Source organism: Streptomyces sp. NPDC030799, from assembly GCF_055572255.1.
Map to the genome: position 1 here is coordinate 112,588 of NZ_JBVIDS010000013.1, position 113,703 is coordinate 226,290.

102 protein-coding genes, 2 tRNA genes and 1 pseudogene (2 of these 105 cut by a window edge) are annotated in these 113,703 nt (G+C 71.6%); 49 read left to right on the forward strand and 56 right to left on the reverse strand.

Annotation, left to right across the window (positions count from 1 at the left end; all coding sequences use genetic code 11):
- Positions 1–580: the 5' portion of an SCO6745 family protein gene (locus ACZ41I_RS30000; protein WP_363215467.1), read on the reverse strand. It extends 335 nt beyond the left edge of the window; the window shows 580 of its 915 coding nt (coding positions 1–580); the start codon lies at positions 578–580; its stop codon lies off the left edge, out of view.
- 156 nt (positions 581–736) lie between these two features.
- Here ACZ41I_RS30000 and ACZ41I_RS30005 point away from each other — a divergent pair, with 156 nt between their 5' ends.
- On the forward strand, positions 737–1,498 hold the full coding sequence (locus ACZ41I_RS30005) for an SDR family NAD(P)-dependent oxidoreductase (protein WP_468515524.1): 762 nt from the start codon (positions 737–739) through the stop codon (positions 1,496–1,498).
- Positions 1,499–1,507: 9 nt separating this feature from the next.
- Here the strand turns inward: ACZ41I_RS30005 and ACZ41I_RS30010 are convergent, their stop codons facing one another.
- The 4 genes from ACZ41I_RS30010 to ACZ41I_RS30025 form a co-directional block, all read right to left on the reverse strand.
- On the reverse strand, positions 1,508–1,867 hold the full coding sequence (locus ACZ41I_RS30010; protein WP_363215465.1) for a MerR family transcriptional regulator: 360 nt from the start codon (positions 1,865–1,867) through the stop codon (positions 1,508–1,510).
- A 17-nt stretch (positions 1,868–1,884) separates the two neighbouring features.
- Positions 1,885–5,418 carry a transcription-repair coupling factor gene (gene mfd / locus ACZ41I_RS30015; RefSeq protein ID WP_468515525.1) on the reverse strand — a complete coding sequence of 1,178 codons (3,534 nt, stop codon included), beginning with the start codon at positions 5,416–5,418 and terminating at the stop codon, positions 1,885–1,887.
- Positions 5,419–5,719: 301 nt separating this feature from the next.
- Positions 5,720–8,302, reverse strand: a complete 2,583-nt coding sequence (locus ACZ41I_RS30020) for an ABC transporter permease (protein WP_468515526.1) — start codon at positions 8,300–8,302, stop codon at positions 5,720–5,722.
- The gene (locus ACZ41I_RS30025) at positions 8,299–9,087 is read right to left on the reverse strand and encodes an ABC transporter ATP-binding protein (RefSeq protein ID WP_363215462.1); all 789 of its coding nucleotides are present in this window, start codon (positions 9,085–9,087) and stop codon (positions 8,299–8,301) included. Before ACZ41I_RS30025 ends, ACZ41I_RS30020 begins: the two co-directional genes overlap by 4 nt.
- Positions 9,088–9,503: 416 nt before the next feature.
- Here ACZ41I_RS30025 and ACZ41I_RS30030 point away from each other — a divergent pair, with 416 nt between their 5' ends.
- Positions 9,504–11,018: an MFS transporter gene (locus tag ACZ41I_RS30030; RefSeq protein ID WP_468515527.1), complete on the forward strand. Its 1,515-nt coding sequence runs from the start codon at positions 9,504–9,506 to the stop codon at positions 11,016–11,018.
- A gap of 206 nt (positions 11,019–11,224) precedes the next feature.
- Here the strand turns inward: ACZ41I_RS30030 and ACZ41I_RS30035 are convergent, their stop codons facing one another.
- The 4 genes from ACZ41I_RS30035 to ACZ41I_RS30050 form a co-directional block, all read right to left on the reverse strand.
- On the reverse strand, positions 11,225–12,196 hold the full coding sequence (locus ACZ41I_RS30035; RefSeq protein ID WP_363215460.1) for a TauD/TfdA family dioxygenase: 972 nt from the start codon (positions 12,194–12,196) through the stop codon (positions 11,225–11,227).
- Positions 12,197–12,266: 70 nt separating this feature from the next.
- Entirely contained in the window at positions 12,267–13,964 is a 1,698-nt protein-coding gene (locus tag ACZ41I_RS30040) for an AMP-binding protein (protein WP_468324481.1), read from the reverse strand.
- Positions 13,951–14,625, reverse strand: a complete 675-nt coding sequence (locus ACZ41I_RS30045; RefSeq protein WP_363215458.1) for a thermostable hemolysin — start codon at positions 14,623–14,625, stop codon at positions 13,951–13,953. Before ACZ41I_RS30045 ends, ACZ41I_RS30040 begins: the two co-directional genes overlap by 14 nt.
- Positions 14,626–14,852: 227 nt before the next feature.
- Complete coding sequence (locus ACZ41I_RS30050) at positions 14,853–15,860, reverse strand: helix-turn-helix transcriptional regulator (protein ID WP_468324484.1); 1,008 nt, start codon at positions 15,858–15,860, stop codon at positions 14,853–14,855.
- Between the two features lie 195 nt (positions 15,861–16,055).
- Between ACZ41I_RS30050 and ACZ41I_RS30055 the strand changes: the two genes are divergently transcribed.
- From ACZ41I_RS30055 to ACZ41I_RS30090, 8 genes are all read left to right on the forward strand, one after another.
- The gene (locus tag ACZ41I_RS30055) at positions 16,056–16,226 is read left to right on the forward strand and encodes a hypothetical protein (protein WP_363215456.1); all 171 of its coding nucleotides are present in this window, start codon (positions 16,056–16,058) and stop codon (positions 16,224–16,226) included.
- 55 nt (positions 16,227–16,281) lie between these two features.
- A complete protein-coding gene (locus tag ACZ41I_RS30060) occupies positions 16,282–16,515 on the forward strand; it encodes a response regulator transcription factor (RefSeq protein ID WP_351247724.1) in 234 nt (77 codons plus the stop codon).
- A gap of 43 nt (positions 16,516–16,558) precedes the next feature.
- On the forward strand, positions 16,559–16,906 hold the full coding sequence (locus tag ACZ41I_RS30065) for a darcynin family protein (protein WP_399774106.1): 348 nt from the start codon (positions 16,559–16,561) through the stop codon (positions 16,904–16,906).
- On the forward strand, positions 16,887–17,807 hold the full coding sequence (locus tag ACZ41I_RS30070; RefSeq protein ID WP_363215455.1) for a hypothetical protein: 921 nt from the start codon (positions 16,887–16,889) through the stop codon (positions 17,805–17,807). Before ACZ41I_RS30065 ends, ACZ41I_RS30070 begins: the two co-directional genes overlap by 20 nt.
- Positions 17,808–17,849: 42 nt before the next feature.
- Complete coding sequence (locus tag ACZ41I_RS30075; protein ID WP_468515528.1) at positions 17,850–19,151, forward strand: aminotransferase class III-fold pyridoxal phosphate-dependent enzyme; 1,302 nt, start codon at positions 17,850–17,852, stop codon at positions 19,149–19,151.
- Between the two features lie 29 nt (positions 19,152–19,180).
- Positions 19,181–20,593, forward strand: a complete 1,413-nt coding sequence (locus tag ACZ41I_RS30080; protein WP_399774112.1) for an MFS transporter — start codon at positions 19,181–19,183, stop codon at positions 20,591–20,593.
- Between the two features lie 356 nt (positions 20,594–20,949).
- The gene (locus ACZ41I_RS30085; protein WP_468515529.1) at positions 20,950–21,450 is read left to right on the forward strand and encodes a DUF485 domain-containing protein; all 501 of its coding nucleotides are present in this window, start codon (positions 20,950–20,952) and stop codon (positions 21,448–21,450) included.
- Positions 21,447–23,093 carry a sodium/solute symporter gene (locus ACZ41I_RS30090; RefSeq protein WP_468515530.1) on the forward strand — a complete coding sequence of 549 codons (1,647 nt, stop codon included), beginning with the start codon at positions 21,447–21,449 and terminating at the stop codon, positions 23,091–23,093. Before ACZ41I_RS30085 ends, ACZ41I_RS30090 begins: the two co-directional genes overlap by 4 nt.
- Before the next feature lie 78 nt (positions 23,094–23,171).
- On the opposite strand, the gene ACZ41I_RS30095 is transcribed toward ACZ41I_RS30090, so the two are convergent.
- The 3 genes from ACZ41I_RS30095 to ACZ41I_RS30105 all read right to left on the reverse strand — a co-directional run bounded on the left by ACZ41I_RS30095 (position 23,172) and on the right by ACZ41I_RS30105 (position 28,632).
- A complete protein-coding gene (locus ACZ41I_RS30095; protein ID WP_468324499.1) occupies positions 23,172–24,059 on the reverse strand; it encodes a cellulose-binding protein in 888 nt (295 codons plus the stop codon).
- A 285-nt stretch (positions 24,060–24,344) separates the two neighbouring features.
- The gene (locus tag ACZ41I_RS30100; protein WP_468515531.1) at positions 24,345–27,581 is read right to left on the reverse strand and encodes an SUKH-4 family immunity protein; all 3,237 of its coding nucleotides are present in this window, start codon (positions 27,579–27,581) and stop codon (positions 24,345–24,347) included.
- Positions 27,582–27,591: 10 nt separating this feature from the next.
- Entirely contained in the window at positions 27,592–28,632 is a 1,041-nt protein-coding gene (locus ACZ41I_RS30105) for an SMI1/KNR4 family protein (RefSeq protein WP_363219559.1), read from the reverse strand.
- Between the two features lie 274 nt (positions 28,633–28,906).
- Here ACZ41I_RS30105 and ACZ41I_RS30110 point away from each other — a divergent pair, with 274 nt between their 5' ends.
- The gene (locus ACZ41I_RS30110; protein WP_363219560.1) at positions 28,907–29,422 is read left to right on the forward strand and encodes a YwqJ-related putative deaminase; all 516 of its coding nucleotides are present in this window, start codon (positions 28,907–28,909) and stop codon (positions 29,420–29,422) included.
- Between the two features lie 82 nt (positions 29,423–29,504).
- Positions 29,505–30,038: an SUKH-3 domain-containing protein gene (locus ACZ41I_RS30115; RefSeq protein WP_399774127.1), complete on the forward strand. Its 534-nt coding sequence runs from the start codon at positions 29,505–29,507 to the stop codon at positions 30,036–30,038.
- A gap of 87 nt (positions 30,039–30,125) precedes the next feature.
- On the opposite strand, the gene ACZ41I_RS30120 is transcribed toward ACZ41I_RS30115, so the two are convergent.
- Entirely contained in the window at positions 30,126–31,433 is a 1,308-nt protein-coding gene (locus ACZ41I_RS30120) for a sensor histidine kinase (RefSeq protein WP_468515532.1), read from the reverse strand.
- Between the two features lie 166 nt (positions 31,434–31,599).
- Here ACZ41I_RS30120 and ACZ41I_RS30125 point away from each other — a divergent pair, with 166 nt between their 5' ends.
- The 8 genes from ACZ41I_RS30125 to ACZ41I_RS30160 all read left to right on the forward strand — a co-directional run bounded on the left by ACZ41I_RS30125 (position 31,600) and on the right by ACZ41I_RS30160 (position 38,226).
- Entirely contained in the window at positions 31,600–32,472 is an 873-nt protein-coding gene (locus tag ACZ41I_RS30125) for a hypothetical protein (protein ID WP_468515533.1), read from the forward strand.
- Positions 32,473–32,483: 11 nt separating this feature from the next.
- Positions 32,484–32,554, forward strand: a tRNA-Gln gene (locus tag ACZ41I_RS30130).
- A 134-nt stretch (positions 32,555–32,688) separates the two neighbouring features.
- The gene (glmU, locus tag ACZ41I_RS30135; protein WP_399774134.1) at positions 32,689–34,140 is read left to right on the forward strand and encodes a bifunctional UDP-N-acetylglucosamine diphosphorylase/glucosamine-1-phosphate N-acetyltransferase GlmU; all 1,452 of its coding nucleotides are present in this window, start codon (positions 32,689–32,691) and stop codon (positions 34,138–34,140) included.
- 154 nt (positions 34,141–34,294) lie between these two features.
- Positions 34,295–35,275: a ribose-phosphate diphosphokinase gene (locus tag ACZ41I_RS30140; protein WP_351247694.1), complete on the forward strand. Its 981-nt coding sequence runs from the start codon at positions 34,295–34,297 to the stop codon at positions 35,273–35,275.
- A 211-nt stretch (positions 35,276–35,486) separates the two neighbouring features.
- Positions 35,487–36,080 carry a 50S ribosomal protein L25/general stress protein Ctc gene (locus tag ACZ41I_RS30145; protein WP_468515534.1) on the forward strand — a complete coding sequence of 198 codons (594 nt, stop codon included), beginning with the start codon at positions 35,487–35,489 and terminating at the stop codon, positions 36,078–36,080.
- Positions 36,081–36,155: 75 nt separating this feature from the next.
- Complete coding sequence (gene pth, locus ACZ41I_RS30150) at positions 36,156–36,761, forward strand: aminoacyl-tRNA hydrolase (protein WP_468515535.1); 606 nt, start codon at positions 36,156–36,158, stop codon at positions 36,759–36,761.
- 126 nt (positions 36,762–36,887) lie between these two features.
- The gene (locus tag ACZ41I_RS30155) at positions 36,888–37,391 is read left to right on the forward strand and encodes a hypothetical protein (RefSeq protein WP_363219567.1); all 504 of its coding nucleotides are present in this window, start codon (positions 36,888–36,890) and stop codon (positions 37,389–37,391) included.
- Between the two features lie 136 nt (positions 37,392–37,527).
- Entirely contained in the window at positions 37,528–38,226 is a 699-nt protein-coding gene (locus tag ACZ41I_RS30160) for an LPXTG cell wall anchor domain-containing protein (protein ID WP_468515536.1), read from the forward strand.
- A gap of 67 nt (positions 38,227–38,293) precedes the next feature.
- On the opposite strand, the gene ppc is transcribed toward ACZ41I_RS30160, so the two are convergent.
- Positions 38,294–41,026 carry a phosphoenolpyruvate carboxylase gene (gene ppc, locus ACZ41I_RS30165; protein ID WP_399774147.1) on the reverse strand — a complete coding sequence of 911 codons (2,733 nt, stop codon included), beginning with the start codon at positions 41,024–41,026 and terminating at the stop codon, positions 38,294–38,296.
- Between the two features lie 302 nt (positions 41,027–41,328).
- Here ppc and ACZ41I_RS30170 point away from each other — a divergent pair, with 302 nt between their 5' ends.
- Both ACZ41I_RS30170 and ACZ41I_RS30175 read left to right on the forward strand, forming a co-directional pair.
- Positions 41,329–42,336 carry an acyl-CoA desaturase gene (locus ACZ41I_RS30170; protein WP_399774149.1) on the forward strand — a complete coding sequence of 336 codons (1,008 nt, stop codon included), beginning with the start codon at positions 41,329–41,331 and terminating at the stop codon, positions 42,334–42,336.
- Positions 42,333–43,010, forward strand: a complete 678-nt coding sequence (locus tag ACZ41I_RS30175; protein WP_351206000.1) for a TetR/AcrR family transcriptional regulator — start codon at positions 42,333–42,335, stop codon at positions 43,008–43,010. Before ACZ41I_RS30170 ends, ACZ41I_RS30175 begins: the two co-directional genes overlap by 4 nt.
- A 62-nt stretch (positions 43,011–43,072) precedes the next feature.
- Here ACZ41I_RS30175 and ACZ41I_RS30180 read toward each other — a convergent pair whose 3' ends face one another.
- Genes ACZ41I_RS30180 through ACZ41I_RS30200 form a run of 5 tightly spaced genes read right to left on the reverse strand, consistent with a single transcriptional unit; the run spans position 43,073 to position 47,685 of the window.
- Positions 43,073–43,729, reverse strand: coding sequence for an ABC transporter (locus ACZ41I_RS30180; protein WP_363219934.1), 657 nt, complete (start codon positions 43,727–43,729; stop codon positions 43,073–43,075).
- 5 nt (positions 43,730–43,734) lie between these two features.
- Positions 43,735–45,354, reverse strand: a complete 1,620-nt coding sequence (locus ACZ41I_RS30185; protein ID WP_468515537.1) for an ABC transporter permease — start codon at positions 45,352–45,354, stop codon at positions 43,735–43,737.
- Positions 45,351–46,220 carry an ABC transporter ATP-binding protein gene (locus ACZ41I_RS30190; RefSeq protein WP_399774157.1) on the reverse strand — a complete coding sequence of 290 codons (870 nt, stop codon included), beginning with the start codon at positions 46,218–46,220 and terminating at the stop codon, positions 45,351–45,353. The genes ACZ41I_RS30185 and ACZ41I_RS30190 overlap by 4 nt, the downstream gene beginning before the upstream one ends.
- Before the next feature lie 47 nt (positions 46,221–46,267).
- Entirely contained in the window at positions 46,268–47,095 is an 828-nt protein-coding gene (locus ACZ41I_RS30195) for a zf-HC2 domain-containing protein (RefSeq protein ID WP_468515538.1), read from the reverse strand.
- 32 nt (positions 47,096–47,127) lie between these two features.
- Positions 47,128–47,685 (reverse strand): RNA polymerase sigma factor, encoded by a 558-nt coding sequence (locus ACZ41I_RS30200; protein WP_399774276.1) that lies wholly within the window; start codon positions 47,683–47,685, stop codon positions 47,128–47,130.
- A 318-nt stretch (positions 47,686–48,003) separates the two neighbouring features.
- On the opposite strand from ACZ41I_RS30200, the gene ACZ41I_RS30205 reads away from it, so the two are divergent.
- The gene (locus ACZ41I_RS30205; protein WP_363219930.1) at positions 48,004–48,306 is read left to right on the forward strand and encodes a hypothetical protein; all 303 of its coding nucleotides are present in this window, start codon (positions 48,004–48,006) and stop codon (positions 48,304–48,306) included.
- A gap of 90 nt (positions 48,307–48,396) precedes the next feature.
- Here the strand turns inward: ACZ41I_RS30205 and ACZ41I_RS30210 are convergent, their stop codons facing one another.
- A complete protein-coding gene (locus ACZ41I_RS30210; protein WP_468515539.1) occupies positions 48,397–48,762 on the reverse strand; it encodes a VOC family protein in 366 nt (121 codons plus the stop codon).
- A 2-nt stretch (positions 48,763–48,764) separates the two neighbouring features.
- Positions 48,765–49,577, reverse strand: a complete 813-nt coding sequence (locus tag ACZ41I_RS30215; RefSeq protein ID WP_468515540.1) for a trans-aconitate 2-methyltransferase — start codon at positions 49,575–49,577, stop codon at positions 48,765–48,767.
- Positions 49,578–49,666: 89 nt separating this feature from the next.
- Between ACZ41I_RS30215 and tamR the strand changes: the two genes are divergently transcribed.
- A complete protein-coding gene (tamR, locus tag ACZ41I_RS30220; protein ID WP_363216749.1) occupies positions 49,667–50,164 on the forward strand; it encodes a MarR family transcriptional regulator TamR in 498 nt (165 codons plus the stop codon).
- Here tamR and ACZ41I_RS30225 read toward each other — a convergent pair.
- Positions 50,123–50,890 carry a response regulator transcription factor gene (locus ACZ41I_RS30225; protein ID WP_363216750.1) on the reverse strand — a complete coding sequence of 256 codons (768 nt, stop codon included), beginning with the start codon at positions 50,888–50,890 and terminating at the stop codon, positions 50,123–50,125. The genes tamR and ACZ41I_RS30225 overlap by 42 nt on opposite strands.
- A 469-nt stretch (positions 50,891–51,359) precedes the next feature.
- Here ACZ41I_RS30225 and ACZ41I_RS30230 point away from each other — a divergent pair, with 469 nt between their 5' ends.
- Positions 51,360–51,779, forward strand: coding sequence for a hypothetical protein (locus tag ACZ41I_RS30230; protein ID WP_399774168.1), 420 nt, complete (start codon positions 51,360–51,362; stop codon positions 51,777–51,779).
- Positions 51,780–52,176: 397 nt separating this feature from the next.
- On the opposite strand, the gene galK is transcribed toward ACZ41I_RS30230, so the two are convergent.
- Genes galK through galT form a run of 3 tightly spaced genes read right to left on the reverse strand, consistent with a single transcriptional unit; the run spans position 52,177 to position 55,375 of the window.
- Entirely contained in the window at positions 52,177–53,331 is a 1,155-nt protein-coding gene (gene galK, locus ACZ41I_RS30235; protein WP_399774173.1) for a galactokinase, read from the reverse strand.
- Positions 53,331–54,293: a UDP-glucose 4-epimerase GalE gene (gene galE, locus ACZ41I_RS30240; RefSeq protein WP_468515541.1), complete on the reverse strand. Its 963-nt coding sequence runs from the start codon at positions 54,291–54,293 to the stop codon at positions 53,331–53,333. The genes galK and galE overlap by 1 nt, the downstream gene beginning before the upstream one ends.
- The gene (gene galT / locus ACZ41I_RS30245) at positions 54,290–55,375 is read right to left on the reverse strand and encodes a galactose-1-phosphate uridylyltransferase (RefSeq protein ID WP_399774177.1); all 1,086 of its coding nucleotides are present in this window, start codon (positions 55,373–55,375) and stop codon (positions 54,290–54,292) included. Before galT ends, galE begins: the two co-directional genes overlap by 4 nt.
- Before the next feature lie 180 nt (positions 55,376–55,555).
- On the opposite strand from galT, the gene ACZ41I_RS30250 reads away from it, so the two are divergent.
- Together ACZ41I_RS30250 and ACZ41I_RS30255 are read left to right on the forward strand one after the other, a co-directional pair.
- Positions 55,556–57,247, forward strand: coding sequence for a sodium:solute symporter family protein (locus ACZ41I_RS30250; RefSeq protein ID WP_363216756.1), 1,692 nt, complete (start codon positions 55,556–55,558; stop codon positions 57,245–57,247).
- Positions 57,248–57,268: 21 nt separating this feature from the next.
- Positions 57,269–57,613 carry a hypothetical protein gene (locus ACZ41I_RS30255; protein WP_468515542.1) on the forward strand — a complete coding sequence of 115 codons (345 nt, stop codon included), beginning with the start codon at positions 57,269–57,271 and terminating at the stop codon, positions 57,611–57,613.
- 266 nt (positions 57,614–57,879) lie between these two features.
- Here ACZ41I_RS30255 and ACZ41I_RS30260 read toward each other — a convergent pair whose 3' ends face one another.
- From ACZ41I_RS30260 to ACZ41I_RS30275, 4 genes are all read right to left on the reverse strand, one after another.
- Positions 57,880–58,563 (reverse strand): helix-turn-helix transcriptional regulator, encoded by a 684-nt coding sequence (locus ACZ41I_RS30260; protein WP_363216758.1) that lies wholly within the window; start codon positions 58,561–58,563, stop codon positions 57,880–57,882.
- Positions 58,564–58,793: 230 nt separating this feature from the next.
- A complete protein-coding gene (locus tag ACZ41I_RS30265) occupies positions 58,794–60,590 on the reverse strand; it encodes an outer membrane protein assembly factor BamB family protein (RefSeq protein WP_468324535.1) in 1,797 nt (598 codons plus the stop codon).
- Positions 60,591–60,670: 80 nt separating this feature from the next.
- Positions 60,671–62,467: an outer membrane protein assembly factor BamB family protein gene (locus ACZ41I_RS30270; protein WP_468324538.1), complete on the reverse strand. Its 1,797-nt coding sequence runs from the start codon at positions 62,465–62,467 to the stop codon at positions 60,671–60,673.
- 588 nt (positions 62,468–63,055) lie between these two features.
- The gene (locus ACZ41I_RS30275) at positions 63,056–64,864 is read right to left on the reverse strand and encodes an ABC-F family ATP-binding cassette domain-containing protein (protein WP_468324541.1); all 1,809 of its coding nucleotides are present in this window, start codon (positions 64,862–64,864) and stop codon (positions 63,056–63,058) included.
- 157 nt (positions 64,865–65,021) lie between these two features.
- Here ACZ41I_RS30275 and ACZ41I_RS30280 point away from each other — a divergent pair.
- Positions 65,022–65,434 (forward strand): annotated as a pseudogene (locus ACZ41I_RS30280) (hypothetical protein).
- A gap of 9 nt (positions 65,435–65,443) precedes the next feature.
- Here ACZ41I_RS30280 and ACZ41I_RS30285 read toward each other — a convergent pair.
- From ACZ41I_RS30285 to rsmI, 6 genes are all read right to left on the reverse strand, one after another.
- On the reverse strand, positions 65,444–66,337 hold the full coding sequence (locus ACZ41I_RS30285) for a 4-(cytidine 5'-diphospho)-2-C-methyl-D-erythritol kinase (protein ID WP_468515543.1): 894 nt from the start codon (positions 66,335–66,337) through the stop codon (positions 65,444–65,446).
- Positions 66,334–67,203, reverse strand: coding sequence for a 16S rRNA (adenine(1518)-N(6)/adenine(1519)-N(6))-dimethyltransferase RsmA (rsmA, locus tag ACZ41I_RS30290; RefSeq protein ID WP_468515544.1), 870 nt, complete (start codon positions 67,201–67,203; stop codon positions 66,334–66,336). The genes ACZ41I_RS30285 and rsmA overlap by 4 nt, the downstream gene beginning before the upstream one ends.
- A 98-nt stretch (positions 67,204–67,301) precedes the next feature.
- The gene (locus ACZ41I_RS30295) at positions 67,302–68,735 is read right to left on the reverse strand and encodes a ubiquitin-like domain-containing protein (RefSeq protein WP_468515545.1); all 1,434 of its coding nucleotides are present in this window, start codon (positions 68,733–68,735) and stop codon (positions 67,302–67,304) included.
- Between the two features lie 159 nt (positions 68,736–68,894).
- The gene (locus ACZ41I_RS30300; protein ID WP_363216766.1) at positions 68,895–69,791 is read right to left on the reverse strand and encodes a TatD family hydrolase; all 897 of its coding nucleotides are present in this window, start codon (positions 69,789–69,791) and stop codon (positions 68,895–68,897) included.
- A 47-nt stretch (positions 69,792–69,838) separates the two neighbouring features.
- The gene (locus ACZ41I_RS30305) at positions 69,839–70,240 is read right to left on the reverse strand and encodes a hypothetical protein (RefSeq protein WP_363216767.1); all 402 of its coding nucleotides are present in this window, start codon (positions 70,238–70,240) and stop codon (positions 69,839–69,841) included.
- 276 nt (positions 70,241–70,516) lie between these two features.
- Positions 70,517–71,365 (reverse strand): 16S rRNA (cytidine(1402)-2'-O)-methyltransferase, encoded by an 849-nt coding sequence (rsmI, locus tag ACZ41I_RS30310; protein WP_468515546.1) that lies wholly within the window; start codon positions 71,363–71,365, stop codon positions 70,517–70,519.
- Positions 71,366–71,463: 98 nt separating this feature from the next.
- On the opposite strand from rsmI, the gene ACZ41I_RS30315 reads away from it, so the two are divergent.
- Entirely contained in the window at positions 71,464–73,212 is a 1,749-nt protein-coding gene (locus tag ACZ41I_RS30315) for a dolichyl-phosphate-mannose--protein mannosyltransferase (RefSeq protein ID WP_468515547.1), read from the forward strand.
- A 161-nt stretch (positions 73,213–73,373) separates the two neighbouring features.
- Positions 73,374–75,044: a penicillin-binding transpeptidase domain-containing protein gene (locus tag ACZ41I_RS30320; RefSeq protein WP_468515548.1), complete on the forward strand. Its 1,671-nt coding sequence runs from the start codon at positions 73,374–73,376 to the stop codon at positions 75,042–75,044.
- Here the strand turns inward: ACZ41I_RS30320 and ACZ41I_RS30325 are convergent, their stop codons facing one another.
- A complete protein-coding gene (locus tag ACZ41I_RS30325) occupies positions 75,045–75,383 on the reverse strand; it encodes an SsgA family sporulation/cell division regulator (RefSeq protein WP_399774211.1) in 339 nt (112 codons plus the stop codon).
- A 169-nt stretch (positions 75,384–75,552) separates the two neighbouring features.
- Here ACZ41I_RS30325 and ACZ41I_RS30330 point away from each other — a divergent pair, with 169 nt between their 5' ends.
- The 6 genes from ACZ41I_RS30330 (at position 75,553) to ACZ41I_RS30355 (ending at position 80,466) form a co-directional block, all read left to right on the forward strand.
- The gene (locus ACZ41I_RS30330; protein ID WP_363216772.1) at positions 75,553–76,596 is read left to right on the forward strand and encodes an energy-coupling factor ABC transporter permease; all 1,044 of its coding nucleotides are present in this window, start codon (positions 75,553–75,555) and stop codon (positions 76,594–76,596) included.
- Between the two features lies 1 nt (position 76,597).
- Positions 76,598–77,359: a cobalt ECF transporter T component CbiQ gene (gene cbiQ, locus ACZ41I_RS30335; RefSeq protein WP_468515549.1), complete on the forward strand. Its 762-nt coding sequence runs from the start codon at positions 76,598–76,600 to the stop codon at positions 77,357–77,359.
- Complete coding sequence (locus ACZ41I_RS30340; protein WP_468515550.1) at positions 77,347–78,108, forward strand: energy-coupling factor ABC transporter ATP-binding protein; 762 nt, start codon at positions 77,347–77,349, stop codon at positions 78,106–78,108. Before cbiQ ends, ACZ41I_RS30340 begins: the two co-directional genes overlap by 13 nt.
- Entirely contained in the window at positions 78,105–78,569 is a 465-nt protein-coding gene (locus tag ACZ41I_RS30345; RefSeq protein WP_363216775.1) for a MarR family winged helix-turn-helix transcriptional regulator, read from the forward strand. Before ACZ41I_RS30340 ends, ACZ41I_RS30345 begins: the two co-directional genes overlap by 4 nt.
- 168 nt (positions 78,570–78,737) lie before the next feature.
- On the forward strand, positions 78,738–79,184 hold the full coding sequence (locus tag ACZ41I_RS30350) for an organic hydroperoxide resistance protein (protein ID WP_363216776.1): 447 nt from the start codon (positions 78,738–78,740) through the stop codon (positions 79,182–79,184).
- A gap of 79 nt (positions 79,185–79,263) precedes the next feature.
- Positions 79,264–80,466 carry a serine hydrolase domain-containing protein gene (locus tag ACZ41I_RS30355; protein ID WP_399774225.1) on the forward strand — a complete coding sequence of 401 codons (1,203 nt, stop codon included), beginning with the start codon at positions 79,264–79,266 and terminating at the stop codon, positions 80,464–80,466.
- Here ACZ41I_RS30355 and ACZ41I_RS30360 read toward each other — a convergent pair.
- The 4 genes from ACZ41I_RS30360 to ACZ41I_RS30375 form a co-directional block, all read right to left on the reverse strand.
- Positions 80,456–80,731 carry a DUF1876 domain-containing protein gene (locus ACZ41I_RS30360; RefSeq protein WP_363216778.1) on the reverse strand — a complete coding sequence of 92 codons (276 nt, stop codon included), beginning with the start codon at positions 80,729–80,731 and terminating at the stop codon, positions 80,456–80,458. The two genes, ACZ41I_RS30355 and ACZ41I_RS30360, sit on opposite strands and share 11 nt — an antisense overlap.
- Before the next feature lie 82 nt (positions 80,732–80,813).
- On the reverse strand, positions 80,814–81,707 hold the full coding sequence (locus tag ACZ41I_RS30365) for an NAD(P)-dependent oxidoreductase (protein ID WP_468515551.1): 894 nt from the start codon (positions 81,705–81,707) through the stop codon (positions 80,814–80,816).
- 76 nt (positions 81,708–81,783) lie between these two features.
- The gene (locus tag ACZ41I_RS30370) at positions 81,784–82,629 is read right to left on the reverse strand and encodes a DMT family transporter (protein ID WP_363216780.1); all 846 of its coding nucleotides are present in this window, start codon (positions 82,627–82,629) and stop codon (positions 81,784–81,786) included.
- Positions 82,630–82,634: 5 nt separating this feature from the next.
- On the reverse strand, positions 82,635–83,138 hold the full coding sequence (locus tag ACZ41I_RS30375) for a YbaK/EbsC family protein (protein WP_468515552.1): 504 nt from the start codon (positions 83,136–83,138) through the stop codon (positions 82,635–82,637).
- 73 nt (positions 83,139–83,211) lie between these two features.
- Between ACZ41I_RS30375 and ACZ41I_RS30380 the strand changes: the two genes are divergently transcribed.
- Positions 83,212–83,544, forward strand: coding sequence for a hypothetical protein (locus tag ACZ41I_RS30380; RefSeq protein WP_468515553.1), 333 nt, complete (start codon positions 83,212–83,214; stop codon positions 83,542–83,544).
- 78 nt (positions 83,545–83,622) lie between these two features.
- Here the strand turns inward: ACZ41I_RS30380 and ACZ41I_RS30385 are convergent, their stop codons facing one another.
- Positions 83,623–85,827 (reverse strand): MMPL family transporter, encoded by a 2,205-nt coding sequence (locus ACZ41I_RS30385; protein ID WP_468515554.1) that lies wholly within the window; start codon positions 85,825–85,827, stop codon positions 83,623–83,625.
- Positions 85,828–85,931: 104 nt separating this feature from the next.
- Complete coding sequence (locus ACZ41I_RS30390) at positions 85,932–86,576, reverse strand: TetR/AcrR family transcriptional regulator (RefSeq protein ID WP_363216784.1); 645 nt, start codon at positions 86,574–86,576, stop codon at positions 85,932–85,934.
- 179 nt (positions 86,577–86,755) lie between these two features.
- On the opposite strand from ACZ41I_RS30390, the gene ACZ41I_RS30395 reads away from it, so the two are divergent.
- Positions 86,756–90,358: a S41 family peptidase gene (locus tag ACZ41I_RS30395; RefSeq protein ID WP_468515555.1), complete on the forward strand. Its 3,603-nt coding sequence runs from the start codon at positions 86,756–86,758 to the stop codon at positions 90,356–90,358.
- 119 nt (positions 90,359–90,477) lie between these two features.
- On the opposite strand, the gene ACZ41I_RS30400 is transcribed toward ACZ41I_RS30395, so the two are convergent.
- The 4 genes from ACZ41I_RS30400 to ACZ41I_RS30415 all read right to left on the reverse strand — a co-directional run bounded on the left by ACZ41I_RS30400 (position 90,478) and on the right by ACZ41I_RS30415 (position 94,212).
- The gene (locus tag ACZ41I_RS30400; protein WP_468515556.1) at positions 90,478–90,708 is read right to left on the reverse strand and encodes a hypothetical protein; all 231 of its coding nucleotides are present in this window, start codon (positions 90,706–90,708) and stop codon (positions 90,478–90,480) included.
- 95 nt (positions 90,709–90,803) lie between these two features.
- Complete coding sequence (locus ACZ41I_RS30405; protein WP_468515557.1) at positions 90,804–91,688, reverse strand: SDR family oxidoreductase; 885 nt, start codon at positions 91,686–91,688, stop codon at positions 90,804–90,806.
- Positions 91,685–92,677: an alpha/beta fold hydrolase gene (locus ACZ41I_RS30410; protein ID WP_468515558.1), complete on the reverse strand. Its 993-nt coding sequence runs from the start codon at positions 92,675–92,677 to the stop codon at positions 91,685–91,687. Before ACZ41I_RS30410 ends, ACZ41I_RS30405 begins: the two co-directional genes overlap by 4 nt.
- Complete coding sequence (locus tag ACZ41I_RS30415) at positions 92,674–94,212, reverse strand: flavin-containing monooxygenase (protein WP_399774244.1); 1,539 nt, start codon at positions 94,210–94,212, stop codon at positions 92,674–92,676. The genes ACZ41I_RS30410 and ACZ41I_RS30415 overlap by 4 nt, the downstream gene beginning before the upstream one ends.
- A gap of 176 nt (positions 94,213–94,388) precedes the next feature.
- Here ACZ41I_RS30415 and ACZ41I_RS30420 point away from each other — a divergent pair, with 176 nt between their 5' ends.
- Entirely contained in the window at positions 94,389–95,024 is a 636-nt protein-coding gene (locus ACZ41I_RS30420; protein WP_468515605.1) for a MerR family transcriptional regulator, read from the forward strand.
- 33 nt (positions 95,025–95,057) lie between these two features.
- Here the strand turns inward: ACZ41I_RS30420 and ACZ41I_RS30425 are convergent, their stop codons facing one another.
- Entirely contained in the window at positions 95,058–95,861 is an 804-nt protein-coding gene (locus ACZ41I_RS30425; RefSeq protein WP_468515559.1) for an exodeoxyribonuclease III, read from the reverse strand.
- An 81-nt stretch (positions 95,862–95,942) separates the two neighbouring features.
- Here ACZ41I_RS30425 and ACZ41I_RS30430 point away from each other — a divergent pair, with 81 nt between their 5' ends.
- Positions 95,943–96,419 carry a GNAT family N-acetyltransferase gene (locus tag ACZ41I_RS30430; protein ID WP_468515560.1) on the forward strand — a complete coding sequence of 159 codons (477 nt, stop codon included), beginning with the start codon at positions 95,943–95,945 and terminating at the stop codon, positions 96,417–96,419.
- Positions 96,420–96,468: 49 nt separating this feature from the next.
- On the opposite strand, the gene ACZ41I_RS30435 is transcribed toward ACZ41I_RS30430, so the two are convergent.
- From ACZ41I_RS30435 to galU, 7 genes are all read right to left on the reverse strand, one after another.
- Positions 96,469–96,542: transfer RNA gene (locus tag ACZ41I_RS30435), tRNA-Ala, on the reverse strand.
- Positions 96,543–96,633: 91 nt separating this feature from the next.
- Positions 96,634–97,902: a divisome protein SepX/GlpR gene (gene sepX / locus ACZ41I_RS30440; protein ID WP_468515561.1), complete on the reverse strand. Its 1,269-nt coding sequence runs from the start codon at positions 97,900–97,902 to the stop codon at positions 96,634–96,636.
- 172 nt (positions 97,903–98,074) lie between these two features.
- The gene (locus ACZ41I_RS30445; protein ID WP_399774253.1) at positions 98,075–98,698 is read right to left on the reverse strand and encodes a GNAT family N-acetyltransferase; all 624 of its coding nucleotides are present in this window, start codon (positions 98,696–98,698) and stop codon (positions 98,075–98,077) included.
- 20 nt (positions 98,699–98,718) lie between these two features.
- Entirely contained in the window at positions 98,719–99,219 is a 501-nt protein-coding gene (locus tag ACZ41I_RS30450) for a MogA/MoaB family molybdenum cofactor biosynthesis protein (protein WP_468515562.1), read from the reverse strand.
- Positions 99,216–99,695, reverse strand: coding sequence for a cyclic pyranopterin monophosphate synthase MoaC (gene moaC / locus ACZ41I_RS30455; RefSeq protein WP_468515563.1), 480 nt, complete (start codon positions 99,693–99,695; stop codon positions 99,216–99,218). The genes ACZ41I_RS30450 and moaC overlap by 4 nt, the downstream gene beginning before the upstream one ends.
- Before the next feature lie 85 nt (positions 99,696–99,780).
- The gene (glp, locus tag ACZ41I_RS30460; protein ID WP_399774263.1) at positions 99,781–101,103 is read right to left on the reverse strand and encodes a molybdotransferase-like divisome protein Glp; all 1,323 of its coding nucleotides are present in this window, start codon (positions 101,101–101,103) and stop codon (positions 99,781–99,783) included.
- A complete protein-coding gene (gene galU / locus ACZ41I_RS30465) occupies positions 101,100–102,011 on the reverse strand; it encodes a UTP--glucose-1-phosphate uridylyltransferase GalU (protein WP_468515564.1) in 912 nt (303 codons plus the stop codon). Before galU ends, glp begins: the two co-directional genes overlap by 4 nt.
- Before the next feature lie 137 nt (positions 102,012–102,148).
- Here galU and ACZ41I_RS30470 point away from each other — a divergent pair, with 137 nt between their 5' ends.
- Complete coding sequence (locus ACZ41I_RS30470) at positions 102,149–102,727, forward strand: 5-formyltetrahydrofolate cyclo-ligase (RefSeq protein WP_399776375.1); 579 nt, start codon at positions 102,149–102,151, stop codon at positions 102,725–102,727.
- Positions 102,728–102,800: 73 nt separating this feature from the next.
- Here the strand turns inward: ACZ41I_RS30470 and ACZ41I_RS30475 are convergent, their stop codons facing one another.
- Positions 102,801–105,653, reverse strand: a complete 2,853-nt coding sequence (locus ACZ41I_RS30475) for a penicillin acylase family protein (RefSeq protein ID WP_468515565.1) — start codon at positions 105,651–105,653, stop codon at positions 102,801–102,803.
- Positions 105,654–105,845: 192 nt separating this feature from the next.
- On the opposite strand from ACZ41I_RS30475, the gene ACZ41I_RS30480 reads away from it, so the two are divergent.
- The 6 genes from ACZ41I_RS30480 (at position 105,846) to mscL (ending at position 111,592) form a co-directional block, all read left to right on the forward strand.
- Positions 105,846–107,372 (forward strand): potassium/proton antiporter, encoded by a 1,527-nt coding sequence (locus tag ACZ41I_RS30480; RefSeq protein WP_363215319.1) that lies wholly within the window; start codon positions 105,846–105,848, stop codon positions 107,370–107,372.
- Positions 107,373–107,647: 275 nt separating this feature from the next.
- Complete coding sequence (locus ACZ41I_RS30485; protein WP_399776362.1) at positions 107,648–108,946, forward strand: MFS transporter; 1,299 nt, start codon at positions 107,648–107,650, stop codon at positions 108,944–108,946.
- A gap of 67 nt (positions 108,947–109,013) precedes the next feature.
- A complete protein-coding gene (locus ACZ41I_RS30490) occupies positions 109,014–109,325 on the forward strand; it encodes an FmdB family zinc ribbon protein (RefSeq protein WP_363215260.1) in 312 nt (103 codons plus the stop codon).
- Between the two features lie 99 nt (positions 109,326–109,424).
- A complete protein-coding gene (locus ACZ41I_RS30495) occupies positions 109,425–110,258 on the forward strand; it encodes an S-methyl-5'-thioadenosine phosphorylase (RefSeq protein ID WP_363215261.1) in 834 nt (277 codons plus the stop codon).
- 146 nt (positions 110,259–110,404) lie between these two features.
- Positions 110,405–110,995, forward strand: a complete 591-nt coding sequence (locus ACZ41I_RS30500; protein ID WP_363215262.1) for a CpaB family protein — start codon at positions 110,405–110,407, stop codon at positions 110,993–110,995.
- 138 nt (positions 110,996–111,133) lie between these two features.
- Positions 111,134–111,592 (forward strand): large conductance mechanosensitive channel protein MscL, encoded by a 459-nt coding sequence (mscL, locus tag ACZ41I_RS30505; RefSeq protein WP_363215263.1) that lies wholly within the window; start codon positions 111,134–111,136, stop codon positions 111,590–111,592.
- 19 nt (positions 111,593–111,611) lie between these two features.
- Here the strand turns inward: mscL and ACZ41I_RS30510 are convergent, their stop codons facing one another.
- Complete coding sequence (locus ACZ41I_RS30510) at positions 111,612–111,788, reverse strand: hypothetical protein (RefSeq protein WP_399776356.1); 177 nt, start codon at positions 111,786–111,788, stop codon at positions 111,612–111,614.
- Between the two features lie 135 nt (positions 111,789–111,923).
- Between ACZ41I_RS30510 and ACZ41I_RS30515 the strand changes: the two genes are divergently transcribed.
- Together ACZ41I_RS30515 and ACZ41I_RS30520 are read left to right on the forward strand one after the other, a co-directional pair.
- On the forward strand, positions 111,924–113,162 hold the full coding sequence (locus ACZ41I_RS30515) for a low temperature requirement protein A (protein WP_468515566.1): 1,239 nt from the start codon (positions 111,924–111,926) through the stop codon (positions 113,160–113,162).
- Between the two features lie 40 nt (positions 113,163–113,202).
- Positions 113,203–113,703, forward strand: the beginning of a protein-coding gene (locus ACZ41I_RS30520) for a P1 family peptidase (protein WP_468515567.1). The gene runs 531 nt beyond the window's last position; 501 of the gene's 1,032 nt are visible here — the first part of the coding sequence; its start codon is at positions 113,203–113,205; its stop codon lies beyond the right edge, outside the window.

The following is a 113,703-nucleotide window of genomic DNA, read 5'->3' on the forward strand; positions in this document are numbered from 1 at the left end:
CCAGGTCCGCGAGGAGCAGGGCGGCGATGTGGCCGTCGCCGCGGTGCTCGCGCAGGACGGTGGCCGCGTGCCACAGCTGCAGGTGCGGGGGCTCCGGCCAGGGCAGTTCAGCGTTGGCCGCGGCGAGCGGGCGGCCCGCGGTGCCGGCCGCCTCGGCCGCGCGCCGGGCGAGGGCCGCGGCCTCGGCCAGCTCGGGACTGTCGACGCGGTCGCCGAGGAGCGTGCGGTAGGTGCGGTCGATGCCCCGCAGGCGTGCCGCGAGGACGTCGCGCGGGCTCGCGATGCTCCAGGCCGCGTCGATGTGTGCGGCGACCATACGGGGGTTGAAGCTGTAGAAGGCAGAGGCCACGCGCTCGGTGCCGGCGGGGCCCAACGGGGCGGCGCGCAGCGGGAAGTAGCTCGGCCAGCGGTCGGCCGTGCCGTATCCGAGGGCAGCCGTCTCCTCGAACACCTCGGGCGCGTAGTACAGCACCGCGTGCAGCGGCTCCAGCAGGTGCCACAGCTGACGCACCCGCGCCGCTTCCACCGGCTCCCCCGGGACGGTGCCCTCTCCTACGGCCTTGCCGTCGTGCTCCGACATGACGTGCCCCTCCCCGTCGTCCCGTTCCGCGCGAGACCGCGCGGCCCTGCGGCACGGACAAGACTGCCCGAGACGACCCCGGACTCGTATCGCTTCGGCAGAAGTCGGCGTCCCCGGTTGACCTTGACACCGGCGTCAGGGTCCGAGGATCCGGGCATGAGCGAAGACACCCGCACCCACAGCCCCCGTATCGTCGTCGTCACCGGTGCCGGTACCGGTATCGGCCGGGCCACCGCGCGCGCGTTCGCCGCCGGGGGCGCGCGGGTCGTCGCGGTCGGCCGCCGGGCGGCGCCGCTGGCCGGGACGGCCGACGGGCACCCCGGTATCACGCCGGTGTGCGCCGACCTCACGTCCGAGGACGGCCCCGAGACGGTCGTGCGTACGACGCTGGAGCGGTACGGCCGGATCGACGTCCTCGTCAACAACGCCGGGGTCGTCACCCCCGGATCCCTGCGCAGCTGCACACGCACATCGGTACGTCCACTGCTGGAGACCAACCTCCTCGCTCCCGTCCTGCTCACCCAGGCCGCGCTGCCGGCGCTGGAGGCCGCCCGGGGTGTGGTGGTGAACGTGACGACCTCCGTCGGTCAGCGCGCCTGGCCCGGCAACTCCCTCTACGCGGCGGGCAAGACCGCCCTGGAGACGCTGACCCGCAGCTGGGCCGTGGAGCTCGCGCCGCACGGGGTGCGGGTGGTCGCCGTGGCGCCCGGTGCGATCGACACCCCCATCGGTGAGCACTCCGGTCTCGGCCCCGAGCAGGTGGCGAGGCTGCGCACATGGCAGCGGGAGCACACCCCGCTCGGCAGGATCGGCCGCCCGGAGGAGGTCGCCTGGGCGATCACCGGGCTCGCCTCCCCGCAGGCGTCGTTCGTGACGGGAGTGGTGCTGCCCGTGGACGGCGGGGCGGTCGTCGCCTGACGGCCGGCCTCAGGGGCCCGTGTCCCCCGCCTCCCGCAGCGCCGCCGCCAGCCGGTCCCGTACCGCCGTCTGCGTCGCGATCCGCGCGTCCAGCACCGCCAGCCGGTCCCGGGCGACCCCGAGGCCCTTGGCGGAGGCGGGGCCGGCGGTGACGTCACCGTCCAGGCAGGGCAGGAACACCCGGACGTCGTCCAGGGTGAGGCCCGCCTCCAGCAGGTGCCGGATGTTGCGGACGCGGACCGCGGTCCGGGCCTCGTACTCCCGGTAGCCGTTGGCGGCGCGGGCGGAGGTGATCAGGCCCTGCTGCTCGTAGTGGCGCAGGGCGCGCGGTGTCGCCCCGGTCGCCGCCGCCAGTTCACCGATCCTCATGTCCCCCCTTGCGACTCCTACGAACCCAGGACCGAGGCGAGGAACTCCCCGACCCAGCCCAGCAGTTCGCGGCCGACCAGCGGCTTGCCGCCGACCTTCGCGGTCTTCGGGCGCGGGACCAGCACCTGGTGCACGGCCGGTTTGATGACCGTGCCCGGGTACAGGCGCTTGACGCGCAGCTCCTGCGACTCGCGCAACTCCACCGGTGCGAAGCGGATGTTGGTGCCCTGCAGGACGATCTCACCGACCCCGCACGCGCGCGCGAGCATCCTGAGACCGGCCACCAGCAGCAGGTTCTCCACCGGTTCGGGCAGCTTGCCGTAGCGGTCGGTGAGTTCCTCCCGGACGGCCTTGATGTCCTCCTCCGAGTTGGCGGAGGCGATGGCCCGGTACGCCTGCAGGCGCAGCCGCTCGCCGGGCGCGTAGTCGTGCGGGACGTGCGCGTCGACGGGCAGCTCGATCTTGACCTCCAGCGGCGCCTCCTCCTCGATCTCGCCGGTCTCCAGCTGGCGCCGGTAGTCCGCGACGGCCTCGCCGACCATGCGGACGTACAGGTCGAAGCCGACGCCCGCGATGTGGCCGGACTGCTCGCCGCCGAGGAGGTTGCCGGCGCCGCGGATCTCCAGGTCCTTCATCGCCACGTACATGCCCGCACCCATCTCGGTGTGCTGGGCGATCGTCGCCAGGCGCTCGTGCGCGGTCTCCGTCAGCGGCTTCTCCGGCGGGTACAGGAAGTAGGCGTAACCGCGCTCGCGGCCTCGGCCGACCCGGCCGCGCAGCTGGTGCAGCTGGGACAGGCCGAAGGTGTCGCCGCGCTCCACGATCAGGGTGTTGGCGTTGGAGATGTCGATGCCGGACTCGACGATCGTCGTCGAGACGAGGACGTCGAACTTCTTCTCCCAGAAGTCGACGACGACCTGCTCCAGCGCCGATTCCGACATCTGGCCGTGGGCCGTGGCGATGCGTGCCTCGGGGACGATCTCGCGCAGCCGGGCGGCCGCGCGGTCGATGGACTCGACCCGGTTGTGGATGTAGAAGACCTGGCCCTCGCGCAGCAGTTCGCGGCGGATGGCGGCGCCGATCTGCTTCTCCTCGTACGGCCCGACGAAGGTGAGCACCGGGTGGCGCTCCTCCGGGGGCGTGGTGATCGTGGACATCTCACGGATGCCGGTGACCGCCATCTCCAGGGTGCGCGGGATGGGTGTGGCGGACATGGTCAGCACGTCCACGTTGGCGCGGAGCTTCTTCAGCTGCTCCTTGTGCTCGACGCCGAAGCGCTGCTCCTCGTCGACGATGACCAGGCCCAGGTCCTTGAACTTTGTCTCGGAGGAGAACAGGCGGTGGGTGCCGATGACGACGTCCACCGCGCCGTCCTTCAGGCCCTCCAGGACGGCCTTGGCCTCGGTGTCGGTCTGGAAACGGGACAGCGCCTTCACGCTCACCGGGAACTGCGCGTACCGCTCGGAGAACGTCCCGAAGTGCTGCTGCACCAGCAGGGTCGTGGGCACGAGGACGGCCACCTGCTTGCCGTCCTGTACGGCCTTGAAGGCGGCCCGCACCGCGATCTCGGTCTTGCCGTAGCCGACGTCGCCGCAGATCAGGCGGTCCATGGGGACCGACTTCTCCATGTCCTCCTTGACCTCGGCGATGGTCGTGAGCTGGTCGGGGGTCTCCGCGTAGGGGAAGGCGTCCTCCAGCTCGCGCTGCCAGGGCGTGTCGGTGCCGAAGGAGTGTCCGGGGGCGGCCATGCGCGCGCTGTACAGCTTGATCAGGTCGGCGGCGATCTCCTTGACCGCCTTCTTCGCGCGTGCCTTGGTCTTCGTCCAGTCGGCGCCGCCGAGCCGGTGCAGGGTGGGCGCCTCACCGCCGACGTACTTGGTGATCTGCTCCAGCTGGTCGGTCGGGATGTACAGCCGGTCGCCGGGCTGGCCGCGCTTGGCGGGCGCATACTCCACGACCAGGTACTCGCGGGTGGCGCCCTGCACGGTGCGCTGCACCATCTCGATGTAGCGGCCGACGCCGTGCTGTTCGTGGACGATGTAGTCGCCCGGCTCCAGGGTGAGCGGGTCGATGGTCTTGCGGCGCCGGGCCGGCATCCGGGCGCCGTCCCGGGTGGCGGTGCGCTGGCCGGACAGGTCGGTCTCGGTGAGCACGGCGAGTTTCAGCGCCGGGTCGACGAGGCCGTATTCGATCGAGCCGCAGGAGACGTGCACCACCGACGGGCTCAGCTCGCCGAGGTCGGCGTCGAGCCGTGCGGCGATGCCCTCGCCGCCGAGCACCTCGACCGTGCGGGCGGCCGGGCCGTGGCCCTCGGTGACGAACACCGCGCGCCAGCCGTCGGCGAGCCAGCCCTTGGTGTCGGCGAGGGCCCGCGCGGTGTCGCCGCGGTAGGTCTCGGGCGCGTGCATGCCGAGCTTGAGGGTGTCCGCGTCGAGCTCCTCGTCCGCCGCGAAGGGCGAGACCGACCACCACATCATGTCCAGCTCGCGTGCGCGGTCGCGGACGTCGGCGATGGACCACAGGGAGGCGGCGCCGACGTCGATGGGGGCCTCGCCGCCGCCGGCGGTGGCCGCCCAGGAGGCCTGCAGGAACTCCTGGCTGGTCGCGACGAGATCGGCGGCGCGCGTGCGGACCCGCTCCGGGTCGCAGACCACGGCCATGGCGCCCTTGGGCAGGACGTCGAGCAGCAGCTCCATGTCGTCGACCAGGACGGGGGCGAGGGACTCCATGCCCTCGACCGCGATGCCCTCGGCGATCTTGTTCAGGAGTTCACCCAGTTCCGGGTGCTCCTCGGCGAGGGCCCGCGCGCGTGCGCGTACGTCGTCGGTGAGCAGCAGTTCGCGGCACGGCGGTGCCCACAGGCCGTGTGCGGCGACTTCGAGGGAGCGCTGGTCGGCGACCTTGAAGTAGCGGATCTCCTCGACGTCGTCGCCCCAGAACTCGACGCGCAGGGGGTGTTCCTCGGTGGGCGGGAAGACGTCCAGGATGCCGCCGCGCACGGCGAACTCGCCGCGCTTCTCGACGAGCTCCACGCGCGCGTAGGCGGCGGCCGCGAGGGCGTCCACGACATCGTTCAGGTCGGCGGTCTGCCCGGTCCTCAGGGATACCGGCTCCAGGTCGCCGAGGCCCTTGACCTGCGGCTGCAGCACGGAGCGCACGGGCGCCACGACGACGGAGACCGGGCCGGTCTCGGGGTCGTCGGGGCGGGGGTGGGCGAGGCGGCGCAGCACGGCGAGACGGCGGCCGACGGTGTCGCTGCGCGGGCTGAGCCGCTCGTGCGGGAGGGTCTCCCAGGAGGGGTACTCCACGACGCCCTCCGGGGGGAGGAGGGAGCGCAGGGCTGCCGCCAGGTCCTCGGCCTCGCGGCCCGTCGCCGTGACCGCGAGCACGGGGCGGCCGGCCTCGCGGGCGAGGGCGGCGACCGCGAAGGGGCGGGCCGCCGGGGGGCCGACGAGGTCGACGTGCATGCGGTTGCCGTCCGCGGCCGCCGTGATCGCTTCCGCGAGGGCGGGGTCCTTGACGACGGCGTCGAGCAGACCGTGCAGGCTCATGGGGGCTTTCCGTCCGGGGTGGGCAACGCAAGTAGCCCGGCGCGGGTGGCAGCCGGGGCTGTCCAGCCTACGACGCCGGCGGCGTTGCCGTCGGGGGCTGTGGACAACCCTCCCGTCGTGCACCGGCCGAACGGCCCGGCAGAAACAACCCGGCAGAAACAACCCGGTGCCGGGAAGTCTCCAGGACTCCCCGGCACCGGGTCTTCCCCCGCAACCCCCGTATGCGGTGGTCATCGGTCCGGCCTGCGCAGCCGGTCCGTCGCACGGCCGGCCCGGCTGCACGGCCGGCCCGGCTGCGCGGCTAGTCCGTCGCGATGGCGTTCAGTACGTTCATCCGGCCCGCACGGAACGCCGGGACCAGCGCGGCGAACAGACCCACGAAGGCCGAGGCGGCGAAGACCGTGATGATCGTCGGCCAGGGGATGTCCAGGATGGTCAGGCCCTTCAGGGCGAGGAGCTTCTGGGCGGTCGCGCCCCAGCCCATGCCCAGGCCGAGGCCGAGCAGGGCGCCGAAGACGGCGATCACCACGGACTCCAGGCGGATCATGCGGCGCAGCTGGCGGCGGGAGAGACCGATGGCCCGCATGAGGCCGATCTCCCGGGTCCGCTCGACCACCGACAGCGCCAGGGTGTTCACGACACCCAGGACCGCGACGATGATCGCGAGTGCCAGCAGGCCGTAGATCATGTTCAGCAGCTGGCCGATCTGGTCCTTCAGCTCCTTCTTGTAGTCGGTCTGGTCGCGCACGGTCACGTCGGGGTTGTCGTGCAGGGCCGCCTTCAGCGCCTGGTAGGCGGCTGCCTGCTGCCCGTCCTCGGCCATGGCGAAGAGGAGCTGGTCCTGCGGCATCCTGTCGGCGGGGACGTACTTGGCCATCGTCCGGATGGACGTGTACTTCGCGCCCGCGTCGATGAGCCCGTCGCTGCTGGTGATCGCCCGTACGGTCAGGCGGCCCGTGGAACCGTCCGCGAAGGCCACGGCGATCCTGGAGCCGAGCCGGATGCCGTGCTCCTCGGCGAACTTCTCGGGTACCGACATCGAGTCGGGCCGGTAGGCGTCCTTCAGCTCGCCGGCGACCGTCTTGGTCCGCACGTCGCTCGCGAAGGCCGGGTCGGCGGCCATGATCGTGGTGTTCTTGAGGGTGTGGCCGTCCGGCATGGTGAAGTCCGCGTCGGTCCACTTGTACTCGGTGACCCGCTTGAGGCCGGCCGTCTCCTTGACGGCCTTGACCGCCTGCGGGGTGAGGAGCCCGCCCGGGGTGTCGCTCTGGATGATGAAGTCCGTGCCGACGGTCTTGTCGAGCTGGTCGGTGGCCGAGGCGACCATGGAGGAGCCGACCACCGACAGGCAGGCCACCAGGGCCAGACCGATCATCAGGGCCGCGCCGGTGGCGCCGGTGCGGCGCGGGTTGCGCAGCGCGTTGCGCTCGGCCATCCGGCCCACGGGGCCGAAGACCCGCAGGATGACCGCGCCGAGGACCCGGACCAGTCCGCCGGCGAGCAGCGGTCCGATGACGACGAAGCCGACCAGCGTGGCCACCACACCCAGGCCCAGCCATCCCGAGCCGGCCGTGGCCTTGTCGGCGGTGGCGGCGGCGTACAGGCTCCAGCCGCCGGCGGCGGTGAGGACCAGGCCGATGGCGGCCCGGACGGTGCCGGCCCTGGCGTCGGCCGGGGCACCGGCGTCGCGCAGCGCGGCCATCGGGGAGACCTTGCCGGCGCGCCGGGCGGGCAGATAGGCGGCCAGGACGGTGACCACGACGCCCAGGAGCAGGCCGACGCCGGGGGTCGTCCAGGCGACGGTGAGGTCGTCGGTGGACAGGTGCATGCCCATCCTGCCCATGAGCTTCATCAGGCCGACGGCGATGCCGATGCCCGCGCCGACACCGAGCAGGGAGCCGATCACGCCGAGCAGCAGCGCCTCGATCAGCACCGACCGGTTGACCTGCTTGCGGGAGGAGCCGATGGCGCGCATCAGGCCGATCTCGCGGGTGCGCTGGGCGACCAGCATGGAGAAGGTGTTGATGATCAGGAAGATGCCGACCAGGAAGGCGATCCCGGCGAAGCCGAGCATCGCGTACTTCATGACGTTCAGGAAGCTCTTGACGCTCTTCTGGTTGGCGTCGGCGACCTCCTTGGCGGTCTGCACCTTGTAGGCGTGACCGAGGGCCGCGCTCACGTTCTTCTTCAGCTGCGCGTCGGTCACCCCCTGGGCGGCGGTGACGTTGACGTCGGTGTAGACGCCGGTCCTTCCGACCAGGGTCTGCTGGGCAGTCCTCGTGTCCAGGTAGAAGATCGCCGCGCCCGGGTTGGTGACCTTGAAGGCGGCGATGCCGGACACGCGCGCGTGGTGGGTGCCCACGACCGAGATCACGCCGATCTCGTCACCGAGCTTCAGGTGGTGCTTGTCGGCGGTGTCCTCGTCGACCATGACCTGGTCAGGGCCCTTGGGCGCCGTACCGGTGGTGATCTCCATGGTGCGGGCGTCGTTGCCGTTCCAGCTGCCGACGATGGTGGGCGCACCGCTGCTGGGCGACAGCTTGTCCTTCTTGGCGTCGACGACGGTCACCGAGGTGGAGAACACCGTCCCCTCGGCCTTCCGCACGCCCTCGGCACCCCGGACCGTGCCGAGCACGGAGGCCGGCATGACCGGCGGCCTGCCGGTACGGGAGGTCGTCTGACCGGTGTCGGAGGAGCCCTTCGCGCTGACCGTCACGTCCGAGGCCGTGGCCTGGAAGAGCTTGTCGAAGGTGGTGTTCATCGTGTCGGTGAACACGAGGGTGCCGCACACGAAGGCGACGGACAGCAGGACCGCGACCGCCGACAGCGCCATCCGGCCCTTGTGCGCGAAGAAGTTGCGCATCGAGGTCTTGAGCACGGTCATGACGTGCGGCCCCGGGCGTCGAAGTCCTTCATGCGGTCCAGGACCTGATCGGCCGTCGGCTGGTACATCTCGTCGACGATCCGGCCGTCGGCGAGGTAGAGCACACGGTCGGCGTAGGAGGCGGCCACCGGGTCGTGGGTGACCATCACGATGGTCTGGCCGAGTTCGTCCACCGAGCGGCGCAGGAAGCCCAGGACCTCCGCGCCCGCGCGCGAGTCGAGGTTTCCGGTCGGCTCGTCCCCGAAGATGATCTCCGGGCGGGCGGCGAGCGCACGGGCCACGGCGACCCGCTGCTGCTGGCCGCCGGAGAGCTGGGCCGGCCGGTGCTTGAGGCGTCCGGCGAGCCCGACGGTCTCCACCACACGGTCCAGCCACTCCCGGTCCGGCTTGCGCCCTGCGATGTCCATGGGCAGCGTGATGTTCTCCAGCGCGTTCAGCGTCGGCAGCAGGTTGAACGCCTGGAAGATGAACCCGATCCGGTCCCGTCGCAGCTGGGTGAGCTTCTTGTCCTTCAGGCCGGTGATCTCGGTCTCGTCCAGGAAGATCTGACCGCCGGTCACGGTGTCGAGTCCGGCGAGGCAGTGCATCAGCGTGGACTTGCCGGACCCCGAGGGGCCCATGATCGCGGTGAACTGGCCGCGCATGATGTCCACGTCGACGTGATCGAGGGCGACGACACGGGTCTCCCCGGACCCGTACGCCTTCACGACCTGCCGCGCCCGCGCGGCAACGGCCGTAGGCCCTCCAGTGCCCCCGTGCCTGGGAATGGTCACAGCCGATGTCACGGTATGTCTCCTATATCGGTTGGCAAGTCGTGTGGTGCGTCAGGGATGCCCCGGTGCGCCGGGGCGTCGTTCCGGTACGCCGTCGAGTCTCGCGGCCGGCGGGGCCATCGCGCGCTGGTGCGAAGCCCCCTGTCTTCTGGGGGAAAACCCCACCCCGCCGGTGCGGGTCGCCCCCCCCCAGCGGCGTAAAGCCAGGTTAAGGACCGGACCCGGCCCGTCTCGTCCTCCGCCGGAACGAACCCTCCCCGAGCCGTAGTACGGAGATACCCCTAGGGGTGCTCCACCCCCGGGCGGAGTCGTTCTCGGGGTCGTCTCCACCCTTCGGCCCGGCAAGCCTCCACCCTCCCGTTGCGTGAGGGTCAATGGGAAGCTGTCGTACCGGAGACAGGTGCAAGGGGCACGGGGAGGGGCTTCCGGTGGGGAGTACGACACCCGCGATACGCGGCGGAACGGTCCGGCGGAAGGACACCGGGCGGCGGGGCGCGGTGGTCGCCGCGCTGATGCTGGCGATGGCGCTGGCCGCGCTGGACGCCACCATCGTCTCCACGGCCGTACCGCAGATCGTCGGCGATCTCGGCGGGTTCTCCGTCTTCTCCTGGCTCTTCTCCGGCTATCTGCTCGCCGTGACCGTCACGCTCCCCGTCTACGGCAAGCTCTCCGACACCTTCGGCCGCAAGCCGGTGCTGGTGGCGGGCGCGGCCGTGTTCCTGCTGGGCTCGCTGCTGTGCGCGGGCGCCTGGAACATGGCGGCGCTGATCGCGTTCCGGATCGTGCAGGGCCTGGGCGGCGGGGCCCTGCAGGGCACCGTGCAGACGCTGGCCGCCGATCTGTATCCGCTGGCGGAACGCCCGAAGATCCAGTCCAAGCTGTCCACGGTGTGGGCGGTGTCGGCGGTGGCCGGACCGGGCCTCGGCGGGGTGCTCGCCGCGTACGCCGACTGGCGCTGGATCTTCCTGGTCAACCTGCCGATCGGTTGCGCCGCGCTCTGGCTGATCGTCCGTCATCTGCACGAGCCGGAGCGGGAGACGCCGCAGAACCCGGACAGCACGGCACGCGCGCGTGTGGACTGGGCCGGCGCGCTCGCGGTGTTCGCGTGCGGCGGGGTGCTGCTGACCGCGCTGGTGCAGGGCGGGGTGGCCTGGGCGTGGCTGTCGGCGCCCTCGCTGGCGCTGTTCGGCACGGGGCTCGCCCTGGCCGGGGTCGTGGTGTGGGTGGAGCGGCGGGCGACCGAACCGATCATCCCCGGGTGGGTGTGGCGCCGCCGTACGATCGCGGCCGTCAATCTGGCGCTCGGCGCGCTGGGGCTGCTGATGGTGGCGCCGAGCGTGTTCCTGCCGACGTACGCGCAGTCGGTGCTCGGGCTCGGTCCGGCGGCCGCCGGTCTGGTGCTGTGCGTGTGGACGTTGACCTGGTCGGGGTCGGCTGCGCTCAGCCAGCACGTGTACCGGCGCATCGGCTTCCGCGACACCGCGCTGCTCGGTATCGGGCTGGGTGCGCTGATCCTGCTCGCCTTCCCGTTGCTGCCGTATCCCGGTTCCTGGTGGCAGCCGATGCTCCTGATGCTGCTGCTCGGCGGCGCGCTGGGGCTTTTCCAGCTGCCGCTGATCATCGGGGTGCAGTCGACGGTGGGCTGGTCGGAGCGGGGCACGACGACCGCGTCGGTGCTGTTCTGCCGGCAGACCGGGCAGACCGTGGGCGCTTCCGTCTTCGGTGCCGTCGCCAACGGGGTGCTGGCGGCGCGGCTGGGCGGAGCGGGCGACCTGGAGTCCGTCACGCGCGCGTTGGCCGCCGGTACGGCCCCGGAGGCGACCCGGCGGGCGATCGCCGACGCGGTGCACGCGGTGTACCTCGGTGCGGCGGGCGCGGCGGCGCTGGCCTTCGTGGTGCTGCTGGTGGTGGCGCCGCGGCGGTTTCCGGTGCGGCAGGAGTAGCCGTACGGCGCCGCTCCCGGTACGGCGACGCGCCCCGGGCGGGACCGTGGGGGATGTCGGTCCCGCCCGGGGCGGTGTCGAGGGATACCGGAGTCAGTCCAGCCGGCCCTCCCTTCTCGCGGCCCGCGCCCGGCCCTGGTACGGGCCCGGCGGGGGCGGGTGGTGCGGGCCCGGCACGGGCGGGTGGCGCGGGCCGGGCGGCCCTGCTAGGCGGGCACGGCGGACAGGACCTCCGTGGTGCACGCGCCGAACTGGTTGCCGAGGGCGTTCAGCAGGTGCGCGGCCGCGTAGCTCTGGGAGTTGTAGATGCTGCGGTCGGTGTCCAGCACCGCCCTGCGGCCGTGCATGGCCCGGGTGTTGTCGACCAGGACGACGTCGCCGTCGACCCAGTTGATCTCCTCGGTCACCGACTCGGTGACGTCGCGCACCTCGTCCCACAGCCACTCGGGCAGCTCACTGCCGTCCGCGAAGGTGATCTTCGGCGGTTCGTAGTTGTACGACGGGCCGAGCATGCTGTTGGCGAAGGACTGGCGGCGGCCGAACAGCGTGGAGTGCACGGCCGGGGTGCGGTAGGCGTAGGTGAGGTAGCCGTCCTCGTCGACGTGGAAGGTGGTGTGGCCGGGGCCGGTGGCCAGGCTCTGCACGTCGTGAACGGTGATGTCCTCGACGTCCTTGACCCCCTCCAGCTGGAACTGGGTGAACGCCTTCCACATCGCCTCGCTGACCCTGCGGGTGTAGACGATGTCCTGCTCCTTGAAGGCACGCTTGGCCTGCGGGCTGAACCGCTCCCAGGCCGCGTACCCGTCGCACACGGTGGTCTGCGAGCCGGACTTGGCGGCCTTCTCGCACAGGAACCAGGTGAGCGTCGGCACGAACGGGCTGTTGCCGTTCTCGATGTGCAGACCGAGCGCCTCGGTTCCGGCGTCGACCTTCTGGGCGACGTTGCCGCCGAAGAAGGTGCGGGCCGGGTCGAGGGTGACCTTGTCGGAGTGGGCGCGGACGAAGTCGGAGAACTCCTCCAGGCTCGGGTCGAAGCCGCGGAAGAGCAGGAAGCCGGTCTCCGCGAGGACGTTCATCACCTGCTTGGGCTGCAGATCGGCGAGGTTCCCGCCGGGGCGGGCCATGGCGATCCTGCCGAGGCCGTTTCCGTAGCGTATGAGGTCGACGCCGGCGATCATGGTGTGGGTGTCTCCTTTGTGCACAGGCGAAGCCGGTGCTTCGCGACAGTGGTGAATCGGTCGGTGCGGTTCACACGGCCACCGGCATCCGGTCGGGCACGGCCGGCTCCGCGAGGAACGCGGCGATGACCGGGCGGCGCGGGCGGCCCGTGACGGTGAAGAACCGCAGGTACAGGTCCTCGTCGGCGACGAACACCGTGGGCTCCTGGACCCGTTCGACGATCGAGAGGTGACGCTCGCCGTGCGCGGCGATCTCCCGTTCGGCCTCGGCCGGGTCGGTGCCCGGTTCCACCAGGAACAGGCCCTGCAGGGCGGTCAGCCCGTCGCCGCTGACGGCGACCGCCCGGACGAAGGGCAGCGTGGTGTACGACGCCTCCACCCATTCCGGTGCGACATTGCGGCCGGAGGCGGTGATGATGACGTTCTTCTTGCGGCCGACGATGCGGACGAACCCGTCGTCGTCGATGGTCGCGAGGTCCCCGGTGTGCAGCCAGCCGTCCTCGTCCAGCGCGCAGCTGGAGGGGTCGGTGCGGCTGTAGCCGGCGAACAGGGAGGCGCTGCGCACCAGCAGCTCCCCGTCGTGGGCCAGGCGTACGGTCACGTGCGGCAGCGGGCGGCCGACGGTGCCGATACGGCGGGCGGTGGGGGTGTTCCAGCAGACCACCGAGCTGTTCTCGCTGAGCCCGTAGCCCTCGTGCACGGGCATGCCGTGCGCCTCCAGGCGGTGCAGCACCTGCGGGGTGACCGGGGCGCCGCCGCAGCAGATCAGCGGGGCCGGTGAGCGGCCGAACAGGGCCTCGGCGGCGGCCCGTTGTCCGGCTCCCTGGTCCACGGCGAGCCGTTCGGCCTCCGCGGCGAGCACCTCGGCCAGGGCGGGGGTGACCACCAGGGCGCTGGGCGCGGCGGCCGCCAGGTAGGGCAGGACGCGCTGAGGTGCGGTCGCGGAGGTGCCGACCAGGGGTGCCGACGGGGGCAGCAGGACCACCGTGCCGCGGTCGGCGAGGACCAGGTAGACGGCGGTGACCTGCTCGATCAGCAGACTGAAGGGGACCAGGGAGAGATAGCGGGTGTAGGAGCCGGCGGGCATCTCCTGGTGCAGCGAGTCCACCAGGGCGTTCACCCCGGCCGAGCGGATCCGCACGCCCTTGGGGCGGGAGGTGGTGCCGGAGGTGTGGATGACCTTGCAGATCCAGTCCGGCCGGGCGGCCGGGGGCGCGGCGTGCGCGGGCACGGCGGACTCGGGTGCCGGGGACGCGGGTGCCGCGGGTGCCGCGGGCAGGAAGTGCGCCGGTGCCGGGGCGTCCAGCAACTCCTCGATGTCGACCAGGAGATGACCGCAGTCGGCAGGGATTACGGGCGTCTCTGCGGACCACTGGGCGAGCCGCTCCCAGCCGGCCTGGTCGGTCAGGACGACGTCGATGTCCTCCAGCAGCCCGGCGGCCTGCTCGGGCGAGAAGGCCAGCGGTACGGGCACCTCGGTGGCCCGGTGCTGCAGCAGCGCCAGGTCGGCGACGAGGAACTCGGGGGTGTTGCCCATGGCCACGCCCACCTTGAGGCGTTCGCCGCGGGCCGGCCAGCGGTCCAGCAGGGAGCGCAGCGCGGCTGTGGCGCAGCCCATCTGGCGGTAGGTGTAGCGGGCCGCGGTCCGCCCGTCCTCACCGAGCACCTCCACCAGGGGCAGGTCCTGTGCGGCGGGGTCGGCCAGCGCGGCGGCGGTGCGCTCCTCCAGCAGAGCGCCGTACTTGTCGTGGGCGTCAGGCAGCGGCATCGGCGAGCACCTTCTCCCGGCGGTCGGCGGTGAGTTCGATGTCCAGGCCGCTGAAGCGGTAGCGGCCGGTGGTGGAGGACAGCAGGGCGCCGATGGCGTGCAGGGGGATGACGCCGGTGCGCGGGGTCTGCTGGTAGTACGTCCCCCAGCGCTCCCGCTCGAAGTCGTCCAGGGTGGAGGCGTCGGCGGAGACGATCGGCTTGAAGGGGATGCCGAGCCGGTCCAGAGTGCGGGCGAGCTGGCCGGTGGCCGTGCACAGGATGTAGCGCAGGCCCTGGCACCAGGCGATGATCGGGGTGAGCCGGATCAGTTCCAGGCCGGAGCGGTCGCCGCCGCCGGCGAGGGAGCCGATCTCCACGATGGAGTCACGGGTGCAGGTGGCGCCGGTGACCCGGGCGACGGCCTCCTCGACGGGTTCGCCGCCGAGATAGCGCTCGGAGAAGAAGCCCCGCTCCGAGTCGAACGTCATGCCGACGCAGGCGAGAATGCGATCGGCCGGGTCCGTGCCGTCGTACTCCTCCTGCTGTGGGCCGGAGGCGACGATGAAATAGTCCGGGGCGGGTATGACATCGGCACCGAATGCCTTCGAATACCGTTCCCTGGCGAAGTCGCTGGCGTTGCTCCAGCTGGGCGTCAGACGATTGGCGACAGTAATGCGCACGATTGTCTCCTCACATTTCCGGTTCCCTGGGAACACCGTTCGCTGCGGTGTCCGCCGAGGGACCTCGACGTGATCCATCTTCGGGATCCGGAAAGCCGGGAAAAAGTCGCGAGAAACAGTGTCTTGACCGTGGCCGGGACGGCTGATATTCGCGCGTACCGCGCGCGCCCCGCCACTGAGGAGAACAGCGGCGGGGCGGAGGAAAGGACGCGTTGTTCGGCGCGGGTTCAGTCGGGCGTCGACTCGTATTCGGTCAGTCCGGCCCGGGCGGCCAGAACCCCGGCCTGGAACCTGCTTTCGGCGCCGAGGGTCTGGGTGATCTCCGAGATGTGCTTGCGCACGGTGCGCACCGACATCGCCAGCCGGCGGGCGATGACCTCGTCCTTCGCCCCTTCGGCGAGAAGTCGCACGATGCGTTTCTTCACGAGGTCGCTGATGGTCGTGGTGACGGCGGCTCCGCCTTCGAAGGGAAGGGCCACGTCCCAGAGATGGTCGAAAACACCGCACAGGTACTGGACCGCGCTGGGTTCGTGGACGACGGCCGCGCCGCCCCGGTTTCCCGGAGTGGGCAGGAAGACCGTCTCCCGGTCGAAGATGATCATCCGGTCGGGAAGTTCCTCCAGCGTCCGCATTTCGGCGCGATATCCCGCGACCTGTTCCACATAGCTCTGGTATTCCAGGTCGTAGCGTGCGGTGTGCTGGACGAGTGAACGCATGGTGACACCGCGTTCCAGCATGGCGAGGTCGCGCGGCAGGACGTCGCTGAGCAGGGTGCCGGTGCGCCGCCGGGCCGGCTGGATGGCGGAGATCTCCGTGCACCGGGCGGTGGCGTTGCGCAGCAGGGAGAGCACCTCGCCGACCTCGGGCACCACGCTGACCGCGGCGTCGCGGCCGCGCTCGCGACGGGCCGCCTGATAGACCGAGGTGAGCGCGGCGAGGTCGACACGGATTCCGTCGATCGCCTGCTGCCTGCGGCGTTGCGCGAGTTCGACCGGGGCGAGCAGCTCGCCGGCCGCCGCGTCGGGGCTGACCGCCACCAGCGCCGAGGGGTCGCCCGGCTTGGGGCGCAGCAGATGGAGCACCTTCAGCTTCTCCGCGGCGGCCTCCACCTGCTCCCTGGTCAGCCCGAGTACGGCGACGACCTGGTCGACGTCCAGGCTGTCCTGGCGCAACGCGCACTCGTAGACGGCGGTGGCGTCGCCGTCCAGCCGGGGAAGCCCTACCCAGCCATCCATGATGTCCACATCTACCCCACTTTGTTCACGCTTCCTGTTGATGCGTGCATGCTCATGATCCCTTGTCGGGCTGGCTTGGCCGAATCAAATCCAGGCAAGATCGTGGCCAGGGAAAGTGCCCGCAGCGGGCGGTCCCGAAAACCACTGCAACGCGATAGTCGGCTTCTTGCCGCGCTTCAATCAATGGGGGATGAAATGAAGTTCGCCAGCACCGCTCTCGTCGTCATCGCGACCCTGACTTCCGGCTTCGGCACGCTCGGCCAGGCCGTCGCCCACGCCGGTAACTCCAGATCCGCGACGGCGGTTTCCGCGGCCGCCTCGCCGGGCGGCACCACGGAATGGGGCGTCGTGAAGCCCACCGCGTAACGGCCGGCATAACGGCCGTTGTAACGGAATATTCAATTCCGCACGGAGGACACGCATGCCCACCACCGCCCCGCCGGCGCGTCGCGTGGAGTTGCAGGCGCCGGAGCTGGCGCCCCGGGAGCAGGAGGCGCTGGGCTACATAGCCCGCGGTTACACCGACTCCCAGACCGCGAAGCGCATGGGCATCAGCCCGTACACCGTCCACACGTACCTGCGGCGGATCAGGGCCAAATACGGCCTCGACAATCGCGCCCAGCTGGTACGGCTCGCCTTCGAACTGCGGCTGTGACGAGCACGGTCCGCGCCCACCCACGAACACCCAGGAAAAGGCTGTGAAGTACGGCATCTTCATCGGCTACACCTTCAGCCCCGCCTGGCTCGCCAAGAGCTGGGACGAGCGCGAGCAGTTCCAGCAGGAGCACCTCGCGCCCCTCTACGCCAAATACACCGGCCGGCTGAGCATCCAGCAGTACGACGCCGAGGCGTTCTCGGCGTCGCCGACGGACTTCGCGTTCATCGAGACCGAGGACCTGACCGCCTACTACTTCTTCATCGAGGAACTGCGCGACACCCCGCTCTTCGCCCAGGGGCTGGCCCGCATCGATGTCATCCACGTCGGACTCGCCGACGGCTACCGGCACTTCGCCCAGGAGGTTCTCCATGCTGACGACGACCGCTGACGACGCCCGGGGCAGGCTGCGGGACATCTACGCCGACGCCCACGAGCAGACCCTGCACCCCAACCTGCTGGGCTGGCCGGGCCGTCCCGACGAGACGGAGCTGGACTTCCTCTCCCGGGTCGTCTACGACCGCCCCGGCAAAGGGGTCGAGGCCAGCGCCTACCTGGTCAAGGAGCTGGCCCAGCTCGCCGAGATCGAGCGGCACGTGTCCGCCGTGTTCGGCATCATCACCGCCCAGCTCGGTGCCGACGACTCGCCGCTGAGCGCCGGCTACGACCTGCACCACGCCCTCAACCTGTTCGCGGCCGAGGAGTATCTGCACTCCGACTTCTTCTACCGCTACGTACGCGAACTGGCAGGCAAGGACGTGAAGCTGGCCGACTCCCTCTTCATGGAGCGGCTCGCGCTGTACCAGGGCGACGACTCGCCGTACGTGAAGCTCGCCGCGATGTGCATGTCGGCGTACATCGGCGAGTCGGTCATCACCGTGTTCGAGAAGCGCACCGCCCACCTCGACCCGGGGCAGAAGCACTTCCTGACCCGGCTGCTGTGGGCGCACGGCATGGACGAGGCCCGGCACGTGCAGGTCGACCACGTCGTCCTGGAGCATGTGATCCCCTCCCTCACCGAGGCCGAGCGGGATCGCGCCTACGAGCTGTTCCGGGGCACCGAGGAGCTCGACCGCGAACTGGCCAACCGCTTCCAGGACCTGGTCCGCGAGCTGTTCGGCCTCGACCACCAGCCCGGCAACCGGGCCTGGCAGATCCAGCAGCAGCTCACCGGCGCCTTCCGCGCGGCCCTGGCCGAGTCCTGGCCGCCGGTCCCGGTGGACGAGCACATCGACGCCGCGACGCGTGCGCTGCTGGTGGAGTTCTCGGGCAGCGACCACGTCCACGCCTGACGCCGCATCCCGCCCGCCCCCTTTGACGAAGGCCGACCCCACGTGACCGCCAGCGCCCCGCCCCGCTACCTGGACCTGACCGACGACCCCGAGCCCTTCCTGACCGGCCCGCGCCCTCCGAGCCCGGACGGCAGCGCGGCCGGGCAGGCGTGGGGGGCGGCCCCTGGTACGGGGCGGGCGTTGTCCGCGAGTTCCTTCGGCGTGACGGGAGACGGTCGCGCCGGCGGGCGCGGGGACAGGACCGAGGCATCCCGCCGCCGGCGCGACGGCGCGCCGGAAAGCGTGGGCCGGCCGGTGCACGACCGGCGGGGCGGTGCGCACGAGGGCGCTGCCTCCGGCGCTGTCGCCGACCTGTTCGGTCTGCTGCGCTCCGTGCTCCCCGACGGGCTCGACCAGTACGTCCTCGGGAGTTCCGCGGCCGAGGTCTGTGACGTCGCCCTGCGTGCCGTGCGGCGCGCGCGGCCCGCCCGGCGGCAGGTGGCCGTGGCCGCGGGCGGGCATCACGGTGTGACCCTCGGCCGCGTCGACGGGATGGTCGAAGTGCCGTACGGGGACGCGGAGGCGATGGGCCGGGCGCTGGCGGACCGGTCGGTCGCGGCGGTGTTCCTGGAGCCGGTGCTGGACGGCCCCGGGCTGACCGTGCCGCCGCGCGGCTATGTCGGCCGGGTCGCCGAGGCCTGCGCCCGCACGGGCACGCTGCTCGTCGCGGACGAGTTCCAGACCTGTCTCGGCCGCACGGGCAGGATGTTCGCCGTGGACCACGACGCCGTGGTCCCTGATGTCATGCTCCTGTCCAAGGCGGGGGCCGGTTTTCCCCGCGTCGGCGTCTGCGCGCTCGGCACGGCCCTCGCCGGGGCCGTCGAGGACCACCCGCTCCCCCACGGCGGCCCCTCCGCGCTGTCGCTGGCCGCCGCCTGCGCCGCGGTCCGGGAAACCGCCGACCTCGACCTGCCGGCCCACGCCGCCCGGCTCGGCCCCCGGCTGCTGGCCGGATTAGAGGACGCCTGCCGGCGTCACCCCGCCCATCTGCTCGGCGCCGTCGGCACCGGCCTGATGACCGGTCTGCGCACCCGCGACTCCTCCGCCGAGTTCCAGATCTCGATGATGCTCGCCGGCCACGGCCTGCGCACCGGCCACTCCCGGCACCACCCCGGCGGCCGTACCGCTCACCCCGTGCTGCCGTTCTGCCCACCGCTCACCGTCACCGAACGACAGATCGACCACGTGCTGGCCGCCCTGGAGGCCACCCTCACCTGGCTGGACGGCCGGCCCCGCCCCCGTACCGGTGGACTCGGCCACCTCCTGCGCGGACTCGGCCCCTTCCGGACACCCACCGACTGGTGAACCCCACGCCACGACCCTCAAGGACCGACATGTCACACACGACCGCCCCCCGGCCGGCCACCACGGCCCCGCCCGCCCCCGAGCCGCCCGCGGCCCCCGCCGGCCGCACCGCGCTGCTCGCGGGTGTCCTGCTCTCCCTGTTCCTCGCCGCGGCCGACTCCACCGTCGTCGGCTCGCTGCTGCCGACCATCGCCGGCCAGCTCGGCCGCCAGGATCTGTACTCCTGGCTGATCTCCGCGTTCCTGCTGGCCAGTGTGCTCGTCACACCGGTCGCCGGGGCGGCCGCCGACCGCTGGGGCGGGCGCCGGGCGATGCTGGCCGCCCTCACCGTGTTCGCCGCCGCCTCCGCGGGCGTCGCCGCCGCGCACACCATGCCCCTGCTGATCATCGCCCGCGCGGCCCAGGGCATCGGCGCCGGTGCCGTCGCCGCGCTGACCTACGTGCTGATCGGCCAGGCCTTCGACGCCAGTGAACGCGGCCGTATGCAGGGCATGCTGTCCTCGGTGTGGGGCCTGGCCGCCGTCGCCGGACCCGCACTGGGCACGGCCGCCCAGGCCACCGTCGGCTGGCGCTGGATCTTCCTGCTCAACCTGCCGCTGGCAGCCGTCGCCGCCGTACTGGTCCGCAAGGTGCCCGCCGCCCCGGCCACCGCCCCGCGCGTGATCAGCCCCGGCGCACTGCTGTCCTTCGCGGCCGGCCTCGGGGGTCTGCTCCTGCTCATCCAGGCGCCCGCCCTGCACGTGCGCGCCCCCTACGTCGTCGCACTCGCCCTGGTGACCTTCCTCGGCCTCGCCGCGCACATCGTCCTGGTCCGGCGCCGCCCCGCCGCGGCCCTGGTCCCGTCCGCCTTCGCCACCCAGGGCGACCAGCGCGTCTCCGGGCTGCTCGCGGTCGGCGCCGCCGCCGTGCTGTACGCCTCGGTGACCCTGCTGCCGCTGGCCCTCACCGCGGGCGGCGCGGCCGGCGCGACCGAGAGCGGACTGTTCGTCATCACCGGCGCGCTCGGCTGGGTGGTCGGCTCGGCCGTGTGCGGCGGCCTGCTGCAGCGCCTCGGCCCGCGCGCCACCGCCGCCATCGGCGGTCTGCTGCTGGCGGCCGGCCCCGCGCTGCTCGCCGCGGGCGCCGCCCACTCGCTGCCGCTGGCCGTCGCCGGCGAGTCCCTGGCCGGTCTCGGCACCGGGTTCGTAGCCACCACCAGCCTGGTCCACACCCAGAACACCGCCCCGGCCCAGTGGCTCGGCGCCTACACCGCCGCCGTCACCCTGTGCCGGAACATCGGTGCCGCCGTCGGCGTCAACCTGCTCGCCTCCATCCAGCTCAGCGCCGCCGGCCACGGCTCCCACGGCGCCTCGACGGGCTCCTACACCACCGCCTTCGCGGCCCTCGCCGTGATCGGACTGCTCACCCTCGCCGGAGCCCTGCGTCTGCCCCGCCGCCACTGACCACCGGTCGGCCACGGTCCGGCCCGGCGGGCAGCCACCCTCCCGCCGGGCCGGCGACGACAGCTTCAAGGAGGACGGCAGCTTCAAGGAGCAGGAGACGGACATGCCGACCGACAGCCCGCCGGCCCAGGTGCTGTCCCCCTTCACCGGCGCCGCGCCCGCCCACCCGACGGGCTCGGCCCCTGCGGGTGACACCCGAGGACAGACGCGTTTTTGCGCAGTAAGCGCATACCGACCGGCCAGTTCGGTGAAAAGCCCGCGCGGCCCCGGACCGCGCGGGTAGCGTGCGTGGCTCCGCTCCCCCCACCTCCCTGCGGTCCGCCGCCACGGACCCGAGCCACGCAAGGAGCCCCGGGATGTCCTACGACCCGCCGCACACCCCACCCCAACAGCCCTACGCCCAACAGCCCTACGCCCACCCGTCGTACGCCCCGCCCCCGCCGTCCTACGCCCAGCCGTCGTACGCCCCGTCCCCGCCGTCGTACACCTACCCCTGGCAGCCCGCGCCGCCCGAGCCGCCCCGCCCGGGTCACCGCCCGCCCCGCGAACCCCTCGGCCACCACAGCGATCTGCGCGTGCTGCGCAGCGCCTACCGCTGGCAGCGGCGCACCGCCACGCTCACCGCGCTGGGCTACTTCACGCTGTTCCTGGTCCTGTCCGCGTGCGCACCGGGCGTCATGACGCGCACCTTCGCCGACGGCATCCCCACCGGCCTGCTGCTCGCCCTGCTCCAACTCCCCGTCACCTGGCTGGCGATCGCCCTGTACGAGCACACCGCGCGCCGGCACGTCGATCCGCTCGCGGACCGCATCCGCAAGGAGACCGAACTGGACGCACGCCGAGGAGCGACCCGATGACCGCTGCCACGGGTACCCCGGCCGTCGGAGGCTTCACCGGTTTCAGCGGCTCGGGCCAGGCCATGTCCCTGGTCGCCTTCTCCACCGTCGCCACGGTGACCCTGCTGCTCTGTGTGATGACCGGCCCCGACCGGGACGACCTCGACGAGTTCTACACCGGTTACGGCTCCCTGTCCCCACTGCGCAACGGCCTCGCCATCGCCGGCGACTACATCTCCGCGGCCACCGTCCTCGGCACCGGCGGAGTGATCGCCCTGTGCGGCTACGACGGCGTCGTCCTCGCGCTCAGTACGGCGCTGTCGCTGATGCTGCTGATGTTCCTGCTGGCCGAACCGCTGCGCAACGCCGGCCGGTTCACCATGGGCGACGCGCTGGCCCGCCGGCTGCCGAGCCGCTGTGTGCGCATCACGGCCTGCGCGGTGACCATCGCCGCCCTGCTGCCGCTGATGCTGGTCCAACTCGCCGGATGCGGGCAGCTCATGGCGTTCATCCTGGGCTTTTCCAACGAGTCGCTGAAGACCGGATGCGTCATGGGACTCGGCGCCCTGATGATCGCCTACGCGGCGATCGGCGGCATGAAGGGCACCGCGCTCATCCAGATCCTGAAGATCGTGATGCTGGTCGGTTCGGGCGCCGTGGTCGCCGTACTGATCCTGCACCGCTTCGACTGGGACCCGGGCGCCCTGTTCACCGCGGCCTCACGGCAGAGCGGCGCCGGACCGGCCTTCCTGCACTCGGGGCTGGAGTTCGGCACCTCCGGCAGGTCCCGCCTCGACATGATCGCCTCGCAGCTGACCGTGGTGCTGGGCGGCGGCGTCCTGCCGCACATCACCATGCGCATGTACACCGCCTCCAGCGCCCGCCAGGTACGCCGCTCGATGTCCTGGGCGGTGTCGATCGTCGCCCTGTTCGTGCTGATCATCATGGTGGTGGGATTCGGCGCCACGGCACTGGTCGGCCGCGCCGTGATCGCCGGGGCCGACCCGCAGGGCAACACCGCCTATCTGCTGGGCTCCCGGGCGGCGTTCGGCGCAAACGTGTCGAACGCGGAGACCTTCCTGTTCACCATGGTGACCACAGCGATCTTCCTGACCCTGCTCGCGTCGGTGGCCGGGATGATCCTCGCCTGCGCCAACTCCCTCGCACACGACGTGTTCGCGGCCCGCGTGCAGGAGATGCCGGCCCGGCGCGAGATGGCCCTGGCCCGCATCTCGGCGCTCGCCACAGGCGTGCCGACGATCCTGCTGGCCACGCTGGTGCAGCACCACAGCCTGCAGCCCCTCGTGACGCTCTCCTTCTGCCTGGGCGCCTCGGCCATCGCACCCGCCCTGGTCTACGGGCTCTTCTGGCGCCGCTACACCCGCAGCGGGCTGCTGAGCACGCTGATCGGGGGCTCGCTGACCGTGCTGCTGCTGATGCCGGGCACCAATCTGGTCTCCGGCTCACCCGTCTCGGCCTTCCCGCACGCCGACTTCAACTGGTTCCCGTTCACCACGACCGGCATCGTCTCCATCCCGGCCGGCTTCCTCTTCGGCTGGCTGGGCACGGTGCTCTCCGGCCGCGCCGAGGCGGAACAGCAACGCCACCAGTACGAGGCGGTGGAAGGCCGCATTCTGGCGGGGGCGGTGCGGGAGGGAGGGTGACCGCGCCGCGCCCGGCCCGCTGGGCGCGGCAGCCACGGCGGTGACCGGCGACGACGGCCAGGGCGCGGGCCCGGGTGGTCATTCCAGCGCCGTTCTTCCCGTCAGGGAGATCAGGTTGCTGCGGGCCTCGTCCATGTGGGCGCGCACGTCGTCCCAGGCATCACCGTGCTCCCGCAACACCCGTTCGGTCTCCCGGGCGATGCGCTCCTCGTGCACGCGCGCGTCGGCGATGATGTCGGCGGCGCGCGCGCACGCGTCCTCCTGGGTGCGGCGCGCGAACTCCTCGGCCTCGGCGAAGACCCGCTCGGCGTCGGCCAGCGCCGCCTCGGCCCGGCTCATCCGCTCGGCATACCGGGCATCCAGGGCTGCGATCCGCTCGGCCTCCTCACGCTCGACCTCGGCCCACCGCTCGGCCTGCTCCCGGGACAGCTGGGCGGTCAAGCCGGTCGAGCGCTGCCGCACTTCACGCAACGCGGCGAGCACCTCCGCGCGTCCTCTCCTCACCTCGCGCCGCGTCCTGACGCGGATGCCGTCGGCCTCGGCGCGCGCGGAGAGCAGCCGCCGGCGGGCGTGTTCGTCCGCTTGCGCGCGGAGCGCGTCCGCCGCTTCGTGCGCCTTCCGGCGTGCGCTGTCGGCGCGCGCTTCGGCCTGCGCGATCTGCCGCTGCGATTCCCGCCGCGTGCGCTCGCGGAGGTCCGCCGCCTCCTCCTGCACGAGCTGGAACAAGCGCCGTGCGCGCCCCCCGAGCGACTCGTATGTCTGCGGCGGAAGCTGGGCGACGACCTCGCGCATCCGCGCGGCCTCCGCCTCCATGTCCTTGGCGAGCACGGTCAGCCGCGCGGCACGTTCCCACGCGGCATCGCGGTCGTACGACAACGCCTCCAGGTAGGCGTCGACCTGATCGGTGCGGTAGCCGCGCCCCCGGACGGTCACAAAGCCGTGCGGCGACTCCGATGCACTGCTCACCCTGGGAACCCCTCTCCACCGGACATACACGACAGAATGATTTCGCGCATATCTTGATGGATGGGACGTAACCGTACATAACGCGACACTCCGCGGTCGCATCAGGCTCACGCTCGCGCATCTCACGCCCGGAGTGCAGCGAATCCGCCGCCCCGGAACGACCGGAGAGCACGGCCGCGGCCACCCGTTCGGCCGACCGGCACGACCAGAAGCACGACCGGAAAAGCGTCGTGCCCTTCACGCACGCGGGAGGGCCACGACTGTGTTCCCGTGCGGTGGGCGTCCCTACAGCAGCCCGTCCCACATCTGTTCCAGCAGCACCGACCACCAGCTCTCCGGCGAACCGAGCGCCGCCGGGTCCAGGGCGGCCAGCTGCGCCTGGAAGTCGACGGTCCAACGGCCCGCCTGCTCCTGGTTCAGCCCGTACCGCAGCCGCCACATCCGGCCCAGCAGGGCCAGGCAGCGGACGAACTCCGGCAGCCCCGTGTTCACGAACTGCGGCGGCACCGGAGCCCCGCCCGGCCCCGCCTCGACCGGCACGGCCACGATGTTCGCCGTCCCGTACTGCACACAGACCGCCTTGCCGAAGTCGGTGCCCATGACGAGATACGAACCCGCGTCCGCCGCCGGCTGCACCCCGCGCTCGGCCGCCAGCTCCGCCAGCGTGGGCACCGGGCGGCCCGGCTGGGCCTGCGCCCAGAAGAACGGGCCCATGTCCACCGGCAGACCGGCCACCACCAGCGTGTGCGCCACCACCGGCGGCACCCCCTGCCGCGACACCGCCTGCTGCTCGAACCGGAACACCCCCGGCCCGAACACCGCCGCCAGCTCCTGCCCGATGCCCTCCGGCGGGATCGGCGGCGCCGCCTGCACCGGCGGCAGCGGAGCCCGCACCGGCGCCGGCCGCGCGGGGCCGTCCGCCACCTGGTGCAACTCGCCCTGGTGGGCCAGCAACTGCTGCATGCCCTGCTGCCGGCTCGCATGGTCCGTGCCGTACGGCGCGATGCTCGTGATCCGCGCCTGCGGCCACTGCTCCCGGATCATCCGCGCACAGTAGGCGCCCGGCAGCTCGCACGACTCCAGCTCCGTGTGCAGCTCCAGCACCTGGTCCGGCGGCACGTTCATCGCCCGCAGCTCGTGGAAGATCTGCCACTCCGGGTGCGGGGTGCCCGGCGCCGAACGCCGGATCAGCTGTTGCTCCGAACCGTCCTGCGCGCGGTAGCGCAGCACCGCCTGATAGCCCGGCCCGACCGTCGGCTGCCCCTGCTGCGGATACCCGTACGCGGGCGGCTGCCCCGGAACCGGCGCGCCCGGCGGCGGCATCGCACCCGACGCCATCGGCTGCGGCGCACCCGGAGCGCCCGGAACACCCGGAGGCATGCCGGGAGCACCCGGAGCACTTGGAGGCATGCCGGGAGCGCCCGGCGCACCGGGTGCGCCGGGGGCGGGCGGCGGCGGGGGTGCGCCCGGACCTGCCACGGGCGGTGCCGCCAGCACCGTCTCCGCGTGATGCACGGTCCCGCGCCCGCCTCCGGGAGCGCCGGGGGCGCCGGGCGCGCCCGGACCACCAGGGGCGCTCGGCGGCGGCGGTGTGCCGGGGGCACCGGGGCCTGCGGGGGCGCCCGGAGGTTGCGGCGCGCCAGGCGCGGGCGGCATGCCCGGGGCACCCGGAGCCGCAGGAGCGCCGGGCGGATTCGGCATGCCCGGAGCGCCAGGACCACCCTGCGCGCCCGGCGCACCCGGAACACCCGGGGCACCCGGCGGCTGCGGCGCGCCCCCGCCCAACTGGCTGGGGTCGGCCAGCATCGTGGCCGCATGGTGCACGCTGCCGGGAGGGGCGGCAGGCGGCTGGGGGGCGCCCGGAGCATTCGGCGCGCCCGGCGCCTGCACCCCTTCCGCGCCACCCGGGCCGCCGGGTCCCTCCGGTCCGAGCGCCGACACCAGCTGCGTCGGCACATATCCACCGGCAGGCGCACCCGGCGCGGGCGGCGTCGCCGCACCCCCCGAGCGCGCGCCCGGCGCGCCAGGAGCGCTCGGCGGCGGAGGCGGCGCACCCACTCCACCGCGCGCCTTCTTCGGCGGCGGCGCGGCCTTGCTCGTCGCGGCATCCGCGATGTCCCCTGCGTTCGGCGCGAGATGACGCGCGGACGCACCCGTGTCGGCCGGCGGCTGCGGCGCGCCCGCCGCACCACCCGGCGCCTGCGGGTAGCCGTAACCAGGGGCAGCCTGCGGGGCGCCGGGACCCTGCGGATAGCCGTACGTCGGGACGCCCGGGGACGGCGGCGGGGGCGTGTTGCCCTGCGGCGCGCCCGGCGCACCTGGAGCGGCGGGGGGCGGGAACGGAGCTCCGGGCGCCGGCGGGTACGCGGGTACGCCCGGCGCAGGCGTGCCGGGAGCCGCCGGCGGCTGCGGGTGGCCGTACGGCGGCGTGCCGGGCGGCGGCGGGGGCGTACTGCCCTGCGGAACAGCCGGCGCACCGGGAGCAGCGGGCGCCCCGGGTGCACCGGGCGCGCCCGGCGTGTACGTGATGCCAGGCGCCCCAGGCGCACCACCAGGAGCGGGCGGGCCGCCCTGAGCGCCCGGCGGGAAGCCCTGCGCGCCCGGCGCGTTCGTGGAGTCGAGCGCCGGAGCGACCGCCGTCGGCGGCAGCTGGCTGCCCCCCGACATGAGCGCCGTCTTCGCATCCGGTGCGCTCACCGGCGGCGTCGGCGCCTCGTCGGCGGAGTCGCTCAGCGGCGGCGCGAACACCGTCGCGGGCAACGGCACCGAACGGTCGTCCTCACCGGAACCCGCGTTCGTGTCGGTACCGGCCCAGGGCGTGGCCCCCACCGGCACATCCGCGGAAGGCGCACCGTGCGGAGCAGGCGCCCCGGGCCCACCGGAGGCGCCCGGCGCACCCGGCCCGCCCTGCGCCCCACCCGTCGCCCCGGACACCCCGGAGGCGACCGCCGGCACCCCGCCCTGCGTCTCCGCCAACCCCGCCCCACCGGACGAAGCCCCGCCACCGGCACCGGACGCCTCCGAACCGGCACCGTCCCCGGAACCCGCGCCCGCGCCCACGCCCGAAGCACCGGACCCCGCGCCCGAAGCGCCGACACCCGCACCAGCCCCGGCCCCAGTCCCGGTCCCGGCCCCCCGATCCCCGATCCCCAGCTTGTCCGCCGCCTCCTGCAGCCACTCCGGAGGAGTCAGCAGGAACGACGTCTGATTGAGGTCCACCCGGGCGGCCGCCGGCGCCGGAACCGCGTCCTGCGGCCCATCGGCACGGCCGTACTCCTCCTCGTACCGGCGGATCACCTCACCCACCGGCAGCGCCGGCCACAGCGTGGCCTCACCGCTGTCCCGGGCGATCACCAGCCGCTGCGCACCCGCGTCCGCCCGCGGCCCCTCCGCCCGGTCCTCACCCCACACCACGAAACCCAGCTCGAACTCCCGCACCCGCACCTCACGATGCTGGTACGCGGGCACGTCACCGTTGATCCACTCCTCGGCGCGCTCCTGCGCCTGCGCATAGGTCACCATCGCCTGAAACTCACTCCCCCACCGGGCCGGACGACGCCGCACCGGAAGACACCGGAACAACACGGGCGAAGCCGCCGTCGACCATCAGATTCGCCACCGTCTCCAACTCCGGCGGACTGCCCGCCAGCCGTGACAGAAAGGCGTCGAAGTCGTCACCGCACGGCAGCAGCAGACGCTCCACCCGCTCCGCCGGCGACCACGACGGATCCACATCACGCACGTCGTCGTACGCGCAGAACCACACCGAACCGGGCCGCTCGCCCTTCACCTTCACCGCGAGCAACCCGCCCTGCACGAACGTCACCCCGAGGTAATCCTTCGTCAGATGGTCACGCAGGCACTTGTTCACGTACACCAGGTCGTTGACCGCCGCCTCGTCGCGCACCGTGAAGAACGGCTGGTCCAGCAGCAGACCCAACTCGGCGTCCAGCGCCGTACCCACCGGCGCACACCCGCCCGCCGCCTTCAGGAACGAGCGGTAGGCGCCCGGAAGCCGGTACCCCAAATCCTCCTCGACGCCCTGCACCTGCGCCTCCGACACCGCCACACCCGACTTCGGCAGCCCGAAATGCGCCGGCCGCGTCTCCTGCAACGGCCGCGTCCCCCGCTTGCCGTGGTCCACCGACGCCGTCGCCACCCCACCGTGATGCCGCAACAACGCCTTCACCTCGACCGGAACCAGCTCCAGCCGCCGCGTACCCGGAACGTGATGCCACGTCCAGCCGTGCGGCGTCGCCACATCCGGCACCGTGTCCCACAACTCGTGCTCCGCCGCCGCCAGTGCCGCGTTCGCCGACACATAGTCCGTCAGCCGCAACTCGTCGACACCGAAACCCTCCGGCGGCTCGGCGATCTCCACCGCCACGCGCGCGTACGGAGAGAAATCCGGGTAACCACGCTCATCGACCCGTACCCCTCTCGGGTGACGCGCCGCCCGCACCGGATCCGGGAAATGCACGACCTGCCCGGCATAGGCCGCGTTCGGCGGCACGGCTTGTCCCCCGGCCTGGCCGCTGGGCGGTGTCCCCAGCCCGAGCCGACCTGTCGTCATGGCGGTAGCCCCCTGCGGCGTTCTCTCTGGCCTCAATCGGCGGTGTCGATCGCGAACGGCGACAGCCTATGCGGTACACGAACCCCGGTCACCGGCCCACCGCATCCCGGAGGAAACCAGCCCTCCGCTTCCGTGACCAGCCGTCACCCCACCGTGACCACCCACCCCCGACCCGGGCGTGTCGCGCCGCCCCAGCTTCCGCACCCGCCACGGCATTTGGCACCCTGTGTCCTTCGGGGGATGCCGGGGAACACCCGGGGAGGGGAAAAAGATCATGAGCACCTTGCGAACCGGAGGTACCGACGTGCGGGCCGGCGACCCACGCATCGACTGGAGCGGCACCGACACACCCCCCACCCCCACCCTCCGCCACCGTCGCGACGGCATCCTGCCCACCGTCGCCGCCGCCCTCTCCGTCCGCGGCGCCACCCTCACCGGCACCGCCGCCCGCAGCGACCAGCCACCCGCCCTGCACCCCCTCGTCCAGGACTTCCTCGACGCCCTCACCAGCAGCGAACGCGACCGCTTCACCGGCCGCTGCGCCGAAACCATCCTCATCTCCCGGCACCTCACCGCCGCCGACGCCACCCGCAGCAAACGCGCCGCCCGCAAACCCATGACCAACAGCGAAGCACGCAAAGCACTCAAACACGCCAAACTCACCGCCCGCCGCATACGCGAGGACGGCGACCCCCTCCACGGCAGCTTCGCCACCCCCTGCCGCGCCTGCACCGCCCTCAGCGCCCACTTCGGCGTCCGCATCGTCGACCCCACGGCAACCGACGGCTGACCACCACCGTCAATCCCGATACACCGCACCACACCGCCGGCACGACGAACCACGCACGACGCACGAGACGAACGAAGGGCAGATGCACCCCGACCACGCCACCACCCCCAAGCCCGCCACCCGCCACGAGCACGGAACCGGCCCGGCCCGCTTCCCCGTACTCGTCGACGCCGCCCTGCGCGCCGCCGGCTGGCAACCCGGACGCTGGGACATAAAGCAGGCCGAAATCTGGGCCGACGCCCTGCGCGACCACACCTCACCCGCCGGACACCGGCACACCGTCTTCCCCGCCGCCGTCGAAGCCTGGGCCGAATTCGGCGGCCTGACCATCACCCCCAACGGCCCCGGCCGCCAGATCGCCCCCGCCACCCTCCACCTCGACCCCCTCCACGGCCTCCACCACGCCCGCACCCTCGGCGACCTCGGCCGCGCCCTCGGCACCGAACTCTGCCCCCTCGGCGAAGAAACCGACACCGCCGCCACCCTCGCCATCGACACCGAAGGCCGCGTCTACACCCTCGACCACACCGGCGACTGGTACGTCGGCCCCGACATCGACCACGCCCTCGCCACCCTCATCACCGGCATCGAACCCGTACGCCTCACCGCCGGCTGAGACACCGCACCGAGACCGCCGACTGAGACACCTCGCTCAGCCCCGGCTCAGACACCGCGCTCAGACCCCCCGGCTCAGACACCGCACTCACGCCGCCGGAATCACCGCCGACACCCGGAAACCCCCCGCATCCGTCGGCCCCGACACAAACACCCCGCCCAGCGCCACGACCCGCTCCCGCATCCCCACCAGACCGTTCCCACCCGACGGCAACCCCGCCGCCGACGCCGACCCCGGCTCCGGCGGCGGCTCGTTCTCCACCTGCATCGCGATCTCCGACACCCGATGCGCCAACCGCACATGCGTCTTCGCACCCGCCGCATGCTTGTGCACGTTCGTCAACGCCTCCTGCACCACCCGGTACGCCGTCTGCTCCACCCGAGCCGCATACGACCGCACCTCCCCCTCCACCGACAGATCCACGACCATCCCCGCCGCCGCCGACTGCCCGATCAACTCCTCCAACTCCGACAGACACGGCCCCTCCTCCACCGCCACCCGAGAAGCCGCAGCCGCAGCCGCAGCCGCCTCCCCCACCCCCGCCAACGGCACCGCCTGCGCACGCCGCCCCGCATCCTCCCCCGCCCGCAACACCCCGAGCATCTCCCGCAACTCCGTCAACGCCTGCCGCCCCATGTCCCCCACCAGCGCCGCATTCCTCACAGCCTTCTCCGGGTCCTTCCGCGCCACCGCCTGAAGCGCCGCCGCATGCACGACCATCAGGCTCACCCGATGCGCCACCACGTCATGCATCTCCCGCGCGATCCGCGTCCGCTCCTCGTTCCTGGCCCACTCGGCCCGCTCCTCCGCCCGCTCCGCGAGCAACTGAAGCTCCCGCTCCAGACTGTCCGCCCGCTCCCGCAGACTCTCCATCAACCGCCGCCGAGCCCCCACGTACAACCCCAGCAGCAGCGGCGGAGCCGTCAGCCCCAACGCCGTCGTCACCGCCGCGAACGGCACGAACCAGTCACCCAGCGTCAGGTCCCCCCGCGCCATGTCCTGGCGCACCCGCACGAACGTCACCACCGCCGTCCCCACCAGCGACATCCCCGCCAGCGCCCCGATGATCCGCCGCGGCAGCTCACACGCGGCGAGGGTGTACAGGCCGACGACACCCAGCAGAAACCCCATCTGCGCGGGCGTGATCGCAATGGCCACGAGAACGACGGCGATCGGCCACTTCCGCCGCACGAGCAGCACAGAACCGGCGATCAGACCGAAAACGATCCCCACCGACACCGGAATCCCGGCATCCCTGGCGAACGGGATCCCCTCCGCGCCGCACTCCACGGCCGACACCAGCGCGAGACCCCCGTCCAGCACCGCACTGCGCCACCTGGCCCACCACCAGGGCCCGGTCAGGGCCCCGGTCCGCTCTTCCCCCGTCGTGGTCATACCTCCAGCCTACGGGCGACAGCCAGGCCTTTTCCGGTGACTTTCCCCTACCGCCACGCACCACACTCCGTAACCGAACGACCTCGAAACCCACCGGTATCCCTCGAACTGGTGAACCCCTCCTGTTCGACCCCGGAACGCCCCATTCCGGCCGGACGGTATGCGTATGACACATGCACCGGGCAAGTACGCCGACTTCGAGAGCCTGCGGGACCGGGCGGTCGCCCTGCGCCGGGCGGGCCACAGCCTCCGGCAGATCCGGGACGAGCTGAAGATCTTCAACAACGACATCCTCAACCAGCTGGTGAAGGGGGAACCGCCGCCGGAATGGACCAAGCGCCCGAGGGCGAAGGACGACCTCCGGACCAAGGCCCGGGAGCTACGGCTCCAGGGGTGGACCTACGACCGGATCGAGGCGGAGCTGGGGTGCTCGCGGAGTTCGGTGTCGTTGTGGGTACGGGATCTGCCGAGGCCCGAGCGCAGCCGCAGCCCTGAGCAGGCGGCAGCGATCGCACGCAAGGGTTGGGAAGAGAAGCTGCGCCTCCGGGACGAGGAGCGTCGGCGCATGAAAGAAGAAGCCAAGCTGGCGATCGGCGGCTTGTCGACGCGTGAGCTGTTCCTGGTGGGCGTGGGCCTGTACTGGGCCGAGGGCGGCAAGGACAAGCCGTACGACCGTCGAGAAAACGTCGCCTTCGTCAACAGTGACCCCGGGATGATCGAGGTGTTCCTGGCCTGGCTGGACCTCTTGGGGGTGGAACGTGACCGCCTGCGGTTCACGGTGATGATTCACGAGACGGCAGACATCGCAGCAGCCGAGCGCTACTGGGCAGACTTCGTCGGCGCCTCCTCCGGCTCCTTCAACAAGACCACCGTCAAGAAGCACAACCCGAAGACGATCCGCAAGAACACCGGCGACAACTACCGAGGCTGTCTCGTGATCAAAGTCCTGAAAGGGGCGGACTTGTACCGTCGCATCGAAGGCTCTTGGTACGGCATAGTGGAGGCCGCACGCGAAGCCGATCAGCCAAATCGGACATAACGCGCAAACCATCCCGGATCGTCTAAGGGCAGGACAAACGGTTTTGGTCCGTTGAATGAGGGTTCGAATCCTTCTCCGGGAGCCCCCAGCACACAAAACCTAGGTTCGGGTCCTGACCGGCGAAAGCCCGACAGGGCCCGCTCCCATGTCCCCCCGGAAACACCCCGGTATCCTGCGGCTGTCACCCCCACTCACCCACAGCCGAAGGGCAACCCCGTGAGCAGCGCCATTCGCCCGGCAGCCGTCGTCGTTCTCGCAGCGGGTGAGGGCACCCGTATGAAGTCGGCCACACCGAAGGTCCTGCACGAGATCTGCGGCCGCTCCCTCGTGGGCCATGTGCTGGCCGCCGCCCGTGAGTTGGACCCGCAGAATCTCGTGGTCGTCGTGGGGCATGCCCGTGAGCAGGTCACCGCGCACCTGAACGAGATCGACCCGGCCACCCGGACCGCCGTACAGGCGGAGCAGAACGGGACCGGGCACGCCGTGCGGATGGGCCTGGAGGAGCTGGGCGGGGCCGTCGACGGGACCGTGGTGGTCGTGTGCGGGGACACGCCGCTCCTGACCGCCGACACGCTCAAGCAGCTCGCCGGGACGCACGCCGCCGACGGCAACGCCGTGACCGTGCTGACCGCCGAGGTTCCGGACGCCACCGGGTACGGGCGGATCGTGCGGGACGAGGCGACGGGTGCGGTGACGGCGATCGTGGAGCACAAGGACGCCACCGACGTCCAGCGGGCGATCCGGGAGATCAACAGCGGGGTGTTCGCGTTCGACGGGCAGTTGCTGGCGGACGCGCTGAAGAAGGTGCGGACGGACAACAGCCAGGGTGAGGAGTACCTGACGGACGTGCTCGGCATCCTGCGGGCGGCCGGGCATCGCGTCGGTGCCTCCGTGGCGGCCGATCACCGGGAGATCGCCGGGATCAACAACCGGGTGCAGCTGGCCGAGGCGCGCCGGATTCTGAACGACCGGCTGCTGACGGCCGCGATGCTGGACGGGGTCACCGTCGTGGATCCTGCCTCCACGTGGGTCGACGTGACCGTCTCCTTCGAGCGGGACGCGGTCGTTCATCCGGGCACGCAGCTGATCGGGTCCACGCACATCGGTGAGGGTGCCGAGGTCGGGCCGAACAGCCGGCTGAAGGACACGCAGGTCGGTGCGGGGGCGCGGGTGGACAACACGGTGTCCGACGGGGCCGTGGTGGGCGCGCAGGCGAGTGTGGGGCCGTACGCGTATCTGCGTCCGGGTACGCGGCTGGGGGTCAAGGGCAAGATCGGGACGTACGTCGAGACGAAGAACGCCCGGATCGGTGAGGGCACCAAGGTGCCGCATCTGTCGTATGTCGGTGACGCGACGATCGGTGAGTACACGAACATCGGGGCGGCGAGTGTGTTCGTGAACTACGACGGTCAGGAGAAGCACCACACGACGGTGGGGTCGCATTGCCGGACGGGTTCGGACAACATGTTTGTGGCTCCTGTCACGGTCGGGGACGGTGCCTACACCGCTGCCGGGTCCGTGATCACGAAGGATGTGCCACCCGGTTCGCTGGCCGTGGCCCGCGGTCAGCAGCGGAATATCGAGGGTTGGGTGGCTCGGAAGCGTCCGGGGAGTTCGGCGGCGAAGGCGGCCGAGGCGGCGTCCCGGAGGGGCCAGGACGAGGACTGAGCGGAATCGTGTGCGCCAAAGTCGGCGTACCGTGATAAGTGCACATCCGCACGCGTGCACCCGCACCCCTACCAGCTGGTTCGGCCTCTCATGCCCAGACGGGAGGTCGCAGACGGAGCCGGCTGGCTGAGACAACCTCTGAGGAGACTGTGCTGTGACCGGGATCAAGACGACCGGCGAGAAGAAGTTGATGTTCTTCTCCGGCCGCGCCCACCCCGAGCTTGCCGAGGAGGTCGCCCAGCAGCTGGGTGTCGGGGTCGTCCCGACGAAGGCCTTCGACTTCGCGAACGGTGAGATCTACGTCCGTTACCAGGAGTCGGCGCGTGGTGCGGACTGCTTTGTGATCCAGAGCCACACGGCTCCGATCAACCAGTGGATCATGGAGCAGCTGATCATGATCGACGCGCTGAAGCGTGCGTCGGCCCGCTCCATCACGGTGATCGTGCCGTTCTACGGTTACGCGCGGCAGGACAAGAAGCACCGGGGTCGTGAACCGATTTCGGCGCGTCTGATCGCGGATCTGATGAAGACGGCGGGGGCGGACCGCATCCTGACGGTGGATCTGCACACGGATCAGATCCAGGGGTTCTTCGACGGTCCGGTGGATCACCTGTTCGCGCTGCCGCTGCTCGCCGACTATGTGGGTGACAAGGTGGACCGGAACAAGCTGACGGTCGTGTCGCCGGACGCGGGTCGCGTGCGGGTGGCGGACCGGTGGTGTGACCGGCTCGGTGCGCCGCTGGCGATCGTGCACAAGCGGCGTGACAAGGACGTGGCGAACCAGGTGACCGTCCACGAGGTCGTGGGTGAGGTCAAGGGCCGGGTGTGTGTGCTGGTCGACGACATGATCGACACGGGTGGGACCATCTGTGCCGCGGCCGATGCGCTGTTTGCGCACGGTGCGGAGGATGTCATCGTGACGGCCACGCACGGTGTGCTGTCGGGTCCGGCTGCGGACCGGCTGAAGAACTCGCGGGTGAGTGAGTTCGTGTTCACGAACACGCTGCCGACGCCGGCGGAGCTGGGCCGGGATCTGGACAAGATCACGGTGCTGTCGATCGCTCCGACGATTGCGAGTGCGGTGCGTGAGGTGTTCGAGGACGGGTCGGTGACCAGTCTCTTCGACGAGCAGTGAGGTTTCTGCAGGCGCGTGACGCGGGCTAGCTGAAGATCCTTTTGGGTACGGCCTCCTCCTCCGAGTAAACTGACGAAGTTGCTCGGCGAGGGAGGCCGTACTCCGTTTCTGGACGGGGGCACGGCGGTCCGTTATCGACGCGCTCTTCGTAGCAGGCCGTTCGTGGCCGGGTGACCACGTCCGTTCCGATTTTCTACGAGGAGTGATCCGCATGTCCGAGGTGAAGCTCGCCGCCGAGACCCGTACCGAGTTCGGCAAGGGTGCCGCCCGTCGCATCCGCCGTGACAACAAGGTTCCGGTTGTTCTGTACGGCCACGGCTCCGACCCGGTGCACCTGACCCTGCCGGGTCACGACCTGCTGCTGGCGCTGCGTACGCCGAACGTCCTGATCTCCCTGGACATCGACGGCAAGACCAACGAGCTGGCGATCCCGAAGGCCGTGCAGCGCGACCCGCTGAAGGGCTTCCTGGAGCACGTCGACCTGCTGCTGGTCAAGCGTGGCGAGAAGGTCACGGTCGAGATTCCGGTGCACGCCGAGGGCGAGCTGGCCCCGGGTGGCAACCTGCTGGAGCACGTCCTGAACGCGCTGCCGGTCGAGGCCGAGGCCACGCACATCCCCGAGGCCGTCACGGTCTCCGTCGAGGGCCTGGAGGCCGGTGCCTCCGTCCACGCCAAGGACATCACCCTGCCCAGCGGTGTGACCCTGGCCGTCGAGGAGGACGCGGTCGTCCTGCAGGTCCTGGCCGCGCAGGCCGAGGAGACCGAGGGTGAGGCCGCCGAGGGCGAGGAGTCGGCCGAGGTCTGATCCTCGCCGTCGTCGTCAACTGTTCAGCCGCTGCTTCCCTCGCCGGGAGCGGCGGCTGGCGCGTATCAAGGAGAGATGGACGTGACCACCCCCGCCAGTACTGACCCCTGGCTGATCGTCGGGCTCGGGAATCCCGGGCCGGAGTACGCCATGAACCGGCACAATGTCGGGTTCATGGTGGCGGACCTGCTCGCGGAGCGGATCGGGGGGAAGTTCAAGCGGGCGGGCAAGGCGCAGGCGCAGGTGCTGGAGGGGCGGATCGGTCCGGCGGGGCCGGGGAGCCGGCGGGTGGTTGTGGCGAAGCCGATGTCGTACATGAACCTGTCGGGTGGTCCGGTGAACGCGTTGAAGGACTTCTACAAGGTGCCGGTGGCGCATGTCGTGGCGGTGCACGACGAGCTGGACATCGACTACGGGGTGCTGCGGCTGAAGCTGGGCGGCGGGGACAACGGGCACAACGGTCTGAAGTCGATGACGAAGGCGATGGGGCCGGACTATCACCGGGTGCGGTTCGGGATCGGGCGTCCGCCGGGTCGTATGCAGGTGGCGGACTTCGTGCTGAAGGACTTCTCGTCGGCGGAGCGCAAGGAGCTGGACTACTTCGTGGACCGTGCGGCGGATGCGGTGGAGTGTCTGGTGACGGAGGGGCTGGAGCGGGCGCAGAGCGCGTACAACTCCTGACGCCGGTCACCGCTGACGAGCTCCCGTACTCCTGAGGTCCCGTACTCCTGACGTACGGGACGTACAACTGCCGACTTGTACGGCTTTGCCTCCCGGACGAGTTGACCGGTCGTACGGTGATGGCCAATGATCCCGGCCATGCCTGCCACTGCCGCCACCGCTCTCCGGGCCTCCGTGACCGCGTTGCGGTTCGGGCGGGTCGCGGCGATGGGTGCGCTCGCCGCGCTGATCCTGTTCTGCGGGGTGTGGGGTTCCTGGGGGACCGCGCAGCACGTGATGCTGACCAAGGGCCGGGAGACCGGCACGGTGCGGGTGACGGGGTGTGCGGGGGACGTCTGCACGGGGCCGTTCACGCCGGCGTCGCAGGGGGCGCGGGCACGCGCGCGTGTGGAGCTCGGGCAGTCGGTGGCGGTGCGCAAGGGGCGGACGTACGACGTGGTGCTGAAGCCGGGTACGGCGGTGGCGGTGCGCTCGGGCCCGGCGGGGATCCTGTACGCGTGGGTGCCGTTCGGCGGGGCGTTGCTGCTGGCGTCGGTGGTGGTGGCGGGCGGGATGCGGCTGACGCGGGCCGGGTGGGTGCTGGCGGGGGCGGGGATGGCGCTGCTGACGGCTGCTTTCGTGACTCTGTGAGGGGTTGGGCGTTCTTCACGTCTGTGGGGGGTCTGTTCGTGGCCTGTTCGTGCTTGACCGGCTGTCGGGCGTGGCTGGAAGCTGTACCGCCCCCTCCACATCTTCCCCGTTCACCACTCGAAGATGGATCAGTACCATGCGTACCCTCATTCCCGTCGGCGCGCTGAGCGCCGGTGTTGCGGCGGCGCTCGTGTGCGCCCCGGCCGCCCACGCAAGTGCCCCCGGTGACAATGGCAGCGTCAAGATCCACGACGCCCGGACCGGCGAGGAGCTGCGCCGTAACGAGCCGCACGTGTGCACGTTCTATCTGGACGCCTTCGGCTTCGACGGTGGTCAGAAGGTCGACTGGCACATCGAGGCCTGGGCGCCGACGGCCGCCGCGAAGGGCGCGACCGTGAAGACCGGCGCGATCACGCTGGGCGCGGACGGTCACGGCCGTACGGGCGACCTGTCGCTGCCGGACGGGCACTACAAGCTGTTCTGGAACTTCGAGGGCGAGAAGGGCGCGACCAAGCACAAGGTGTTCTGGACGGACTGCACGGGCTCCGCGGGGGGTGGCGGGAAGCCGTCCGGCTCGGCGGCGCCGTCGTCCTCCTCGCACCCGTCTTCGCCGGCTTCCTCGTCGTCCTCGTCCTCGTCGTCCGGTACGGCCCCGAGCGCGTCCGCGTCCGGATCGCCCGCCGCGGCGGCTCCGTCCTCCTCCCCGTCCGCCGGCGGCGACCTCGCCGAGACGGGTAACGGTGCTCCGGTGGGCCTGCTGTCGGCCGGTGCCGCGGCGCTGGTCGGCCTGGGCGGCTACCTGGTGACCCGCCGCCGGACGGCCCGGCGGGGCTGAGACCTCCCTGCACAGGGGTGCCCCCGGGGTCGTACGACCTCGGGGGCACCCCTGTGTGCCGTGGCTGTCAGCCGGTGTTGCGCAGGCCGGCTGCCACGCCGTTGACGGTGAGGAGCAGGGCGCGGGAGAGCAGCGGGTCGGGGTCGGTGCCCGCGGCTGCCGCGTCGCGCTGGCGCTTGAGCAGGGTGACCTGGAGGTAGGAGATCGGGTCCAGGTAGGCGTCGCGGATGGCGAAGGTCTGCTTGAGGACCGGCTGGGCGTCGAGGAGTTCGTTCTCGCCGGTGACCCGGAGCACCTCGGCGACGGTCAGCTCGTGTTCGGCCTTGATGGTGTCGAAGACGTGCTTGAGCTCGTCGGGGACGAGGGTGTCGACGTAGTGCTGGGCGATGCGCAGGTCGGTCTTGGCGAGGGTCATCTCGACGTTGGAGATGAAGTTGCGGAAGAAATGCCACTGTTCGTGCATCTCGCCGAGCACGGTGTCCAGACCGGTTTCCCGCAGCGCCTTGAGGCCGGAGCCGACGCCGAACCAGCCGGGCACGATCTGCCGGGACTGGGTCCAGCCGAACACCCACGGGATGGCGCGCAGACCGTCGAGCGAGACGCCCGAGCCGGGGCGGCGGGAGGGCCGCGAGCCCAGGTGCAGCTCGGCGAGCTGGTCGACGGGCGTGGAGGCGAGGAAGTAGGCCGGGAGGTCGGGGTCCTCGACGAGCCGGCGGTAGGCGGCGTGCGCGGCGTCGGAGACCACGTCCATCGCCGCGTCCCAGCGGGCCAGGGCCTCGTCGGACTGGCGGGGGGCGGTGTGCAGCGCGGAGGCCTGGAGGGTGGCCGCGACGGTCAGTTCCAGGTTCTCCCTGGCCAGGGACGGGATCAGGTACTTGTCGGAGATGACCTCGCCCTGTTCGGTGACCTTGATCTCGCCTTCCAGGGTGCCCCAGGGCTGGGCGAGGATCGCGTCGTGGGAGGGGCCGCCGCCGCGGCCGACGGTGCCGCCGCGGCCGTGGAAGAGGCGGAGGCGTACGCCGTAGCGGTGGGCGACGTCGCGCAGCCGGCGCTGGGCGCGGTGGATCTCCCACTGGCTGGTGGTGATGCCGCCGAACTTGGAGGAGTCGGAGTAGCCGAGCATGACCTCCTGGACGTCGCCGCGCAGCGCGACCAGGCGCCGGTAGGAGGGGTCGGAGAGCATGTCCTCCAGGATGGTGTCGGCGGCCTTCAGCTCGTCGGTGGTCTCCAGGAGGGGGACGATGCCGATCCTGGCCCAGCCGGCGTGCAGGTCGAGGAGGCCGGCCTCGCGGGCGAGGACGGCGGCGGCGAAGACGTCGTCGGCGCCCTGGCACATGGAGATGATGTAGGACTCGACGACCTCGGGGCCGAAGACCTCCAGGGCCTTCTTGACGGTCTCGAAGACGCCGAGGGTCTTCTGTCCGGCGGCGTCGAGGGGTGCCGGGGTGGGGGCGAGCGGCCGGCGGGAGCGGAGTTCCTTGGCGAGGAGCTTGGCGCGGTACTCGCGGGGCATGTCGGCGTAGCGCCAGGACTCCTCGCCGAGGCGGTCGAAGAGCTGGCCGAGGGCGTGGTGGTGGGCGTCGGCGTGTTCGCGGACGTCCATGGTGGCGAGCTGGAGGCCGAAGGCGGCCAGGGTGCGGATGGTGCGGGCCAGGCGGCCGTCGGCGAGGAGGCCGCCGCGGTGTTCGCGCAGCGAGGCCTGGATGATCCGCAGGTCGCTGAGCAGCTCGCCGGTGCCGAGGTAGTCGCGGCCCGCTTCGTGCGGGGTGCCCTTGGCGAGGCGCTGCTTGGTGTTCTCCAGCTTCTGCCGGATGCAGGTCGCCTTGAGCCGGTAGGGCTCCTCGGCGTTGAGGCGCTTGTAGCGGGGGCTGATCTCGGGCAGCAGGTCGAGGTCGGTCTTCAGGGACTGCAGGAGCTCTTCCGTGGCGCCGGTGTAGCGGATCGAGTTGGAGAGCAGTCCGCGCAGTTCGTCGATCATCTCCAGGGCGTCGTTGATGCCGTGTTCGTGCTGGAGGATGAGGATGTCCCAGGTGACCTGGGGGGTGACGTTGGGGTTGCCGTCGCGGTCGCCGCCGATCCAGGTGCCGAAGGTGAGCGGCCGGGTGTCGTCGGGGAGCTTCACGCCCACCCGCTCCAGCTCCGCCGTCAGGTCCTCCAGGACGTCGCCGACGGCGTTCGCGTGCAGCTCGTCGAGGTAGTAGATGGCGTTGCGGGCCTCGTCGGCGGGCTCGGGGCGGACGACGCGCAGCTCGTCGGTCTGCCAGACGAGGTCGATGTTCTCGGCGAGGCGGACGTCGTGGCGGCGGCGGTCGGAGCCCTGGACGGGGGTGTCCAGGAGCGCGGCGATGCGCCGGAGCTTGTTGAGGACGGAGCGGCGTGCGGCCTCGGTGGGGTGGGCCGTGAAGACCGGACGGACGTTGAGGTTCTGGACGGTCTGCCTGAGGTGCTCGGGGTCGGCGTCCTTGAGCCGGTCGGCGGTGCGGGAGAGGAGGCCGCCCTCGGCGGCGCGCCGGGCGCGCAGCTCGCGGCCCCGGTGCACCTGCTCGGTGACGTTGGCGAGGTGGAAGTAGGTGGAGAAGGCGCGCACCAGCTTGGCGGCGGTCTCCAGTTCGGTGCCGCGCAGCAGCTCGGCGGCGGCCTCGCCGTCCTCGCGGGTGAGGCGGCGGACCTTCTCGACCAGGTCGAGGAGCTCGGGGCCCTCCTGCCGGACGAGGGTCTCGCCCAGGAGATCACCCAGCCGGCGGATGTCGGCGCGCAGCTCGCTGCTGGTCGTGGTGGTCTGGTCGTCGGCACTGCTCACAGGTGCGGCTCCTTGCAGTGTTGAAGCTCGTCTGGGAGGGAACCCGGGCGGCTGCCGGGCGGCGTGCGCCGCATACGGGCCGGAGCGTCCGGGAAGGAAACGTCAGCGGACCGCGCTGTCCGACCGGTTCCAAGGATAGGTGTCCCTGCGGACGCGCAGGCCGTGGGGCTCTTGCCGCCGCACGACACGCTGCCATACTTACGAAGCCGTAGGTTACGGAACCGTAGGGAAGTACCGTCGAGTCCCGTCCGGTCCCGGCGGCCCGGTATCCGTCTCGACCCTCGACCCCACAGGGGACGCGCATGACCTCAAGTTCCGATGTGATCGAAGAAGCCCGTAAGGCCGACGACACTCCTCCCCCGTCCGCCACGCTGGGTGGCGAGCAGAAGCGTTCGATCGAGCAGATCACGCTGCTTTTGTTCATCACCGTGCCGTTCCTGGCACTCGTGGCGGCTGTGCCGCTGGCCTGGGGCTGGGGGGTGAGCTGGCTCGACATGGGCCTGCTGGTGTTCTTCTACTACCTGGGGTGCCACGGCATCACGATCGGTTTCCACCGGTACTTCACCCACGGTTCGTTCAAGGCCAGACGGCCTCTGCGGATCGCGCTCGCGATCATGGGCTCGATGGCGGTCGAGGGCCCGCTGGTGCGCTGGGTGGCCGATCACCGCAAGCACCACAAGTTCTCCGACGCGGAGGGTGACCCGCACTCTCCGTGGCGGTTCGGGGAGACGATTCCGGCGCTGATGAAGGGCCTGTGGTGGGCGCACATCGGCTGGATGTTCGATGAGGAGCAGACTCCGCAGGACAAGTACGCGCCGGATCTGATCAAGGACCCGGCGATCCGGGCGGTCTCCCGGCAGTTCGTGCTGTGGACGGCCGTGTCGCTGCTGGCGCCGGCGCTGATCGGCGGTCTGGTGACGATGTCCTGGTGGGGTGCGTTCACCGCGTTCTTCTGGGGTTCACTCGTACGGGTGGCTCTGCTGCACCATGTGACGTGGTCGATCAACTCAATCTGTCACGCGGTGGGCAAGCGGCCGTTCAAGTCGCGGGACCGCTCGGGCAACGTGTGGTGGCTGGCGGTGCTGTCGTGCGGTGAGTCCTGGCACAACCTGCACCACGCCGACCCGACCTCGGCGCGGCACGGTGTGATGCGCGGCCAGATCGACTCCTCGGCCCGGATCATCCGCATCTTCGAGCTGCTCGGCTGGGCGTACGACGTGCGCTGGCCGTCACGCTCGCGTATCGATTCGCGCCGGAACACCGGCCAGGACGGCTCCGGGCGCCGGAAGGAGACCGCGAAGGCGGCATGATTGACGCCGTGGCGACCGACTCCAGCAGCACCTCCAGCAACGACAAACCCCGGCGGACCCGCCGGACCCGTATGACCGGTGCCGAGCGCCGCCAGCAGCTGCTGGAGATCGGTCGCACCCTTTTCGCGGCGAAGGGTTTCGAGGGCACCTCGGTGGAGGAGATCGCGGCGAAGGCCGGGGTGTCCAAGCCGGTGGTGTACGAGCACTTCGGCGGCAAGGAGGGCCTGTACGCGGTGGTGGTGGACCGCGAGATGCGGCGCCTGCTGGACATGGTGACCAGCTCGCTGACGGCGGGGCATCCCCGGGAGCTGTGCGAGCAGGCGGCGTTCGCGCTGCTGGACTACATCGAGGAGTACACGGACGGCTTCCGCATCCTGGTCCGTGACTCGCCCATCCCCCAGTCGACCGGTTCCTTCGCCTCTCTCATCTCGGACATCGCCACGCAGGTGGAGGACATCCTGGGCCGCGAGTTCAAGAGCCGCGGCTTCGATCCGAAGCTGGCGCCGCTGTACGCGCAGGCGCTGGTCGGCATGGTGGCCCTGACCGGGCAGTGGTGGCTGGACGTGCGCCGCCCGAAGAAGGCGGAGGTCGCGGCGCATCTGGTGAACCTGGCGTGGCACGGTCTGGACGGGCTGGAGCCGAAGCCGCGTCTGATAGGCCACCGGAAGAGCTGAGCGGGCCCGCGCCCCCGAGGACGCGCACTGCGCGTGCGCTGTCCGAAGGGGCGCGGGCGGCGTCAGGCCCGGGGTCCCGGTTCCCGGCACAGGGCCACGGCCGTGCCGGCGGCCGCGCACAGCACCACGGCCCAGGTCCAGCGCGAGGTGTCCCAGGCCTGCGACAGGGGCTGCGCGAACGGCCGGGCGGCGTCCGGCAGCGGCAGCAGGACCGCGACCAGGACGCACAGCACCGTGCCCGGCGCGGCCAGCGCCCCGCCGCCGCCCGGGGTCAGGCGCACGCCGAGCGCCGCCAGGGCGAGGACCAGGCTGAACAGCGCCACGGCTTCGAGGGTCAGCCCGCCCGCGGGCAGCAGCGGGCGTTCGTCCGGGTTCGTCGCGTAGGTGCCGCATACGACGACACCGGCCCAGGCACAGCCCGCGCACAGCACGGCGAGTGCGCCGCGCACGGCCCGGGGCAGCCAGCGCGGCACCGGCACGACCTCGGTGGTGCGGGCCGCCGGGTCGTCGAGGACGAACGCGGCGCCGACGGCGATCAGCACCGCCGCGGCCCGCATGAGCAGGACGACGTCGGTCATCCGCATCCCGCCGGCCAGCGCGGGGCCGCCGGTCAGCAGCAGCGCGGCGGCGGCCGCGATGGCCAGCGGGGCGATCCTGGTGGCGCGCACGGCGTAGGGGATCAGCGGTCGCAGGCAGGCGTACCGGTTCGGGGTGCTCACGGGTGTCATCGGCACGTCCGCTCGCCGGCCGGGACCTGCGGGGGCGCGGGCACGCCGAGGAGTGTGGCGGCGCGGTCGGTCGTGGTGTCCGGCGCGGTCAGTTCGCTCCAGGCGGCGCGGACCTTGGCGCCGATGTCGTCGGCGGGCCGTTTGAGCAGGTCGACGGCGTAGGTGGACTCGCGGGCGTCGAAGGCGAGACCGGTGGAGGAGTCCAGGACGAGCAGGCTCAGACCGCCGGTCGTCCGGGAGGCCAGGTCGCGCAGGGCGGCGCGGGTCTCGTCGGTGGCCTGCCCCGCCAGCCACAGCGTGAGGACGGCGCGGGAGCCGCACACCGTGTCGATGCGGGGCTCGTGCGGGGGCGCTCCGGTGACGGTGCGGTAGGCGAACAGGGCGGAGAACTCGGCCACGGCGTCGCTCTCGGCGTCCGCTCCGGCGCTGCCCGCGCTCCACCAGGTGCCGACGGGTACGGCGCCGGGCGTGTGGGCGCGGCGGTCGTCGGCGTCCCAGGCGGCCTGGGGCAGCGGCTGCCCGGAGGAGGCCTGGGATCCGGGGTGGAAGAGGCGCTGGCGCACGGCGTAGCGGGCGTCGGCGGTCTGTGCGGGGGTGCGGTGCAGGATGCCGCGTACGACGCCGTCCCACTGCCGGATGCGCCCGGTGAACTCCGGGAAGGCGCAGTAGGTGACATGGCCCCGGGTGCTGCAGTCCTGTTCCCGCGCCGGGTGCTCGGTGGCCAGGGTGCGTGCGCGGGCGATGTCGTCCGGCACGGGCCGCAGTTGCAGGGCGCCGGCCAGGGCGGCGAGCACGGCGGCGAGTGCGGCGCAGGTCCACAGGGCGCCGGTGGTCCGGCTCGGTGCGCCGGGCGCCGTGTCACGCTCGTCGCGCAGCAGCGCGAACGCGGCGCACACGGCGCTGAGGGCGGCGAGCCACAGCAGGTGCCAGCCGGCGGGCCGGGCCAGCAGCGCGGACGGCAGTGGCTGGGCGAACTCGTCCTCGATGGCGACGAGGGTCAGCCACCGCCAGCCCGAGGTGTTCTGCACGGCGGCGACGAAGGTGAGCACCGCGAGCCCGGCCACCGTCAGTGACGCGGTGGCCAGCGAGCCGCTCAGGCGGGCGAGCAGCACCCCGAGCACCCCGGCGAAGAGCACCGCCGCGGGCCCGGTCGCGACCTCCGCCCAGTCGATGGTGCCGACGGCGCCGGGCAGCGCCGCCAGGTGCAGGATCCGGGCGACGGCGAGGGCCGCGGCGAGGGCGACGGCGGGCAGCAGGGCGAGCAGATGCGCGGCGGCGCGGGCGCGCCGGCCGAGCACGAGGACGGCGTACACCGGCTCCACTCCGTGCCGTCGCCCGCGCAGCACCCCGAAGTCGGCGGCGAGCAGGGTGCCGGCGGCGATCAGCAGCAGGGGCGGCTGGCCGGTGCGGGAGCTGTCCTGGAGCACGGGGTAGCGCTGGGCGTCGGCGCCGAGGGTGAGGTCGTACGCCCACAGGGCGAGGTAGGCGGCGACGGAGGCGAGGAACGCGGGGTGGCGCAGCAGCCGCAGTGCCTCGGTGCGGGCGAGGGCGGCGACGGCGCCCCGGGTCCGCACCGTGGGCCGCGGGCCCGGCCGGGCGACGGTCAGGGTGCTCACAGAACCGGCTCCCGCTGCGTGGTGGCGTCGAGGAGCAGCAGGTAGCCGTCCTCCAGGGTGGGTTCGAGCAGGGGGGCGCCCGGTGGCGGTGTGCCGATGTTGCGTACGGTGCCGGCCCCCGTGCGCCAGCCCGCCAGGGCCCGCGGGTCGCGTTCGGTGCTCGCCCAGACGCGGCCGGCGGCGACGGCGGCGAGGGCGGGCGGTTCGCCGTCGAACTTGACGGTGCCGTGGTCGAGGACGATGACACGCCGGCACAGCGCGGCGACGTCCTCGGTCTGGTGCGTGGACAGCAGGACGGTGCGGCCGGCGCCGAGGTCGGCGATCAGCTCCCGGAACCGCAGCCGCTGTTCGGGGTCGAGACCCACGGTGGGCTCGTCGAGGATGAGGAAGCCGGGGTCACCGACGAGTGCTGCGGCGAGCGCCACCCGCTGGCGCATGCCGCCGGACAGCTGCTTGATCTTCTTGCCGCGCCGCTCGGGCAGGCCCACGGCGTCGAGGACCCGCTGCACCTCGCGGTGGCGGGCGGCGCGGTCGGTCATCTCCTTGAGGATCGCCACGTAGTCGACGAACTCGAAGGCGGTGAACGACGGGTGGAAGCCGGGGTCCTGCGGCAGATAGCCGAGGCTGCGCCGGATGGCGAGGCGGCCCTGCGGGGTGCGCGGGTCGTGCCCGAGGACGCGGACGTCGCCGCCGCCCGGTGGTGCCGCGGTCGCCAGGGTGCGCAGCAGGGTGGTCTTGCCCGCGCCGTTGGGTCCGAGCAGTCCGGTGACACCGGGGGCGAGCCGGAAGCTGACGCCGGCCAGGGCGCGCACGCTGCGGTAGTCGACGGTGAGGTCGCTCACCGCCACGGCGGTGGAGACGGTCATGGATTCCCCCTGGTGGGTGCCTGGTTCGAGGTCTTCGGTGAGGTCGGTCAGTGCGCGGGCTGCGGTGCGCCGCGGTCGTAGGAGGTGCGGGTCAGCGCGATGGAGACGGCGGCCCCGCACAGCACGGCGGCCGCGCCGAGCTGTCCGCCCGCCGAGAGCACGAGATCGCGGACGGGGTCGAAGAGCACCAGCAGGCCCAGGGCCCAGGTCCCGGCCACCGCGCCCGCGGCCACGACGGGTTCGACACGGGCCGACAGGGCGAGGGTGAGCGAGGTGAGGGCGAGCGAGGGCAGCAGCCAGCCGAGCGTCCGGGAGGCGGGTCCGGGCAGGGCGACGGCGATCGCGGCGGCGGGCGCGAGGGCGGTGGTGACGACGGTGACGGTGCGCAGGAGCAGCAGCCGCAGCCCGTGGAACGGTGCGACGACCGTCATCTCGTACATCGGGTCGGTGCGCGGCCCGAACGACAGGGCGACGCCCGCCACGGGCAGCGCCGGCGCGACCACGAAGAACGGCAGCGTGGCGGAGACGGCGTGCCCCAGGCGCGCCACGACGAGCGTGAGCAGCAGCGTGACGGTGGCCCCGGCGATCCAGGAGCGGCGCAGCGCCGGGGTCGCGGTGATCAGCCGCGCGGTGTGCCCGGGGATCCTCAGGGCGAGCAGCACCCGCTCCACGGCACCAGGCCTCGGCACGTCGCGGGCCCGGGTCAGCCTGGCCCAGGTGGCGGCGGTGCGGTCCTGGTCGGCGTACCGGGCGAGACCGGCGCGGCAGGCGGCGCAGCCGGCGAGGTGGGTGTCGGCGCGCAGCAGGGCGGCGCCGCGCAACTGCCCGCCCTGGTAGTCGCGCAGTGCCTGCGTACCGAGATGCTCCACTGCCACCTGGTCTCCGTTCCTGTGCTGGTGCGGCCCGCTCACGCCAGTTCCTCCCGCAGTCGTCTGCGGGCCCGCATCGCCCGGGTCTTGACGGTGCCCGCCGGGATCCGCAGCGCCTTCGCGGCCTCGGCGGTGCTCAGCCCGTCGACGACGGTGGCCTGCAGGACGTCGCGGAGTTCGGCCGGCAACCGGGCGAGTGCGTCGGCGAGTTCGCCGTACGGCAGCCCGTGCAGCGCCTCGTCCTCGGCGGACGGATGAGCGGGGCGCTGGCGCAGCCGGCCGAGCAGCTGGGCGAGCCGCTCACGCGCTCCGTGCCCGCGTTGTACGTCGACGAGCCTGCGCGCCCCGATGCGCCACAGCCAGCCCGCGGCGCTGCCGTCCGACCCCGGCGTCTCACGGAAGCGGGCCGTGCCGTGCCACACCGCGAGGAAGGTCTCCTGCACCACGTCGTCGACGATCGCGGGGTCCGGGCACCGGTAGGAGAGCCGGGCGACCAACCACGGCTCGTACCGCCGGTAGAGCAGTTCGAAGGCATGGCTGTCGCCCGCCTCGATCGCGCGCAACAGCATGCTGTCGCTGCGCCGCTCCCCGCCCATGTCCGTCACACCTCCTCATCGGACGAGGGGTCGCGAGCGGTTCACGGTTCCCGGGATTTTTCTCAACTCCCTTGCCGAACAGAGGATTTCGGCCACGTCGACAGATGAGTTCGGCCAAATCCGGGTGACCACGCCACCACTTTTCGAACATTGGCCACAGAACTACCCATAGTCAATTCGGAAGCGTTCCCTCCCCCGCCGCCCTGGCGTAGCTTCGCCAGCACTCGGGCCCGACCGACCCGAGACGGGTCCGACCAACCCGGATAAGAGAAAAGGGGGAACTTTCTCATGTCGGAGACAACGGCAGCAGGAAGAAAGATGCGCGCCCGCGCGGCCACGGTCGTCCTGGCCACGGGAGCGCTCACGGGGATGCTCGGCGCCGTGCCGGCGTCCGCCGCGCCGGCACGGCCCGCGGCCGTGCCGTCGTGCATCACCATCAAGAACACGTCGAGCTGGGTGACCACGACGACGCGGGTCACCAACAACTGTTCGCAGACGTACCGCTACTACTTCAAGTGGGACCGGCACGTCGACGGCTCGTGCGAGACCTATGCGCCGGGCCACTGGCACTCCGAGACGGTGGCCATCACGGCCCGTTTCGCGGGTCTGGGCAGCTGCTGACCGGCGGTCACTGAGCACCAGGCGTGAGGCGCCGGGTCTTCCCCGACTGCAATTCGGGGAAGACCCGGCGCCGTCTTCCATGATGCCCCGTCACGGACCCTGCGGCTCCAGGAACTCCAGCCGATTGCCGACGGGGTCCTCCGTGTAGAAACGCCGGTGACCGGGGAGGTTGTCGTCCCAGGCCACCGGCGCGCCCTTGGCGGTGAGCCGGGCCGCGTACGCCTCGATCCCCGCGACCCTGAGCCCCGGGTGGGCCTTGCGCGCGGGCCGGAAATCCGTCTCGACGCCCAGGTGGAGCTGTACGGCCCCGGCCCGGAACCAGCAGCCGCCGCGTGCGGCGAGCACCGGAGGTTTGGGGATCTCCGTCATCCCCAGGACGTCGACGTAGTAGGCGCGCAGCGCGTCCTCCGACCCGGGCGGGGCCGCCAGCTGCACGTGATCGACGGCGACGAGCACGCTCAGGCCTCCTTCACGGCGACGGCGAACAGACGGCGGAAGGGCAGGACGGTGCCGTACGGCGCGGCGGGGTAGGCCTGCCGCAGCAGATCGCGGTACTCGGCCAGGAACGCGTCCCGCGCCTCGGGATCGTCCGCGAGCGCGGTCAGGACGGGCCGCAGGCCGGTTCCCTTCACCCAGTCCAGGACCGGGTCCGCACCGGTGAGGACGTGGAAGTACGTCGTCTGCCACACGTCGGCGGCGCAGCCGAGGCGGGCCAGGCGGTCCAGATAGACGCCGGGGGTGTGCACGGAGTCGGTGTGCCGCAGGACGCCGGCGAGGCGGGACTTCCAGCGGGGGCTGCCGGCGAGTTCACGCATCAGGGCGTGCAGCGGGGCGTCGATGTTGTCGGGCACCTGGAAGGCGAAGGTGCCGCCGGGACGCAGGCCGGCGATCCAGTCGGCGAAGCGCTCGGCGTGCCCCGGCACCCAGTGGAGCGTGGCGTTGGAGACGATCAGGTCGTACGGCTCCTCGGGCGTCCAGGTGCGGACGTCGGCGTGGGCGAAGTCCAGCCGGCCGCCTCCCGCTGTGGGCCCCTCGTGGCCGGTGTGGGCCGCGTCGAGCATCGCGGGCGAGTTGTCGTAGCCGGTGACATGGGCGGCGGGCCAGCGCCGGGTGAGCAGGACGGTGACATTGCCGGGGCCGCAGCCGAGGTCGGCGATGCGGGGCCGCTCGCCGCGCGGGTCCGGGATCCGGGCGAGGAGGTCGGTGAAGGGACGGGCCCGGTGACCGGCGTGCCGCAGGTACTGGCCGGGGTCCCAGCTGGGAGTCGTCATGCCGGTCACTCTCCCCGCCCAAGTATCTCGATGTCAAGAGACTCGACTTCAAGAGACTTCATGTCGACACAACCACTACACTGATCTCCATGGAGGACGAGGTCGATCGGCTGGTCGCAGCGTGGCGCCGGGAACGTCCGGACCTCGACGTGGAGCCGCTGGAAGTGCTCAGCCGGGTGAGCCGACTCGCCCGGCATCTGGACCGTGCGCGCCGGCTCGCCTTCGCCGAGCATCAGCTGGAGCCCTGGGAGTTCGATGTGCTGACCGCGCTGCGGCGCGCGGGCACGCCGTACCAGCTCTCCCCCGGCCAGCTGCTGACCCAGACGTTGGTCACGTCGGGCACGATGACCAACCGCATCGACCGGCTGGCCAAGAAGGGCCTGGTGGAGCGGCTGCCCGACCCGAGCGACCGGCGGGGCGTGCTGGTCCGGCTGACCGACACCGGCCGGGACCGCGCGGACCAGGCGCTCGCGGGTCTGCTGGAGCAGGAGCGGGCGATCCTCGGCGAGCTCTCCCGCGCCCAGCGCCTGGAACTCGCCGGTCTGCTACGCCAGCTGACCGCCCCGTTCGACAACATCCCCGGCTAGGTCGGCCGGTCCGACCCCCGCGCGGCGGGCGAGCGCGACGGCGGCCAGCGTCGAGTGGACACCCAGCTTGCCGAGGACGTTCTGCATATGGGTGCGCACGGTGTGCGGGGAGAGGAACAGCCGCTCGGCGACGGCTTTGCGGCCCAGCCCCGCGACCATGCAGCGCAGCACCTCCCGCTCGCGCGGGGTGAGCGCCTCCACGAGCCGCTCGCTCTCGGTGCGGTGCCGGCGCGCGGCCGTCAGCTCCCTGAGCACGCCGGTGAGCAGGGCGGGCGGCAGATGGGTCTCGTCGCGCAGCACGCCCCGGATCACCGTCAGCAGCCGGGACAGCGAGCAGTCCTTGGCGACCCAGCCCGAGGCCCCGGCCTGCAGCGCGAGCGCCGCCCGCCGGGGATCGTCCTTCTCGGCGAGCACCACGATCCGTACGGCGGGCTGGGCGGCGCGCACGCCCGCGACCAGCGAGATGCCGTCGACCAGCCCTTCCTCGTCGCCCTCCTGCACGGGCACCGCCGGCCGGCTGGCGGGCATGTTGCCGCCCAGGTCGGCGTCGACCAGGAGGACGTCGTAGCGGCGGCCCTCCCCGGCCGCCCGGTCCAGACAGCGCAGCGCGGCGGGGCCGCTGCCGGCGGCGAAGACGTCGACGTCGGGCTCGGCGGCCAGCGCGGCGGCGAGCGACTCGGCGAAGATGCGGTGGTCGTCCACGACCAGGACTCGGATACGAACCACGAAACCCCCTTCCCCAGGCTCCGCACGGAGCAGGGGACAACCAAGGTCCGGAAAGGGCCCGGCCGCCATCAGCCGGTCCGCAAGGACCGGAACGGCCCGGAGAACGACGACCCGCACGGGTACGACAGCCCACGGAAAGGACACGCGCCGCGCGGCCGCCGCCGTCGCGGAAACTGCTACCCCCACCGCGGGTGCCGTACCCGCCTGTCTCGCCCCCTGATCAGCACCGGCCCCCACCGGTGCTGTTCCACAGAGTACGGACGAGAGCACGCTGCGGAAGCAGATTTGCAGAACTGGCCGACCGATGTGTGTCTCGTGTGCTGCCTGTTTCGTCCTGGGACAGAAATCGACAAAGCCCGACGCCATCTGCCGCACGCCACCATGCCCATCCCGCCGGAAAACGGCATGGACATGACTCACATACGATGTACGGTGGCGTGTTTCCGATCTTGACTCAGGAGTGAAACCCTTGAAGAAGAAGCTCAGCCGCATGCTCACCGTGGGTGCCGCCGCCGTCGGCGCCGTCGCCCTCGCCACGGGCCCCGCCTTCGCCGGCAACGTCGGCGCGAACGTCTTCGGGGCGCAGGGCTCCGGGACCTTCCGCTACGACGGCCACTACATCGCCCCGCAGATCTACGTGACGGTGGCCGACACGGGCAAGGACGGGCACTCCGTCGGGGTCCGCGTGCAGTCCCTGACGCCGGACCGCAAGGTGACCAGCTACAGCTGGCACAAGGTCTACACCGGCGCCGGCACCGAGAAGACGTGGCCGACCTCCCTGCAGGACAACCGCGGTATCTGGGCCCTGCGCATCCAGGTCTGTGTCTTCGAGGGCGACAAGGCCCTCGGATGCGACGAGTCCAGCTGGGACGGCAACCCCAACTACTGATCCCGAACGGCACCGGGACGCGGGTGTCGGTTCAGTCGCTGCGCTCCCGCCGAGGCACCGGCGGGGGCGGTGCCGGGAGTTCGCCGTCCGCGAGCACGGGGCCGCCCGTCCGTGGCGATCAGCCGGTACCCGAGCGCGTGCGCGATCCCCTCGGCCCGGGCCTTCATCCTCCATCAGCGGTCCCCGCAGCGCGGCAGCTGTGCCGGGAAGTCACGCGAACCCCCGGGCACGGACGCGGCGCCTTCCCCTTCCCTCGCATCCTTCGGCTCACAGGGCACGTACACGGAAGCGACGCCCCGTGCCTCCCGCGCACCGCCGGGCACGGCGATGACAGGCATGCACATTACCGGTCGGGCCAAGTGCACTGCAGGACAAGGCCGGTACGGGACGGGCGGTGTCAGTTCAGTCGCCGTGCTCCCGCCGACGGCACCGCCTCGAACGTGCGCGGGGCCGTGAAGTCCGCTGCTGCGAAGGCCCCGTCGATGGCCTTCGTGAGTGTGTCGACGTCCGTGGCCTCCGCCAGGACGATCGCCGAGCCGCCGAAGCCGCCGCCGGTCATCCGGGCGCCGAGCGCGCCGGCGGACAGGGCCGTGTCCACGACCAGGTCCAGCTCGGGGCAGGAGATGCGGAAGTCGTCGCGCAGCGAGGCATGGCCCTCGGTGAGGACGGGCCCGATCGCCCGGGTCTCGCCCGCGCGGAGGAGTTCCACCACCCGCTCGACCCGCCGGTTCTCCGTCACGATGTGCCGGACCAGGCGGACGACCTCCTCCTCGTCGCCGAGCCGGGCCAGCGCCGCGTCCAGGCCGGCGTACGGGATGTCCCGCAGGGCGTCGACGCCGAGCAGGGCCGCGCCCTTCTCGCAGCCGGCCCGGCGCTTGCCGTACTCGCCGCCGCTGTGCGCGTGCTCGACCCGGGTGTCCACGACGAGCAGGCGCAGGCCCTCGGCCGCGAGGTCGAAGGGGATCTGCTGCTGGGACAGGTCGCGGGTGTCCAGGAAGAGGGCGTGGCCCTGCTCGCAGCAGGCCGACGCCGTCTGGTCCATGATGCCGGTCGGCGCGCCGACGTAGACGTTCTCGGCGCGCTGGCACAGCCGGGCCAGCTTCCAGCCCGGAAGGCCCAGTGCGTAGAGGTCGTTGAGCGCGAGTGCGATCACCACCTCCAGGGCCGCCGACGACGACAGGCCCGCACCCGTCGGGACCGTGGAGGACAGGTGGACGTCCGCGCCGGTGACCTCGTGACCCGCCTCGCGCAGCGCCCAGACCACGCCCGCCGGGTACGCCGTCCAGCCGTCGTCGCCCTGCGGGGTGAGCGCGTCCGGCGACAGTTCCACGATCCCGCCCTCGACGTCCGCCGAGTGCAGGCGCAGGACGCCGTCGGTGCGGCGGGAGACCGCCGCGACCGCCCGGTGCGGCAGCGCGAACGGCATGACGAAACCGTCGTTGTAGTCGGTGTGCTCGCCGATCAGGTTGACCCGGCCCGGGGCCGCCCAGACGCCCTCGGGCTGCGTGCCGTACAGCTCGGTGAAGCGCTCCGCGACCTGCTGTGCCCCCACTAGTGCTCCCTTGTGATGCTCTGCGCGAACTGCCACGCGTCCGCGACGATGCCCGCGAGATCCGCGCGGGTCGGGTTCCAGCCCAGTTTCTCGCGGGCGGTGTCCGCCGAGGCGACCAGGACCGCCGGGTCGCCGCCCCGGCGCGGGGCCACGGTCTCGGGGACCGGGTGGCCGGTGACCTGCCGGACGGTCTCGATGACCTGGCGGACGGAGAAGCCGTTGCCGTTGCCGAGGTTGCAGATCAGGTGCTCGCCCGGCCGCGCGGCCGTCAGGGCCAGCAGGTGGGCCTCGGCCAGGTCGGCGACGTGGATGTAGTCGCGCACACAGGTGCCGTCGGGGGTCGCGTAGTCGTCGCCGTAGACCGAGATCGTGTCGCGGCGGCCCTGGGCGACCTGGAGGACCAGCGGGATGAGGTGCGACTCGGGGTCGTGGCGCTCGCCGTACGCGCCGTAGGCACCGGCCACGTTGAAGTAGCGCAGCGAGACCGCCGCCAGGCCGTGGGCGTTCGCCTCGCTGGTGATCATGTGGTCGACGGCCAGCTTGGTGGCGCCGTAGGGGTTCGTCGGCCTCGTGGGGGCGCTCTCCACGATCGGGACCTGCTCCGGCTCGCCGTACGTGGCCGCGGTGGAGGAGAAGACCAGCGTGCGGACGTTCGCCTCGCGCATCGCGCCGAGCAGCGCCATGGAGCCGGCGACGTTGTTGTCCCAGTACTTCTCCGGCTTCACCACCGACTCGCCGACCTGCGAGGACGCGGCGAAGTGCAGCACGCCGCCAAAGGAGGGGTCGAGCCACTTGGCGGCGTCGCGGATGTCGCCCTCGATGAACGCGGCACCCGCCGGGACGCCCTCGCGGAAGCCGGTGGAGAGGTTGTCGAGGACGGTGACCTCGTGGCCGGCCTCCAGCAGATGCTGGGCCACGACACTGCCGACGTAACCCGCGCCACCCGTCACCAGGTACTTCATGAACTCGCTACCTCTCGCAGTCGCTCGGCCGCGCGCTCCGGCGGCACGTCGTTGATGAACACGCTCATGCCGGACTCGGAACCCGCGAGAAACTTCAGCTTGCCGGAAGTGCGGCGGATGGTGAAAAGCTCGAGGTGCAGCGCGAAGTCGTCCCGCGTGATCCCGTCGAACTCCTCCAGCGCACCGAACGGGGCCTGGTGCCAGGCCGCGATGTACGGCGTCGGAAGCTCACCCGCAGCGTTCTCCCCTCCGTCCCGCCCGTCGAAGATCCGGTCGAAGCGCCTCAAGAGTTCCAGATACACCTGGGGAAACTCTGTGCGCGCCGCCTCGTCGAGGGCGAGCAGGTCGGGGACGCGGCGCTTGGGGTACAGGTGAACCTCGTACGGCCAGTGCGCCGCGTACGGCACGAACGCGGCCCAGTGTTCACCCTCAAGGACGACCCGCTCCCCGGCGCGTTCCCGCTCCAGAACGGCGTCGAAGAGGTTCTCGCCGCCGGTGGCCTCCTTGTGCGCGGCGAGCGAGCGGAGCATCAGCGCGGTGCGCGGCGTGGTGAACGGGTAGGCGTAGATCTGCCCGTGCGGGTGGCCCAGGGTCACACCGATCTCGGCACCGCGGTTCTCGAAACAGAAGACCTGCTCGACGGCGGGCAGATGCGACAGCTCCGACGTGCGGTCCGTCCACGCGTCGAGCACCAGGCGCGCCTGCTCGGCGCTCAGGTCCGCGAAGGAGGCGTCGTGGTCGGACGTGAAGCAGACGACCTCGCAGCGGCCCGAGTCGCCGGCGAGGGAGGGGAACCGGTTCTCGAAGACGACGACGTCGTACGACGCGTCCGGGATCTCACTGAGCCGCTCGCCCCGGGTCGGGCACAGCGGGCACTCGTCGGCGGGCGGGTGGTACGTGCGCCCCTGCCGGTGCGAGGCGACGGCGACCGCGTCGCCGAGCAGCAGATCGCGGCGGATCTCGGAGGTGGTGACCGTGCGGTCCAGGGGACGGCGGTCGACGGCGTCGCGCACGGTGTCGTCGCGCAGGTCGTAGTAGATCAGCTCACGACCGTCGGCCAGCCGTGTCGAGGTCTTCTTCAACGCCGGACTCCTCTACGCCCCGCACCCAATCAGCCAACACAATCAAACATAACAGATCACAACCCACCACCGACAGGGATCATCACAATCAAACAAAGAACATCAACAGAAGTGTTCAATTGCTGAACGCGGAGACGTAGGTTCCGCTCTGGATCAGTTCGCGCAACGAAGCGAGTTCTCATGCAAACCCCCACAGACAGCCCCCTGTATCTGGCGGCGGAGCTACGGCTCCCCACCAACTGGCTGGACTACACGATCCTGGCGATCTACTTCGTCGTCGTCCTCGGCATCGGCTTCGCGGCCCGCCGCTCGGTGAAGACCAGCCTCGACTTCTTCCTCTCCGGACGCTCGCTGCCCGCCTGGATCACCGGCCTCGCCTTCATCTCGGCGAACCTGGCGGCCACCGAGATCCTGGGCATGGCCGCGAACAGCGCCCAGTACGGCGCCTACACCGTGCACTGGTACTGGATCGGCGCCATCCCGGCCATGGTCTTCCTGGGCCTGGTGATGATGCCCTTCTACTACGGCAGCAAGGTCCGCTCGGTCCCCGAGTTCCTGCTGCTGCGCTTCGACCGGGCCGCCCACCTGCTCAGTTCGATCCTGTTCGCGTTCGCCGCCATCCTGATCGCGGGCGTCAACCTCTACGCCCTCGCGATCGTCGTCGAGGCGCTGCTCGGCTGGCCCCAGTGGGTCGCCATCGTCGTCGCCGGCGCCTTCGTCCTCGCGTACATCACCCTCGGCGGCCTGTCCTCGGCGATCTACAACGAGGTGCTCCAGTTCTTCGTGATCCTGGCCGCCCTCATCCCGATCACCATCCTCGGCCTGAAGAAGGCCGGCGGCTGGAACGGCCTGACCGACAAGCTCACCGCGAGCCACGGCACGAACTTCACCACCGCGTGGGGCGGCACCGGCATCGGCAGCGCCAACCCGCTGGGCGCCAACTGGCTGACCATCGTCCTGGGTCTGGGCTTCGTCCTCTCCTTCGGCTACTGGACGACCAACTTCGCCGAGGTGCAGCGCGCCCTGTCCGCGAAGAACCTCTCGGCGGGCCGGCGGACCCCGCTGATCGCCGCCTACCCGAAGATCTTCATCGTCTTCCTGGTGATGATCCCCGGCCTGGTCGCGGCGGCCCTCATCCCGAAGTTCGGCACCCCCGGCTCCGGCTACCAGTACAACGACGCCATCCCCTTCCTGATGCAGGAGCTGCTGCCCAACGGCGTACTCGGCATCGCGGTCACCGGACTGCTCGCGGCCTTCATGGCGGGCATGGCGGCGAACGTGTCGTCCTTCAACACGGTGTTCACGACCGACATCTGGGAGAAGTACGTGGTGCCCGGCCGCGAGGACACGTACTACGTCCGCTTCGGCCGCCTGATCACCGTGATCGGCGTCTGCGCGTCCATCGGCACGGCGTTCCTGGCGTCCTCGTTCTCGAACATCATGGCCTACCTGCAGACGCTGTTCTCCTTCTTCAACGTGCCGATGTTCGTCGTGTTCATCGTCGGCATGTTCTGGAAGCGCGCGTCCGCCAAGTCCGGCTTCTGGGGCCTGCTCGCGGGCACCGTGACCGCGATGATCAACTACTTCGTGTTCTACAAGAAGGGGATCATCTCCATCCCCTCCGACCAGGGCGCCAACTTCGTCTCCGCGATCGCGGGCTTCGTCGCCGGCGCGGTCGTGATGGTCGCGGTGTCCCTGTTCACCGAGCCGAAGCCGGCGCAGGAGCTGCAGGGGCTGGTCTACGGCACCCGCTCCCCCGGCATGTCCGAGCCGCCCGCCGCCGGCGACGACGCCTGGTACCGCAAGCCGGCCCTGCTGGGCTGGGGCGCGGTCGTCCTGGCCGCCGCCTGCTACATCCCGTTCTCGTTCTGACGCGGGAGGACCGAGGAAACCATGTCTGAACACCCCGAGCACCCCGACCGTCGCCACCACTACACCGAGGAGGAGGTGGCGCACGAGGTCGCCGAGCTGGAGACCAAGTCGGCGACCGCCGCCCGCATCTTCGACCTGCGCCGCATCATCGGCGGCCTGTTCGTGGTGTACGGCGTCATCGTCACGATCACCGGCATCACCGACTCCCGGTCCGCGATCGACAAGGCCCAGGGCGTCAACATCAACCTCTGGACCGGGATCGGCATGCTCCTGCTGGGCCTCTTCTTCCTGGCCTGGCTGAAGCTGCGGCCCACTCCGCCGCCGCTTCCTCCGGAGGGTCTGCCGGAGGAGAGGCAGGGGGACTGAAGCACCCTTCCCGTCCGCGGGTGCGTGGGGGCTGGTCGCGCGGTTCCCCGCGCCCCTTGCGGGGCGCCCCGCCGCCGTGACCTGCGGGCAGTCGCGCCTCCCCCAGTGCGTCGAGGGCCTGGGAGGTATCCCCAGGGGCGGCACGGGTGGACGCCGGGGGTACCCCCAGAGGGGAGCGCCCCTCTGGGGGAGGCACCCCTCTGGGGGAGGCACCCCGAAAGTGCGGGCAAGCGACCCGGCCCCCGGCCGGGACCAGCGCAGGGCGCCTACTCGGGGCCGGACCCCAAAGCCCCCGCCCGGTCCAGCAACCCCGTCCGCGCGGCCAGGGCCGCCGCCTCCAGGCGGGACCCGACACCCAGCTTCATCAGCACCCGCTGGACATGCGTACGGGCCGTACTCGGCGCGATCCCCATCCCCGCCGCGATCAGCCGCGTGTCCTCCCCGTCGGCCACCCGCACCAGCACCTCCACCTCCCGCGGTGTCAGCACCGACAGCAACCGCTGAGCCTCGTCATCGGGCTGCGCGGCAGGATTGAGCAGTTCCCCGAACGCCCCCTGCAGCAACTGCGGGGCCACCGCCGCCTCCCCCGCCCGCGCCTTCATGATCGCCCGCTCGACCCCCTCGATGCGCTCGTCGTGCCGCACGTACCCCGACGCCCCGGCCGCGAACGCCGCCGCGATCCCGCGCGGCGACGGCACCGGGCCGAGCACCAGTACCGCCACCTGCGGCCGCTCCCGCTTGATCTTCACCACCGGGTCGAACACGCCCGGTTCGGCCGGCGCCGCCGTACCCAGCAGGCACACCTCGGGCGCCCGCGCGATCACCAGATCCGCCGCGCCCGCGGCCGGTGCCGCCGCGGCGAGCACCCGGTGCCCGCGCAGCTTGAGCGCCGACGCCAGCGCCTCCGCGAGCAGGCGATGGTCGTCGACGACCATGAGCCGCACTCCCATAGAGCAACCCCCCAGTCCCCCCCATGGATGCCCCACTATGGACGCCCACCGGTCCGCAAGGACAGAGGGCCCCCCGGCACCTCCACCCTCCATATGCCCCCCGGAAGCTACACGCTTGTTCGACGTCGCGCTGCCCCTCTTGATGAGAAGTGCCCCGGATCGATGAAATCCGGGGCACTTCTCGGTATGTCACCCATTCGGGCGAGACCTGCTGCGGCAGCGGCTCGGCGTCAGCCGCCCGCGCCGAAGACCAGCACCAGGTCCTCCTTGCCGATCGACGACATGCCCTTCCGTTTGGCGAAGACCTGCGCCATGTAGAGGCGGCCGTCGCGGAAGAGCATCTCGTCGCTGTCGGGCAGCAGGTTGCTCTCCGTCTCCCGCACGCTCCTCGTGTCGGGGTTCGCCAGCAGCTTGGTCGCCTTGAAGCTGCCGCCGTCGAGGCTGACGACCTGACCGCCCTGCTTGTACGTCGGCGGCTTGTAGGCGAGCAGATTGCTCCCGTCCATGCGCAGCGGGAAGAGCGTGGTGTCCTCGCCGGCCTCGGCGCGCTGGCCGGTCGGCTTCCCGGTGGTCAGGTCGAAGGAAACGATCTCGTTGGTCTCGCTGAGGGCGTCGCCGGAGCCTTCGTGCTCCTCCGTCGGCAGATACAGCTTGCCGTTTCCGACGACGATGCCGTGGCAGTCCTCGAAGCGGGTGATGCCGTCGCATTTGCCGGCGTAGTTGTCGGACGGCGCGGAGATGTGAGCGAGCAGCCTGCCCGTCTTGTTGTCGATGGAGAAGTAGTCCGAGACCTGGGTGCTGTCGCCCACGGCGGCGGCCACCACCAGCGGGTCGGTGGAGACGACGGAGGCTTCGTCGATGCCCGGGTCCATCTTGTACTCGGAGATCACCTTCCCCGTCTTCGGATCGAGGTTCTGGATGAGCAGCCGCGGGTTGTCGACGTCTCCGCAGCTGCGCACCGCGACCAGTTTGGCGCCACCGCCGTATCCCTCGTCGTTGCAGTCGTCGCCCTGCTTCGGCAGCCACAGCGGCTTGCCGGAGTCGATGTCGAAGGCGGCACCGCCTTCGCTGTCGCCGACCGCGACGGTGCGCTGACCGACCGTCACGTTCTGGTAGTTGACCGGGTAGTCGCCGGCCTTGACCGTCTTCGTCCACAGCTTGGTGCCGGCGTCGAGATCGAGCGCGGCGATCTGCGTGCATCCCGCGAAGTGGTTCTTCGTGTCCCACTTCGGCTGGTAGGTGATCGCGGTCCGGCCGTCCGAGGTGACCTGCTTGCTGGCCGCGCAGACCGGACCGGGCAGCTTGATCGTCCACAGCTTGGTGCCCTTGACCGGGTCGTAACCGGCGATCTCGGCGACGCCGCTCTTGGCGTACACCTTGTCGGTCAGCCATGAACCCACGGTGCTCACCGTGTCGTTCGTGACGGGCAGCGGAACCTCGAACAGCACCTTGGCGGCGGGGTCGGCCGGCACCTTCTCCTTGCCGCCGCCGCCCGTGCCGCCGCTGCCGCCCTTGCCGCCGCTGGAGGAGGCGGTGCCGTGCGTCTTGCCGTCGTCGCCGGAGGAGTGGGCGTACCAGATGCCGCCGGTGACGATCAGCGCGATGGCGACGACGGCCGCGACGACGATGAACAGCACCGTGTTGTTCCGCCCGCCGCCGCTCTGCCCCGGCTGCGTCTGAACCGGCACGGTCGGCGGCTGACCCGGATAGCCGTAACCCGGCTGCCCGGGCTGCGCGTACGGGTTCTGCGGCTGGCCGTAGGCAGCAGGCTGCTGGCCGTAGGCAGAAGGCTGCTGGCCGTGGGCCGGAGGCTGCTGGCCGTACGGGTTCTGCTGAGCGCCGGGGTAGCCGTACCCGGGCTGGGGCGGCTGCGGCTGCGGGGCCGGAGCGGCCTGCGGGTAGCCGTAGCCGGGCTGCGGCTGAGGGGGCTGCGGAGGCTGCTGCGGCGGCTGCGGCGGTGGGCTCGGGGGGCCGAAACCGGGCTGCTGCGGGGGCTGGTTCGGCGGCGGAGGGGGCGGCTGCGTCATGGGGTGGGCACCTCGGTGAGGCCGGAAAAGCCGTATGGCATCGGGGACTTGGGACGGGCGGCGGAAGCCGGAACGGCGGCTCAGTTGCCGAAAGCCATGATCAGCTTCTCCTTCGCCTGGTCGCTGCCGGACAGCCGGCCGGTGGAGATGAAGAACCGCCCGTCGGCCCAGTCCACGACGGCGTCGAAGAAGGTGTCCTCGATCTGGGCCGTGCCCTGCGGGTTCTGCAGCAGCCTCGTGGTCCGGGGGGAGGAGCCGGTGGCCGGGATCGACACCACCTGGCCGCCCGCGTCGTACGACGGCTGCACATACGCGACGAGCTTGCCGCCCTCGGTCTTCACCGGGTACATCGGCTCGTCTGCCGGGGACTTGACCCGCCACCTCGCCCTGCCGTCGGCCAGGCTGATCGCGACGATCTCGTTGGCACTGCTGGTGGCGTCCGTCGGCAGGTACAGCGTGTCGGCGTCCACGGCGACGCCCTGGCAGCCCTGCAGATCGCGTTCGAGGACCGCCCAGCCGCAGCGGGGGGCGAACTTCTCGTCGACCTTGACCTCCGAACGGAACTTGCCGTCCTTGGTGAACGTGGAGATGTTCCACGCCTTCTTGTCCTCGTTGGTCAGATACAGCACCAGCGGGTCGACGGAGAACGCCCGGGTGACCTGCCAGCCCTTCTTGACCGGCTGCGACCAGCGCACCTTGCCGGTGGCCGGGTCCAGTTCCTGGATCTCGTCGTGCTCGTTGCTGCCGCCCGCGCCGCAGGAGGACACCTGGATCAGCCGGCCGGTGCCGCCCGCGTACGCGGCCGGGAAGCAGGCCGCGCCGTACTTCTCCTTGTCGTACAGCTTCTTGCCGCTGTCGATGTCGTACGCCGTGCCCGACTCCGAACGTCCCACCATGAGCGTCTTGCCGCTCACGGTCAGCTCGACGTTGAGCGCGCTGTCGAACAGCCCTCCGTCGGCGACCTTCGTGCTCCAGCCCTTCTCACCGGTGGCCAGGTCGATCTGCTGCAGCTGGTTGCACTTGGCGTGGTCGCTGACACCGCTCATGTACGCCACGACGACCTTGTCGTCGGCCGACTTCTGCGGGGTGACCGCGCAGATCTTCTGCGGGAAGGAGACCGGGGACCACGCCGGCTTGCCGTCACCGACGCCGTAGGCGAAGACCTGCTTGTAGGCCGCCTTCACCACCGCCTTGTCCGTGACCCACATGCCGGGCGCCTCGGCGCCGGTACGAGGGGCGTCCGGCGCCGACTGGTACCAGAGCACCTTCGCCTCACCGGCCCGCCGGCCCTCGTTGAGGTTCTCCGGGTCGTCACCGCCGCCCGACGGGCTCGGCGTGCCGGAGGCGGAGTGCTTGGGGTCGTCGCTCTGCTGGGCGACGGGCTTCTTCCTGCCGCCGCCGTCGCCCGAAAACGCGTACACCGTGCCGCCGATGACCAGCAGCGCGGCCACCGCGGCACCGATGATCAGCGCGGGCTTCGTCCTCGACGCCGGCGAACCGCCGGGCGCGGCGCCGGGCATGCCCGGATACGGCGGCTGCTGCGGATATCCGAAACCGGGCTGGGGCGCCGCCCCGTAGGGGCCCGGCTGCTGCGGCGGGTGGCCGTAGGGGCCCGGGGCGCCGTACGGACCCGGCTGCTGGGGGTAGCCGTAGCCGGGCTGGGGCTGCTGCGGCGGGGCGGCGGGCGGCTGGGCCGGCGGCGGGGGTGCGGGAGGCACACCGGGGGCGCCCTGGGGAGCGCCCGGGGTGCTCTGCGGGGCGCCGAAACCGCCCTGCGCCGGTGGCGTCTGCGGGGCTCCGAAACCGCCACCCTGCGGCGGCTGGTCCTGCGGCGCTCCGAATCCGCCCTGCGGCGGTTGGTTGGGCGGCTGAGTCATCAGCGCTCTTCCCCCTCGTTCACTGATTTTTAGCCACGCCCTGAGGTTCTTGACGGACCCTGGGTCGTTACTCAGACAGTTCTCAGACGGCCCTTTCTATCACCCGGCACCGACAGCACAGCGGCTCGGATCCGCCGCTGTTCCCAAGGGACGACCGGGCCGTGATGCCTCCGTTACGCGCCTTCACGCCCCCTTCACGCGGCGCACGCAACAGCGGCGCGCGCCGGGGGCGTTGCACAGTGAGGCGGGCGTGGGCGGTGGCTGGTTCACACTGCGGGGCGGGCGGTCACGGTTCGCGCCTCGGGAGCGGGGCGCGGGCGCGGGTAGGGGAGCGGGCGTGAACGTGGGAGCGGGCGCGAGGTGCTGTGCCGATGCGTACGCGGGTTGCGCGCGCCGCGCGTTGGGGAGCGCACGCCGAGCGCGAACACCGCTCCCGACGGCGGCAAGCCCCTGCCCGGCGTCGCCCGTGACCGCGCGCGAACCTCGGCCCGAGCGCCGTACCCGGCGGCGCGCACGCCCACGACTCACGCCGGCGCCAATCCCCTCGCGCCCGCGCAGCCCCACCCGCGACCGCGCCCGAACTCCCCGCTACGCGTCCTCCGCCAACTCCAGCCAGCGCATTTCCAGTTCCTCGCGCTCACCGGCGAGGTCGCGCAGCTGGGCGTCCAGACCGGCGACCTTCGCGAAGTCGGTGGCGTTCTCGGCGATCTGGGCGTGCAGCTTGGTCTCCTTCTCGGAGATCTTGTCCAACTGCCGCTCGATCTTCTGGAGTTCCTTCTTGGCGGCACGCTGGTCGGCCGCGCTCTTCTCCGGTGCGGCCGGCCTGGGTGCCGCGGCGGCGGCCTGCGCGGCGACCGCCTCCTCCATCCGCTGCCGCCGCTCCAGGTACTCGTCGATGCCGCGCGGCAGCATCCGCAGGGTGCCGTCGCCGAGGAGGGCGAAGACCCGGTCCGTGGTGCGCTCGACGAAGAACCGGTCGTGGGAGATGACGATCATCGAGCCGGGCCAGCCGTCGAGGACGTCCTCGAGCTGGGTGAGGGTCTCGATGTCGAGGTCGTTGGTGGGCTCGTCCAGGAAGAGGACGTTGGGCTCGTCCATGAGGAGCCGCAGCAGCTGCAGCCGGCGGCGCTCACCACCCGACAGATCCCCGACCGGCGTCCACTGCTTCTCCTTGCCGAAGCCGAACGTCTCGCACAGCTGCCCGGCGGTCATCTCGCGCCCCTTGCCGAGGTCGACGCGCTCGCGGACCCGCTGCACGGCCTCCAGGACCCGCCAGGCGGGGTCGAGTTCGGCGACCTCCTGGGAGAGGTAGGCGAGCTTGACGGTCCTGCCGACGGCGATGCGCCCACCGGCCGGCTGCTCCTCGCCCTCGGTGCGCGCGGCCGCGGCCATGGCCCGCAGCAGCGAGGTCTTCCCGGCGCCGTTGACGCCGACGAGGCCGATCCGGTCGCCCGGCCCGAGCTGCCAGGTGACGTGCTTGAGCAGCACCTTGGGCCCGGCCTGCACGGTGACGTCCTCCAGGTCGAAGACGGTCCTGCCGAGCCGCGAGGAGGCGAACTTCATCAGCTCGGAGCTGTCCCGGGGCGGCGGCACGTCCGCGATCAGCTCGTTGGCGGCCTCGACCCGGAAGCGCGGCTTGGACGTACGGGCGGGTGCCCCGCGCCGCAGCCAGGCCAGCTCCTTACGGATCAGGTTCTGCCGCTTGGCCTCTTCCGTGGCGGCGATCCGCTCGCGCTCGGCACGCGCGAAGACGTAGTCGGAGTAGCCGCCCTCGTACTCGTACACGTCTCCGCGCTGCACGTCCCACATGCGGGTGCAGACCTGGTCCAGGAACCACCGGTCGTGCGTGACGCACACCAGGGCCGAGCGCCGGTTCTGCAGGTGCCGGGCGAGCCAGGCGATGCCCTCGACGTCGAGGTGGTTGGTGGGCTCGTCGAGGACGATCAGGTCCTGTTCCTCGATGAGCAGCTTGGCCAGCGCGATACGGCGCCGCTCGCCACCGGAGAGGGGACCGATGACCGTGTCGAGCCCCTTCGGGAACCCGGGCAGGTCCAGCCCGCCGAACAGCCCGGTCAGGACATCCCTCACCTTGGCGTTGCCCGCCCACTCGTGGTCGGCCATGTCGCCGATGACCTCGTGGCGGACGGTGGCGGCGGGGTCGAGGGAGTCGTGCTGGGTCAGCACACCGATGCGCAGCCCGCCGGAGTGGGTGACCCGCCCGGTGTCCGCCTCCTCCAGCTTGGCGAGCATCCGGATGAGGGTGGTCTTGCCGTCGCCGTTGCGCCCGACGACTCCGATCCGGTCCCCCTCCTGCACACCGAGCGAGACGCCGTCCAGCAGGGCACGGGTGCCGTACACCTTGCTGACGTTCTCGACATTGACCAGGTTGACGGCCATTTCACTCCTGTGCGCGGGGGTCGGTCAGCCTTCTAGCGTAGGGCCTGCGGGGGTGAGGGCGGGGCGCGAGGAGGTTGTCACTCTTTGTGATGACGTGATCGGGAAACGGCCGCTACCGTGGAGGGCAGGCACCAGGACCTTGTCCATGAGAGGCACCATGACAGCCCAGCCTGCTGAGCAGCCGGGATGGCGGATGCCCCCGATGGACGGCTACACAGTCGACGACCTGCTCACCATGCCCGATCTCCCGCCGCACACCGAGCTGATCGACGGGAGCCTGGTCCTCGTGAGCCCGCAGCGCCACTTCCATGTCGCCACGATCGACCTGCTGGTGGCCGGCCTGCGAGGCCCGCGACCGGCTCACGAAGACGCACAAATACGCCGCAGCGGGCATCCAGTACTACTGGCTGGTCGAGATGACCGAGCCGGATCAGTACCCCTCCGTCGAGGTCTTCGAGCTGTCGGCGGACACGGGCATGTACCAGTCGATCGGCCTCTACCGGGGACCGCGTCAAGGTCGACAAGCCCTACCCCATCGACGTCGACCTGACCGCCATTGACAACCTCTGAGCCCTGCCCTCAGAGAACCGTCGCCCCCGCCACCGCCCCCGCCGCCTTCCGCACCGCCCTGCACGTCCCCGACCCCCGCAGGGCCTGGGCCACCTTCTCCGCCGACTCGGCATCCCGGGCGAGGAACGCCGTCGTAGGCCCGGACCCGGAGACCAGCGCGGCGAGCGCGCCCGCCCCGCGCCCCGCCTCCAGCGTGTCCGCCAGTTCCGGGAACAGGGACAGCGCGGCGGGCTGAAGGTCATTGGACACGGCCGCCGCCAGCGCCTCCGCGTCCCCCTTCGCCAGCGCCTCCAGCAGCTCCGCCGAAGCCACCGGCTCCGGGATCTCCCGCCCCTCGGCAAGCCGGTCGAACTCACGGAAGACCGCCGGGGTCGACAGCCCCCGCTCGGCCATCGCGAACGCCCAGTGGAAGGTGCCGCCGGCCTCCAGGACCGTCAGCTGCTCCCCGCGCCCGACTCCGAGCGCCGCGCCGCCCACCAGGCTGAACGGCACATCGCTGCCCAGCTCGGCGCAGATCGCGAGAAGCTCGGCCCTGGAAGCGCCCGCACCCCACAGCGTGTTGCAGGCGAGCAGTGCGCCTGCGCCGTCCGCGCTGCCGCCCGCCATGCCGCCGGCGACCGGGATGTCCTTGGCGATGTGGATGTGGACGTCCGGCTCGATGCCCCGGCGCCCGGCGAGGGCGATGGCCGCGCGCGCGGCGAGGTTGGTGCGGTCCAGGGGAACCTGGTCGGCGTCCGGGCCCTCGCAGGTGATCCGGAGTTCCTCCGCGGGGGTCACCGTCACCTCGTCGTACAGGCCGACGGCGAGGAAGACGTTGGCGAGGTCGTGGAACCCGTCCGCGCGGGCTGCGCCGACCGCGAGCTGGACGTTGACCTTGGCCGGTACCCGTACCGTGACGCTCACTTGCCGCTCTCCTTGTGTTCCGCGATCCGCGCGAACTCCTCCACCGTCAGCGACTCCCCGCGCGCCTGCGGCGAGACCCCGGCCGCGACCAGGGCGGCCTCGGCGGCAGCGGCGGAGCCGGCCCAGCCGGCCAGTGCCGCCCGCAGGGTCTTGCGGCGCTGTGCGAAGGCCGCGTCGACGACGGCGAAGACCTCGGACTTGGAGGCGGTCGTCTTGATCGGCTCGGTCCGCCGCACCAGCGACACCAGTCCGCTGTCGACGTTCGGCGCGGGCCAGAAGACGTTGCGGCCGATCGCCCCGGCCCGCTTCACCTCGGCGTACCAGTTCGCCTTCACCGACGGCACGCCGTACACCTTGTTGCCGGGCGCGGCGGCCAGCCGGTCGGCGACCTCGGACTGCACCATGACGAGGGTCCGTTCGATGCTCGGGAAGGTGTCGAGCATGTGCAGCAGCACGGGGACGGCGACGTTGTAGGGGAGGTTCGCCACCAGCGCCGTCGGCGGGGGGCCGGGCAGCTCGGTGACGTGCATCGCGTCGGAGTGGACCAGCGCGAACCGGTCGGCGCGCGCCGGCATGCGCGCCCCGATGGTGGCGGGCAGGGCCGCCGCGAGTACGTCGTCGATCTCAACGGCGGTGACCCGGTCGGCGGCCTCCAGCAGCGCGAGCGTGAGGGAGCCGAGCCCCGGGCCGACCTCGACGACCACGTCGTCGGGGCGGACGTCGGCGGTGCGCACGATACGGCGGACCGTGTTGGCGTCGATCACGAAGTTCTGGCCGCGCTGCTTGGTGGGACGGACACCGAGCGCTGCCGCGAGCTCACGGATGTCGGCGGGGCCGAGGAGGGCGTCGGGGGTGGGGCTGCTCACGGGACAAGGGTACGGGGGTCTGCCCGGGCGGGTTGCCAGGTGCCCGCTGCCGCGGCCGGCCGGGGCGGGCCCCGGCGACGGCGAGCCCCTCCCCGGCGCTATCCCCGCAGCCGCGCCCCGCAATGCGGCCAGGGCGTCGACCCGCGGCGCACGTACAGCTTCTTCGCGCGGAAGGTCTGTTCGGCCTCCGGTGCGTCCTGCGGGCGTCCGGTGCCGCCGAGGCTGTGCCATGTGCGCGCGTCGAACTGGTAGAGGCCGCCGTACGTCCCCGAGGGGTCGACCGCGTTCGGGCGGCCGCCGGACTCGCAGGTGGCGAGGCCGTGCCAGTTCAGGTGGTCGGCGCCGGCCACGGAGGGCGGCAGCGGCTTGGTGCCCACCTTCACGATCTGCTTGCGCGGCTTGCGCACCACCTCGGAGGTCTCCCGGCGCGGCTTCTCCCGGACCCCGTTGACGATGCGCAGCAGGTAGGTGTCGCGCCGCAGCCCGGGCTGCCCCGCCTGTGCGACGACCTCGGTGCCCTTGAAGAGGGTGGGGTCCTCGGTGCGCTCGACCGCGAACGGGATCTGTTCCTCGCGGACCTCCCGGGTGCCGCTGACCCGCAGCACGGTCACCGTCTGCCCGTCACGCGGAAAGCTGTCGAGCGGCACGGAGGTGATGTCCTCGCCGTGCAGCCCGATCCCGGCCTCTCCGATGACCTCGCGGACGGTGGCCGCGTTGGTGCGGATGGTGCGGGTGCGGCCGTCGGCCATGACCGTGACGGCGCGCTCGGTGCGCACGTCGAGCGTGAGCCCGGCGCGTCCGATGCTCCGGGAGGGCGAGGTGGACAGGTACGCGCCCTCCGCGCGCACCCCCAGCTCGTCGAGCGCTCCTTCCACCGTGTGCGCCGTCGTCCACACCTCGTGCTGCTGGCCGTCCAGGGTGAGCCGGACGGGGCGCCCGTAGCGCACGGCGACCGTGTCACCGCTGGCGAGCGGGGTGCCGGGGGCGGGTGCGATCAGGTCGTGCGCTCCCACGGGCACGCGCTCATCGGCGAGCAGCTCGCTGACGTCGTCGGCGAAGGTGTGCAGGGTGCGCTGTTTGCCGTCGACGGTCAGCTCGACCGCCTTGTCCTTGGCGACGAACGCGGTGGTGCCGCCGGCGAGGAAGGCCACGACCAGCGCCTGGGGCAGCAGACGGCGCACGGCGGATTCCGGGCGCTCGGCGCAGCGCCCCCTGCGCCGGCGCGCGGCCCGCCCGCCCACGCCGGCGAGCGTCTCGGGTCCGCCCGCCCCTTCTTCGTCCGGCGCGCTCCGCTCCTGCGGCGCGCTCCGGGCCTGCGGCACGCTCCCGGTCTGCTGCGCGCGCCCGCCCTGCCGCGGCAGCAGCGGCTCGGTGACGAAGTACGCCTGCGCCTCGTAGGCGGGCCGGTAGGTGTCCTCGTACAGCGCGTACGGCTGGGTGTCCGCGGTGTACACGGAGGCGCCGGGGCCGTACGGCTCGTACGGCTCGTACGGCCACCATGTCTCGAACGTCTCGTACTGCGACTTGCTCACGCCGACACGCTCCAGAGGTGCCAGAGGGGTCCGGATCGGGCCCCCAGAACCTAGCGGAGCGACCGTCACTCTCCAAAGCGACGCGACTGCGTACTGTTGCCCGCCGAGTGTGCGCTCGCCACCCGTGCACCGGAGCGCGCCCGCCGCCCGAACAGGCGCTCAGTAGCCGAAGGCGCGCGCGGTGTTGGCGGCGAGCGCCGTCGCCAGCGCGTCCTCGTCGATGCCGCGCACGGCGGCCATGGCGCGGACCGTGACCGGGACGAGGTACGGGGCGTTGGGCCGGCCCCGGTACGGCGCCGGGGTCAGGAAGGGCGCGTCGGTCTCCACGAGGACCAGTTCCAGCGGGGCGACGGCGAGGGCGTCCCGGAGGTTCTGGGCGTTCTTGAAGGTGACGTTGCCGGCGAAGGACATGAAGTAGCCCTCGCGGGCGCAGATCTCCGCCATCGCGGCGTCGCCGGAGTAGCAGTGGAAGACGGTGCGCTCGGGGGCGCCCTCCTCCTTCAGGACGCGCAGGACGTCGGCGTGCGCGTCGCGGTCGTGGATGACGAGCGCCTTGCCGTGCCGCTTGGCGATCTCGATGTGGGCGCGGAAGGACCGCTCCTGCGCGGCCTTGCCCTCGGGGCCCGTGCGGAAGTGGTCAAGACCCGTCTCCCCGACGCCCTTCACCTGGGGCAGCCCGGCGAGCCGGTCGATCTCGGCGAGGGCCTCGTCCAGCGCCGCGTCACCGCCCGGCTCCCGCGCGCCCTGCCGCGACCAGCCGTCGGGGTCTCCGTGGACGATGCGCGGGGCCTCGTTGGGGTGCAGGGCGACGGCGGCGTGGACGCTGTCGTACGCGGCCGCGGTCTCGGCGGCCCAGCGCGAGCCCTTGAGGTCGCAGCCGACCTGGACGACCGTCGTCACCCCCACCGACGCGGCCTTCGCGAGGCCCTCCTCGACCGTGCCGGACTGCATGTCGAGGTGGGTGTGGGAGTCCGCGACCGGAACCCGCAGCGGCACCGGAAGCGGCGGCGCGGCGTTCTTGTCGCCCTTGGTGTTCTGGCCGGCGTTCGAAGGCATGCCCCGATCCTACGAAAGGGGCATGCCGCAGGCCGCCGGCGATCCGCTCAGCTCGCCTTGCGCTGGAACGGATGCAGGAGATCGGACAGGTGCCAGTGGTGCGGTTCCCTGTCCTGCGCGGGCACCTGCGGCACCTCCACCGGGCCCGCCTGCGGCACGCTGTGGTGCCGCTCCGCGGCGCCGCGCACCGACGAGACCTGCCCCGCGCGCATGATCCGCACGACGTGACCGTCGCAGTTGTGGCAGCTGGGCCGGCTCAGCGGCGACGGCACGACACGGCCGTCGGCCACGTAGAGCACGAACTCGTGCCCGTCGGCGTCGGTGTGGTGCTCTATCTCGTACGACTGCTCCCAGCCGTGCCCGCATCGCATGCAGGCGAAGGAATACGACTCGTGAACGACGGCTGTGGCCGTACCGCGGAGGCCGGAGTGCCCTGCGATCTCACTCATGCCAGCTCCTCTTGTCCGCTGGACAGGCGCCCCGCAACGGGGCGCCTCTTCAACCAGTGGACTCTTCCGCCGGCGCGAATGCAGCAGGGCTGTCGAGTGTTGGAGGCGATTTGGCAGTTCCTTGCAGAAACCGCCCTCTTCCACCCCGCTGGGCTTTGCTTTCGGCGACAGCCTTTTGCCGTCCCATGGCGCGCCTGCTCACCCGAGAACAGGCCTGCTCAGAGGCGGTTGCGCAGCAAATCGAATTCCCGCGGACGCGGTCCCGACACGCGCCCCTCACTCACCGGAACGTTTGGCTGCCACCACCGCGTCGAAGACGACCCTCTTCGGCACTCCCGCCTCCACCGCAACCGCGGCGATCGCCTCCTTGCGCCGCTCACCGGCTTCCTCCCGCACCCGCACCCGGCGCACCAGTTCCTCCGCGCCGAGTTCCTCCGGGCCGGTCTCGGGGGCCCCCTCGACCACGACGGTGATCTCCCCGCGGACGCCCTCGGCGGCCCATCGCGCCAGCTCCGCCAGCGGACCGCGCCGTACCTCCTCGTACGTCTTGGTCAGCTCCCGGCACACGGCGGCCCGCCGCTGCGCACCGAAGACCTCGGCCATCGCGGCGAGGGTGTCGTCGAGCCGGTGCGGGGCCTCGAAGTAGACGAGGGTGCGCCGCTCGCCCGCGACCTCCCGCAGCCGGGACAGCCGCTCGCCCGCCTTGCGCGGCAGGAAGCCCTCGAAGCAGAACCGGTCGACGGGCAGCCCGGACAGGGCGAGCGCGGTGAGCACGGCGGACGGCCCCGGCACGGCGGTGACCCGGATGTCCCGCTCCACGGCGGCGGCGACCAGCCGGTAGCCGGGGTCGGAGACCGACGGCATCCCGGCGTCGGTCACCAGCAGCACGCGCGCGCCGCCGAGCAGTTCCTCGACCAGCTCCGGCGTACGGGCGGACTCGTTTCCCTCGAAGTACGACACGACGCGGCCCTTGGGCGTGACGCCGAGGGCCTGGGTGAGCCGGCGCAGCCGCCGGGTGTCCTCGGCCGCGACGACGTCGGCGCCGGCCAGCTCGTCGGCCAGCCGGGGCGGCGCGTCCGCGATGTCGCCGATGGGGGTACCTGCGAGGACAAGGGTTCCAGTCACACGCCCATCCTCCCAGGAACCACTGACAGCCCTCCCGAAAGCCGACCGGTACCGCACATGCACGGGACTCGCACAGAACCGTTCCCTACGATGGCGCGGTGACCAGTACCGCGTCCTCCATGGACCTCCGGCAGGGCCAGGCGCCGCACGACCGGCGGCCGTCGTGGCAGCAGCGGCTGCGCCGATTCGGGTACGCACCGGCGCAGGACGCGCCCTCGGGTGATGTGCGCGACCGGCTGGTGCCCCCGTACGCCGAGCCGAGCCCGCGGCTGTGGCAGGTGCTCGGCGTGCCGCCGGTGCTCGCCGAGCGGCTCACGCGCTGGTCGGGCTGGGGCGGTCCGCTGCTGGTGACGCTGATGGCGGGCCTGATGCGGTTCTGGAACCTGGGCAGCCCGCGCGCGGTGATATTCGACGAGACGTACTACGCCAAGGACGCCTGGGCGCTCGTCCACCGCGGCTACGAGGTCAACTGGGACAAGAACGCCAACGACCTGGTGCTGCACACGCACGGCCACCTGGCGGTCCCGGCGGACGCGGCGTACGTCGTGCATCCGCCGGTCGGCAAGTACGTCATCGGGCTCGGCGAGCTGATGTTCGGGTTCGACCCGTTCGGCTGGCGGTTCATGACCGCGCTGCTGGGCACCCTCTCCGTTCTGCTGCTGTGCCGGATCGGGCGCCGGATGTTCCGCTCGACGTTCCTCGGCTGCCTCGCGGGCGCGCTGATGGCGGTGGACGGCCTGCACTTCGTGATGAGCCGGACCTCGCTGCTCGACGGCGTGCTGATGTTCTTCGTGCTGGCCGCGTTCGGCTGCCTGGTCCTGGACCGGGACCGGTCGCGGCAGAGGCTGGCCGCCGCGCTGCCCGCCGACCCGGACGGCCGGGTCCGGCCGCACGCGCGCGTGGCCGACACGTTCCGTTTCGGTCTGCGGCCCTGGCGCTGGACGGCCGGGCTGATGCTGGGCCTGGCCATCGGCACGAAGTGGAACGGCCTGTACATCCTGGCCGCCTTCTGTGTCATGGCGGTGCTGTGGGACGTCGGCGCCCGCCGGACCGCCGGTGCGCAGCATCCGTACGCGGCGGCGCTGAAGTACGACACGGGTGGCGCCTTCCTGGCGACGGTCCCGGTGGCGATCGTCGTCTACGTGGCCTCCTGGACCGGCTGGATCCTCTCCCCCGCGGACGGCACCGGCGGCTACTTCCGCAACTGGGCGGCCACCGACGGCAAGGGCGGCAGCTGGACCTTCCTGCCGGACTGGCTGCGCAGCCTGTGGCACTACGAGCACGAGGTGTACGAGTTCCACGTCGGCCTGACGTCCCCGCACACCTACCAGTCCAACCCGTGGAGCTGGATCGTGCTGGGCCGCCCGGTGTCGTACTTCTACGAGTCGCCGAACCCCGGCGCCGACGGCTGCCCGGCCGACGCCGGCCAGAAGTGCGCCCGTGAGGTGCTGGCGATCGGCACGCCGCTGCTGTGGTGGGCGGCCTGCCTCGCGATCCTGTACGTGCTGTGGCGGTGGGCGTTCCGCCGGGACTGGCGCGCCGGTGCCGTGGCGTGCGGGATCGCGGCCGGCTATCTGCCGTGGTTCCTGTACCAGGAGCGGACGATCTTCCTTTTCTACGCGGTCGTCTTCGTGCCGTTCCTGTGTCTGGCGGTGGCGATGATGATCGGCGCGGTCGTCGGCCCGCCGGGCTCCTCCGACACCCGCCGGGTGATCGGCGCATCGGCGGCGGGCGTACTGGTGCTGCTGATCGCCTGGAACTTCATCTACTTCTGGCCGCTGTACACGGGCACCGCGATCCCGATCGACTCGTGGCGGTCGAGGATGTGGCTGGACACCTGGGTGTGAGCCGCGGCCGCTCGGGGGTGTGCTCCAGTCGGATTGTCGCAAGCCTGCTACGGATCGGCCGCCGACATCACCCTCCGAGGTGGGGACTTTAAGGTGAGTGCCGTCGTTGGGGAGTGTGAGGGCTACGGGGAGCCTGGGGAACGTACGGAGGATCTGAGGCTGTGGGCAAGAGAAGGCGCGTCGCCGAGCGACGGAAGACGACCAGTCCCGCCGTGCTCGGCGGGATGATCGCCCTGGTCGTCGGCGGCGCCGGGGTCGGTGTCTACGCGCTGTACGACGGCGGTGCCGCGGCCGACGAGCGCACGTCCGCCACAGCCGGCCACAAGGCGGTGAAGACCGGCCCGCTCAGCGCCGCCGAGATCCGCACGGCCTCCGCCCGCTTTCTCACCGCGTGGCAGCAGGGCAGGCCCGCCGAGGCGGCCGCCGCCACGGACGACGCCTCCGCCGCCGCCGCGCTGCTCACCGGCTACGCCAAGGACGCGCATCTGAAGGACGTCACGCTGACGCCGGGCGCGGCCAAGGGCTCCAGGGTGCCGTTCACCGTCAAGGCGACGGTGTCGTACAAGAACCTGAGCAAGCCGCTGGCGTACGGCAGCTCGTTCACCGTGGTGCGGCGGGCGAGCGACGGCAAGCCACTGGTCGACTGGCACTCCTCGGTCGTCCACCCGGATCTGAAGGACGGCGACACCCTCGTCACCGGCGAGTCCGGCACCCCGCCGATCAAGGCGCTGGACCGTGACGGCGGCGAGCTGACGACTGCCACCTATCCGTCGCTGGGCACGGTGCTGGACGGGCTGCGGGAGAAGTACGGCAAGACGGCGGGCGGCAGGGCGGGCGTCGAGCTGCGCGTGGTGCGCGGCAAGGCGTCGCAGAAGGCCGAGCTGTCCGACAAGACGCTCGTGGAGCTGAGCAAGGGCACCCCGGGCACGGTGAGGACGACGCTGAGCCCGGCCCTGCAGGCGGCGGCCGAGCAGCAGATCGGCAAGCGCGCGCGGGCGTCCGTGGTCGTCGTACGGCCCTCGACCGGGGAGATCCTCGCGGTCGCCAACAGCGGGCACGGCTTCAACGTCGCCTTCCAGGGCTCCCTCGCGCCCGGCTCCACGATGAAGATCGTGACGTCGACGATGCTCTTCGAGAAGAAGCTCGTCACCCCGGGCGCATCGCACCCGTGCCCCAAGACGTACAAGCTGGCCGGCTGGACGTTCCACAACGACGGCGACTCCGAGATCAAGAAGGGCACGTTCAAGCAGAGCTTCGGAGCCTCCTGCAACAACGCCTTCATCAACTTCGCGCCGAAGCTGTCGGACAGCGACCTGACGAAGGAGGCCCAGCAGGTCTACGGCCTCGGCATGAACAACTGGGCCATCGGCGTCCCGTCGTTCGACGGCTCCGTCCCCGTGCAGAGCGGCGCGCAGATGGGTGCCTCGCTGATCGGTCAGGGCGGCGTGCGCATGAACCCGCTGAACATGGCGTCCGTGGCGGCGACGGTCGCGTCGGGCGCCTTCCACCAGCCCTACCTGGTGTCCCCCGAGGTGGACCACCGCACGCTGGCGAAGGCCGCGCGCACCATGTCGGCGGCGACGCAGTCCCAGCTGAAGGACGTCATGCGGTTCACGGCGGACTACGGCACGGCCGCCAAGGCGATGGCGGGCATGAGCGGGGACTACGGCGCGAAGACGGGCTCCGCCGAGGTCGACGGGCAGAAGAAGCCGAACGGCTGGTTCACCGCCTTCAAGGGCGACCTCGCCGCCGCGGGCGTGGTCCAGGCGGGCGGCCACGGCGGCGACACGGCCGGGCCGATCGTGGCGGCGCTGCTGAAGACGGGCGGCTGATCAGGTCCGTACGGGCTCTGCGGTGTAGGTGCGGCGGAGGAACCTCAGCAGTGCCTTCGACTCGAACTGGACCACCTCGACGCCGTGGTCGGAGTGGAACTCGACGACGGCCTGGACCCGCCCGCACGGCCACACCCGCACCGCGCCGCTCTCGGCCGGTACCCGCAGTCCCCGTTCCAGCAGTGCACGGGAGAAGGTCCACTCGTGCGGCCCCGGCAGGCCGACCCGGACCGAGCGCGGATCGGTGTCGGGGTCGTACCGCAGCACCACCGGTACGGCCCCCGGGTCCTCCTCGTCGGTGACGATATGGGCGCGTGCGTACTGTTCGACCACAGACATCGTACCGCCCTTTCACGCTGAGTGACCAAAGTGAAAGCTGTGCTTCCGCTTTCTCTCCAATGTCGCACATTTTCCGGTGGCCGCCCGCCGGAGCGGGCCGTCCTGCGGAACAGGCGCACGACCGACTGGCTCTTGCAAATAGTTCGCAACAAGGGCCTAAAATCATCCGGTGCATGTACCTGACGGATTCATCGACGCCCCCACCTCCGCCGTCACCGCAGTGGTCGCCGCCGGCGCCCTCGCGGTGAGCCTGCGCGGCGCCCGCCGTGAACTGGACGAGCGGACGGCCCCGCTGGCCGGCCTGGTGGCGGCGTTCATCTTCGCCGTACAGATGCTCAACTTCCCCGTCGCGGCCGGAACAAGCGGCCACCTGCTGGGCGGAGCGCTCGCCGCCATCCTTGTCGGCCCCTTCACGGGCGTGCTCTGCGTGTCCGTGGTGCTGCTCATGCAGGGCGTGCTGTTCGCGGACGGCGGTCTCACCGCGCTCGGCGTGAACATCACCGACATGGCGCTCACCACGACGGTCGTGTCGTACGCCGTCTTCCGCGCGCTGCTCGCCGTCCTGCCCCGCAAGCGGCGCTCGGTGACCGTCGCCTCCTTCGTCGCCGCGCTGGTGTCGGTACCGGCCGCCGCGGTCGTCTTCACGCTCCTGTACGCGGCCGGCGGGACGACCGACGTCTCCCTCGGCAAGGTCGCGACCGCGATGATCGGCGTCCATGTCCTGATCGGCATCGGTGAGGCCGTCATCACCGCGCTGACGGTGAGCGCGGTGATCGCCGTGCGCCCGGATCTCGTGCACGGCGCGCGCGGCCTGCGGCAGCGGCTCAAGTTGCGCGTGGACGGCGCGCTGGTGGACGCCCCGGCTCCCACGGCGCCCGTCGCGGCGCGCGCCTCCCGGCGCGCGCTGTGGGTGACGGGCCTGGTCACCTCGCTGGTGCTCGCCGGGTTCGTGAGCTTCTACGCCTCCTCCGCCCCCGACGGCCTGGAGAAGGTCGCGCACGACAAGGGGATCGACAAGAAGGAGGAGAAGCACGCCGCCGCCGACTCCCCGCTCGCCGACTACGGCGTCAGGAACGTCTCGGACGCCCGCCTGTCCGGGGGCCTCGCGGGCGTGATCGGAGTCGGCGTCACGGTCGTGGCGGGCAGCGCGGTGTTCTGGGCGCTGCGCCGGCGCCGGGCCGAGGACGTCTCCCCCGTCAGCACCGGCCTCTGACATGGGAGCCGGGCACGCGCACAGGCTGTACCGGCACGGGCACTCGCCCGTGCACGGCCTGCCGCCGCACACCAAGCTCGCCGCCGCCTTCCTGTTCGTGGTGGTGGTCGTGTCGACCCCGCGCGAGGCGATGTGGGCGTTCGCGCTGTACGCCGTCCTGCTCGCCGGCGTCGCGCGCCACGCGCGCGTGGCCGCCGGTTTCCTGCTGGGGCGGCTGCTGATCGAGGTGCCGTTCGTGGCGTTCGCGGTGCTCATGCCGTTCGTGGCTCAGGGCGAGCGGGTGCATGTGCTCGGCCTCTCGCTCAGCGTGAACGGCCTGTGGGGCGCCTGGAACGTGCTCGCCAAGGGCACGCTCGGTGTCGCGGCCTCCGTGCTGCTGGCCGCCACCACCGAGCTGCGCGAACTGCTGCTGGGCCTGCAGCGGCTGAAACTCCCGCCCCTGCTGGTCCAGATCGCCTCCTTCATGATCCGCTACGGCGACGTCATCACCGACGAGATGCGCCGCATGCGGATCGCCCGTGAGTCGCGCGGCTTCGAGGCCAGGGGCGTGCGGCACTGGGGCGTGCTCGCCAAGTCCGCCGGTGCGCTGTTCATCCGCTCCTACGAGCGCGGGGAGCGCGTGCACCTGGCCATGGTGAGCCGCGGCTACACCGGTTCCATGCCGGTCATCGACGAGGTGACCGCGTCCGGCGCGCAGTGGCGGCACGCTCTCGCCCTCCCCTGCGCCGCCCTTGTCGTCTGTCTGCTGGGATGGGTCCTGTGAGTACTGCTTCCCTGGAGGTCTCCGGCCTCGCCTTCGCCTACCCCGACGGCCACCAGGCGCTGTTCGGCGTCGACTTCACGATCGCGCGTGGGGAACGGGTCGCGCTGCTCGGCCCGAACGGCGCCGGCAAGACCACCCTGGTGCTCCACCTCAACGGCATCCTGGGCGGCGGCACCGGCACGGTGACGGTGGCCGGGCTGCCCGTCGGCAAGCAGCACATGGCCGCCGTCCGGCAGAAGGTCGGCATCGTCTTCCAGGACCCGGACGACCAGTTGTTCATGCCGACCGTGCGGGAGGACGTGGCGTTCGGGCCGGCCGCCGCCGGGATCAAGGGGGCCGCGCTCCGGGAGCGGGTGCGCACCGCCCTGGAGCGGGTCGGCATGCAGGACTTCGCCGACCGGCCGCCGCACCACCTGTCCTTCGGCCAGCGCCGGCGCGTGGCCGTGGCCACCGTGCTCGCCATGGAGCCGGAGATCCTCGTCCTCGACGAGCCGTCCTCCAACCTCGACCCGGCCTCCCGCCGCGAACTCGCCGACATCCTGCGCTCCCTGGACGTCACCGTCCTCATGGTCACCCACGACCTCCCCTACGCCCTGGAGCTGTGCCCGCGCTCCCTCGTCCTCAGCGACGGCGTGATCGCGGCCGACGGCCCGACCGCCGGGCTGCTCTCGGACGAGGAGCTGATGCGAGCACACCGCCTGGAGCTGCCGTTCGGCTTCGACCCGAAGTCCGTGACAATGGGCGCGTGACGAACGAGGACCGCGCCGCAGAGGGGTCGCTGCTGCTGGACGACCAGCTGTGCTTCGCGCTGTACGCCGCGCAGCGCGCCGTGACCGCCGCATACCGTCCACTTCTGGACGACCTCGGCCTCACCTATCCGCAGTACCTCGTGCTGCTGGTGCTCTGGGAGCGCGGCGAGACCAGCGTGAAGGAACTGGCGCGCGCCCTGCGGCTGGACTACGGGACCGTCTCGCCGCTGCTCAAGCGGCTGGAGGGGGCGGGTCTGGTCCGCAGGGAGCGCGCGGCCGACGACGAGCGCTCGGTGCTTGTCGCGTGCACGGGTCGCGGAGAGCAACTCCGAGAGCGCGCGGCGCGCGTACCGGGCGCCCTTCTCACCACCACGGGCCTCGGCGGCCCCGAGGTCGCGCGGTTGCGCGAGGAGTTGTGGAAGCTCACCGAGCGCGCCGGCGCGGCGGCCGACCGGCGCTGATTCCGCGCGCCTCCCGCTGGTCCCGCGCGCCTCCCGCTGACCCCGCACGCCTCCCGCTGATCCGGCGTTACCCCCGGTTGCCACCCCCCGAGTCCCTCCCGTTGACCAACCGGCCAGTACCTTGTGCACGATGTACTTGTGCACCACTTGTTCCGGGGGAGGCCTGCCATGACCGAGGACACCGCTGTCGACACCCGTCCGACGAAGATCATGTACGTCGCCGAGGCCACCGCCCACGGCGGTCGCGACGGCTATGTCACCAGCCAGGACGGCCGGATCGAGCTGAAGGTCGCCATGCCTGCGGAGCTGGGCGGCGACGGCAACGGCACCAACCCGGAGCAGCTGTTCGCGGCCGGCTACAGCTCCTGCTTCCACAACGCGCTGATCCTCGTCGGCAACCGCGCGGGCTACGACCTGACCGGCTCCACGGTCGCCGCCAAGGTCGGCATCGGCCCGAACCGGCAGCGCGGCTACGGCCTCGCGGTCGCCCTCAGCGTCTCCCTGCCGGTCCTGGACCCGGATCTGGCGGCCCAGCTGGTGGACGCGGCGCACAAGGTCTGCCCGTACTCCAACGCGACGCGCGGCAACATCGACGTAACGATCCTGCTGGGCTGATCCACCGAGGAATCGCAGGCACCCGGGCCGCGTTGCACCCACTGTCGCAGGCGAGGGACAGACCGAAAGGACGGCGAACGTGGACGTGAACGGCACAGTGGCCGAGGGCTTCGAGCCGGTCAGGGAGGCGTTCGCCGCGAACTTCGCGCTGCTCGGGGAGCGCGGCGCGGCCGTCGCCGTGTACCGCGACGGCCACAGGGTCGTCGATCTGTGGGCCGGCACCAGGGACGTGGACGGCGCGGCTCCCTGGGAGCCCGGCACCGCGCAGATCGTGCGCTCCGCCACCAAGGGTGTGGCGGCCGCCGCGCTCCTGCTCCTGCACCAGCGCGGCGAGCTGGACCTGGACGCCCCGGTCGGCGCGTACTGGCCCGAGTACAAGGCGGCCGGCAAGGAACGCACCCTCGTCCGGCACCTGCTCGCGCACCGCGCCGGCGTGCCCGTGCTGGACCGCCCGCTGACTCCCGCCGAGGCCGCCGATCCCGACCTGGGCGCCGCGGCGGTCGCCGCGCAGGCGCCGGTGTGGGAGCCGGGCACGGACCACGGCTATCACGCCCAGACCTACAGCTGGCTCACCGGCGAACTGATCCGGCGCATCACCGGCCGTCCGGCCGGCGCGTGGATCGCGGACGAGATCGCCGGGCCCGTCGGCGCCGACCTGTGGCTGGGCCTGCCGGAGTCGGAGCACGCGCGCGTCGGGCGCGTCGGTCCGGCCGAGGCGCCCGAGGCCGTGGGGGGCCTGAAGACCCGCCCCAAGCGCGCGGTGGCCGAGGCCTACGCCGACCCGGACTCGCTGACCCGGCGCGCGTTCGCCGCGATCACACCGCTCCCCGACGAGAACGACCCCGCCTACCGTGCGGCCGCGCTGCCCGCCTCCAACGGCATCGCCACCGCCGACGGGCTGGCCCGCTTCTACGCCTCGCTCATCGGCGACGTCGACGGCGGCATCCGCCTGTTCACCCCGGAGACGGGCGCACTGGCCCGCACCGAGCAGTCCGCCGGGCCGGACCGGGTCCTGGTGGTCGGCACCCGGTTCGGCCTCGGCCACATGCTGCACGGCGCCGCCTCCCCGCTGCTCTCCCCCGGTTCCTTCGGTCACCCGGGCCGGGGCGGCGCCCTGGCCTTCGCCGACCCGGAGACCGGCATCGCCTTCGGCTATGTCACCAACGGCTTCCGGAAGAGCGTGACGGCGGACCCGCGGGCGCAGGCGCTGGTACGGGCGGTACGCGCGGCGCTCGCACAGGGCCGTACGCACGGCGTCATGGACGGCGCTGTCACACGTTGATCGTGTGCGAGGTCCGGCCGGACTCCGCGTCGATCTCGTCGTGTGCCTTGGTCAGCAGTTGCATGGCCAGTTCGTTGAGGGCACGTGCGCCGGCGATCTCCTCGCCGACCCTGGGCTGGTTGGCGTCGACGCGGTGCCGGGTGGCGTGGCCGTGTGCCCGTACCTCGGTACCGTCGGGCAAGCGCACCAGAGCCACCGCTTTGGTGTGCTGCTCGTCCTCCATGAACTCCAGCTCGACATGCCATCCGACAGCTGTGTGCATCATGACGACCACCTCCGGGGACAGCTGATTCCAGCTGTTTCCAGGGTGCTCCCGTGCGCGGGGAACGTCACCTCGGCGGGACGGGTCACGCCTTCCTGCCCGGCTCGTCGAAGCTGGCGAAGTACGCGGCGGCCATGTCCTCGTCCGCGTGGCCCGACGCGGCGGCACGCGCGAACCGTTCCGCTGCGGCGGCGGCGACGTCCAGCCGTACGCCGCCGCGCTCGGCGGCCCGCACGATGAGACGGGCGTCCTTCTCCGCGGTGGCCACCGCGAACGACGGCGGGGACAGCTTGCCGTCGAGCACCAGCGCGGCCTTGGCCCGCAGATAGCCCATGTCGAGCGGGCCGCCCTCGATGAGGTCGAAGAAGCCCTGCGGATCCACGCCGAGGGCCCGGGAGAGGGCAAGGACCTCACCGGTGGCGGCGGTGGCGGCAAGCACCCAGCTGTTGGCCACCAGCTTCAGCCGGCTGGCGCTGCCGGCGCCGCCGTCGTCCCCCGTCCACACGGTCTTCGCGCCGACCGCGTCGAAGACGGGCGCGACCGTCTCCCGCCCCTCCCCGGGCCCGGCGGCCAGCACGGTCAGCCGGCCGGCCTCGGCGGGCTCCTTGGTGCCGAGGACGGGTGCGTCGTAGAGGACGAGTCCGTGTTCGCGGGCGAAGGCGGCCAGGTCGCCGATCAGATCGACGCCGACGGTGGTGCACTGTGCCCACACCGTGCCGGGCCGCAGGGCCGGTGCGGCCTCGCGCAGGACGTCGAGGACGGTGTTGCCGTCGTAGAGCATCGTCAGGACGACGTCGGCGCCCTCGACGGCCTCGGCGGGGGTGGCGGCGATCCGGGCGCCGTCGGCGGCGAGCGGCTCGGCCTTCTCACGCGTGCGGTTCCACGCCCGCACCTCCAGCCCCGCACGGCACAGGTTGCGGGCCATCGCGGCCCCCATGATGCCGGTGCCCAGCACGCTGACGGTCGGCTTGTCGGTCATGACGGCTCCCTGTCGTTCCTGTTGCTGCCCGGATGTTCCTCACCACCGGGCTACCCGTCCCCACCGGGCTGCCCGCCTACCCCCCGTGCATCATCAACCCGATGCCCACGACCAGCAGTCCGGCCGCCGCGATCCGGGGTGCCCCGAACCGTTCCTTGAAGAACACCGCACCGATCGCGGCCCCGACGATGATCGAGGACTCGCGCAGCGCGGCGACCGGCGCGAGTTCCGCGCGGGTCTGGGCCCACAGGACCAGGGCGTACGCGGCGACCGAGAGGGCCGCGCCGAGGAGGCCGAGGGCAGCGTACGGCCGGAGGAGCCGGACGGTGTCGGCACGCGCGCGTGCGTACATGCAGCCGGGGATGACGGCTCCCTGGACGGCCATGAGCCAGGCGATGTACCCGAGCGGCGCGTGCGCGGCCCGCACGCCCAGGCCGTCGGTCACGGTGTACAGCGCGATGGTCAGCCCGGTCGCGAAGGCCGCGCCGATCGCCGCCCAGTCGGGCCGGCGTCCCCGCAGCCCCCACAGGCTGACGCCCATGAGCCCCACACAGGACACGGCGATCCCGGCCAGCGCCCAGGCCCCGGGCACCTCGTGCGCGAAAACAGCGGCCAGCACGGTGACCACGAGCGGGGCGCTGCCGCGCGCGATGGGGTACGCCTGCCCGAAGTCGCCGAGCCGGAACGAGGTCATCAGCAGGGCGTAGTAGACGATGTGCACGAGGGCCGAGACCAGCAGGTACGGCCAGGCGGGTCCCGCCGGGAAGGCCGTGAACGGCGCGATCGCGAGTCCGATCAGCAGCCCGCCCCCGGAGATCAGGGTGAATCCGACCAGTTTGTCGGTGATGCGGTGTGCGATGGCGTTCCAGCTGGCGTGGGTCACCGCGGCGAACAGGACGGCGGCTGCGACGAGCGGCGTCACGCGGTCTACTCGCGCACGTCCACCAGGTCGGCGCCGGCATGGGCCACGAGCGCCTTCGGCTCGATCGGGAAGACGGTGTACGGCGTGCCGGCCGCCGCCCACACCAGGTCGTGCGCGAGCAGCGAGCGGTCGGCGAGGACACGCGTGCGTGTGCGGTGCCCGAAGGGCGGCACGCCGCCGATGGCGTACCCGGTGGTCCCGCGTACGACGCCGGCGTCGGCCCGGCCGACCTTCCCGGCGCCCAGTTCCTCGCGCAGCCGCTCCACGTCCACGCGCGAGGCACCGTCCATCAGCACCAGCACCGGAACCTCGTCGGCGGCGAAGACCAGCGACTTGCAGATCCGGCTCGGCTCGCACCCGATCGCGGCGGCGGCCCCGGCGGCGGTCCGGGTGGCCTCCGGGAACCGCCGGATGCGCGCGAGGACGTCGTGCAGCCCGAGCGCACGCATCGCTTCGGCGAACCGGGGATGGGCTCCGGACTCTCCGGTGTCGGTCGCGGTCGTCGTCATGCACGGCACGCTACGGCATCGCTCCGGCCGCCCTCACGGTGGTTTCACCGGCCACCGGGGCTCGACTGTGATCATGCGGCGGCTCTGTCATTACCTGGCGTGCACCAGAACGGACGTTCAGGGCCGTGCCGTCGCGGCGGCCCGGCCCATGGGCGCGACGTTCGACGGGTCGGGCACCTGGTCCGTGCAGTCCGGTACCGGCCCCGAAGCCCACGCGCGCGTGCAGCTCTCCTTCACCGAGCCGCGCAGTTTCCTGAACGGCGACACCCTCGACAAGCTGTCGATCGCCACGGATGCCAAGCGAACGTACCTCTACGAGGACGACGACCCGGACGTCTGCCCGAAGTTCCGGCTGAGGACGACCGGTCCGGGACATCCGTGGGCGGAACCTTCCCCCCGGGCATGAGGAAGACCGGCCGGTGAGGGCCGGTCCCGTCCCCACGGAACCCTCACCGGCCGGTCGCTGCCGGCCGGAAGCGGTGTGTCAGGCCCGTACCAGCTCCCGCTCCTCCTCCCTGCCGGACGGGGTGCGCAGACCCTCGCCCTCGACGTCCACGTTCGGCAGGGCGCGGTCGAGCCACTTCGGCAGCCACCAGGCCCGACTGCCGAGCAGCGCGAGCACCGCCGGGACGATGGCCATGCGCACGATGAACGCGTCGAAGAAGACGGCGATCGCGAGACCGAAGCCGATCATCTTGATCATCGACTCGGTGGAGCCGATGAAGCCGGAGAAGACGGCGATCATGATGACGGCGGCGGCCGTGACGACCCGCGCGCCGTACTTGAATCCGGTGACCACGGCCTGGCCCGGCGTCTCGCCGTGGACGAACGCCTCCCGCATCCGGGTGACGAGGAAGACCTCGTAGTCCATCGCGAGGCCGAAGACCACACCCACCATGAAGATCGGCATCATCGACATGACCGGCCCGGTCTGCTCGACGTTCATCAGGCCCGACAGCCAGCCCCACTGGAAGACCGCGACCACGGCGCCGAGCGCCGCGAGCACGCTCAGCAGGAAGCCGAGCGCCGCCTTCAGCGGGACGAGGACCGAGCGGAACACCACGATCAGCAGCAGGAAGGCCAGGCCGACGACCAGGGCGAGGTAGGGCAGGAGCGCGTCGTTCAGCTTCTGCGAGACGTCGATGTTCATCGCCGTCGAGCCGGTGACCAGCACCTTGGCGTCGGTCTTCGCGGTGATGTCCGCGCCCTTGCCGCGGATGGCGTGCACCAGGTCCTCGGTGGTGTGCGAGGACGGCTTCGACCCCGGTACGACGGTGATCGTCGCGGTGTCGCCGGCCTTGTTGGTCAGGGCCGGGGTGAGGGTGACGACGTCCTTCAGGCCCTTGATCTCGTCGCCGACCTCGGTGAAGGCGGCCTTGGGGCGGGCGCTGTCCTTGGCGTCGACCACGACCATCAGCGGGCCGTTGAAGCCCGGCCCGAAGCCCTCGGAGAGGAGGTCGTAGGCGCGGCGCTGGGTGGTGGAGGCGGGCTGGGAGCCGTCGTCGGGCAGTCCCAGCTCCAGGGAGGCGGCCGGGATCGCCGCGGCGCCGAGGCCGAGCACGCCGAGCAGGAGGACGGCCACCGGACGCCGTACGACGAAGCTCGCCCAGCGGGTGCCCATGTTGGGCCGGCCCGGCTTCTTCGGCGCGCGTCCGCCGCCGAGCAGCTTGCTCTTCTCACCCGCCGGCTTGATCCTGCGGCCCGCGTAGCCCAGCAGCGCCGGGATCATCGTCAGCGCGATGAGGACGGCGACGGCGACCGTGCCCGCCGCCGCGACGCCCATCTTGGTCAGCATCGGGATGTCGACGACCGACAGGCCGACCAGGGCGATGACGACGGTGAGGCCGGCGAAGACCACCGCCGAGCCGGCCGTGCCGACGGCGCGTCCGGCCGCGTCCTCGCGCTCGCGGCCCTCGGCCAGTTCGGCGCGGTAGCGGGAGACGATGAACAGGGCGTAGTCGATACCGACGGCCAGGCCGATCATGGACGCCAGCGTGGAGGTCGTGGAGCCGAGATCCAGGGCGCTGGCGAGCGCGGTGATCGTGGAGACGCCGATACCGACGCCGATGACGGCGGTGAGCAGCGGGAATCCGGCCGCGAGCAGCGAGCCGAAGGTGATCACGAGGACGACGGCGGCGATCGCGAGGCCGATGACCTCACTGGAGCCGGTCTCCGGGCTCGCGCGCAGCGCGTCACCGCCGATCTCGACGGTCAGCCCGGCGTCCCGCGCGTGCTGCGCGGCCTGCTTCAGGGCGTCCTTGGAGGAGTCCTCCAGCTCCATGCCGGAGACCTTGTACTTCACCGAGGCGTAGGCGATCGTGCCGTTCCTGCTGACGGCGTGCCTGGTGTAGGGGTCGGCGACGGAGGCGACCTCGGAGCCGCGCCGGAGCTCCTCGACCGTCTTCTCGACGGTCGCCTTGTTCTCGTGGTCGGTCATCTTCCCGCCGCCGGGCGCCTTGAAGACGACGCGCGCGGTGGCGCCGTCGGCGCTCATCCCGGGGAAGCGCTGTTCCAGCAGGTCGAAGGCCTTCTGGGCCTCGGTGCCGGGGATGGAGAAGGACGTGGTGCCGGCGGCCGGCGCAGAGGCGGCGCCCACCCCGGCGAGGGTGAGCAGCGCGACCCATATGAGGGCGACGAAGTGGCGTCGCCGGAAGGCGAGCCGGCCGATTCTGTAGAGGAACGTGGCCATGTGAGGCGTACTCCCGGTCAGGTCGTGGGGTTCATCAGGGCAGGGGTGATCAGCCCGACGACGTGAGCGGTGACGTCAGGTGGTGGGCTTGCTGGGGAGAGGGGTCAGCCGGTGGAGACGCCGAGGGCGGGGAGGACCACGGCGTCGATGTACGACAGGAGGAAGGCCTGCGTCGGCGGCTGCTCGTCGATCATCGTGCGGGCGGCGAACCCGCCGATCATCATGTGCATCACGTAGTCGATCGCGGGGTTGTCCGCACGGACCTCGCCCCGGTCGATCGCCCGTTGCAGCACGCGGCGGAACTCCGCCATCTCCGGTTCGATGAGATGGTCCCGGAACGCCCGCAGGAGATCCGGATTGCTGTGGACGGCCATGGCCAGTCCGCGCATCAGCGCGGAGTTCTGCTCCATCTCGCAGTCGTCCGAGGCCAGCGTGAGGGCGTGCAGGTCGCCCCTGAGCGACCCGGTGTCGACGTCCCCGACCCGGCCCGGCTTGTTGTGCCGCACCGCCTTCGCCACCAGTTCGGCCTTGCCGCCCCACTGGCGGTAGAGCGTGGCCTTGCTGGAGCGGGTGCGGGCGGCGACGGCGTCCATGGTGAGGGCGTCGTAGCCGACCTCGCGGAGCAGGTCGAGCACGGCCTCGTACAACTCGGCCTCGCGCTCGGGGGTGATCCGGCTGCGACGCCCCGGTGCGAGCACCGGCTGCGCCGGAGCGGCTGACGCCGCGCCCTGGGATGCGGCTTCGGTCATGCCACTCACCTTCCGCTCCGGTCCCTGCTGCTTCGTACACCATGAAGATACCCCGGGCCGACTGCGAAACGAAACGGTTTCGTACGTGCCCTGGGTCACGGCCGTGAAGGACGCATAAGGTCACGACCGTGAAGGACGCACGAGTTGCTGCACCCCCGTGCGCGGAAAAGCATGGGGAGGTGAGCTATCTGCGCTTCCCCCACCTCAGCGGCGACCTGCTGTGCTTCGTGGCCGAGGACGACCTGTGGCTGGCCCCTCTCGACGCCCCGGGACGGGCCTGGCGGCTCACGGCGGACCGCACGAAGGCCGGGCACCCCCGGTTCTCGCCCGACGGCCGCCGTATCGCGTACACGACCTGGCGCAGTCTCGTGCCCGAGATCCACCTCGTGGGCGTCGACGGCGGCCCCGCGCGGCAGCTGACGTACTGGGGCAGCACCGACACGCAGGTCTGCGGATGGACACCCCCCGAAGGAGAAGGCGACGCCGACATCCTGGCCGTCGCCTCCCACGGCGAACCCTTCTCCTACTACACCTGGGCCTACAAGGTGTCCCCCGACGGCGACCCCGGCCGCAAGCTGCCCTGGGGTCCGGTCGCCGACATCCAGGTCGCCGACATCGACGGACAGCACAAGACCCTGCTGCTCACCGGCACCCCGCCGCACGAACCGGCCTCCTGGAAGCGCTACCGCGGCGGCGCCATGGGCCGCCTCTGGCTGCACGGGCAACGTCTCCTGCCCGACCTCGGCGGCCATCTGGCCTGCCCCATGTTCGTCGCCGGCCGGATCGCCTTCCTCTCCGACCACGAGGGCGTCGGCAACCTCTACTCCTGCGCCCACGACGGCACCGACCTGCGCCGCCACACCGACCACGACGCCTTCTACGCCCGGCACGCCGCCGGCGACGGCAGCCGGGTGGTCTACCAGTGCGCCGGCGACCTGTGGCTGGTGGACGACCTCTCCCCGGACGCCGTACCGCGCAAGCTGGACATCCGCCTCAGCGGGCCGGCCACCGGGCGCCGCCGGTACCAGGTGCCGGCCGCGCAGCACGTCGACGGCATCTCCGTGGACGACACCGGCCGGGCCAGCGCCGTCGTCGTACGCGGCAGCCTGTACTGGCTCACCCACCGCGACGGCCCCGCCCGTACGATCACCGACACGCCCGGGGTGCGGGTACGGCTGCCGGAGATGCTGGGCACGACCGGCCAGGTGGCGTATGTGACGGACGCGGAGGGCGAGGACGCCGTCGAGATCGCCCAGCTCCCCCGCGCCACCGGCGACCGCACGCCCCGCCGGCTCGCCTCCGGCGCACTGGGCCGGGTCCTGGAGATGGTCTGCGACCCCTCGGGCGAACGGCTGGCGATCGCTTCACACGACGGGCGGCTGCTGCTGATCGATGCGGGGGAGGGGGAGGGTGGCGGGGCGGTCGAGGTGGGAGAAGGCGGCGGGGGTGCCGGGGAGGCAGAGGGCGCCGGGGCGGGGGAGGAAGCAGAGGGCCGGGACGAGGCCACAGAGGGCGGCGGGGGTGCCGAGGAAGCAGAGGGCGGTGAGGACGTCGAGGGGGCCGAGGAGACGGAGGGTCGCGGTCAAGGCGGCGGGAGCAGCGAGGAGGGCGCCGGGGCTGCGGCGAGTGCCGATGTACAGGCGACCGGAAGCGAAGCAGACGCCGGCGAACAAGGGACCGGGACCGCAGCAGACGCCGACGCGCAGGGGACCGGGACCGCAACTGCCGCCGCAGAGCAGGGCACCGGACCCGGGCAAGCCGCCGGAGGCCCGGTCACCGAGTTGATCCGTTCCGTCAACGGCCCCGTCCGCGACCTCGCCTTCTCGCCGGACGGCGCCTGGCTCGCCTGGTCCCACCCGGGCATCGGCCGCTCCCTGCGCCAGATCAAGCTGGCCCGCATCAAGGACCGGCTGATCGTGGACGTGACCAACGGCCGTTTCGAGGACGAGAACCCCGTCTTCACCCGCGACGGCCGCTATCTCGCCTTCCTCTCCTGGCGCGGCTTCGACCCGGTCTACGACGTCCACACCGGCGACCTGTCCTTCCCGCTCGGCTGCCGCCCGTACCTCGTCCCGCTGAACTCGGCGACCCCCTCCCCCTTCGCCCTCAACCCCGAGGGCCGTCCGGCTGCCGGCGGGCTCGACCCGGTCGAGGACGAGGAGACGGGCGAGGCCGGCACGGTGACCGTGGAGGTGGAGGGCCTGGCGATGCGGGTCACACCGTTCCCGGTCATCGCCTCCAAGTACTCCGCGCTGTACCCGGTCGCCGGCGGCGGCCTGGTCTGGCTGCGCTGGCCGATCTCCGGCGCGCTCGGCGAGACGTTCGCCAACCCCTCCGACATCAGCGGCCGCCCGACCCTGGAGTACTTCAACATCACCAAGGCGAAGAAGTCCGAACTCGTCGACGACCTGGACTGGTTCACGGTCAGCGGCGACGGCACCCGCCTGGTCGTCGTCGACGAGGGCGAACTGCGCGCGGTCCCCGCCACGGAGCTCGGCGACAGCGACACGACCGTCTGGATCGACCTGCGCCGCCTCCTCCATGCGGCCGACCCGCCCGCCGAGTGGCGTCAGGCCTACGACGAGGCGGGACGGATCATCCGCGCCTACTTCTGGGACCCGGGCATGAGCGGCGTCGACTGGGACGCGGTGCTGGACCAGTACCGGCCGCTCGTCGAACGGGTCGCCTCCCCCGACGAGTTCGCCGATCTGCTGCGGGAGGTCCTCGGCGAACTGGGCACCTCGCACGCCTACGTCACCGCCGCCCGCCGCAACGAGGGCCCGCCCCACTACCAGCGCTGGCAGGGCCTCCTCGGCGCCAACTTCGTGCACCGGGAAGAGGGCTGGATCGTCAAACGCATCCTGCCCGGCGACTCCTCCGACTCCAAGGCCCGCTCACCGCTGGCCGGCACGGGCATCCGCGAGGGCGCCGTCCTCACCCACGTCGACGGCCGCCCGGTGAATCCCGTGACAGGGCCGTATCCGCTCCTCGCCGGCTCCGGGGGTACGACCGTGGAGCTGACGTTCGCCCCGCCTCAGGGGCAGCCGGGCCGGGCCCGCCGGGTCGCCGTCGTCCCGCTGATCGACGAACGGCCGCTGCGCTACCAGGACTGGGTGGCCAAACGCCGGGAGGTCGTCCGGGAATTGAGCGGCGGCAAGTGCGGCTACCTGCACATCCCCGACATGGGCGGTTCCGGCTGGGCCCAGTTCAACCGCGACCTGCGCATGGAGGTGTCCCGGCCGGCCCTGATCGTGGACGTGCGCGGCAACGCGGGAGGGCACATCAGCGAACTCGTCATCGAGAAGCTGACCCGGACGATCCTGGGCTGGGACCTGACCAGGGACGCACAGCCGGTGTCGTACACCTCGAACGCGCCGAGGGGCCCGGTCGTGGCCCTTGCCGACGAGGCGACCTCCTCCGACGGCGACATGATCACGGCCGCCTTCAAGCTGCTGAAGCTCGGCCCGGTGGTCGGGCAGCGCACCTGGGGCGGCGTGGTCGGCATGACCGGCCGCCACCGGCTGGGCGACGGCACGGTCATCACGGTGCCGATGAACGCGGCCTGGTTCGACGCCTACGGCTGGTCCGTGGAGAACCACGGCGTCGCCCCCGATCTGGAGATCCTGCGCACCCCCCTGGACTGGGCGGAGGGCCGCCACGCCCAGCTCGACGACGCGGTCCAGCTCGCCCTGGAACTCCTGGAGTCCAACCCGGCGGCCGTCCCCCCCGACTACAGCGAGGTCCCCGACCGCTCCCGCCCCAAGCTGCCGCCACGCCATTAGCCTTTCGACGCACGCCATTAGCCTTTCGACGAGGGGGAAACCGCCCCGCAAACACACGCAGGGCGCCCTCCACGAAGAAGGGCGCCCCACGCCGAACCGGCCGGAGCCGAGCGCAGCGACTACGCGTCGTAGTCCCGGTCGAAGCGGTCTTCCATCTCCGCTTCCGTGTCCTCGATGTCACGCATGTTCTCGCGACCGCGCTGGGTCTGCTGGCCACGCTGGGGCTGCTGCTGGCCGCGCTGAGGCTGCTGGCCACGCTGGGGCTGCTGCTGGCCGGCCCGCTCACGGGCCTCACCGAGCTTCTGCTTGCCCTGTTCCTGCCACTCGTTGGCCTTGTCCTTCATACCCATGTGGGTTCACTCCCGTGGTGGGTGAGGTGTGGGGAATCGGCCCCTCGGTGGGGCCTCACCCAGATTCACACGGCCGACCACGGTGTGCATGTGGATCAGTCACGGTGGGTAGCGCGCGCCGCTTCGTCCGCCGCCCCACCTGCACCGACGAGCCCCGAGCGCATCCCCTGCAGACGCGGCGCGAACCGCTTCATCTCGCGCTGCCCGACCGTCCCGATGAGCGTCGGCAGATACCCGCGCACGCCCTGCATGCCACGCAGCCACCACTGCCCGTACACATGCGCCGAGCGCCGCTCGATCCCGGCGACGAGCCGGTCCACCGCCGGCCCCAGCGGGTACGTCTTGTTGGACGGCCACGGCAGCCGCTGCCTCAACTCCCGCATGACGTCGTCCTGGTCGGCGCCGCGCACCATGTCGGTGTCGGTCCAGGACAGGTAGCCGACGCCGACGCGCACGCCCTGGTGGCCGACCTCGGCGCGCAGACTGTGCGCGTACGCCTCCACACCCGACTTGGACGCGCAGTACGCCGTCATCATCGGCGCCGGGGTGATCGCGGCGAGCGAGGCGATCTGCAGCAGATAGCCCCGGCTCTCCACGAGCACCGGCAGGAACGCCCGCGCGGTCACCGCCGAGCCGATCAGGTTGACCTCGATCACGCGCCGCCACGCCTGCGGATCGGAGTCGGCGAACGGACCGCCCGTCGCCACACCGGCGTTGGCCACCACGATGTCGACCTTCCCGAACCGCGCCTTCACCTCCTGCGCGACCCGGCTCATCGTCTCGTGGTCGGTGACGTCGGCATACCAGTGGGCGCTGTCGCTGTGCAGGCGCGAGGAGACCTCCTTGAGCGCCTCCTCCTCCAGCCCGACCAGCGCGACCTTCGCGCCGCGCGCGGAGAGCTTGCGCGCCAGGAGCTCACCGACTCCGCGCGCCGCTCCGGTGACGACCGCGACCTGTCCTTCGAGGCTGACCCTGCTCATGCGCCCTCCTTGATCTGCGCCGGGGTGGAACGGTGCTCGCCGCGCTCACCGGGTTCGTCCTCGGGGTCGGTCCCGCTGACGGTGACGTACGTGGTGACGAGTTCCCGGATCCTGCCGGTCACCAGGTCGGGAGCCTCGATGGGGGTCATGTGGCCGACGCCGGCCAGTTCGGTGAGGCCGGCGCAGTGCGGCAGCGCCGCGACCAGCGCACGGGCGTGCACGAGGGGCGTGAGCCGGTCGGACGCGCCGTGCACCACCGCGGTGGGCGCGTGCAACTCCCGTACGCCGTGGTCGAGATCGAGCGCCTCCAGCACGGAGGCCCAGGCGTGGCGCACGGCGCGCGGGCAGGCGTGCACGATCCGCGCGCACGCCTCCACCATGTGCGGGGCGGAACCGGCACCCATGGTGGCGTACTTGAGGATGCTCTTCGCGACCGGCGTGACCGGTCCGAGCGGGGCGCGCGAGCCGAGCACGCGCCCCGTGATCCAGGTCCGCACACGCCCGGCGCGCAACGGCACCACACGCGACTCCGCGACCAGCCGCGAGCTGCCGGTGCTGCACAGCAGGACGGCGGCGGCGTGCTCCCGGAACCGGGGCCGCGCGGCTGCGGCCATGACCGTCATGCCGCCCATGGAGTGGCCGACGATCAGCGCCTTCTCCCCGCGCGCGAGCGTCTGCGCGAGCACCGCTTCCAGGTCGTCCGCCAGCGCGTGGGTCGTGCACGCCGGGCTTGCGGGACTACGCCCGTGCCCTCTCTGGTCGTACGCGATCACCCGGTGGTCGGTCGCCAGGTCCCGTATCTGCGCCGCCCAGAAGGCGGTCGAGCAGGTCCAGCCGTGGGAGAGGACAACGGGGGGCGCGTCGTCGGGGCCGTGCACCTCGACGTGCAGCCGCGCGCCGTCGGCGGAGACGACGGTGAGTTCACGAGAGGGGACCGGCGGGGCGTAGGGGCCGGAGGTGACGGAGGTGAGGGGGGTGCGGCGACTCATGCGACGGCCTCGCTCTGCTTCCCGGGCACTGCTGCCGGCTTGCGGATGACCTCGTACTCCCCCAGGTCCACCCGCCGGGTCGCACGGCGGAACTCGGTCGTCGTACCGGGCCAGATGGTGGTGTTGCGGCCGCTCGCGTCCAGGTACCAGCTGGTGCAGCCGCCGGTGTTCCACACGGTGCGCTTCATGCGCTCCTGGACCGTGCGGTTCCAGTCCTCGACGGCCGCGGGCCGGGCGTCGAGGGCCGTACGGCCTCCCCCCGTGCCTTGAGGGCCTGCGGGGAACCCCAGGACGTCCAGTTGGCGCAGATAGTCGGCCATGTAGTTCAGCTGGGACTCGATCATGAGGATCATGGAGGAGTTCCCGAGGCCGGTGTTGGGCCCGATGATCGTCATCCAGTTCGGGAATCCGGCGGCCGCGGCGCCGCGCAGCGCCTGCATGCCGTTCTTCCAGGACTCCGCGAGCGTGATGCCCTCGGCCCCGATCACCCGCTCGGCGATCGGCATGTCCGTGACGCGGAAGCCCGTACCGAAGATGATCGCGTCGACCTCGGCCTCGGTGCCGTCGGCCGCGACGACGGTGGAGCCGCGGATCTCACTGAGCCCGCTGGCGACGACGTCCACATTCGGCTTGGCCAGCGCCGGGTAGTACGTGCTGGACAGCAGGATCCGCTTGCAGCCGATGCGGTAGTCGGGGGTGAGCTTGGCGCGCAGGGCCGGGTCCTTGATGGCACGGGCCATGTTGCGCTTGGCGAGCCTCTCGACGAGTCCGAGCTCGTCGGGATGCTTGGTGAACGCCTGGACCTGCAGCTCACGGATGCCCCACAGCAGGCCGCGCCTGAGCTGGGTGGTGAAGGGGACCGACCGGTGCAGCAGGCGCTCGGCGCCGCTGATGGCGCGGTCGACTCGGGGCATGACCCAGGGCGGGGTGCGCTGGAAGAGGGTGAGCCGGCCGACCTGCGGCTGGATGGACGGCACGATCTGGATGGCGGAGGCACCGGTGCCGACCATGGCGACGCGCTTGCCGCGCAGATCATAGTCGTGGTCCCAGCGGGCGGAGTGGAACACCTTGCCCGGGAAGGTCTCCAGGCCCGGGATCTCCGGGATCTTCGGGTCGGACAGCGGCCCGGTGGCGGAGACGACGACATCGGCGGTGAGCGTCCCGCGCGCGGTCTCGATCTCCCACCGCAGCTGCTCGCCGTCCCACCTCATCAGCTTGACCTCGGAGTCGAAGCGGATGTGCGGGCGCAGCCCGTAGAGGTCGGTGACGTGCTCCAGGTAGGCGCGGATGTGCTGCTGTCCGGAGAAGGTGCGCGGCCAGTCGGGGTTGGGGGCGAAGGAGAAGGAGTAGAGGTGGGAGGGCACGTCGCAGGCGCACCCGGGGTAGCTGTTGTCCCGCCAGGTGCCGCCGACGCCGTCCGCCCGCTCCAGGACGGTGAAGTCGGTGATTCCTTCGCGGCGCAGCCGCACGGCGGCCCCCAGCCCGCCGAATCCGGACCCGATCACCGCCACCCGTACATGCTCGTGCTCGGCCATCCCGGAGCCTCCACGCATCGCCTCGGACTCTGCCAGTGAACACTGGCGCAATGGGACTGTAGAGCAGCTCCGTACCGAGCGGTAGGGGGCGCGGGAAGGAAGTTACCGGCGGTACACCATAGGCTGCGGACGTGGCAGAGGACGCAGAACACCAGGGAGCCGGGCACGAGTACCGCATGGAGGAGCTGGCGCGCCTGGCCGGCATCACCGTGCGCACCCTGCGCTTCTACCGCGAGCGCAAGCTGATCCCCCCACCCCGGCGCGAGGGCCGCATAGCCTGGTACGACGACCACCACCTGGCCCGTCTGCGCACCATCGCGGCCCTGCTGGAACGCGGCCACACACTGAACGGCATCGCGGAACTCGCGGAGGCCCTCGACCAGGGCCGGAACGTCGCCGACCTGCTCGGCGTCGGCACCCCGAGCGAGGAGGAGCCGGTCCGCCTCACCCCCGAGGAACTCGCCGCCCGCTTCGAGGGCGAGGTCACCCCCGAGAACCTCGCCGCCGCCCTGGAGCTGGGTTACCTCGGCACCGACGGCGACGAGATCGTCCACATCAGCCGCCGCCTGCTGGACGTCTCCTCCGCACTGGTCCGCGAGGGCATCCCGCTCGGCGAGGTGCTCACGGCCGCCGCCCGTGTCCGCGAACACGCCGATGCCCTGGCCGAACTCTTCACCGACCTGATCCTCCGCCACGCCCCCAGAGAGGACCTGCACCGCCTGCGTCCCCTTGCCCGCAGCGTGGTGGAGGCAGAACTGTCCCTGGCCCTGGACCGCCGGCTCGCCAAGGAGACGGGCGCGCACGACATGTGAACGCGCCCCGGCGCATGGCCGGCGGCCGCGCGCCTACAGGTCGTAGACGACCGTCACCGGCGCGTGGTCGGACCAGCGCTCGGCGTGGGTGGCAGCGCGCTCGACAAAGCCCTTGACGGCCTTGCCGGCGAGACGGGGCGTGGCCACGTGATAGTCGATGCGCCATCCTGCATCGTTGTCGAAGGCCCGCCCCCGGTACGACCACCAGGTGTACGGCCCCTCGACATCCGGGTGCAAGGCCCGTACGACGTCGACGTAGCCGCCCTCCTCGGCGGCGAGCACCCGGCCGAGCCACTCCCGCTCTTCGGGCAGGAAGCCGGAGTTCTTGGTGTTGCCGCGCCAGTTCTTGAGGTCGGCCTGCTGGTGGGCGATGTTCCAGTCGCCGCACACGACCACCTCGCGGCCGTCGGCGGCGGTCCGCTCGCGCAGCTCCTTGAGGTGGCCGAGGAACTCGCCCATGAAGCGGACCTTCTCGTCCTGCCGCTCGGTGCCGACCTCACCGGAGGGCAGATAGAGGGAGGCGACGGTGACGCCGGGCAGGTCGGCCTCGACGTAGCGGCCGCTGCCGTCGAACTCGGCGGAGCCGAAACCGACGCGGACACGGTCGGGCTCACGCCGGGTGTAGAGGGAGACGCCGGCGCGGCCCTTGGCGGCTGCCGGAGCGTGCACGACGTGCCAGCCGTCGGGCTGCCGCACCTCCTCGGGCAGCTGATGCGGCTCGGCGCGCACCTCCTGCAGGCAGACGACGTCCGCGGAGGTCTGCGCGAGCCACTCCACGAAGCCCTTCTTGGCGGCGGCTCGCAGCCCGTTCACGTTCACCGAGGTCACAGTCAGCACCAGGGCACGATACCGGCACACTGGTCGGGGCCCGGAAAACGTCCAGCACCCCGACCCTCGCATAGAAGTACGATGCCCAGCATGAATATACGTCGTGTTCGTTTCGATCACCCCGACGCCGTCAAACTCAACGACGAGGTCCAGGCCGAGTACGCCGAGCGCTACGGCGACGACGGCGACGCCACCGTCCTCGACACGGCGGACTTCGACCCGCCCCACGGCGTCTTTCTGATCGCGTACGACGAGTTCGACCGCCCCGTGGCCACCGGCGGCTGGCGCAGCCGGGACCGCAACGAGGAGGGCAACCTGGACGGCGACGCCGAGCTGAAGCGGATGTTCGTCATAGCGGAGATGCGCGGCCGGGGCCTGGCCCGCCGGATCCTGGCGGAGCTGGAGGAGGGCGCCCGCATGGCCGACCGCGTCCGCATGGTCCTGGAGACGGGCTCCAAGCAGCCGGAGGCCATCGCCCTGTACACGTCCAGCGGCTACGAGCCGTGCGCCAAGTTCGGCTACTACCGTCACCACGAGGAGAGCCGCTGCTTCGCCAAGCGGCTGTGAAGACGATGAAGCCCCGGTCGACTTACGTCGACCGGGGCTTCACGCTGCGTGGACCTGAGGGGATTTGAACCCCTGGCCCCCTCGATGCGAACGAGGTGCGCTACCGGACTGCGCCACAGGCCCTTGCAACGAGTGAAACTTTAGCATCCCGATCGGGGTGCTTGGAAATCCGCTCCCTGACTGGTCAGCACGCCTTCCCGAGGTGTGGCGGCCGTCACTCGTTGGCCGCGCGCGGACGGTCGCCGTCCTCGTACTGATCGAAGAGGGGCGTGCCGCCACGCTCGCGCGCGCGGCGCGCGGAGGCCGCGCGGCGCGCGTCGCTGCGACCGTCGGCGGGCTTGCCCTCGGCCGCGGGCGCCGGCTCGGCCGCTGCGGCCTGCGGCGCGTGACCCGTCTCGTACTCCGGAGCGACCGAGCTGGAGCGCGCCGAACTCCAGGTGCCGGGCGCCCCCAGGTCCACGTCGGACGTGGCGCGCGGGGCGACGGGCGCGGTCACATACGTCGGCAGGGGCACCGGCACCGGGTCCCAGCTGTCCCCGCCGGGCCGCCGCTGCCGCTCGCGCTGCTGGTCCACCCACTCGGCATGGTCCGTCTGCTCGACCAGGGCGCGCCGGTCCGCGGCGAGCGCGGCGAGCCCGGTGTCCGTCTCGACCTGAGGGGCCTCCTCCGTTTCGTCCGCGGCGGCACCCGCCTCGACGGGTGCGCGCCGACGCGGCTGACGCTCGCGCTCCCGCAGCCGCTGGGCGGCGTCCTCGGCGCGCCGGCGGTCCATCTGGTAGGCGAAGCGGCGGCGTTCCTGGGAGCGCAGGTATGCGATGTACGCGCTGAGCAGCACGGCCGGTACGGCCGGCGCCCACAGGAAGGTGAGCCCGCCGACGGCGGCGACGATGGCGCCGAAGGTGAAGGCGAGGAAGAGCACCACCGTGGTGCGCCGGCGGCGCGCGAGGACCTTCGAGCGCTGGGCGCGCGCTGCGGCCGCCTGCGCCGAGGGCGCACGCCGCGCCGACGGCACTCGCTTCTGCGCCGGCACGGAGCCGGACGCGGGCGCGGTGCTGGTCGCGGACGCGATACCGGAGGGGGCCATGGCGCCGGAGGGTGGCACGGCGTCAGGCGCGGGCGCGGGTTTCGGCGCCGGTCCGGCGGCCTGCTCGCGTGCCGGGTCCGCCTTCCCGGGCGCGTCGAGTTCGGCGTCGGCATGCACGTGACGGCGGGTCGGAGGCATGGCGAAGGCCCGGACGTCCACCGAGTCGGTGACGGCGTCCGGATCGGTGTCCGGCTCCCCCTCCTGGGTGGAGCGCGCCCGCAGGTCCTTGGCGTACCGGCGCTCCATTCCCGCCCGTCCGGACAGCAGCCGGATGGCGGTGCTGAAGCGTTCCGTCGGACGGGCCTCGTTCAGCTCGTCCTGCCTACGGAGCCACATCGGCACCAAGTAGGCGGCCCAGGCCCCGACAATGACTGCGTAGATGAGGCCGCTGCTGCTCACGTCTCACACCGTAGAGGGGTTTGCATGAGGCCATCTGCCAATTGGGCCGGTGTGTCGCACGATCTGGCTGATATTTCCAGCTTCTTTTGCGACCGATGCGATCAGCGGACCGCCTCAGGACCGAATTCAATGCTCCGAGGCGGTCAACATCCGATCTATTTCGAACATGTATTCAATTTCCCGTGCTCTGGGGTTTCTGCCGCACCTGCTGGGAGCGTGCCCGCTGCCACCGCGCGAGCAACCCGTCGGGCACCTCTTCCGCGGTGAGCGCGAACACCAGATGGTCGCGCCAGGCCCCGTCGATGTGCAGATAACGCGGCCGGAGCCCCTCCTCACGGAATCCGAGTTTCTCCACGACCCGGCGGCTGGGCCGGTTCTCGGGGCGAATGCAGACCTCGATGCGGTGCAGTCCGACCGCGCGGAAACAGTGGTCCACCACGAGCGCGACGGCCGTCGGCATCACGCCGCGTCCGGCCACGGCCTCGTCCACCCAGTAGCCGATGTGCCCCGAGCACATCGATCCCCAGGTGATCCCGGCGACCGTCAGCTGCCCGACGAGCCGCCCCTGGTACTCGATGACGAACGGCAGCATCCGGCCCGCGTTGGCCTCGGAGCGCAGGTGCCGGACCATCTGGCGGTAGGTCGGCCGGTGCGTGATCGGCCCGCTCGGCGTGGGCGGCGGAATGGTCGCCTCCCAGGGGCGCAGCCAGTCGCGGTTGCGCCGGTTCACCTCGCGCCAGGCCCGCTGGTCGCGCAGCTTTATCGGGCGGAGGACGACATCGCCGTCCACCAGCACGACGGGCCAGGAAAGGCTGTTCAGCTCGCACCCCCGCTGTTGGGTCTGGGGTGGTCGCCGCCGCGGATCTGGTCGACGGCGTGGACCAGCAGGGGTTCCAGCACGGCGAGGCCGTCCTTCACCCCGCCCGTGGAGCCCGGCAGATTGACGATCAGGGTCCGTCCCGCCACCCCGGCCAGGCCCCGGGAGAGCGCCGCGGCGGGAATCTTCTCCCGTCCGAACGCCCGGATGGCCTCCGCGATGCCCGGCACCTCGTGGTCGATCACCGCGCGGGTCGCCTCGGGCGTGCGGTCGGTGGGCGAGATCCCGGTACCGCCGGTGGTGACGATGACGTCGTACCCGGCGTCGGCTCCCGCGCGCAGGGCCGCCTGCACGGGATCGCCGTCGGGGACGACCTGCGGCCCGTCGACGTCGAAGCCGAAGCGCTTGAGGCCGTCCGCGATCAGGGGGCCGCCCCTGTCCTCGTAGACACCCGCGGCAGCCCTGTTCGAGGCGGTGACCACCAGAGCGCGGTAGGTCATGCCCGGCTCCAGTCGCCCGATTTGCCGCCCGTCTTCTCCTCCACCCGTACGTCCGTGATGACCGCTCCCTTGTCGACCGCCTTGACCATGTCGATCACGGTGAGGGCGGCGACCGTCACGGCGGTGAGGGCCTCCATCTCGACGCCCGTGCGGTCCGTCGTCTTCACGGTGGCCTGGATCTGCACGGCGTCGTCCGCGACCGACAGATCCAGTTTCACACCGGACACCGACAACGGGTGGCACAGCGGGATCAGATCCGGGGTGCGCTTGGCGCCCATGATGCCTGCGATACGCGCGGTGGCGAGTGCGTCCCCCTTGGGCATCCCCTCGCCGCGCAGCAGCTCGACCACGCGGGGTGAGACGAGGACGCGGCCGCTGGCGCGGGCGGTGCGCGCGGTCACGTCCTTCTCGGATACGTCGACCATGCGGGCCGCGCCCGCCTCGTCGATGTGCGTCAGTCCGTCCTGCGTACTCATGCTGTGTGCCGCTCCCGGTCCGGGCCCGTCACAGTGCGGTGCACGGGCCTGCTGTGCGCGACACGGTACCGCCAACCAGCAGGGCTCAGCCGAGCAGGACCACCTCCACCTCGGCGCCGGGCTCGACGGACTCCGTGTCCTCGGGCACGACGATCAGCGCGTCGGCGTGCGCCAGCGCGGCGATCAGGTGCGAGCCGGTGCCGCCCACGGGGGTCACTTCGCCGTCACCGTAGGCACCGCGCAGGAACTGCCGGCGCCCCTGGGGCGAGTGCAGCGCCTTGTCCGCCTTCAGGGTGGCGCGGACACGGGGCCGGTGCACGTCCGTGAGGCCCATCAGGGCGCGGATGGCGGGACGGACGAACAGCTCGAAGGAGACGTACGACGACACGGGGTTGCCCGGCAGGGCCAGCAGCGGTGTGTGGTCGGGGCCGATGGAGCCGAAGCCCTGGGGCTTGCCGGGCTGCATGGCGAGCTTGCGGAACTCCACGCCGCTGCCCGCCTCGTCCTCGTCACCGGCGTACGACAGCGCCTCCTTGACCACGTCGTACGCCCCCACGCTCACGCCGCCCGTGGTCACCAGCAGGTCGGCGCGGACGAGCTGGTCCTCGATGGTGGAGCGGAGGGTGTCGGCGTCGTCGGCGACGGCGCCCACCCGGTAGGCGATGGCGCCGGCGTCCCGCGCGGCCGCGGTCAGGGCGAAGCTGTTGGAGTCGTAGATCTGGCCGCCGGCCAGTTCCTCGCCGGGCTGGACGAGTTCGCTGCCGGTGGACACGACGACCACGCGCGGGCGCGGGCGCACGCGTACCGTCCCGCGGCCGATCGCGGCCAGCAGCGCGATCTGCGGCGGGCCGAGGATCGTGCCGGCCTCCAGGGCGCGGTCGCCGGCCTTCACGTCGCTGCCCTTGGCGCGCACGTGCGCGCGTGCCTCGGCGGGGCGGTGCACGCGCACGTGCCCCTCGGCGCCCTCGGGGGCGAGGCTGCGCGCCCGCATGCCGTTCACCGGGCCCTCGCCGAGTCCGCCGTCGGTCCACTCCACCGGGACGACGGCCTCGGCGCCGGGCGGCAGCGGAGCGCCGGTCATGATGCGGGCGGCCTGGCCGGGGCCGACCCGGACCGGGTCGGCCGCGCCTGCCGCGACGTCACCGACGACCTCCAGGACGGCCGGGAACTCCTCGCCGGCGCCGGCGACGTCCGCGACCCGCACCGCGTACCCGTCCATGGAGCTGTTGTCGAACGGCGGCAGGGACACCGGCACCGTGACATCGTCGACCAGGACGCAGCCCTGGGCGTCGAGCAGTTGCAGCTCGATGGGTTCGAGGGGGCGGACCGTCGAGAGGATGTCCTCCAGGTGGTCGTCCACCGACCACAGCTGGTCCGGGCCGGCGGGGTGGGTCGCGGCGCTGCTCAAGACTGCTGCATCTCCTCGGCTACGTAACTGCGAAGCCAGGTCCGGAAGTCCGGGCCCAGGTCTTCACGTTCGCACGCGAGTCTGACAATGGCACGCAGATAGTCGCCCCGGTCGCCGGTGTCGTAGCGGCGGCCCTTGAAGACGACACCGTGCACCGGGCCGCCGGTCTTCTCGTCCGTCGCGAGCTGCTGGAGCGCGTCGGTGAGCTGGATCTCGCCGCCGCGGCCCGGCTCGGTCCTGCGCAGCACGTCGAAGACGTGCGGGTCGAGGACGTAACGGCCGATGACCGCGTAGTTCGACGGGGCGTCCGCCGTGTCCGGCTTCTCGACCAGACCGGTGACCCGCACGACGTCACCGTCGGCGGTCGCCTCCACGGCCGCGCAGCCGTAGAGGTGGATCTGCTCGGGCGCGACCTCCATCAGGGCGATCACGCTGCCCCCGTGCTGCTCCTGGACCTCGATCATGCGCTGCAGGAGCGGGTCGCGCGGGTCGATCAGGTCGTCACCCAGGAGCACCGCGAAGGGCTCGTGGCCGACGTGCGGCGCGGCGCACAGCACCGCGTGGCCCAGCCCCCTGGGGTCTCCCTGGCGCACGTAGTGCATGGTCGCCAGGTCGCTGGACTCCTGCACCTTCGCGAGCCGTTCGGCGTCACCCTTCTTGCCGAGCGCCGACTCCAGCTCGTAGTTGCGGTCGAAGTGGTCCTCCAGAGGACGCTTGTTGCGCCCCGTGATCATGAGGACGTCGTCGAGCCCCGCCGACACGGCCTCCTCGACCACGTACTGGATCGCCGGCTTGTCCACGACCGGCAGCATCTCCTTGGGAGTGGCCTTGGTCGCCGGCAGGAACCGGGTACCGAGACCTGCCGCCGGAATGACAGCCTTGCTGATCCTGGGGTGCGACTGAGTCATGCCCGCAACCTTATCCGGTGCCTTTGCAGCGTTTCTGTGGCTCCGGCTGGTTGACCCTTATATAGCTCTGCACGGGAAGGGTGCGAGGACGAGCCGTGGAAGACCAAGGACGCGTGAGCGAGCCTGACAAGCGGAGGTTGCGGCGGGAGTTCCTCTCGGTGAGGAACAGGTTGACCGACGATGACGTCCGCGAGACGGGCCGCGCGCTGGCGGAGCGTGCACTGGGACTGCCCGAGCTGGCGCATGCGCGCACGGTGGCGGCGTACGTCTCCGTGGGCAGCGAGCCCGGCACGGCGGCGCTGCTGGACGCGCTGCGCGCGCGGGGCGTGCGTGTCCTGCTCCCGGCGCTCCTGCCCGACAACGACCTGGACTGGGGTGAATACGCCGGCCCGGGCTCCCTTGCTCAGGTCCGGCACAGCGGGAAGATGGCGCTTTTCGAGCCCGCCGGCGCGCGTCTCGGTCCGGACGCCGTGACGGCCGCGGACGTGGTGCTGCTGCCCGGGCTCGCGGTGGACGCGCGCGGGATGCGCCTGGGGCGTGGTGGAGGGTCGTACGACCGCGTACTGGCCCGCCTGGAGCGCGCGGGCGTACGCCCCCGACTCGTGGTGCTCCTGTACGACACGGAGGTCGTCGCACACGTCCCGGCGGAGGCGCACGACAAGCCGGTGCACGCGGTGGTGACACCCTCCGGCGTGCACCGCTTCCCGGGCGCCTGAGCGGACCCCAAGTAGGCGAAACGGCCCTCCACGCGTGCGTGGAGGGCCGTTTTCGTACCGTGCCGTCAGCGGGTCACGGTGTGAGGACCAGTGTGTCGCTCGTGTTCTCGTCGACCGCCTTGCCCGAGAACGACCAGGGCAGCAGCTCGCCCTTGGCCCACAGGCTCGTCTGGTCGGTGTAGTGCGCGCTGAAGGCGTGCCCGGAGGCGCCGGTCAGGTTGATCCACCTGGACTTGTCGAAGTCGGCGAGGTTGACGACCATCCGCATGGACGGCACCCAGACGACGTTGTAGCCGCCGGCGGCGTTCCAGCCGGTCGCGTTCACCGTGGCCTCGCCGCCGCTGAGCTTCCAGGGGCCGCGGTTGAGGATGTACTGCAGCACCTCGGGACCTTCGGTGCCGAGCGTCTGGTTCTTCAGGAACAGGCGGTGCAGCCGCCCCCAGCTCCAGGTGTCGATGTCCTTGCCGAGCTTGGCGGTCAGCTCCCAGCGGGCGTCGATCATGGCGCGGGCGAAGAGCTGGTCCATGGTGTTCGCCGCAGGACGCGTACCGGACTTGGGGGTTTTCCACCAGTCGCTGTCCGGCTTCTCCATCAGGGTGCGCACGACCTCGAACCAGCGGTCGCCGCCGTCCGGCTGCGCCTGGTCGGCGTCGCGTTCGCCGCACTCGCGCACCTTGGTGTCGTCGTCGACCGGACCGGTGCTGTCGACCTTGTCCACCCACAGGCACTGTCCCTTGACGCGCAGCTCCTTGGGGAGCTTGTTGCCGAAGGAGAGCTTGAGGATGTTGCGCCACACGGCGTTGAAGTAGGCGGCTGCCGCGGAGTCGGCGTCCTGGGTGTAGTCCCAGCCCTCGAGCAGCTTCTGTGCATCGCGCACGTTCTTGTCGTCGAGGTTGATCTTCAGCAGCTTCGGCACCAGGAGCTTGGCGATCTCGCTGCTGTTGTCCAGCTGCATCTGCCGCATGTCGTCTGGCGAGATCTTGCCACCGTTGCGGACCTTGGACTCGATCAGGTCGGCGATGCGCTGGCTGCGGGTGCCGTAGCCCCAGTCGGTGGTGAGGGTGTACGGGTACTTGTTCTTGTCGACCACGGCCTGGTTGGCGGTGACGATGTAGCCGCGCTTGGGGTCGAACTCGTAGGGCAGCTCGTCCTGCTTGATGAAGCCGGTCCAGCGGTACTTCGAGTCCCAGCCCGGCGCCGGGACGGAGCCGTCGTCGGCGGAGGAGCGGGTGGGGATCCTACCGGGCAGCGTGTAGCCGATGTGGTTGTCGGTGTCGGCGTAGACCAGGTTCTGCGACGGCACGTCGAACAGGGCGGCCGCCTGGCGGAAGCCGCTCCAGTCCGCCGCCCTGTCGAGGGCGAAGACGGCGTCCATGGAGGTGCCCGGGTCGAGCGCGGTCCACCTCAGGGCGATGCCGTAGCCGTCGCCGCGGTCGGGGGCGGCGGTGTTGACCGTGGCCTTCTTGCCGACATCGACGAGTTCGTCGTCGCGGTCGGACAGCAGGGGCATCCCGTCCTGCGTCTGGCGCACGACGATCGTCTTGGAGGCGCCGCCGGCGACCTTGATGGTCTCCTCGCGGGTCTTGAACGGCCGGACCTTGCCGTCGTACAGGTAGCCGTTCGAGCTCACCTTCTCCAGGTAGAGGTCGGTCACGTCCACCCCGGAGTTGGTCATGCCCCAGGCGATGTTCGCGTTGTGGCCGATGATCACACCGGGCGTCCCGGCAAACGTGTAGCCGGTCACGTCGTACTGGCACTTGCTGGAGACGCTGCGGCAGTGCAGGCCCATCTGGTACCAGACGGACGGCAGCGACGGCGACAGATGCGGGTCGTTGGCGAGCAGCGGCTTCTTGTTGATCGTGTACTTCCCGGACACCACCCAGGAATTGGAGCCGATGCCCTGGCCGTTCACACCGACGGCGGTAGGAACGTCGTCCAGGACGTGGTAGAGGCCCCCCAGCTGGCTCCTGAGCGTCGATCCGCCCGCGCCCGAAGCGGAGGAGCCCGCCGAGCCTGTCGCGCCCGCAGAGGCGCCTGTGGCGCCGCGGGTGGTACCGGACGTGCCCGTCGCCCCCGTCGTGCCCGTCGTGCCGGTGCCCTGCGCGGTGCCCGTGGCGCCGCTCTGCTCGAAGGACTTGGTCAGCCGGCTGTACTGGCCCTCCTGCACGATCGGCTTGTTGCGGCTGTAGGGGTAGTCCGGGTACAGGTCCTGGATCTGCTGCGGGCCGAGGCGGCCGGCCATCAGGGCGCGGTCGATCTCGTCCTGCATGTTGCCGCGCAGGTCCCAGGCCATCGCCTTCAGCCAGGAGACGGAGTCGACCGGGGTCCAGTCGGCCGGCTTGTAGTCGTTGGTGAAGCCGAGGGCGGCGTACTCGAGGGAGATGTCCTCGCCGTCCTTGCCCTGGAGATAGGCGTTGACCCCCTTGGCGTACGCCTGGAGGTACTTCTTCGTGGCGGCCGACAGCTTGGTGTCGTACTCCCGCTTGGCGATGCGGTCCCAGCCGAGCGTGCGCAGGAACTCGTCGTTCTTGACCTGGCTCTTGCCGAACATCTCCGACAGGCGCCCGGACGTCATGTGCCGGCGCACGTCCATCTCGTAGAACCGGTCCTGCGCCTGGACGTACCCCTGCGCCATGAACAGGTCCTCGTCGGAGGTCGCGTAGATCTGCGGGATGCCGTTGCCGTCCCGCTTGACGTCGACCGGCCCGGACAGGCCCTGGAGCTTGATCGTTCCCGTGGTCTGCGGGAAGGAGGCGCGGACCGTACTGATCGACCAGTACGCCCCGTAGGCGATGCCTCCGATGATGGCCAGTACCAGGACCAGCACGATCAGTCGGGCTTTGCGCCCCTTCTTCCTGCCGGACTTGGCGGGCGCGGCACCGGTGGTGGCGGTGTCACCCGTTGTGGCGGTGGTGTTGGGGGGCATCGCTGTCCTTGCTGTCCTAACGCGAGCGGCAGGTCGGGCTGTGACTTTGAATGAGCGCTGGAGCAACCATAGGCGCAGGGCCCTGTCCGCCTTGACGCGGAGTCGGGAACCAGCGCGCACGGGCGTTCGATCTTGCCCCGCCGAGCGTCAAGAAAGCGTCAAGAGTTAGGTAAGGTAACGAAGTAACCGGAGATCTCAGGGGAGGAAACGCCGCTGACTGTTCACCACCTCAACCAGCTCCTGCTCGTCTGCTCCGTGGTCCTGCTCGTCGCCGTCGCGGCCGTGCGGGTCTCCTCCCGCAGCGGGCTCCCCAGCCTGCTCGTCTACCTGGCGATCGGCGTCCTCATGGGCCAGGACGGCATCGGCGAGATCCACTTCAACAGCGCCGCACTGACCCAGGTCATGGGGTACGCGGCGCTGGTCGTGATCCTCGCCGAGGGCGGTCTCGGCACGAAGTGGAAGGCGATCAGGCCGGTCCTGTCCTCCGCCTCCGTCCTGGCGACCGCCGGAGTCGCCGTCAGCGTGGGGGTCACCGCGGCGGGCGCGCACTATCTGGTCGGGCTGGAGTGGCGGCAGGCGCTCATCATCGGCGCGGTGGTGTCGTCGACGGACGCGGCGGCGGTCTTCTCGGTGCTGCGCAGAGTTCCCCTCCCCGCGCGCGTGACGGGCACGCTGGAGGCGGAGTCCGGCTTCAACGACGCCCCGGTGGTCATCCTGGTCGTCGCCTTCTCCACGGCCGGCCCGGTCGAGCACTGGTACGTCCTGCTGGGCAAGATAGCCCTGGAACTGGCCATCGGCGCCGCCATAGGGCTCGCTGTGGGCTGGTTCGGCTCCTGGGGGCTCAAGCACGTGGCCCTGCCCGCCTCGGGTCTCTATCCGATCGCCGTGATGGCCATCGCCGTCACCGCGTACGCCGCCGGCGCCCTGGCGCACGGCAGCGGCTTCCTGGCCGTCTACCTGGCCTCGATGGTGCTCGGGAACGCCAAGCTGCCCCACTGGCCCGCCACGCGCGGCTTCGCCGAGGGGCTCGGCTGGATCGCGCAGATCGGCATGTTCGTCGTGCTCGGCCTGCTGGTCACCCCGCACGAACTGGGCGACGACGTGTGGCCCGCCCTCGTGATCGGGCTGGTCCTGACCATGGTGGCCCGTCCCCTGAGCGTGGTGCTCAGCCTGGCGCCGTTCCGTGTGCCGTGGCAGGAGCAGACGCTGATGTCGTGGGCGGGACTGCGCGGTGCCGTGCCCATCATCCTGGCGACGATCCCGATGGTGAACGGCGTCGCCGGCAGCCGCCGCATCTTCAACATCGTCTTCGTGCTGGTCGTGGTCTACACCCTCGTCCAGGGGCCGACGCTGCCGTGGCTGGCGCGCACCCTGCGCCTGGGCGAGCAGGGCGAGGCCTCCGACCTGGGGATCGAGTCGGCACCCCTGGAGCGGCTGCGCGGGCACCTGCTGTCCGTCTCGATCCCGGAGGGCTCCCGGATGCACGGCGTGGAGGTCAGCGAGCTGCGCCTGCCGCCCGGGGCCGCGGTCACGCTCGTCGTCCGCGAAGAAGAATCGTTCGTTCCGCTGCCCACCACCGTGCTGCGCCGGGGCGACGAGTTGCTCGTCGTCGCCACCGACCCGGTGCGCGACGCGGCGGAACGACGCCTGCGCGCGGTCGCCCACGGCGGCAAGCTGGCGGGCTGGCTGGGCACGAACGGGGCGGGCAGCTTGCGTTAAGGGCGCGTTTCGGACAGTTCACGCCCCATGAAATCCCAGGCGGCCCGTTTCGTGGTGCTCGTTTTCACAGCCGTGGGCGGCGATGATCCCTGTAGCATGAAGGCGCACCCTGATCGAACCAACTCTGCCTGACGCAGAGCTGGCGCGACCGTATGGCGGCCGGGTCCCCCCACCCGCAGTGGGCGCCGGTATCTACCGCAGTCCGCGCAAGAGGACAGCTCTCGGCACCCGGGCCCACACGGCCCGCGCTACCAGGCGGCAGAAAGGCACGGGCCGTGGGATCCACGGTCACCACCACCGAACCGGAGAAGACCTCGCCGGCCTCGTCCCGCCCGGGATACGGACAGCTGCTGCGCACCCGCGGCGCCTGGACCTTCCTGCTCCCCGGTTTCGCGGCGCGCCAGCCGTTCGCGATGCTCACCCTCTCCATCGTGCTGCTCGTGCAGCACACCACCGGCTCGTACGGCGCCGCGGGCGCCACCGCCGCCGTCACCGGTGTCTCGATGGCGCTGTTCGCGCCGTACAGCGGCCGCCTCGCCGACCGCTACGGCCAGCGCGCCGTGCTGATCCCCGGCGTCCTCGTGCACACGCTGGCGGGCCTGTCCCTGACGGCGCTGGCGCTGGCGCACGCGCCCCTGTGGGCGCTGTTTGCGGCCGCCGTCCCGACGGGCGCCTCGGTACCGCAGGTCGGCCCCATGGTGCGTGCGCGCTGGGGCGTGAAGCTGCAGGGCTCACCCCTGATGACCACCGCGGCGGCGTTCGAGTCGGTCACGGACGAGCTGACCTTCGTCTTCGGTCCGCTGCTGGCGACCGCTCTGTGCACCACCGTGGCACCGGCCGCGGGCCTGGTCACGGAGGGTGCGCTGACCCTCGTCGGCGGGCTGCTGTTCGCCGCGCAGAAGGGCACGCAGCCACCGGTGAACGGTGAGAGCGGACACGCGCGCGTGGAGCACGCCTCCGCCCTGCGCGTGCCCGGTGTGCGCGTGCTGGTCGTGACCTTCCTCGGTATCGGGTCCGTCTTCGGCGGCATGCAGGTCTCGCTGGCGGCGTTCACCGAGTCGATCGGCGAGCCCGGCCTGAACGGCGTCCTGTACGGCGTCTTCGCCGCCGGAAACATGCTGTCCGGCATCGTGTGCGGCGCGATCGCCTGGAAGGCCGCCCCCCAGCGGCGCCTGGTGATCGGCTACGCGGCGCTCGCGATCGTCGCGTCCGCCCTGTGGACGGCGCACTCGGTGCTGCTGCTCGCCGGGCTCGGCCTGCTGGTCGGCATGTGCATCGCGCCGGCGCTGATCACCGGCTACACGCTGGTCGAGGGCCTGGTCCCGGCCGGCGGCCGCACGGAGGCCTTCACCTGGCTGACCGGCGCGGTCGCGCTCGGTCAGGCGGCCGCCGTCACGGTCGCCGGACAGCTGGAGGACCGGCTGTGGGGCGGCGCGGGATTCCTGGTGCCGATGGCCGGCACCGTGCTCGCGCTGGCGACCCTGCTGGCGCTGCGATCGCGGCTGGTCGCGCGGCAGCAGAACCGGACCGTCGCACGTGGCGTCGGTCACCGCGTGCCGGTCACGGTGGACTGATCCCCGGGAATACGTCACTATGGATCGTCGTTAGCACTCATCGAGTGAGAGTGCCAGGAGGAAGACAGTGCCGACCTACCAGTACCAGTGCACCGAGTGCGGCGAGGGCCTTGAGGCGGTGCAGAAGTTCACCGATGACGCCCTGACCGAGTGCCCCAGCTGCAGTGGCCGCCTGAAGAAGGTGTTCTCTGCGGTCGGCATCGTCTTCAAGGGCTCCGGCTTCTACCGCAACGACTCCCGCGGCTCCACGTCGAGCAGCAGCCCGGCGTCGAAGGCGTCGAGCTCCGGCACGTCTTCGTCCGACTCGAAGTCGTCCGCGTCGTCCACGTCCTCCTCGACGTCGTCCGCGGCCGGCTCCGCCAGCAGCTCGGCCGCCTGACATCTCTTCCCCGGACCCTGCCGTCGTACGACGGCAGGGTCTTCGGCACTGGCCGGCACCGGCTCCCCAGCGGTTTCGGCGCCCGCTAGTGTGCTGGTCATGGCGAACGCAGAGATCGGCGTAATCGGCGGCTCGGGTTTCTACTCGTTCCTCGACGACGTGACCGAAGTCCAGGTGGACACCCCTTACGGGCCGCCCAGTGACTCCCTCTTCCTCGGCGAGATCGCCGGCCGGCGGGTCGCCTTCCTGCCCCGGCACGGCCGCGGCCACCATCTGCCGCCGCACCGCATCAACTACCGCGCCAACCTGTGGGCGCTGCGCTCCGTCGGCGTACGGCAGGTTCTCGGCCCCTGCGCGGTGGGCGGCCTGCAGCCGGAGTACGGCCCCGGCACCCTGCTCGTCCCGGACCAGTTCGTGGACCGTACGAAGTCCCGGGTGCAGACGTACTTCGACGGGTTGCCGCTGCCCGGCGGCACCGTGCCGAACGTCGTGCACGTGTCCATGGCCGACCCCTACTGCCCCACCGGACGGGCCGTCGCGCTGAAGGCCGCCCGGGGGCGGGACTGGGAGCCGGTGGACGGCGGCACGCTGGTCGTGGTCGAGGGGCCGCGCTTCTCCACGCGTGCCGAATCGTTGTGGCACCAGGCGCAGGGCTGGTCGGTCGTGGGCATGACCGGTCACCCGGAAGCGGCGCTCGCCCGGGAACTGGAACTGTGCTACACGTCGCTGACCCTGGTCACCGACCTGGACGCCGGCGCCGAGACCGGCGAGGGCGTCTCGCACGAAGAGGTGCTGCGGGTGTTCGCGGCCAACGTGGACCGGCTGCGCGGCGTGCTGTTCGACGCGGTGGCGGCACTGCCGGAGACCGCGGCGCGGGACTGCCTGTGCATGAACGCGCTCGGCGGAATGGATCCTGGCTTCGAGCTGCCGTAGGGCACGCGGGCAACCGAGCGGACTTCCCCGTCCGGGTGAGCGGGTTATCCACAATCCGTCTGTGATCCACCGGCTCCGGCGGGATTCGGCACGAGGCCTCATCGTGGCCTCGCAAGCCGAATTCCTCGTCGCAGGCGGTGATTCCCATGCCCCGGTCCTCGTCCTCCCCGTATGCGTCCTCGTCTCCTCCCCCCTTCCCGCCTCCTCTCCGGCTCCCGCATCCGCTGGGCACGGACGCCCCGGCGACCTGTGAGATCCCGCAGTTCCCTCCGGTGCGCGTGCGCGGCGGGCGGTATCAGCTGCAGCGGCTCGTACGGCACCGCAGGCGGGCCATCGCTGCCGGTCTCGCGGTGACCGCGGCCGCACTCGTCGCCGCAGGGCCGCGCGACGGGGCCGGACCGCACCGCGCGGAACAGGCCCCCGGTCACCGGGTCACCGAACCCGTACGCCGGCACGCGGTGGTGGACGTGGTGACGGCGCCGGTGCGGATCGCCGACGCGGCCACGGTCCGGCTTCTGCGCCCCGGTGACCGTGTCGACGTCATCGCCGCCGGGGACCCGTCGGCCGGGGGCGGCGCCCGGGTGCTCGCGCGCGGTGTGCGGGTGACCAGGGTGCCCGAGCCCCTGGAGGGCGGAGCGGAGAGCGGGGCGCTGGTCGTGCTGTCCGTGCCGCGCACCACGGCGGCACGGCTCGTCGGCGCGAGCGCGACGGCGCGGCTGGCGGTGACGCTGTGCTGAACCGGCTCCGACAGTTCCTGGGCGGCTTGCTGTCACGCTGCTCGATCAAGCGACCGCACTGGACAGAATGGCCTCCCCGTGCCGTAGGTTGCGGAGCGTTTCGTTCCACACCCTGTGCACACGAGGAGAGTCCCCTAGGTGAGTGCGAAGCAGGAACCGAGCGTCTGGCACGGCTTCAAGGCCTTCCTCATGCGCGGCAACGTCGTCGACCTGGCCGTGGCCGTGGTGATCGGTGCGGCCTTCTCGAACATCGTCAACTCAGTGGTGAAGGGGATCATCAACCCGCTGGTCGGCGCGATCGGGACGCAGAACCTGGACAACTACAGCTCGTGCCTGAGCGCCTCGTGCAAAGGGACGCACGGCATCCGGCTGATGTGGGGCTCTGTTCTCGGTGCCACGCTGACCTTCCTGATCACCGCGACGGTGGTGTACTTCCTGATGGTCCTGCCGATGTCGAAGTACCTGGCCCGGCAGGCGGCCCGCAAGGCGGCGCGGGAGGGCACGAAGGAGGTCATCGAGGTGACCGAGCTGGAGGTGCTCAAGGAGATCCGCGACGCGCTGGTCGCACAGCGTGGACCGGGGCGCGACGAGCGCTAGGGGCGCTGCTGCGGACGGCTCAGAGGTGGTGGGGCGGCTTCTCGTCGAGGAAGCGCTTCAGGTCGGCGGCGCTGTCGCCGTCCGTGCGCTCGCCCCAGCCGCGATCGGTGTCGTCCGAGGACTGCTGGTCCAGCGGGTCGTCGAAGACCAGCGAGGGCTTCGGGTCGCGGGGCTCGGATCCGGGGGCGGTGCGCATGCCCCAAGGGTACGGCCCCGGTCCACGCGCCCGCGCGCGTCCGGCACCGCCGGCAGGAGCCGCTTGTGAATGCGTTCACTGTCTGCCGGTGCCTCTGCAAGGCCGTCCGCCCGCTTTTCTGGTGTGCTGAGAGACATGACGTCGAGTTCCGCTCCGGCGCCCGCCCCCTCGGGCGCACCACAGTCCTCCGGACCACTGCGACGGCTCACCGCGCGCGGGCGTGACGAGGCGCACCGGGTCTCCTCGCCGCTGGAGCTCTTCTTCGACCTGTGCTTCGTCGTGGCGATCGCTCAGGCGGGTGTGCAACTGGTGCATGCCGTCGCCGAAGGGCACGCGGGCGGGGGAATCCTCAACTACGCCATGCAGTTCTTCGCCATCTGGTGGGCGTGGATGAACTTCACCTGGTTCGCCTCGGCGTACGACAACGACGACGCGCTCTACCGGGTCGTCACCCTGGTGCAGATCGCCGGCGTGCTGGTGCTGGCGGCCGGCATCTCCCGGGCCTTCCAGCAGCACGACTACCTGGTGGTCTGGCTCGGCTACGCGATCATGCGGCTGGCGATGGCCACGCAATGGCTGAGAGCCGCGAGATCGTCTGAGGGCGCGGAGAGAGCCATGGCGTTGCGGTACGCGTGCGGCGTGCTGCTGTGCCAGATCGGCTGGCTCGGACTGGTGCTGCTGCCCGGACCCGCACGGCCCTGGGTGTTCCTCGTGATGGCGGTCGCGGAGATGTGCGTGCCGCTGTTCGCCGAGAAGGGGCACGGCACCTCCTGGCACCCGCACCACATCGCCGAACGGTACGGGCTGTTCACCATCATCGTGCTCGGCGAGACGATCTCCGCGGCGACCGTCGCCGTGAAGTCGGCCGTGGACGAGCACCATGCGCTGGGCGCGTTGCTGCCGGCCGCTGCGGGCGGTCTCCTGATCGTCTTTTCCGCGTGGTGGATCTACTTCGTGGTGCCCATCCACGGTCACCTGCGCTCCAACAAGCAGGCGTTCCTCTGGGGCTACGGGCACTACCTGATCTTCGCCTCGGCCGCGGCGATCGGCGCGGGCCTGGAGGTGGCCGTGGAACACGCGGCCGGCAAGACCCACATCTCCGCCCTGGCCGCGTCTGCTGCCGTCACGCTGCCCACGGCGCTGTATCTGCTGACCGTGTGGGCGCTTCACTCGAGGCATTTCAAGGTGGGTATCACCCAGCAGCTGGTCCTGCCGGTCACGGCGCTGCTGGTGATCTGCTGCACCTTCCTGGGCGAATGGGCGGTGCTCGCGGCGGGGCTCGTGTCGTCGGCCGCGGTGGCGACCGGGGTGACGCTGACGGCACGCATGGTCCGTCGGGGGCGTGCGGCGAACACCACCGCTCCGGCGGGCTGAGCTCTCCTTGCAGGTGCCGCGGCAGGCGAGACTGGCCGTCATGACAGTGGACGCAATCACGGACATCGCCGGCCTGCGGGTGGGCCACGCGACGCGCAGCGGGGACGGCTGGCTCACCGGCACCACGGTCGTCCTCGCTCCGGAGGGCGGCGCGGTCGTCGCCGTGGACGTGCGCGGCGGCGGTCCCGGTACCAGGGAGACCGATGCGCTCGACCCGCGCAACGTGGTGCAGCGGGTCGACGCGGTGGTGCTGACCGGCGGCAGCGCGTACGGGCTCGACGTGGCCTCCGGGGTGATGGCCTGGCTGGAGGAGCAGCGGCGCGGGGTGCGGGTGGGGACGGACCCGGCGCACGTCGTGCCGGTGGTGCCCGCCGCGTGCGTCTTCGACCTGGGGCGCGGCGGGAACTTCCGCGCGCGGCCGGACGCGGCGACGGGGCGCGCGGCAGTGGAGGCCGCCGCGGCGAGCGCGCCGGGCGCCCGGGTGGCGCAGGGGTGCGTCGGGGCCGGCACGGGCGCCGTGGCGGGCCCGATCAAGGGCGGG

Coding starts and splice junctions, on each gene's coding strand:
- ACZ41I_RS30050 (WP_468324484.1), bottom strand. CDS start 15,860: ATGGATGGCTGGGTAGGGCTTCCCCGGCTGGACGGCGACGCCACCGCC.
- ACZ41I_RS30110 (WP_363219560.1), top strand. CDS start 28,907: ATGAGCACCTTGCGAACCGGAGGTACCGACGTGCGGGCCGGCGACCCA.
- ACZ41I_RS30450 (WP_468515562.1), bottom strand. CDS start 99,219: ATGACCTACCGCGCTCTGGTGGTCACCGCCTCGAACAGGGCTGCCGCG.
- ACZ41I_RS30340 (WP_468515550.1), top strand. CDS start 77,347: ATGGGTCCTGTGAGTACTGCTTCCCTGGAGGTCTCCGGCCTCGCCTTC.
- pth (WP_468515535.1), top strand. CDS start 36,156: ATGGACGTGACCACCCCCGCCAGTACTGACCCCTGGCTGATCGTCGGG.
- ACZ41I_RS30500 (WP_363215262.1), top strand. CDS start 110,405: ATGCCCCGGTCCTCGTCCTCCCCGTATGCGTCCTCGTCTCCTCCCCCC.
- ACZ41I_RS30175 (WP_351206000.1), top strand. CDS start 42,333: ATGATTGACGCCGTGGCGACCGACTCCAGCAGCACCTCCAGCAACGAC.
- ACZ41I_RS30515 (WP_468515566.1), top strand. CDS start 111,924: ATGACGTCGAGTTCCGCTCCGGCGCCCGCCCCCTCGGGCGCACCACAG.
- ACZ41I_RS30100 (WP_468515531.1), bottom strand. CDS start 27,581: ATGGTGACCTATGCGCAGGCGCAGGAGCGCGCCGAGGAGTGGATCAAC.
- ACZ41I_RS30205 (WP_363219930.1), top strand. CDS start 48,004: ATGCGCGCCCGCGCGGCCACGGTCGTCCTGGCCACGGGAGCGCTCACG.
- ACZ41I_RS30010 (WP_363215465.1), bottom strand. CDS start 1,867: ATGAGGATCGGTGAACTGGCGGCGGCGACCGGGGCGACACCGCGCGCC.
- ACZ41I_RS30060 (WP_351247724.1), top strand. CDS start 16,282: ATGCCCACCACCGCCCCGCCGGCGCGTCGCGTGGAGTTGCAGGCGCCG.
- ACZ41I_RS30005 (WP_468515524.1), top strand. CDS start 737: ATGAGCGAAGACACCCGCACCCACAGCCCCCGTATCGTCGTCGTCACC.
- ACZ41I_RS30190 (WP_399774157.1), bottom strand. CDS start 46,220: ATGACCGTCTCCACCGCCGTGGCGGTGAGCGACCTCACCGTCGACTAC.
- cbiQ (WP_468515549.1), top strand. CDS start 76,598: ATGGGAGCCGGGCACGCGCACAGGCTGTACCGGCACGGGCACTCGCCC.
- tamR (WP_363216749.1), top strand. CDS start 49,667: ATGGAGGACGAGGTCGATCGGCTGGTCGCAGCGTGGCGCCGGGAACGT.
- ACZ41I_RS30360 (WP_363216778.1), bottom strand. CDS start 80,731: ATGATGCACACAGCTGTCGGATGGCATGTCGAGCTGGAGTTCATGGAG.
- ACZ41I_RS30325 (WP_399774211.1), bottom strand. CDS start 75,383: ATGTCTGTGGTCGAACAGTACGCACGCGCCCATATCGTCACCGACGAG.
- ACZ41I_RS30305 (WP_363216767.1), bottom strand. CDS start 70,240: ATGAGTGAGATCGCAGGGCACTCCGGCCTCCGCGGTACGGCCACAGCC.
- ACZ41I_RS30390 (WP_363216784.1), bottom strand. CDS start 86,576: ATGACCGAAGCCGCATCCCAGGGCGCGGCGTCAGCCGCTCCGGCGCAG.
- ACZ41I_RS30085 (WP_468515529.1), top strand. CDS start 20,950: ATGTCCTACGACCCGCCGCACACCCCACCCCAACAGCCCTACGCCCAA.
- moaC (WP_468515563.1), bottom strand. CDS start 99,695: ATGAGTACGCAGGACGGACTGACGCACATCGACGAGGCGGGCGCGGCC.
- ACZ41I_RS30405 (WP_468515557.1), bottom strand. CDS start 91,688: ATGAGCAGGGTCAGCCTCGAAGGACAGGTCGCGGTCGTCACCGGAGCG.
- ACZ41I_RS30350 (WP_363216776.1), top strand. CDS start 78,738: ATGACCGAGGACACCGCTGTCGACACCCGTCCGACGAAGATCATGTAC.
- mfd (WP_468515525.1), bottom strand. CDS start 5,418: ATGAGCCTGCACGGTCTGCTCGACGCCGTCGTCAAGGACCCCGCCCTC.
- ACZ41I_RS30215 (WP_468515540.1), bottom strand. CDS start 49,577: ATGACGACTCCCAGCTGGGACCCCGGCCAGTACCTGCGGCACGCCGGT.
- ACZ41I_RS30270 (WP_468324538.1), bottom strand. CDS start 62,467: ATGACTCAGCCGCCCAACCAACCGCCGCAGGGCGGATTCGGAGCGCCG.
- galE (WP_468515541.1), bottom strand. CDS start 54,293: ATGAAGTACCTGGTGACGGGTGGCGCGGGTTACGTCGGCAGTGTCGTG.
- ACZ41I_RS30070 (WP_363215455.1), top strand. CDS start 16,887: ATGCTGACGACGACCGCTGACGACGCCCGGGGCAGGCTGCGGGACATC.
- ACZ41I_RS30275 (WP_468324541.1), bottom strand. CDS start 64,864: ATGGCCGTCAACCTGGTCAATGTCGAGAACGTCAGCAAGGTGTACGGC.
- ACZ41I_RS30055 (WP_363215456.1), top strand. CDS start 16,056: ATGAAGTTCGCCAGCACCGCTCTCGTCGTCATCGCGACCCTGACTTCC.
- ACZ41I_RS30495 (WP_363215261.1), top strand. CDS start 109,425: ATGGCGAACGCAGAGATCGGCGTAATCGGCGGCTCGGGTTTCTACTCG.
- ACZ41I_RS30250 (WP_363216756.1), top strand. CDS start 55,556: ATGCAAACCCCCACAGACAGCCCCCTGTATCTGGCGGCGGAGCTACGG.
- ACZ41I_RS30475 (WP_468515565.1), bottom strand. CDS start 105,653: ATGCCCCCCAACACCACCGCCACAACGGGTGACACCGCCACCACCGGT.
- ACZ41I_RS30415 (WP_399774244.1), bottom strand. CDS start 94,212: ATGGCCGAGCACGAGCATGTACGGGTGGCGGTGATCGGGTCCGGATTC.
- ACZ41I_RS30420 (WP_468515605.1), top strand. CDS start 94,389: ATGGAGGAGCTGGCGCGCCTGGCCGGCATCACCGTGCGCACCCTGCGC.
- ACZ41I_RS30375 (WP_468515552.1), bottom strand. CDS start 83,138: ATGACGACGACCGCGACCGACACCGGAGAGTCCGGAGCCCATCCCCGG.
- ACZ41I_RS30365 (WP_468515551.1), bottom strand. CDS start 81,707: ATGACCGACAAGCCGACCGTCAGCGTGCTGGGCACCGGCATCATGGGG.
- ACZ41I_RS30260 (WP_363216758.1), bottom strand. CDS start 58,563: ATGGGAGTGCGGCTCATGGTCGTCGACGACCATCGCCTGCTCGCGGAG.
- ACZ41I_RS30120 (WP_468515532.1), bottom strand. CDS start 31,433: ATGACCACGACGGGGGAAGAGCGGACCGGGGCCCTGACCGGGCCCTGG.
- ACZ41I_RS30080 (WP_399774112.1), top strand. CDS start 19,181: ATGTCACACACGACCGCCCCCCGGCCGGCCACCACGGCCCCGCCCGCC.
- ACZ41I_RS30380 (WP_468515553.1), top strand. CDS start 83,212: ATGCGGCGGCTCTGTCATTACCTGGCGTGCACCAGAACGGACGTTCAG.
- ACZ41I_RS30020 (WP_468515526.1), bottom strand. CDS start 8,302: ATGACCGTGCTCAAGACCTCGATGCGCAACTTCTTCGCGCACAAGGGC.
- ACZ41I_RS30300 (WP_363216766.1), bottom strand. CDS start 69,791: ATGCCTTCGAACGCCGGCCAGAACACCAAGGGCGACAAGAACGCCGCG.
- ACZ41I_RS30035 (WP_363215460.1), bottom strand. CDS start 12,196: ATGATCGCCGGCGTCGACCTCATACGCTACGGAAACGGCCTCGGCAGG.
- ACZ41I_RS30145 (WP_468515534.1), top strand. CDS start 35,487: ATGTCCGAGGTGAAGCTCGCCGCCGAGACCCGTACCGAGTTCGGCAAG.
- ACZ41I_RS30155 (WP_363219567.1), top strand. CDS start 36,888: ATGATCCCGGCCATGCCTGCCACTGCCGCCACCGCTCTCCGGGCCTCC.
- ACZ41I_RS30430 (WP_468515560.1), top strand. CDS start 95,943: ATGAATATACGTCGTGTTCGTTTCGATCACCCCGACGCCGTCAAACTC.
- ACZ41I_RS30125 (WP_468515533.1), top strand. CDS start 31,600: ATGACACATGCACCGGGCAAGTACGCCGACTTCGAGAGCCTGCGGGAC.
- ACZ41I_RS30200 (WP_399774276.1), bottom strand. CDS start 47,685: ATGGGCGGGGAGCGGCGCAGCGACAGCATGCTGTTGCGCGCGATCGAG.
- ACZ41I_RS30170 (WP_399774149.1), top strand. CDS start 41,329: ATGACCTCAAGTTCCGATGTGATCGAAGAAGCCCGTAAGGCCGACGAC.
- ACZ41I_RS30510 (WP_399776356.1), bottom strand. CDS start 111,788: ATGCGCACCGCCCCCGGATCCGAGCCCCGCGACCCGAAGCCCTCGCTG.
- ACZ41I_RS30115 (WP_399774127.1), top strand. CDS start 29,505: ATGCACCCCGACCACGCCACCACCCCCAAGCCCGCCACCCGCCACGAG.
- galU (WP_468515564.1), bottom strand. CDS start 102,011: ATGACTCAGTCGCACCCCAGGATCAGCAAGGCTGTCATTCCGGCGGCA.
- ACZ41I_RS30385 (WP_468515554.1), bottom strand. CDS start 85,827: ATGGCCACGTTCCTCTACAGAATCGGCCGGCTCGCCTTCCGGCGACGC.
- ACZ41I_RS30105 (WP_363219559.1), bottom strand. CDS start 28,632: ATGACGACAGGTCGGCTCGGGCTGGGGACACCGCCCAGCGGCCAGGCC.
- ACZ41I_RS30400 (WP_468515556.1), bottom strand. CDS start 90,708: ATGGGTATGAAGGACAAGGCCAACGAGTGGCAGGAACAGGGCAAGCAG.
- ACZ41I_RS30040 (WP_468324481.1), bottom strand. CDS start 13,964: ATGCCGCTGCCTGACGCCCACGACAAGTACGGCGCTCTGCTGGAGGAG.
- ACZ41I_RS30410 (WP_468515558.1), bottom strand. CDS start 92,677: ATGAGTCGCCGCACCCCCCTCACCTCCGTCACCTCCGGCCCCTACGCC.
- ACZ41I_RS30255 (WP_468515542.1), top strand. CDS start 57,269: ATGTCTGAACACCCCGAGCACCCCGACCGTCGCCACCACTACACCGAG.
- ACZ41I_RS30090 (WP_468515530.1), top strand. CDS start 21,447: ATGACCGCTGCCACGGGTACCCCGGCCGTCGGAGGCTTCACCGGTTTC.
- ACZ41I_RS30160 (WP_468515536.1), top strand. CDS start 37,528: ATGCGTACCCTCATTCCCGTCGGCGCGCTGAGCGCCGGTGTTGCGGCG.
- ACZ41I_RS30265 (WP_468324535.1), bottom strand. CDS start 60,590: ATGACGCAGCCGCCCCCTCCGCCGCCGAACCAGCCCCCGCAGCAGCCC.